Origin of the sequence: Cerasicoccus maritimus, from assembly GCA_031296935.1 — a bacterium.
GTDB lineage: Bacteria > Verrucomicrobiota > Verrucomicrobiia > Opitutales > Cerasicoccaceae > Cerasicoccus > Cerasicoccus maritimus.
The window spans coordinates 1-110,754 of sequence record JAVDPD010000021.1; the positions used below are offsets into that span (position 1 = coordinate 1).

The 110,754-nt window shown below is 55.7% G+C and carries 91 protein-coding genes and 2 tRNA genes; 56 read left to right on the forward strand and 37 right to left on the reverse strand.

Annotated features, from left to right (window positions below):
• Positions 1-90: 90 nt before the first annotated feature.
• Positions 91-867: a PEP-CTERM sorting domain-containing protein gene (locus RBB62_RS13025; protein ID WP_309399348.1), complete on the reverse strand. Its 777-nt coding sequence runs from the start codon at positions 865-867 to the stop codon at positions 91-93.
• A gap of 61 nt (positions 868-928) precedes the next feature.
• Between RBB62_RS13025 and RBB62_RS13030 the strand changes: the two genes are divergently transcribed.
• The 14 genes from RBB62_RS13030 to RBB62_RS13095 all read left to right on the forward strand — a co-directional run bounded on the left by RBB62_RS13030 (position 929) and on the right by RBB62_RS13095 (position 16,602).
• On the forward strand, positions 929-1,198 hold the full coding sequence (locus tag RBB62_RS13030; RefSeq protein WP_309399350.1) for a hypothetical protein: 270 nt from the start codon (positions 929-931) through the stop codon (positions 1,196-1,198).
• Between the two features lie 505 nt (positions 1,199-1,703).
• Complete coding sequence (locus RBB62_RS13035) at positions 1,704-2,279, forward strand: YceI family protein (protein ID WP_309399352.1); 576 nt, start codon at positions 1,704-1,706, stop codon at positions 2,277-2,279.
• Between the two features lie 91 nt (positions 2,280-2,370).
• Entirely contained in the window at positions 2,371-3,864 is a 1,494-nt protein-coding gene (locus tag RBB62_RS13040) for a COG3014 family protein (RefSeq protein WP_309399354.1), read from the forward strand.
• A complete protein-coding gene (locus RBB62_RS13045) occupies positions 3,845-4,306 on the forward strand; it encodes a YcfL family putative periplasmic lipoprotein (protein WP_309399356.1) in 462 nt (153 codons plus the stop codon). The genes RBB62_RS13040 and RBB62_RS13045 overlap by 20 nt, the downstream gene beginning before the upstream one ends.
• Positions 4,307-4,344: 38 nt before the next feature.
• A complete protein-coding gene (locus tag RBB62_RS13050; protein ID WP_309399357.1) occupies positions 4,345-4,728 on the forward strand; it encodes a GxxExxY protein in 384 nt (127 codons plus the stop codon).
• 73 nt (positions 4,729-4,801) lie between these two features.
• Positions 4,802-5,416 (forward strand): penicillin-binding protein activator LpoB, encoded by a 615-nt coding sequence (locus RBB62_RS13055; RefSeq protein WP_309399358.1) that lies wholly within the window; start codon positions 4,802-4,804, stop codon positions 5,414-5,416.
• Between the two features lie 212 nt (positions 5,417-5,628).
• The gene (gene nadC, locus RBB62_RS13060) at positions 5,629-6,558 is read left to right on the forward strand and encodes a carboxylating nicotinate-nucleotide diphosphorylase (protein WP_309399359.1); all 930 of its coding nucleotides are present in this window, start codon (positions 5,629-5,631) and stop codon (positions 6,556-6,558) included.
• On the forward strand, positions 6,555-7,562 hold the full coding sequence (locus RBB62_RS13065; RefSeq protein WP_309399360.1) for a biotin--[acetyl-CoA-carboxylase] ligase: 1,008 nt from the start codon (positions 6,555-6,557) through the stop codon (positions 7,560-7,562). Before nadC ends, RBB62_RS13065 begins: the two co-directional genes overlap by 4 nt.
• Before the next feature lie 6 nt (positions 7,563-7,568).
• Positions 7,569-8,333: a type III pantothenate kinase gene (locus tag RBB62_RS13070; protein ID WP_309399361.1), complete on the forward strand. Its 765-nt coding sequence runs from the start codon at positions 7,569-7,571 to the stop codon at positions 8,331-8,333.
• Between the two features lie 119 nt (positions 8,334-8,452).
• A complete protein-coding gene (locus tag RBB62_RS13075; RefSeq protein ID WP_309399362.1) occupies positions 8,453-9,490 on the forward strand; it encodes an ABC transporter ATP-binding protein in 1,038 nt (345 codons plus the stop codon).
• 3 nt (positions 9,491-9,493) lie between these two features.
• On the forward strand, positions 9,494-10,258 hold the full coding sequence (locus RBB62_RS13080; protein ID WP_309399364.1) for an ABC transporter permease: 765 nt from the start codon (positions 9,494-9,496) through the stop codon (positions 10,256-10,258).
• A complete protein-coding gene (locus RBB62_RS13085) occupies positions 10,255-11,739 on the forward strand; it encodes a GldG family protein (protein ID WP_309399365.1) in 1,485 nt (494 codons plus the stop codon). The genes RBB62_RS13080 and RBB62_RS13085 overlap by 4 nt, the downstream gene beginning before the upstream one ends.
• A 2-nt stretch (positions 11,740-11,741) precedes the next feature.
• A complete protein-coding gene (locus RBB62_RS13090; protein WP_309399366.1) occupies positions 11,742-13,718 on the forward strand; it encodes a DUF4340 domain-containing protein in 1,977 nt (658 codons plus the stop codon).
• A 100-nt stretch (positions 13,719-13,818) separates the two neighbouring features.
• Complete coding sequence (locus tag RBB62_RS13095) at positions 13,819-16,602, forward strand: AsmA-like C-terminal region-containing protein (RefSeq protein ID WP_309399367.1); 2,784 nt, start codon at positions 13,819-13,821, stop codon at positions 16,600-16,602.
• Here RBB62_RS13095 and RBB62_RS13100 read toward each other — a convergent pair.
• Positions 16,566-16,958, reverse strand: coding sequence for a hypothetical protein (locus RBB62_RS13100; protein WP_309399369.1), 393 nt, complete (start codon positions 16,956-16,958; stop codon positions 16,566-16,568). The genes RBB62_RS13095 and RBB62_RS13100 overlap by 37 nt on opposite strands.
• 678 nt (positions 16,959-17,636) lie before the next feature.
• Between RBB62_RS13100 and accB the strand changes: the two genes are divergently transcribed.
• From accB to thiE, 5 genes are all read left to right on the forward strand, one after another.
• Positions 17,637-18,101, forward strand: coding sequence for an acetyl-CoA carboxylase biotin carboxyl carrier protein (gene accB, locus RBB62_RS13105; RefSeq protein ID WP_309399370.1), 465 nt, complete (start codon positions 17,637-17,639; stop codon positions 18,099-18,101).
• A 63-nt stretch (positions 18,102-18,164) separates the two neighbouring features.
• Complete coding sequence (gene accC, locus RBB62_RS13110) at positions 18,165-19,544, forward strand: acetyl-CoA carboxylase biotin carboxylase subunit (RefSeq protein WP_309399372.1); 1,380 nt, start codon at positions 18,165-18,167, stop codon at positions 19,542-19,544.
• A 103-nt stretch (positions 19,545-19,647) separates the two neighbouring features.
• Positions 19,648-20,106, forward strand: a complete 459-nt coding sequence (locus tag RBB62_RS13115; RefSeq protein WP_309399373.1) for an Asp23/Gls24 family envelope stress response protein — start codon at positions 19,648-19,650, stop codon at positions 20,104-20,106.
• Positions 20,107-20,117: 11 nt separating this feature from the next.
• Entirely contained in the window at positions 20,118-20,882 is a 765-nt protein-coding gene (locus RBB62_RS13120; protein ID WP_309399375.1) for a hypothetical protein, read from the forward strand.
• Between the two features lie 15 nt (positions 20,883-20,897).
• A complete protein-coding gene (gene thiE / locus RBB62_RS13125; RefSeq protein WP_309399376.1) occupies positions 20,898-21,536 on the forward strand; it encodes a thiamine phosphate synthase in 639 nt (212 codons plus the stop codon).
• A 12-nt stretch (positions 21,537-21,548) separates the two neighbouring features.
• Here thiE and RBB62_RS13130 read toward each other — a convergent pair whose 3' ends face one another.
• The 4 genes from RBB62_RS13130 to RBB62_RS13145 form a co-directional block, all read right to left on the reverse strand.
• Positions 21,549-22,592, reverse strand: a complete 1,044-nt coding sequence (locus tag RBB62_RS13130; RefSeq protein ID WP_309399377.1) for an aldose epimerase family protein — start codon at positions 22,590-22,592, stop codon at positions 21,549-21,551.
• A gap of 9 nt (positions 22,593-22,601) precedes the next feature.
• Entirely contained in the window at positions 22,602-24,224 is a 1,623-nt protein-coding gene (locus tag RBB62_RS13135; RefSeq protein WP_309399378.1) for a carbon starvation CstA family protein, read from the reverse strand.
• 534 nt (positions 24,225-24,758) lie between these two features.
• Positions 24,759-25,352: a peptide-methionine (R)-S-oxide reductase MsrB gene (gene msrB / locus RBB62_RS13140; RefSeq protein WP_309399379.1), complete on the reverse strand. Its 594-nt coding sequence runs from the start codon at positions 25,350-25,352 to the stop codon at positions 24,759-24,761.
• Between the two features lie 527 nt (positions 25,353-25,879).
• Positions 25,880-27,634 carry a glutamine--tRNA ligase/YqeY domain fusion protein gene (locus RBB62_RS13145; protein ID WP_309399380.1) on the reverse strand — a complete coding sequence of 585 codons (1,755 nt, stop codon included), beginning with the start codon at positions 27,632-27,634 and terminating at the stop codon, positions 25,880-25,882.
• 322 nt (positions 27,635-27,956) lie between these two features.
• Between RBB62_RS13145 and RBB62_RS13150 the strand changes: the two genes are divergently transcribed.
• The 9 genes from RBB62_RS13150 (at position 27,957) to RBB62_RS13190 (ending at position 41,419) form a co-directional block, all read left to right on the forward strand.
• Positions 27,957-29,135 carry an acyltransferase family protein gene (locus tag RBB62_RS13150; RefSeq protein WP_309399381.1) on the forward strand — a complete coding sequence of 393 codons (1,179 nt, stop codon included), beginning with the start codon at positions 27,957-27,959 and terminating at the stop codon, positions 29,133-29,135.
• A gap of 102 nt (positions 29,136-29,237) precedes the next feature.
• On the forward strand, positions 29,238-29,933 hold the full coding sequence (gene ubiE, locus RBB62_RS13155) for a bifunctional demethylmenaquinone methyltransferase/2-methoxy-6-polyprenyl-1,4-benzoquinol methylase UbiE (RefSeq protein WP_309399383.1): 696 nt from the start codon (positions 29,238-29,240) through the stop codon (positions 29,931-29,933).
• Positions 29,930-30,814 carry an ABC transporter permease gene (locus RBB62_RS13160; protein WP_309399385.1) on the forward strand — a complete coding sequence of 295 codons (885 nt, stop codon included), beginning with the start codon at positions 29,930-29,932 and terminating at the stop codon, positions 30,812-30,814. The genes ubiE and RBB62_RS13160 overlap by 4 nt, the downstream gene beginning before the upstream one ends.
• A 49-nt stretch (positions 30,815-30,863) precedes the next feature.
• Positions 30,864-31,448: a nicotinate-nucleotide adenylyltransferase gene (gene nadD, locus RBB62_RS13165; RefSeq protein ID WP_309399386.1), complete on the forward strand. Its 585-nt coding sequence runs from the start codon at positions 30,864-30,866 to the stop codon at positions 31,446-31,448.
• A gap of 12 nt (positions 31,449-31,460) precedes the next feature.
• Positions 31,461-31,847 (forward strand): ribosome silencing factor, encoded by a 387-nt coding sequence (gene rsfS / locus RBB62_RS13170; protein WP_309399387.1) that lies wholly within the window; start codon positions 31,461-31,463, stop codon positions 31,845-31,847.
• Positions 31,848-31,966: 119 nt separating this feature from the next.
• Positions 31,967-32,042, forward strand: a tRNA-Ala gene (locus RBB62_RS13175).
• A 247-nt stretch (positions 32,043-32,289) separates the two neighbouring features.
• A complete protein-coding gene (locus RBB62_RS13180; protein ID WP_309399388.1) occupies positions 32,290-38,988 on the forward strand; it encodes an FG-GAP repeat protein in 6,699 nt (2,232 codons plus the stop codon).
• 477 nt (positions 38,989-39,465) lie between these two features.
• Positions 39,466-40,284: a transporter gene (locus RBB62_RS13185; protein WP_309399389.1), complete on the forward strand. Its 819-nt coding sequence runs from the start codon at positions 39,466-39,468 to the stop codon at positions 40,282-40,284.
• A 154-nt stretch (positions 40,285-40,438) separates the two neighbouring features.
• On the forward strand, positions 40,439-41,419 hold the full coding sequence (locus RBB62_RS13190; protein WP_309399390.1) for a DUF4159 domain-containing protein: 981 nt from the start codon (positions 40,439-40,441) through the stop codon (positions 41,417-41,419).
• Between the two features lie 184 nt (positions 41,420-41,603).
• Here RBB62_RS13190 and RBB62_RS13195 read toward each other — a convergent pair whose 3' ends face one another.
• Positions 41,604-42,125 carry a YHS domain-containing (seleno)protein gene (locus tag RBB62_RS13195; protein WP_309399391.1) on the reverse strand — a complete coding sequence of 174 codons (522 nt, stop codon included), beginning with the start codon at positions 42,123-42,125 and terminating at the stop codon, positions 41,604-41,606.
• A gap of 103 nt (positions 42,126-42,228) precedes the next feature.
• On the opposite strand from RBB62_RS13195, the gene RBB62_RS13200 reads away from it, so the two are divergent.
• The 9 genes from RBB62_RS13200 (at position 42,229) to RBB62_RS13240 (ending at position 49,491) form a co-directional block, all read left to right on the forward strand.
• Positions 42,229-42,663 carry a DoxX family protein gene (locus RBB62_RS13200; RefSeq protein WP_309399392.1) on the forward strand — a complete coding sequence of 145 codons (435 nt, stop codon included), beginning with the start codon at positions 42,229-42,231 and terminating at the stop codon, positions 42,661-42,663.
• A 47-nt stretch (positions 42,664-42,710) separates the two neighbouring features.
• Entirely contained in the window at positions 42,711-43,676 is a 966-nt protein-coding gene (locus tag RBB62_RS13205) for a hypothetical protein (RefSeq protein WP_309399393.1), read from the forward strand.
• A 139-nt stretch (positions 43,677-43,815) separates the two neighbouring features.
• Positions 43,816-44,529: an IspD/TarI family cytidylyltransferase gene (locus tag RBB62_RS13210; protein WP_309399394.1), complete on the forward strand. Its 714-nt coding sequence runs from the start codon at positions 43,816-43,818 to the stop codon at positions 44,527-44,529.
• Positions 44,526-45,014 (forward strand): 2-C-methyl-D-erythritol 2,4-cyclodiphosphate synthase, encoded by a 489-nt coding sequence (gene ispF, locus RBB62_RS13215; protein WP_309399395.1) that lies wholly within the window; start codon positions 44,526-44,528, stop codon positions 45,012-45,014. The genes RBB62_RS13210 and ispF overlap by 4 nt, the downstream gene beginning before the upstream one ends.
• A 7-nt stretch (positions 45,015-45,021) precedes the next feature.
• The gene (locus RBB62_RS13220) at positions 45,022-45,201 is read left to right on the forward strand and encodes a hypothetical protein (protein WP_309399396.1); all 180 of its coding nucleotides are present in this window, start codon (positions 45,022-45,024) and stop codon (positions 45,199-45,201) included.
• 52 nt (positions 45,202-45,253) lie between these two features.
• Positions 45,254-46,204, forward strand: coding sequence for an FkbM family methyltransferase (locus RBB62_RS13225; protein ID WP_309399397.1), 951 nt, complete (start codon positions 45,254-45,256; stop codon positions 46,202-46,204).
• A 218-nt stretch (positions 46,205-46,422) separates the two neighbouring features.
• The gene (locus RBB62_RS13230; protein ID WP_309399398.1) at positions 46,423-47,667 is read left to right on the forward strand and encodes a beta-ketoacyl-[acyl-carrier-protein] synthase family protein; all 1,245 of its coding nucleotides are present in this window, start codon (positions 46,423-46,425) and stop codon (positions 47,665-47,667) included.
• Between the two features lie 30 nt (positions 47,668-47,697).
• Positions 47,698-47,958, forward strand: a complete 261-nt coding sequence (locus RBB62_RS13235) for an acyl carrier protein (RefSeq protein WP_309399399.1) — start codon at positions 47,698-47,700, stop codon at positions 47,956-47,958.
• A 51-nt stretch (positions 47,959-48,009) separates the two neighbouring features.
• Positions 48,010-49,491, forward strand: a complete 1,482-nt coding sequence (locus tag RBB62_RS13240; protein ID WP_309399400.1) for a phytoene desaturase family protein — start codon at positions 48,010-48,012, stop codon at positions 49,489-49,491.
• On the opposite strand, the gene RBB62_RS13245 is transcribed toward RBB62_RS13240, so the two are convergent.
• Positions 49,488-49,970, reverse strand: coding sequence for a VirB8 family type IV secretion system protein (locus RBB62_RS13245; protein WP_309399401.1), 483 nt, complete (start codon positions 49,968-49,970; stop codon positions 49,488-49,490). The genes RBB62_RS13240 and RBB62_RS13245 overlap by 4 nt on opposite strands.
• 229 nt (positions 49,971-50,199) lie before the next feature.
• On the opposite strand from RBB62_RS13245, the gene smc reads away from it, so the two are divergent.
• The gene (gene smc / locus RBB62_RS13250; protein ID WP_309399402.1) at positions 50,200-53,949 is read left to right on the forward strand and encodes a chromosome segregation protein SMC; all 3,750 of its coding nucleotides are present in this window, start codon (positions 50,200-50,202) and stop codon (positions 53,947-53,949) included.
• A 111-nt stretch (positions 53,950-54,060) separates the two neighbouring features.
• Here the strand turns inward: smc and RBB62_RS13255 are convergent, their stop codons facing one another.
• Positions 54,061-55,164, reverse strand: coding sequence for a M20/M25/M40 family metallo-hydrolase (locus RBB62_RS13255; RefSeq protein WP_309399403.1), 1,104 nt, complete (start codon positions 55,162-55,164; stop codon positions 54,061-54,063).
• A 17-nt stretch (positions 55,165-55,181) separates the two neighbouring features.
• Here RBB62_RS13255 and RBB62_RS13260 point away from each other — a divergent pair, with 17 nt between their 5' ends.
• Positions 55,182-55,514 carry a hypothetical protein gene (locus RBB62_RS13260; RefSeq protein ID WP_309399405.1) on the forward strand — a complete coding sequence of 111 codons (333 nt, stop codon included), beginning with the start codon at positions 55,182-55,184 and terminating at the stop codon, positions 55,512-55,514.
• Between the two features lie 35 nt (positions 55,515-55,549).
• Positions 55,550-56,287 carry a 1-(5-phosphoribosyl)-5-[(5-phosphoribosylamino)methylideneamino]imidazole-4-carboxamide isomerase gene (hisA, locus tag RBB62_RS13265; protein ID WP_309399406.1) on the forward strand — a complete coding sequence of 246 codons (738 nt, stop codon included), beginning with the start codon at positions 55,550-55,552 and terminating at the stop codon, positions 56,285-56,287.
• Between the two features lie 81 nt (positions 56,288-56,368).
• On the opposite strand, the gene RBB62_RS13270 is transcribed toward hisA, so the two are convergent.
• From RBB62_RS13270 to RBB62_RS13285, 4 genes are all read right to left on the reverse strand, one after another.
• On the reverse strand, positions 56,369-58,045 hold the full coding sequence (locus RBB62_RS13270) for a mucoidy inhibitor MuiA family protein (protein WP_309399408.1): 1,677 nt from the start codon (positions 58,043-58,045) through the stop codon (positions 56,369-56,371).
• Positions 58,046-58,131: 86 nt separating this feature from the next.
• Positions 58,132-58,416, reverse strand: a complete 285-nt coding sequence (locus RBB62_RS13275) for a hypothetical protein (RefSeq protein ID WP_309399409.1) — start codon at positions 58,414-58,416, stop codon at positions 58,132-58,134.
• 82 nt (positions 58,417-58,498) lie between these two features.
• A complete protein-coding gene (locus RBB62_RS13280; RefSeq protein WP_309399410.1) occupies positions 58,499-59,980 on the reverse strand; it encodes a hypothetical protein in 1,482 nt (493 codons plus the stop codon).
• Positions 59,981-60,137: 157 nt separating this feature from the next.
• Positions 60,138-61,754 (reverse strand): hypothetical protein, encoded by a 1,617-nt coding sequence (locus RBB62_RS13285; RefSeq protein ID WP_309399411.1) that lies wholly within the window; start codon positions 61,752-61,754, stop codon positions 60,138-60,140.
• Between the two features lie 223 nt (positions 61,755-61,977).
• Between RBB62_RS13285 and dnaK the strand changes: the two genes are divergently transcribed.
• From dnaK to groL, 4 genes are all read left to right on the forward strand, one after another.
• Positions 61,978-63,951, forward strand: a complete 1,974-nt coding sequence (gene dnaK, locus RBB62_RS13290; protein ID WP_309399412.1) for a molecular chaperone DnaK — start codon at positions 61,978-61,980, stop codon at positions 63,949-63,951.
• Between the two features lie 96 nt (positions 63,952-64,047).
• Positions 64,048-64,356, forward strand: coding sequence for a hypothetical protein (locus tag RBB62_RS13295; protein WP_309399413.1), 309 nt, complete (start codon positions 64,048-64,050; stop codon positions 64,354-64,356).
• 21 nt (positions 64,357-64,377) lie between these two features.
• Positions 64,378-64,686 (forward strand): co-chaperone GroES, encoded by a 309-nt coding sequence (locus RBB62_RS13300; protein ID WP_343219092.1) that lies wholly within the window; start codon positions 64,378-64,380, stop codon positions 64,684-64,686.
• Between the two features lie 80 nt (positions 64,687-64,766).
• Positions 64,767-66,419: a chaperonin GroEL gene (gene groL, locus RBB62_RS13305; RefSeq protein ID WP_309399415.1), complete on the forward strand. Its 1,653-nt coding sequence runs from the start codon at positions 64,767-64,769 to the stop codon at positions 66,417-66,419.
• Positions 66,420-66,600: 181 nt separating this feature from the next.
• On the opposite strand, the gene RBB62_RS13310 is transcribed toward groL, so the two are convergent.
• The 4 genes from RBB62_RS13310 to RBB62_RS13325 form a co-directional block, all read right to left on the reverse strand.
• Positions 66,601-68,292 carry an ABC1 kinase family protein gene (locus tag RBB62_RS13310; RefSeq protein WP_309399416.1) on the reverse strand — a complete coding sequence of 564 codons (1,692 nt, stop codon included), beginning with the start codon at positions 68,290-68,292 and terminating at the stop codon, positions 66,601-66,603.
• 3 nt (positions 68,293-68,295) lie between these two features.
• Positions 68,296-68,598, reverse strand: a complete 303-nt coding sequence (locus tag RBB62_RS13315) for a phasin family protein (protein ID WP_309399417.1) — start codon at positions 68,596-68,598, stop codon at positions 68,296-68,298.
• Between the two features lie 61 nt (positions 68,599-68,659).
• Complete coding sequence (locus RBB62_RS13320; protein WP_309399419.1) at positions 68,660-69,532, reverse strand: hypothetical protein; 873 nt, start codon at positions 69,530-69,532, stop codon at positions 68,660-68,662.
• Complete coding sequence (locus tag RBB62_RS13325) at positions 69,529-70,368, reverse strand: SCO family protein (RefSeq protein ID WP_309399420.1); 840 nt, start codon at positions 70,366-70,368, stop codon at positions 69,529-69,531. Before RBB62_RS13325 ends, RBB62_RS13320 begins: the two co-directional genes overlap by 4 nt.
• A 44-nt stretch (positions 70,369-70,412) precedes the next feature.
• Between RBB62_RS13325 and RBB62_RS13330 the strand changes: the two genes are divergently transcribed.
• Positions 70,413-71,405, forward strand: coding sequence for a COX15/CtaA family protein (locus RBB62_RS13330; protein WP_309399421.1), 993 nt, complete (start codon positions 70,413-70,415; stop codon positions 71,403-71,405).
• Between the two features lie 58 nt (positions 71,406-71,463).
• A complete protein-coding gene (cyoE, locus tag RBB62_RS13335) occupies positions 71,464-72,396 on the forward strand; it encodes a heme o synthase (RefSeq protein ID WP_309399422.1) in 933 nt (310 codons plus the stop codon).
• Positions 72,397-72,461: 65 nt separating this feature from the next.
• Here cyoE and RBB62_RS20305 read toward each other — a convergent pair whose 3' ends face one another.
• The 8 genes from RBB62_RS20305 to RBB62_RS13370 form a co-directional block, all read right to left on the reverse strand.
• A complete protein-coding gene (locus tag RBB62_RS20305; RefSeq protein ID WP_425499895.1) occupies positions 72,462-72,650 on the reverse strand; it encodes a response regulator transcription factor in 189 nt (62 codons plus the stop codon).
• A gap of 11 nt (positions 72,651-72,661) precedes the next feature.
• On the reverse strand, positions 72,662-74,482 hold the full coding sequence (locus RBB62_RS13340) for a choice-of-anchor Q domain-containing protein (protein ID WP_309399424.1): 1,821 nt from the start codon (positions 74,480-74,482) through the stop codon (positions 72,662-72,664).
• Positions 74,469-76,478: a sodium:solute symporter family protein gene (locus tag RBB62_RS13345; protein ID WP_309399425.1), complete on the reverse strand. Its 2,010-nt coding sequence runs from the start codon at positions 76,476-76,478 to the stop codon at positions 74,469-74,471. The genes RBB62_RS13340 and RBB62_RS13345 overlap by 14 nt, the downstream gene beginning before the upstream one ends.
• 9 nt (positions 76,479-76,487) lie before the next feature.
• Positions 76,488-77,813 (reverse strand): endo alpha-1,4 polygalactosaminidase, encoded by a 1,326-nt coding sequence (locus RBB62_RS13350; protein WP_309399426.1) that lies wholly within the window; start codon positions 77,811-77,813, stop codon positions 76,488-76,490.
• 79 nt (positions 77,814-77,892) lie between these two features.
• Entirely contained in the window at positions 77,893-78,534 is a 642-nt protein-coding gene (locus RBB62_RS13355; protein WP_309399427.1) for a type II secretion system protein, read from the reverse strand.
• 22 nt (positions 78,535-78,556) lie between these two features.
• Positions 78,557-79,243 (reverse strand): PEP-CTERM sorting domain-containing protein, encoded by a 687-nt coding sequence (locus RBB62_RS13360; protein ID WP_309399428.1) that lies wholly within the window; start codon positions 79,241-79,243, stop codon positions 78,557-78,559.
• A gap of 48 nt (positions 79,244-79,291) precedes the next feature.
• On the reverse strand, positions 79,292-80,314 hold the full coding sequence (locus RBB62_RS13365; protein WP_309399429.1) for a LacI family DNA-binding transcriptional regulator: 1,023 nt from the start codon (positions 80,312-80,314) through the stop codon (positions 79,292-79,294).
• A gap of 32 nt (positions 80,315-80,346) precedes the next feature.
• Entirely contained in the window at positions 80,347-81,474 is a 1,128-nt protein-coding gene (locus tag RBB62_RS13370) for a Gfo/Idh/MocA family protein (RefSeq protein WP_309399430.1), read from the reverse strand.
• A gap of 122 nt (positions 81,475-81,596) precedes the next feature.
• Here RBB62_RS13370 and RBB62_RS13375 point away from each other — a divergent pair, with 122 nt between their 5' ends.
• From RBB62_RS13375 to RBB62_RS13385, 3 genes are read left to right on the forward strand one after another with little or no spacing between them, the layout of a single operon-like run.
• Positions 81,597-82,733, forward strand: a complete 1,137-nt coding sequence (locus tag RBB62_RS13375; protein ID WP_309399431.1) for a phosphotransferase enzyme family protein — start codon at positions 81,597-81,599, stop codon at positions 82,731-82,733.
• Positions 82,734-82,758: 25 nt separating this feature from the next.
• Positions 82,759-83,652 (forward strand): nucleotidyltransferase family protein, encoded by an 894-nt coding sequence (locus RBB62_RS13380; protein ID WP_309399432.1) that lies wholly within the window; start codon positions 82,759-82,761, stop codon positions 83,650-83,652.
• Complete coding sequence (locus RBB62_RS13385) at positions 83,645-84,625, forward strand: NAD-dependent epimerase/dehydratase family protein (protein WP_309399433.1); 981 nt, start codon at positions 83,645-83,647, stop codon at positions 84,623-84,625. Before RBB62_RS13380 ends, RBB62_RS13385 begins: the two co-directional genes overlap by 8 nt.
• On the opposite strand, the gene RBB62_RS13390 is transcribed toward RBB62_RS13385, so the two are convergent.
• The 5 genes from RBB62_RS13390 to RBB62_RS13410 form a co-directional block, all read right to left on the reverse strand.
• Complete coding sequence (locus RBB62_RS13390; RefSeq protein ID WP_309399434.1) at positions 84,606-85,619, reverse strand: LacI family DNA-binding transcriptional regulator; 1,014 nt, start codon at positions 85,617-85,619, stop codon at positions 84,606-84,608. The genes RBB62_RS13385 and RBB62_RS13390 overlap by 20 nt on opposite strands.
• 189 nt (positions 85,620-85,808) lie before the next feature.
• Positions 85,809-89,930, reverse strand: a complete 4,122-nt coding sequence (locus RBB62_RS13395) for a hypothetical protein (RefSeq protein WP_309399436.1) — start codon at positions 89,928-89,930, stop codon at positions 85,809-85,811.
• A 226-nt stretch (positions 89,931-90,156) separates the two neighbouring features.
• Complete coding sequence (locus tag RBB62_RS13400) at positions 90,157-92,382, reverse strand: fibronectin type III domain-containing protein (RefSeq protein WP_309399437.1); 2,226 nt, start codon at positions 92,380-92,382, stop codon at positions 90,157-90,159.
• Positions 92,383-92,601: 219 nt separating this feature from the next.
• Positions 92,602-93,384: a spherulation-specific family 4 protein gene (locus RBB62_RS13405; RefSeq protein ID WP_309399438.1), complete on the reverse strand. Its 783-nt coding sequence runs from the start codon at positions 93,382-93,384 to the stop codon at positions 92,602-92,604.
• 385 nt (positions 93,385-93,769) lie between these two features.
• Positions 93,770-93,843, reverse strand: a tRNA-Gln gene (locus RBB62_RS13410).
• A gap of 113 nt (positions 93,844-93,956) precedes the next feature.
• Here RBB62_RS13410 and RBB62_RS13415 point away from each other — a divergent pair.
• A complete protein-coding gene (locus RBB62_RS13415) occupies positions 93,957-94,409 on the forward strand; it encodes a MarR family winged helix-turn-helix transcriptional regulator (RefSeq protein WP_309399439.1) in 453 nt (150 codons plus the stop codon).
• Positions 94,410-94,415: 6 nt separating this feature from the next.
• Here RBB62_RS13415 and xerD read toward each other — a convergent pair whose 3' ends face one another.
• Positions 94,416-95,327: a site-specific tyrosine recombinase XerD gene (xerD, locus tag RBB62_RS13420; protein WP_309399440.1), complete on the reverse strand. Its 912-nt coding sequence runs from the start codon at positions 95,325-95,327 to the stop codon at positions 94,416-94,418.
• A 118-nt stretch (positions 95,328-95,445) separates the two neighbouring features.
• Between xerD and RBB62_RS13425 the strand changes: the two genes are divergently transcribed.
• From RBB62_RS13425 to RBB62_RS13435, 3 genes are all read left to right on the forward strand, one after another.
• Positions 95,446-95,988 (forward strand): thioredoxin-like domain-containing protein, encoded by a 543-nt coding sequence (locus RBB62_RS13425; protein WP_309399441.1) that lies wholly within the window; start codon positions 95,446-95,448, stop codon positions 95,986-95,988.
• 82 nt (positions 95,989-96,070) lie between these two features.
• Positions 96,071-98,584, forward strand: a complete 2,514-nt coding sequence (locus tag RBB62_RS13430) for an InlB B-repeat-containing protein (protein ID WP_309399442.1) — start codon at positions 96,071-96,073, stop codon at positions 98,582-98,584.
• A gap of 89 nt (positions 98,585-98,673) precedes the next feature.
• Positions 98,674-99,180, forward strand: coding sequence for a hypothetical protein (locus RBB62_RS13435; RefSeq protein ID WP_309399443.1), 507 nt, complete (start codon positions 98,674-98,676; stop codon positions 99,178-99,180).
• Positions 99,181-99,186: 6 nt separating this feature from the next.
• Here RBB62_RS13435 and RBB62_RS13440 read toward each other — a convergent pair whose 3' ends face one another.
• The gene (locus tag RBB62_RS13440) at positions 99,187-100,041 is read right to left on the reverse strand and encodes a hypothetical protein (RefSeq protein WP_309399444.1); all 855 of its coding nucleotides are present in this window, start codon (positions 100,039-100,041) and stop codon (positions 99,187-99,189) included.
• 170 nt (positions 100,042-100,211) lie between these two features.
• Positions 100,212-101,576 (reverse strand): glycoside hydrolase family 2 protein, encoded by a 1,365-nt coding sequence (locus tag RBB62_RS13445; protein WP_425499896.1) that lies wholly within the window; start codon positions 101,574-101,576, stop codon positions 100,212-100,214.
• Between the two features lie 354 nt (positions 101,577-101,930).
• On the opposite strand from RBB62_RS13445, the gene RBB62_RS13450 reads away from it, so the two are divergent.
• Positions 101,931-104,180, forward strand: a complete 2,250-nt coding sequence (locus tag RBB62_RS13450; protein ID WP_309399447.1) for a glycoside hydrolase family 3 N-terminal domain-containing protein — start codon at positions 101,931-101,933, stop codon at positions 104,178-104,180.
• Here RBB62_RS13450 and RBB62_RS13455 read toward each other — a convergent pair.
• From RBB62_RS13455 to RBB62_RS13470, 4 genes are read right to left on the reverse strand one after another with little or no spacing between them, the layout of a single operon-like run.
• Positions 104,177-104,881, reverse strand: coding sequence for a glycyl-radical enzyme activating protein (locus RBB62_RS13455; protein WP_309399448.1), 705 nt, complete (start codon positions 104,879-104,881; stop codon positions 104,177-104,179). The genes RBB62_RS13450 and RBB62_RS13455 overlap by 4 nt on opposite strands.
• Before the next feature lie 2 nt (positions 104,882-104,883).
• Complete coding sequence (locus RBB62_RS13460) at positions 104,884-107,067, reverse strand: pyruvate formate lyase family protein (RefSeq protein WP_309399449.1); 2,184 nt, start codon at positions 107,065-107,067, stop codon at positions 104,884-104,886.
• The gene (locus RBB62_RS13465) at positions 107,039-107,878 is read right to left on the reverse strand and encodes a sugar phosphate isomerase/epimerase family protein (protein WP_309399450.1); all 840 of its coding nucleotides are present in this window, start codon (positions 107,876-107,878) and stop codon (positions 107,039-107,041) included. The genes RBB62_RS13460 and RBB62_RS13465 overlap by 29 nt, the downstream gene beginning before the upstream one ends.
• Positions 107,878-108,696 (reverse strand): phytanoyl-CoA dioxygenase family protein, encoded by an 819-nt coding sequence (locus RBB62_RS13470; RefSeq protein ID WP_309399451.1) that lies wholly within the window; start codon positions 108,694-108,696, stop codon positions 107,878-107,880. Before RBB62_RS13470 ends, RBB62_RS13465 begins: the two co-directional genes overlap by 1 nt.
• Before the next feature lie 25 nt (positions 108,697-108,721).
• Here RBB62_RS13470 and RBB62_RS13475 point away from each other — a divergent pair, with 25 nt between their 5' ends.
• Together RBB62_RS13475 and RBB62_RS13480 are read left to right on the forward strand one after the other, a co-directional pair.
• Positions 108,722-109,594 (forward strand): helix-turn-helix transcriptional regulator, encoded by an 873-nt coding sequence (locus RBB62_RS13475; protein ID WP_309399452.1) that lies wholly within the window; start codon positions 108,722-108,724, stop codon positions 109,592-109,594.
• Between the two features lie 57 nt (positions 109,595-109,651).
• Positions 109,652-110,524 carry an IS110 family RNA-guided transposase gene (locus RBB62_RS13480; RefSeq protein WP_309399453.1) on the forward strand — a complete coding sequence of 291 codons (873 nt, stop codon included), beginning with the start codon at positions 109,652-109,654 and terminating at the stop codon, positions 110,522-110,524.
• Positions 110,525-110,754 lie beyond the last annotated feature (230 nt).

The window sequence follows — 110,754 nt, forward strand, 5'->3', positions numbered from 1 at the left end:
CCAGGTATTGTTTTTGATCTATCATCGGTTGCCGGGTTGAGCAAGTGCTGGACCCGGCAACTTCATGTTATCTCTAGACGACGCTGAGCTCTACGAACGCTTGCGGCGGTAAAACCAAATCAAGCCGCCAGCGCCCACACCCATCAGCAAACCGCTTGTGGCCGGTTCAGGGACCAATGCGCCATCGAAGGCGACGCCGCCAAGGAGCAGGTTTCGGTTGCCCGTATTGTTATTCTTGAGCTGCACCTTAAAGACGTCGCCTGCCTGCGCGTTATCGATGTCGAAGAAATACCAGTCCGTCACGGCGTCACCCGCAGTCAGTCTTTGGAAACCCGAATCCGCCGTGCCGCCAGTAGTCTGATAGACACGTATTTGAATTTCCGTCAGGCCAAACGAGTTGTCGGTGTTGTCCCACAGCATCGACAGACGGATGGACTCCGGCGCATCGGCGCCAACAGTAATCGTGAGGAAATCACTCTCCGTGCCCGCCGCCGCGCCATTCATATACCAGGAGCCAGACACCACATCATTGCCGCTGGCGTCCAGTGGATTGTCGATCTGTGCATAGCCGGCGTTGCCACCATAATTCGCCATGTGCGCAGTGATGTCGGAGATGTAGCCCGGAAGCGACTCGCCCACCGAACCGGCCATGTAGTAGCCATCCGTGCCGAGCACGCCGTTGCTATCGATGTCCAGTGGCTTATCGGGATCGCCAGCCGAGCGCCAGCCCGCCGGGTCATTGGAGTAGGTCTCCATAGACAGCTGCGAACCCACGTAAGTGACCGTGGCTGCGGTGAGGGGAAACGCCAGTACGCTGGCAGACAGAGACGCAAAGAGACCTTTGCCGGGCAAAGAAGGAACATTCATGGGTAAATAAAACAACGGGTGATTGGCTGTAAATGTTACACCTCACCTGCAAATTTGCAAAATGAAACGCGGCAAAAAATGGAGCCGCATCCACTGCGCCCGAGGGGGGGCTAAAACCGCCTCTATTCAATTTATCAAAGAACAAGAATCCCGCCCGCTCGCCGAAAATACAGCGCAGGTGGGGCGACTCGGCTTAGGGGCCAAGACAGGAACGTCGACACGGCGCTGGGCAGACTGGCATAGAGCGTCCGGCGTGGAGTTCATTTACGACAACATTGGGCGTCGTAAGCCGGGCACTTTACACCTACCCGGCGGCGAATGGGCCCATTGACGCAATGTTCACACGCTGGCGACTCGAAAGCCCCCGCATGGCGTCGACTGGGATACCTCGGCGGCAGGCGCTAAGGCGGATGGTGGTGGGTGGAGAGGTTCATAAGTGCGTAAGGTGTGTAGGTGGGTAAAAGTTGCGAAGCGGTGGGAGCGCGAAGCTTCAGCGAGTGCTACCTCCGTGCAGCCGAATAAGTGATCAATAAAACACTAAACAAACCACACCTATCCTCCAACAAAAAAGTGAACGCACGATCATTTTGTTAGTGAGTAGCTCTCACTAATAATCCGCGCTGGGAACCAACGACTTACGCACGCGAAACGCATGACTCCCAGCACGCGAATTCGCTTTCCCGTGGGGCAGGAGCCAACACTCGCACAAGCTTCGTGTCCGGCAGGGAGCCAGCGCCCGAAAATATTCTCCCCCAAAAAAGCTACGACCAACTTGATTTAAAACCGTTTATAGGATTACCTTGACGCAAAGATATAAATCTAATCTTATAAGCACTATGAAAAAAGCCACCATACTCATCACCAGCCTGCTAACGACGCTGAGCGTATTCGCTGAGCAATATACTTACAAGATCGATCCCAATCACTCGGGGGTCAATTTCGCGGTTCGCCACTTCGTGAATGACGTCAACGGCAGCTTCGGCAAGTTCTCTGGTACCGTCACCGTCGACACGGAAGATGCGACCAAGAACTCCGCCAAGGCGACCATCAACACCGCCAGCGTCGACACCAATAACGACAAGCGAGACAGCCACTTGCAAAAGAGTGACTACTTCGATGTCGCCAAGTTCCCGGATATGACCTTCGAGACGACCAAGTGGGTGAAGAGCGGCGACAAAAAATACCAAGTCACAGGAAATCTGAGTCTGCTAGGCGTCACGAAACCTGTCATGCTTGACGTCGAATATCTCGGCGCCGTCGAAGGCTCCGGGCACTACAAGGGCATGGAAATCGTTGGTTTCAAGGGCACGACCAAGATCGACCGCACAGACTGGGGCCTGAGCGCGGGTGGCCCAATCGTAGGCGACGACGTGGAAATCACCATTTCCATTCAAGGCCACCGCAAGCTGTAAGCCCAGCGGACAGTAACATTTTCAACCCGATCGCATCACGCGGTCGGGTTTTTGTTTTTCAAGTGGCGAAAAATCCTCATGATGCCCACTTGTGAGTCTGCCCACCACCCAGCTACGCACCCTCCAAATTGCCCTCCTGGGAGTGGCCCTGCTGTTGGCCGGTTGCGCCAGCTATCAGGACGACACCAAGGCGCTGCGCAATGCCTGGAAAGCCGGTAACGACGCCTCCGCCGCCTCCATCGCCGCTGCCGCTGCGGCCGACAAAGATGACGGAGTCGACCAGATTGTTTTCCGCTTGGAAGAAGGCTCGGCCCTCCGCGCTGCGGGCAATTACCAGGCTAGCATCAAGGCTTTTGACGACGCCGACGCCGAGATGAAGCAATACGACGCCGGCGCGGAAATCCGCCTGGCCGCCGAAGCAGGCGCCACGCTGACCAACCTCAGCTACCTGCCCTACACTGGCACGGCCTACGACAAGATCATGCTCAACACCTACCAGGCGTTGAACTACCTGCAGCTCGGCCAATACGACGACGCCCGCGTATTCCTCAACCGCGCCCTCGAGCGCCAGCGCGAAGCCGTGAACGACAACGCACAGCGCATTGCCGAAGCCACCGCCGCCGCCGAAAAGTCATCCGACAAAGCCAAAGCATCGAAATCTTCCAGCCAGCAGAATCAGAATTACGACGTCGAGCGCGCCGAACGCGACCCGCAGTTTCAGCGCAACATCAGCTCGGTTTACGGCTACCTCGACCAGCTCAAGGCCTACGCGCCCTACGTCAACCCGTTCACGGTTTACCTCGACGGCGTGTTCCACCTGGCCCAGGCTGCCGACCTGCCTGATGTCGAGCGCGCAGCGAAGGACTTCCAACGCACGGCGTCGATGATCGGCACCAATGATTACCTGGCAGGGGACGACGCCGCAGTCAAAGCGCTGCTCTCCGGGCAGCCCATGACACCGGCGACCTATGTTTTCTTCGAGACCGGCATGGCCCCCTACCGTGACGAGACCCGCATCGACATCCCGGTGTTTATCTTTGGCGCCAAGGGCGTGCCCTACGTCGGCGCCGCCTTCCCGAAGCTCAAAATGACCGGCCAATACGTGCCCTACCTCGATGTCGCCGTCGGCAGCCAGACTTTTCGCACCAAGACCCTGTGCAGCATGGACTCCGTGATCGCGCAGGAGTTCGACAACGAGTTGCCGATCATCATCACCAAAACGCTCATCAGCGCTGGCGCCAAAGCCGCCATCACCTACGGGCTTTACGAGGCAACGAAGGACAACAGCAACGTCGCCACCGCCATCATGATCGCGGGCGCCATCTACCAGGCCGCCATGAACAGCGCCGACCTTCGCAGCTGGATCACGCTGCCCAAGGAGGTGCAGTTTGCGCGCTTCGCCACGCCAGCGAGCCGGAAATTGACGTTGACCCAACCCGTTGGTGGCCAGAAGATCACGGTCACGTTGGAACCCGGCGTGGTCAACGTAGTCTACGTTAAAAGCAACAGCAATATGGCCCCGCTGCGGGTCACCCAATTTGTCCTCAAACCCGATCCTACCACGAATGAAACGCGTTTGTTATAGCCTGCTCGCCGCAACGTCCTTGGCCTTCCTGGCCGGTTGCAATTCGGTCAACACCGTCGAACCCGCCAGCCCCAAGGCTGAGCCCAACCTGATTGCGATCAAGAAGGTGGACACCGACCCCGCGCTGGCGCGCAAGGTCACCGTGCTCGACGTCAACGAAGGCCAACGCGGCGACCTGATGTTTGTGCAGGTGCAGGTGGAAAACCAGAACTACGGCCCCGAGGACTTCAATTACCAGTTCACCTGGATCGAGGCCGACGGCTTCGAGGTCCAAAGCCCGCCCGCACTCTGGAAAAGCGGCTTCATCCTTGGCCGCGAAAAAGTTTACCTGACCTCCATTGCGCCAAACCCGCGCGTGGTGGACTTCCGCCTGAAGCTCCTCGCCCGCGAAACCTACAACGCCACCGTCGGCCAAGGCACCCGCCCCCGCCGCGGCTACTAAGACAGGAAACTCACGCCAAGACGCAAAGCCGCAAAGAAATGGACGAGAATGCGATCAGCAGAATAGTCGTAAATGAGGCTTTGAAGATACACCGTGAGTTAGGCCCCGGGCTCTTGGAATCAGTCTACGAAGTAGTTCTGGCCCAAGCGCTAACCCAGCAAGGCCTTCAAGTTGAGCGACAGGTAAAAGTTCCGATACAATATAACGGAATCAGTTTCGATGAAGGCTTCCGAGCCGACATTCTAATCAACAAGAAAGTAGTTTTGGAACTCAAGTCAGTAGAGCAGGTAAATAAGGTGCACCACAAACAGCTCCTCACCTATATCCGCCTGATGAAAGTAAACCTTGGCCTCTTAATTAACTTCAACTCCCCCCTCATCAAAGACGGTATCCATCGTGTAGTGAATCAACTCGCAGCGTAAAACTTTGCGCCTTTGCGTCTTTGCGTGAGTTTCATTTCGTATTTCTGGGAATCAACATTTAAAGAACAGCACCATGAAGACACGCCTTGCCTTGCTTAGCCTTGCCGCGTTGCCGGTTATTTTCTCCGGTTGCGCCTCCTCGGGAACCCCTGGCCGCGACGCCCGCTATGTCGACTCCGAGGGCACGCAGACCATCGTCAGCCTCGACAAGATCAACATCCAGGATTGGTCCAACGCCGCCGACCAAATGGTGCAAAGCATGCTCCTGAGCGGCGTCCTCGATCGCGCACCCACGCAGCCCGCCGTCCTCGGCATTGGCCGCATCACCAACAAGACCACGCAGCAGGTCGACACCGATTATTTGACCAAGAAGATCCGCGTCGCGCTCAACCAGAGCGGCAAGGTCGTCACGACCACCACCTACGGCCTTGGCAACTACGCCGAAGACGAGCTGGCCCGCCAGACGATGGAGATCCAGAAGTTCGAGAACAACGACACCAGCACCCAGCCGCTGCCGTTCTTCACCCTCTCCGGCAAGCTGCTGGAAGACCGCGCGTCGGCTGGCAAGACGAACCAGGTCACCTACACCTTCCAGCTCAGCCTCACCCAAACCAACAACGGCCTCGCCGTCTGGGAAGACGAGAAGAACATCACCAAACAAGGCCAAAGAAACGCGGTTGGCTGGTAAAGGCCAACCAACCGCATTCCGCAACGAGATATTGCTTGTAGAAATTCTTGGAGTGCGACAGCGCTCAATGCCGGTGAGATGGACACAGTAGAAGCCTGATCTGAATTAAAAACAACGGATTCACAAGCGTTACTGTCACACCGCCGTCACGAATTCCTGAATGGCTGGAATTTTGCCTTGGCTAACCGCTTGCGCTGGAAAAAGATGCACGCATGGCCAAACGCCTTTTGGATGACTTCAGCCACCGGCTGACTTGGGACGAGCTCGATACCGATTGGTTCGCGCGCCTCATCGACCTCGCCTGGCGCGAAGACCTCGCTGGTGGCGGGCTCGACGCCGTGCCCAGCGGCATTGGCGACGCCACCACCGAAACCGTCATCCAGCCCGGTCGCGGTGAAGCGCGCCTCATCGCCCGCAAGCCGATGACCCTCGCCGGCCTGCCATTGGTCAACATGATCCTGGAGCGCTACAGCAGCGGCGCCAAGCACGCAAAGTTTCGCACCGAGCTCGCCGACGGCGCGCACGTCGCCGCAGGTCACTGCATCGGAGTGCTCCTAGGCGAAAAGAGCGTCATCCTCACCGCCGAGCGCGTCATCCTGAATTTCCTCCAGCGCCTGACCGGCGTCGCCACCGAGACACAGCGCTACGTCGCCGCGCTGGGCGACTCCCCCACCCGCCTGCTCGACACCCGCAAGACCACCCCTGGCTACCGTGTGCTCGAAAAATACGCCGTGGCCTGTGGCGGCGGCTGGAATCACCGCATCGGCCTTTACGACCGCATCATGCTGAAGGACAACCATTTGGCCGCAGAAGGCGCAGACAAGGGCGCCCGCCTCGCATCCGCCGTCAAGCTGGCCAAGCGCAAGCGGCCCGACCTCGGGGTGGAAGTCGAAGTCGACGAGTTGGAGCAAATTCCGCCCGTCCTCGAAGCCGGCGCCGACGTCATTATGCTGGATAACTTCGGCAACGAGCGCTTGAGTGAGGCAATATCTCTAATTGGTGACAAATCTTTAACCGAGGCAAGCGGTGGCATTACGATTGAGCGCCTGCCCTCCCTCGCCACGCTCGGGCTGGACTTTATTTCGACCGGCGCAACCGTCCACCAGGCCGCTTGGGTGGACATTGGACTCGACTGGCAATGAACGATTCCATCAACGAAGCCGAGCTCAGCCTGATCGCCGCCTTGCGCGACGCGCAGCCCGGCTTTGTCTCCGGTGAAGAGCTCGCGGACAAGCTGGGCGTCTCCCGCGTAAGCATCAAGAGCCGCATCGACCGTCTCAAGGAAGCCGGTTTCGAGATCGACGCCGTCCGCCGCCAAGGCTACACGCTCGTTGGCGAGCCCGAGGCGCTTCATCCGCTGCTCCTTGAGCTGGAGCTCCGCGCGCTGGGCACGGATATCCACTGGATTTTACTCGAAGAATGCGCCAGCACCAACGACGAGGCCATGCGCACGCTCACCGACGGCGCGAGAAGTCCCCTTGTGGTGATATCGCGCAAACAAAGCGCCGGTCGCGGCCGCCTGGGACGCCGCTGGCACAGCGACGACGGTGGCAACCTCATGCTCAGCTTTGGCGTGCGCCCGGGCAAGCCGCCCGCGTTCATGCAGCGCTTCACGGTGTGGGTCGGCCTCCGGTTGGCGGCCAAGCTTTCCGCCTACAGCGGCGTAAAGGTTAAAGCCAAGTGGCCCAACGACTTACTGATCGAAGGCCGCAAGCTGGCCGGTATTTTAACGGAAGCCCGTTTGGACTCCGACCGCATGCGTGAGCTGATCCTCGGCCTCGGCCTGAACATCAACAGCGCCGTGGATACGTGGCCCGTCGAAGTGCGCAGTATCGCCACCAGCCTGAGCCACGCCAGCGGCCGTCGTTTCTCCATGAGCGCCGCAACCGCCCTCGTCCTGAACGAGCTCGTCAACGCGTTTGACGACTACCAAAACGACAACATCGATGCCGAAATGCAGCAGCTTTGGGACGAACTCTCCGCCATAAACAACCAGTCGGTGACAATCTCCACTTACGAAGGCGCTGTGACCGGCGAAGTGGTCGGCATCGACTCAACCAGCGCCCTGCAACTGCGCTTGCCGACGGGTGAAATTAAAACCTACGCCGCGGGCGATGTCAGCTTGAGCGGAAATTACCAAGCCTAGCGCGCCATGGCGGAAGTATTGGTCATCGATATCGGCAACACCTCCGCCCACTGGGCCGTAGTGGCGGATAGGCGCGTCACGCAGCGCGGCGATGTCCACCGCGATCACTTAATCACGGAGTTGCCGACTATTCTCTCCGCCAGCAATGGACCGGTCAGCTGGTGCAGCGTGGTGCCAGCGACCGCCGATAATTTATCCGCCGCACTCAACGCCGCAGACCGCCCCCACTGGCGTCTCACCTGTGACGACGCGCCCGGTCTGACCATCACCTACGAACGCCCACAGCAAATTGGCCAAGACCGCCTGGCCAACGCCCTCGGCGCCCAGGCGCTCGTCAGCGAGTCCGTAGTCGTCATCGACATGGGCACGGCAACCACCTTTGACATCGTGTCCGCAAGCCAAGGCTTCATTGGCGGCATCATCGCGCCGGGGCTGGCCTCGATGACGCACTACATGCACGAAAAAACCGCGCTACTCCCGCAACTCTCGGAAGAAGATTTCGACCCGTCACTGCGCATTGGCCGGAGCACGGTCCAAGCGATGTCCGTCGGCTGCACCCGTGGGTACCCGGGCATGATTCGCGGCATGCTGGAAGGCGTGCGCGAGGAATACGCCGCCCTCGGCGAAGCAGAGCCCGCCGTCGTCCTCACGGGCGGCGCCGCGCGGGGCTTTCTCCGCGACGCGCTGGCGGAATTCCGCGCCGAGCCAGATTTAACCCTTCTGGGCTTGGCCGAGGCGCAGCGCAGACGAATAGCCATCGCTGACGGATAAGCCCCGTTTGATACTTGATTTAGGGCGGAACTTTCCCTTTGCTCTGCCGGTTTAAAATACAGCCCTAGTTGGATTTTCAGTGAACGAAATTGTGGTTAGGGCTGTCAGAAGTTCGCATCGTGCCAGAGGAGCAACCTAAAGAATCCCCACCACCCGCCATTGAAGTCATCGGCCTGACGAAGCGCTACGGGCGCGTCAAGGCGATCGACGGCGTGTCTTTCCGTGTTGAACCCGGTCAAATCGTCGGCTTCCTGGGGCCTAACGGCGCGGGCAAAAGCACCACGATGCGCACCATTTGCGGCCTCCAGCCGGCGAGCTCCGGCATTGTGCGGATCTGCGGCATCCCCGTGGCCACGAACCCCTACGAGACCAAGCGCCACATCGGCTACATGCCCGAGCACAACCCGCTGCCCGAGGACATGCGCGTGCTGGAATACCTCCGCTACCGCGCCCGCCTCAAGGAAGTGCCGATGGGTAAGGTCAAGGCCCGCGTCGATGAGGCCATGGAAATTTGCGACCTTCAGCGCAAGGCCCGCCGCAAGGTGATTGGCGCCTTGTCCAAGGGCTACCGCCAACGCGTGGGCATTGCCGACGCCATTTTGGCCGAACCGGATGTGATCGTGATGGACGAGCCCACGATCGGCCTCGACCCGCACCAGATCCTTTCCATCCGCAACCTGATTGACAACCTCCGCGGCCGCATGAGCGTGATCATCTCCAGCCACATTCTGCCGGAGATCGAGAAGTCCTGCGACCGGGTGATCATCATCAATCAGGGCCGTATCGTGGCCAACGGCAACTCCGCCGACTTGCGCAAGGAGTTCCTGCCCAAGACCACCTACCGCCTGAACGTCAACCTGAACAAGGGCGACCTCGCCCGCGTGCTGGCCGGCGTCCACCACGAGCTGAGCATCGACACCTCCACCCCGCTCGACGACGATTACTGGGAGCACCGCTGCAAGGCACCTTCCGAGCTCGTCCTCACGGAGCCTATTTTGGAAAACCTCCAGCGCGCCAACGCCCGCATCCGCGAGCTGGCCCGCCTTCAGCCCAACCTCGAAGACATTTTCATGGCCGCCACGCGCCGCAGCTGGGATGAAACCGCCGCGCCGTTCAAGGGCCGCACCCGCCCCGGCGTCCCCATGCCGAAGCACTAACCCATGCGTCACTTTTTCACCTTATTTCTTCACGAGCTCCGGATGCTGCTCATCGCACCGGCCAGTTATGTCGCGGCAGTGCTTTACATGCTGCTCATGACGTTCGTGTATTATATCTATCTGAACACCGCCGCCTCCGAACCGTCGGACTCCACAGTGGCAGAAATGTTTTTCCAGACCTTCTGGATTCCGGTGTGTTTCATGATCCCGCTACTCACGATGAAGTCCATCGCCGAAGAGCGCCGCCTGGGCACGCTGGAAACCCTCATGACCACACCTGCGACCGCACTACATATCGTGCTGAGCAAGTTCCTGAGCTGCTATTTCTTTTATATTTTCCTGTGGACTATGACGATCCCCTTCCCGTTCATCGTCCACTACTACGTCGGCGAAAGCGTGCCGCTGAACCTGCTGTTCAACCCCGCCTCGATGATCGGCGGCTACAGCTTCATTGCGATCAGTGGCCTGCTCTACATTGCCGTGGGCATTTTCGCCAGCAGCATGACGCGTAACCAGCTCGTCGCTGGCATGCTGAGCTTTTGCATTTTGTTCGTGGTCATCCTCGCCGGCGCGTTGATGGTCAAACTGCCAATGTTGGACTCCAACTGGATTCAGCAGTCCTACGACCTGGTTAATTACGTTAACTCGTTTGAACACCTGGCTGACTTCAGCCGTGGCGTGCTCGACTCCCGCCCGCTCTTCCTCTACGGCAGCCTGACCATGCTGCTGCTGGGCATCACCACCCTCATCGTCGAAAGCAAAGCATGAGCGCCCTGGAAGATTTTCGCGTAGCCCGTTGGGTCAAGCGGCTCAACCGCACGATCCAAATCACCCTCTCGCTGACGCTGGCCATCGCGCTCAATTTGATCGCGGCCAAGCACTTTCTGCGCGAGGACATTACCCGTACGCATCGCTACTCGCTGGCGCCGGAAACCCTGGCCTACCTCCAGCAGATCGATGAGCCGATCCGCATCATCGTCACCGAGCCGACAAACAGCCAGTCATCCGAACTTGCGGAGTTATTTCTAGAGATCCAGAACCTCCTGCGTGAGTTTGAATACGCTGCGCGCATCAATGGCCAGAGCAAGCTGAGCGTCGACTACATCAATATTTACAAAGACAGCCGCGCAACGGAAGAGCTTGTCCAGAAATACAATGTGAAGCCCGAGGAAGAGGCGCAAATCGTCGTCGTGGTAACCTGCGGCGACGACTACCACGAAGTTTACCTGACGGATCTTTATAAAGACACCGCCGTCAACGAAAAGGTCTTCACCGGCGAACAGGCCGTGACCACCGCCATCCTCGACGTGATACGCGCTGAGCCGACTACACTCTACTTCACCACGGGCCACAGTGAAATGAGCTTGGAAGACGTCTCCGAGCGCCGCGGTCTTTCGCAGATGGCGACCTTCCTGAAAAAACGCAACTACCGCGCCAAGGCGCTCGACTTGACCAGCGTCGCCGAAGTCCCTGAAGACGCCAATGTGGTCATCGTGGCGGCGCCGCAGATCGCCTTCATGCCCGAGGAGCAGGAGAAGCTGCGTAAATACCTCGACGAGCGCGATGGGCGCCTAATCGTGCTGCTCGATCCGGCCATCAACCACGGCCTAGACAACCTCTTCTACGACTGGGGCGTCCTCGCGGACGACATGATCGTGCTCGAAGCATCGGACAACTTTATCGCCTCCGGCGGTGACATGATCGTGGCCAAATTTGCCGAGCACCCGACCACGGAGTATATTTTAAAGAACAACATCAAGAGCCTCTTCGGGCTGAGCCGTCCGGTCCGCATCGACCCGGGCTCTCCACTGGACGATCGATTGCAGGCCGTGGAGCTCGTCGGCTCCTCCCCTATGAGCTGGGGCGAGCGCAACTACCGCAACGAGTCCTCGCAATATGACCCTGCCAGCGACCTCGCGGGCCCCGTCAGCATGGCCGTCGTGTCAGAGCGCGTCACCGGCTCCGACCTCGGGCTCGACCTGCAGGGCGGCAAACTGGCGGTGTTTGGCAACTCCGGCTGGCTCGGCAACGCGAAGTTCAACCGGGGCGCCAACCCGATTCTCTTCAATAGCGTGCTCAACTGGATGTTAGAGCGCGACGAAATGGTCAACATCCCACCCCGCGTCATTGAGCGACATCAGCTCTTGATTAGCCGGGACGAAGCCCTTCAAATTTACTTCCGCCTGCTGGCGCTTCCCGGAGCGGTCGCGTTAGTCGGCCTGATGATCCTCATGCTACGCCGCCGATAATTATGCGTTGGAAACTCACATTCGTGCTCCTGCTGCTCAATGCGGCCGCGTTCGCCTACCTTTACTACCTCGACAACCGCGAGGACCCGCGCGCCGCGCAAGCCGCTGACACCTCGCTCGTGCTGCCGGAGTCCAGCGACATCGTGGGCATCACCGTCACCTCCCGCGGCGAGGATGGCCAAGACCAGGTGCGCTCGCTCAAGAAAGACGACCGCACCGGCTGGCAAATCGACCAGCCCGTCAAATGGCCGGCCAACGAAAACGCCGTCCAAAAGATTCTCGACCAACTTCGCTTCCTCGAAAAGGAAACCCGCATCCCGCTGTCGGACATTGAAAAGCACGGCCAGGGCTTGGCTGACTTCGGCCTCGACCCCGCGAAGTTCGAGCTGATCCTGACCGCCCGCGACGGCGAAAAGACCAAGCTCGAAATCGGTTCGCCGACCCAAATGGGCAATCGCCTTTACATCATGGCACCCGGCGGCAAGGAAGTGTTGGTCGTGGGCGACGAGCTCCTGGGCTCCATCGCCGCCCCGCTCTCCGAGCTCCGCAACCAACGCATTTTCGATGTGCCCGTCTTCGAGCTGGAAAGCCTTTCCGTCCAATCGCAAGCCCAGCGCATCCGCCTCGTCAAGGGGGCCGACGGCTGGTCGTTTGAGACGCCGGTTCCCGCGAAGGCCGATGACCAACTCGTCCAAAACACGCTGGCGTTGATCGTTGGCCAGCGCGTCGTGCGCCTGATCCCCACTGGGCAAATCAGCCCCGAGCTGGCCGGGTTGACCACGCCTTCGCTCCGCGTCACCCTCGGCGGCAACAACCGTCGCCAGACGCTGCTGCTCGGCGGCGAAGTGCCGAACCTCCCCGAAAACACCCCGCCTCAGTATTACGCGCGTCTCGAAAACGGCGGCGACGATACGACCATTTTCACCGTCAACCAGAAGCCCTTCGAGCACCTGACCCGCGCCCAGGAAGAGCTCCGCGAGCGCCGCATTTTGCGCTTCGATCCAGCCAAGGTGACCGCGCTGGAAATCAACCGCGCTGGCAAGACTCTGACCCTCCAGCGCCTCGAAGCCCGCAGCGCAGATGAGCCCCCCGCCTGGCAAAGCGTGGCCAAGGGCGCCAACGGCGGCCCCGTCAAAACCGAAGCCGCGTCGACCTCCCTCGTCGATGCGCTCATCACCGAATTGCACAAGCTGGAAGTCGTGGCGTTCGTCAGCGATGCGCCGGCGCCGAGCGACCTTGAAGCCTGGGGCCTCACCGATCCGGTCGCCAAGGTAACGATCAAAGCCAGCCAGGACTGGACCCTTTTGCTCGGCAACAACATCAGCGCCTCCAACGAAACCAATCCGCCGCACTGGGCCAACCCGCGCAACCTTTACGCCAAGACCGCCGACAAGGCCTCGGTTTACGCGGTCGATCTCGGCATCCTCGGCGCCATGCGTGCCGACGCCCTGGCCTACCGTAGCCGCACGCTGACCAGCCTGCCCAAGGACGCCCGCGTGGAGTCGATCAAGATCACCGACTTGGAAGCCAACAAGGTTCTTTTCGAGCAAAGCATCAAGACCGACTCCCAGACTTGGCCCACCGCGTTGGCCGACGACAACGTGGACCGCGCCGAAATCCTGACCATTGTTGACACGCTGAAGGACTTCCACGTTAAGGAATACCTGATGCCGGAATTCAAGGAGCTGCCGAACCTCCCCTGGCGCTACCGCCTCGATGCAGACATCATCATCCCAGGTGGTGATGGCAGCAGCGAAAAGCGCTCTTACTCCTTTACCATCCGCGACGGCATCCGCCAGGTTGGCGGCTCTCCCCAGCAAAAAGTCACCTTCCTGCTGACCTCGGATCTGATCGACGCACTCTTCCCGCTAACGCTCGGCAAGAACCCGCCGGGAGCGCCGCGCAGCCCCGAGGAAGTGCTCGACGCGCCCGTCGACGCGACCAAGAATCAGCCCGCCCCCGCGACCCCGTCCCAGTAATTGCCGTCCCGCGAATAAGGAATATTTACAAGTGACCAAAGAACTTGGATGATGTGAAGCAATGCGCTGGCTCCGACTGATTGGCCGAGGAATACATTACGTGGTAAACACGTTCTTGGTCCTGTCGTTTTGCCTCTTTGCTGCACTGATCATCTTTGTGCTGCGGGACAGCACCACGCCCGTCCCCCCGCAGGTGGTGAAGCTTCTTGACGAAGAGGCCGCCAAGCATGGACTTGAAGTCAAATTTGATGCTCTGGAGCTAGACCTACGCGGGGTCATTTCTGCCCGAGATCTGGAAATTTTCACCACCGGCAATTCCGATCCCATCATCGAGGCTGACCTGCTCCAGGCCAACCTGAGCATCGTCAACGCGCTATTGGGCGATTTCGAGCCTTCGCAAGTCACGCTGCACAATGGCCGCTTCTATGCGCCGCCAGTCATTTCCCCCAATGGCCAGCGCGAAGAGCTAATCAACAAGCTCTATGTCGATCTTTCCCGGAAGGGGCAAAACTGGAAAATCAACACCTTTATCATGGAGGTGCTGGAAGCGCGCGCCCAAGTCTCAGGCAGCTTTTTCACGCCCTTGCCTGGGGTGGAGGAAAGCCAGCCCAGTGATCCTCCGCCCGACATTACTGGCATCTATATCGATACCTGCGAAGAGATGTTTCAACTCAAAGCACTTTTTGAGCGCTTCGAAGACTGCATTCTCACCGTGGAAATTTCCAACGAGCGCAACGGGCCACTGCTGACATCAGCCAAGGCCTTCATCGATGGCTACTACGACCAGGAAACCCAGGTCAAATATGGAGCCGCCAATTTGGAGCTAAAAACCAGCCTGGGAGCTGATGGCATTCTCCGCCCCAAAGGGCCAGGCCATCTTTCCTTGAGCAGTCTCCAGTGGAAAGACTTGGTAAAAACGGGCTTCACCGAAGCGCATCTGCGTTTGAGCAACGGCGTAAAGGGCATTAGCGATTTGCCAACATTCGCCGAATTTTACTCCTACAACATTGAAGCTTGGGGGATGCCGTTCGACGGCGCATTTGCCAGCATCGACATGAGCCAAATTGAGAGCAAAGGCCGCGTGAAGGGCGATGTCATGGTAAAAAGCGGACGCTACTGGATGGCCTTCAAGGGGCACTTTCATCCCAAGGACGAATCCGGCCACATCAAGATGCGCGCGCGCTGGAATCCCAAATTCATCCTGCAATGTTCGGCCTTGCCCACCGATGACATACCAGAAAATATCGAGGTCGGAGGCCGCCCTTATTGGCAGGCTTCCGTGAAGCTCGAGCCAGGCATGAAGCCCACGAACTCCCAATTTGCAGTCACCCTGGCCAACGTCCGCTATGAGGACATCCAGCTCGAAGCCGCCCACGTGGAAGGCAGCATCACCGAAACCGCCCTCGATCTCTATTCAGTAGACCTCTACGCCAAAGATTATCAGGTATCAGGCAACTACTATCAGGACTTCAAAAAAGGCGCCTACCACTTCCAGGCTGCTGGGACCGTCTGGCCACACCTGCTCAATGACATCATCGACGAAGACTGGTGGAATGAGTTGTGGGAGAGCATTCAGTTTAAGGACAAACCACCCCATGCCGCAATTCAGATGTCCGGCAAGTTTGGCGTGGACGGTTCCCAAAACCGGATCTACGGAAAGGCCAGCCTGGAAGACGCGCACTATCAGGGCTACGATGTGAGCCAGGCCTCTGCCCGTATTTGGCTGACCCCGCAGACGCTCGACCTGTTCGACTTCCATCTGAAAGACCCAGCTGGCGAAGCACAAATAAACCTGCATTGGCAATACCTGCCGAACAACGAGCAGGAATACATATCCTTCCAGGGGCAGACTCATGTGCCACTGGTCATGGGTGCGAGCTTCGCGACCGAAGACGCCGTGCCCATCGCCAAAATGTTCCCCTCCAAGGAAACACCGCGTCTGGACCTTGCAGGCCTCGTTTACTGCGATCACTCCGAGCACCCGGGGGACATTTACCTGAAGGCCCACGCGCTGTTTCCGAGCAATTTTGAGTTTCAAGACATCCGCTTTGATCACGGGAACTTTGTGGTCGCGCTAACGCCTAAGGAAATCCGCATTCCGCAGAGTGACCTGGGCATGGCTGGCGGAAAGGCCACCTTGCAAAGCATCATTGAACGCCAGCCCAACGACCAGCTTTACGTCAAGAGCGCAACTATCAACCTAACCGACAACACGCTCTACAAACTCTACGAAGCGCTGCCCTTCCTCCGCGTCGCCCGCGCCAAGCAAGACGCCATGGACAAAATCAACCAAGCCAAGGGCGGCGATAAACAACGCCCCTTTGAGGAGCGCTATGCCGGGCTCGTAAACCTGAAATTCCACACCCACGGCCAACTGCCCGACATCGATCAATTTATCGGCATGGGCAACTTGTCACTCTCAAAAGCTAACCTCGGGCAGCTCCACCTGCTGGGCGGCTTGTCCAGCTTCCTCTATTCGATTGGCTTGCACCTGGGCACACTCAACTTTAACGCTGCAAGCACGGACTTCACCCTCGCTCAGAGCAACCTCTATATCCCCAACGGCCGCATCACCGGATCCACGGGCGAAATCAGCGCCAATGGCAACTTCGACATCGAAAACGAAAACCTTGATTTCCGCCTCACGGTTCACCCCTTCGGCAATGTGCAAACCCCCATTGTCAGCCAAATGCTCTCCGTGCTCAGCCCACTGGCCAATACCTTCGAAGTCGAGCTGAAGGGCACCCTGACCTCGCCGAATTACAACATATCAGTTGCCCCGCTAGCGATCTTCACCGGCCAAGATAAGGTCGAAGATAAGAATGCGGACTACATCAAGTCTGGCAATCAATCTGCAGTAGACGCCGAAAAGGCCTCGCAATAGCGAATGGCCTCCTGCATTCGCGTTACATTAATTTTCCGGATGCCCTTCATATGGAACATGTCGGTAATGCGCGTCCCCTGGTCGTCGAAGTCATCCTTGAAGACGCGAATTATTTGCCCGATCGTTGTCTTCTCATAGTGCGACCACAGCACGCGCAGCTCATCAATTGCATCAAGCTGACTGCCGGAAGATTCCCGCAGGTCGATAAGCAAGCTCACCGGTTCATCAAACAAAACCAGCAAGGGCACGATCTCCTCGCGTATGTCGCGGACAATCTGCGCATCGATCTGGTCACAGATGTTGAGAAGAATGCATTTCTTCTCCAAATTGGCGGTAATTAGATAGTGTTTGTCCATCGCTCGATACTTTAAGACAACGAGTATGCAAATATTCTTCCAATTATTTTCGGCAGAGCATTTAACCGTTCATTTGGCTACCAGAGCAGAAGATGAAATAAGATGCTACCTCATTTTCGGTGGGAGATAGCAGCGCTGTGCCACGGCCTGAAAAAGCCTACTTAGGAAACTCGGAAAAGCCTAGGTAGGAAACTGGCCAAAGCCTATACGGTTGTTGCCGAAAAGCCTACTTAGGAAACTGGAAAAGAACCGCTCGGTTCTTTCCCCAGTACAGCATCGGTTATCCAGCAAGTACAGCCACTGTTGTTGCTTCAGTACAGCTACGGTTCTTTTTGAAAACACAGGTGTGGGAATTGAAAAGCACCCTGGATGACATCACCGAACGTCAAAAAGCTGGTGGATGATTTCATGGCAGAGATCCACTTCGAAAAATAATCCGAAAGGCCTGACCACTGAACCTCCGCCTAGCCGTATTCCCACCAAAACTTAGGTTGAATGTTGAAAAAACCCGCCGAGGTGCAGATTTAACGTGATTTTTGCGCAAAAGGGGTCATTTAAGGTGTTTTTTACGTTAAAAATAGACATTGCGCCATCAACAAAGCCTAGCCTAGTCTGTGGCGTTTTTTAATTCCCCGGAATAAGCCGACTAGGACTACTCGCACACTCACCAACTTGCTTATGGACATTAAGGAGATCAAACAGATCGTCGAACTGATGAAACGTTCGGACCTGACCGCGTTTGAAATTGAGGAAAAAGACCTCAAGCTCAAGATTTGCCGCGACTCAGGCAAAGTCGTCGCCGTGCCTACGGCGGCCCCGATTGCAGCAGCGCCCGCTCCCGTCGCCGCTGCTGCTGCTGAGCCGGCTGCCGCCGCTGCTCCGGCCGCCCCGAAGGACGAACCCGGCGTGACCATCATCAAGTCTCCGATGGTTGGCACGTTCTACCGCGCGGCCAGCCCGGACAGCAAACCCTTTGCCGACGTCGGCGCCAAGGTGAAGCCGGATTCCGTCGTCTGCATCATCGAAGCGATGAAGGTCATGAACGAGATCAACGCGGAAGTCTCCGGCTCGATCACGGAAATCCTCGTCGAAAACGGCCAAGCCGTTGAATACGGTCAGCCCCTGTTTAAGGTAAAGGCCTAAACGAACCCCTTTTGCAAACGCGTCGGCGGCAGCCCCAGGCTCCGACGACGCGTGCGATTATCCATGATTCAAAAGATACTCATTGCCAATCGGGGCGAAATCGCCCTGCGCATCGTGCGCGCCTGCCGCGAACTCAACATTCGCACCCTCGCCGTCTATTCTGAGGCCGACGAGCAGAGCCTGCATGTGCAACTGGCTGACGAAGCCATCTGCATCGGGCCGGCCCCCTCCTCCGAGAGCTACCTGAAGGCCGACCGCATCATCAGCGCCGCCGAGATTGCCGACGTGGACGCGATTCACCCGGGCTTTGGCTTCCTTTCGGAAAACGCCGAATTCGCCGAACAGTGCGAAAGCTGCAACATTAAGTTCATCGGCCCCAAATCCGAAACCATCCGCCTGATGGGGGACAAGGCTATGGCCAAGGAAGTCGCCAAGCGCGCCAAGGCGCCGACGATTCCAGGCAGTGATGGCCCCGTCAGCAGTGAGGTGGAAGCCGTCAAGATTGCCAAGGAGATCGGCTTCCCGGTCATCATTAAGGCAGTCGCCGGCGGTGGCGGTAAGGGCATGCGCCTGGCGCACAACGCCATGGCCTTCGCCAAGGAATTTAATACCGCGCGCCAGGAAGCCGAGAAGGCCTTTGGCAATGGCGATGTTTACATCGAAAAATACATCGAAGAGCCGCGCCACATTGAGTTTCAGATCCTCGCCGACGAGCACGGCAAGGTGCTTCACCTTGGTGAACGCGACTGCTCCGTGCAGCGCCGCTATCAGAAGCTGATCGAAGAAGCGCCCTCGCCTTACCTCGACGACAAGCTCCGCGCCAAGATGGGCGCCGCAGCCGTCCGCATTGCGGAAGAATGTGGCTACCAGAATGCCGGTACCGTCGAGTTCCTAGTCGATAAGAACGGCGACTTCTACTTCATCGAAATGAACGCCCGTATCCAGGTGGAGCACGGCGTCACCGAGGAAGTCACCGGCCTCGACCTGGTGAAACGTCAGATCCGCATCGCCAGCGGCGAAAAACTCGAACTGGAGCAGAAGGACATCAAAATCCTCCGCCACTGCATCGAGTGCCGCATCAACGCCGAGGACCCGACCCGCAATTTCGCACCCTGCCCGGGCGAGGTGAAGTTCTACTACACCCCCGGCGGCCACGGCGTCCGCATCGACTCCCATGTTTACCAGGGCTACCACGTGCCGCCGCACTACGACAGCATGGTGGCCAAGCTCATGGTCTACGGTCGCACCCGCGAAGTCGCAATGGACCGCATGTATCGTGCGCTCAACGAATACATGATCCGGGGCATCCGCACCACCATCCCGTTCTGCGCCGCCGTCATGAAGGACCCGGTCTTCCGCAGCGGAGATGTGACCACCAAATATATCGAAGAGTTCCTCAGCCGCACGCCACGGGACGTCTTCACCATCGACGATTCCATGTAACTCAGTCGCGAAAATGCCGGTTTTTCGACCGGCTTTTTTCGCGATCAAAGATTGAACAAAGGCCGATTTGTCCGTAAACATTTGGCTATAAACCATAAAAAACATGCCAGCGAATAAGAAAGCCGAAGCTCCGGTTGACGAACCGGATCAACACACTATCCCCGTGCCGACCGAAGAGAGCGACGCGGTTGACGAAATTAAAATCACGTTCCAGGTGGTCGCAAACATCGTCAAGATGTCCACGATGGAGGTCGATGGCGTTTACTCCGTGAAAGATGGAGCCGATGGTATTTGGGAGACTTTTGGCGGTCGCAAAAGCGAAAAAGGCGTCGAAGTTATCGAAGATGAAGCCGGTGAATACGCAATTAAGATCCACGTGGAGCTGCTCTTCGGCGTCAAGCTGGCCGACACGGCTAAAATCATCCAGCAGCACGTGCGCCACCAAGTCGAAGAAATGACCGGTAAGAACGTCAGCAAGGTTGACGTTTACATCGACGGCGTTCGTGAAGTCGCAGCCAAGGTCGAAGAAAAAGACACCTGGAACCCACCTCACACAGACTAAGCTGAATTTATATGAATTGGGATAGCATCAAGGAATGGCTCCTCAGCCTCTACAACGCCTCGTTCTCGTTCGAGAACCCGACGTGGTGGCAGTGGTGGCTTGGCGCCGCAGGCGTCATCCTGGTGCTGATCATCATCTTCCGTCTGCGCACCTCCAGTAAGAACTTCCGCGTCTTTCGTGATGAAAGCGGCGTCGCGGAAACCACCAACGCCGCCCTGCGCGACTTGGTGCGCATTGCTTGCGACGGCGTCGAAACCGCCAGCAAGCCGAAGATCAGCTTCAAAAAGAAACACGGCCGTATCAATGTGGACATCCGCGCCAAGCTCTACCAAGGCCAGCGCCTTGGTGAAGTTCGCGACCTGATGCGCCGCCGCGTGACCAAGATCTTCCAGGACACCCACGGCATTCTCGTGGGCGATGTCAGCTTCACCGCGACCGGCTTTAAGAAAAGCGGCAGCAGCCCCGACGTTGATTTCGAAGAAGAATTTCAGCCCACCCTCAAAGCGGAGCCCAAGCCCGAGCCCAAACAAGAGCCCGAACCGGTGATCGCACCCGCGGTTGATGAGCCTAAGGCTGAAGAACCCAAGCCCGTTGAAGAAGCACCGGTCGAGGAGCCCAAGAAAAAGGGTGGTCTGTTCGGTGGTTTTGGCGGCAAAAAGAACAAGCCGGTCATCGTCGATGAAGAGCCTAAGAAGGATGTCGACGAATCTCTGGAAGACGACGAATTTTCTGCCCTTTTGGCTGAAAACGACGACAAACCCGAGAAGAAATCCTAAGCGGAACTGCCTCCGATGAGCACGCTATGGCCGACGCCTCCCCGCGTCTACGGTATCCTCGATACGGGATACGTGGTGCCGGAAAACTGGATTTCCAAATGTCAGGCCCTCCTTGATGGCGGCGCTGATGTCATTCAACTGCGCGCCAAGGGCAGCACCCGCGATCAACGTCGCCAGCTACTGGAGTCCATTTTGCCGCTGTTTGCGTTGTCCAGCACGCCGCTGGTATTGAACGACGACTGGGAGCTCGCCCTTGAATACGAAGGCGTTGGTGTCCATGTCGGGCAGGACGATTCACCCGTGGAGGAAGTCCGCGCAGCGCTTGGGCCTGACCGCGTCCTAGGCCTCTCGACCCATTCGCCAGCCCAAGCCGACGGTGCCATCGCTCTGGCCAATCAGCTGACTTACTTTGCCGTGGGCCCAGTGTTCGCCACCCCCACGAAGCCCGACTACACGCCGGTTGGCCTGGAGCTCGTGCGCTACGTCGCAGAGCAACGCCCCCCCCTGCCGTGGTTCTGTATCGGCGGAGTCAAACGTAGCAACGCCTGCCAAGTCATCGAGGCAGGCGCGCAAGCGTTAGTCGCGGTGTCCGATATCCTGTGCGCCGACAACACCGCCGCAGCGACTCAGGAATTACGGGCAACTTTCGTCTAGCGGCGTGAAGCACTAAGCTTCGACGCCGAAACGATAAATGGTGGTCGAGCGGAAGGTCTCGTCCGGATAAAGTACGCCCTTGCCCAGCTCGGGGCAATTGACGGCGTTGGAGTAATCGTGCGCTTCCAGACACAGGCCACTGTGCAGACCGTAGCAACCCGTCTTGCCGGGTTCGTTTTCTTCCATCTGCGCGCTGGTGTAAAGCTGGAGGTAGGGCTCCGTGGTCAGCGTTTCCAAGGTGCGGCCGGATTGCAACTCACGGACACGGGCCACGAGGCGTGGCGCTTCAGTTTGACCGCCGGGCAGGAAGTAGCCATCGCCGTGATGCTGATGCAGACCTTCCACACGATCCGCGATAATCGCCGGCTCGCGGAAATCATTGGGCTGACCTTCCACGGAACGTTTCTCGTCCAGCAGCGTCATGTCGTCCGCGCAAACGGCGTATTCGCTGGCGAGCACCTGAATCTCGTGATCGAGAATCGTGCCTTCGCCCTGCCCCTTCAAATTGAAGTAGCTGTGGTTGGTGACCACGAGCGGCGTCGCCTTGTCCGTGCGGAAAGTGTAATCGATGACCAGCTCATTGGAATCGGTCAGCGAGTAATCGACTTGGCCTTCGAGGTTGCCGGGGTAGCCATTGGAGCCGTCCGGATCAGTGTGCGTGAGGCGCAGCTTGTCCTGACCATCTTCGGTGACGATTTCCGCATTCCAAAGGAACTTATCGAAGCCCTTGAGGCCGCCATGCAAGTGGTTTGCGCCATTGTTGAGCGCGAGTTGGTAGTCGACGCCGTCGAGGGTAAACTTGCCAGCAGTTAAGCGCCCGGCTACGCGGCCGGTCATCGCGCCAAAGTGCGGGTGACCCGCGAGATAGCCAGCTAGGTCAGCCTTGCCCAGCGCAATATCGGCCATATTGCCTTCGCGGTCGGGCGTCAGGATTGAAACAACGATACCGCCGTAATTGGTGATCGTCACCGTGAGGCCGTTGGCGTTGGTCAGCGTGAAAAGTTGCACGTCCTCTCCGGTCGGAAGGACGCCGTAAGCGGCGGAGGTAATGGACATTTTTCGATTTCAGCTCACAGGGGCGGAGCTGGGTTGCTGTGTTTCGTCAAAGAAAACAAACTTTAGCGACATACCGGCAACAAAAAAGCCCAGAATGAACATTGCGACGCTAATAGTAGGAATCAACCAGTTCTCAGTAGAAAAATTCATGGCCATGAATACCAGTGCTGTCAGTGGGCTGATCATCATGAAGATGGCGGGGATCAACGCGAAGCGGTAGCCCATGCGGCGGTCTTTCAGGAATACGATGAATGTGATCAACGCCAGGCCCGCCATCATTTGATTGGTCGCACCAAAAAGCGGCCAAAGCGCCTGCCAGGCGGGCACACCGTTGAAGTCCTGCACTGCAACAAAAGCTGGAACCAGAATCACGCCCAAGGTGCCAAGGTAACGCGCCGTCCCGCCTTCCCAGCTAAACATCTCCGACAAAATAAAGCGCGCCAGCCTCGTGCAGGTGTCGAGGGTCGTCAGCAAAAAGGTGCTCACCGTCAGCGCGGTAAATTCCCGCCCCCACTCTTGCGGAATGTGCAACGAGTTCATGAAGACCGCTGCTCCCGTCGCAAATATCTCAACCGGCTTTTTGCCTTCTATATCGCCTTGGCTCAGGATCGCAATCGACGCCAACGCAAACACTGCGAGCAAGCCCTCCACCAGCATGCCGCCGTAGGCGACAGGTTTCACGTCACTCTCGCGCTCCACCTGCTTGGAGGTCGTCCCGCTGGCCACCAAGCTGTGAAAGCCACTGCACGCGCCACAAGCCACGGTGATGAACAGCACGGGGAACAGGTATAGCGGGCTAGCGCCATCTCCACTCAATCCGATGAAGACCGGTGCTTGCAGGGTACGCCCCGAAAATAATAGGCCCACAATCCCGAGCAGCATCATCGCATAGAGGAAGATCGAGCTCAGGAAATCTCGCGGCTGCAGCAACACGTTAACCGGCAACACTGCGGCCACGAAACAGTAGATAACTATCAGCGTCAGCCAGGAGCTTTTCGAAATGCCCTCAGCTGGCAAGTAGTGCCCGGCGAGCAATCCGACGAATGTCAGCGGAATGAAAATCATCAACGTGACGCTCCACGGCAGCCCCTTCCAGCGTAACACTTGCCCAAAGGCAACCGCGCACATGATGAACCACCCTGACGCAGTTGCGACCGACGGCGCTGAGGCGAATGTACCCGCAGTCAGATCCAAGAAAACAATGATCACATAGATTAAAGCCAACAGCAGGAAAACGCGAAAGAACACCCCGGTCTGCGGGCCAACCAGCGACTTAGTGATCTCTGTGATCGTGCGCCCACGGTAGCGAAGCGACATCAGCAAGCTGCCGAAGTCATGCACGCCCCCAAAGAAGAGCGCGCCCACCAGGATCCATAGCCAAGTCGGCCCCCAGCCAAAATACATCGTCGCCAAGATCGGCCCGACTATAGGGCCGGCACCAGCAATCGAGGAAAAGTGATGCCCAAACACCAGCGACGCCCGAGTCGGCACGTAGTCCACGCCGTCGTTCTTTTCTACCGCAGGCGTTTCACGCGCATCATCCACCTCACATCGACGGCACAGAAAACGTCCATACAGGCAATAACCAAGAGCAAAAACAATCAGCGAGATTAATAGAATCGTTACTAGCATCAGAAAAGGAGCAACAGAGAAACTCAGGAGCTTGAGTCATAAACCCCGCTAATGCCAGCAAATACCCAGGTGCTCTAAGAGGGCGTCTAAAAAGTCTGATCGAGTCGGCGAGATGTATTCGAGAGGCAAAATTCCGGCTTCTGAATCGAGGCGAAACCAGTTTCGTCGAGATGAAGAAATGATATTTTGACCTCGAAGACGCTCTCCGGCGAAGACCACTTGAGTTTTTAGACGCCCTCTAAGATCCGATAGTCATCAAATCCTCGGGATTTGTGCTTTCTGAAATGCTCTGGTTTTCATTCACATGCCGACGTTCTTCCAATTGTGCCCGGATTTCGTAGGCCTTGGATTCGGTGATCAGGCAAAAGCAGGCTAGGACAATGGTCATTGCGAGAGCCATTACTGGTATGAAGGTGAAGCAGATACGCACCCCCAATATGATCTGTTCTGACTGTGCGCTACTGATCGTTGCGTCAAATCCGGTCCCCGATCGCACATTGCCGGACGCCAGAAGCGCAACAGGCCCCCTCTAAATTATTTATTCGCAGCGGGTTGCTTTTCGAAGAGCTTGGCGTATTCACCGTAGCCTTCCTTTTCGAGGTCGGCCACGGGGATGAATTTCAGCGAGGCCGAGTTAATGCAGTAACGCAGGCCGCCGGGCCCAGGACCATCCGGGAACACGTGGCCCAAGTGCGCATCCCCCGTCTTGGAACGAACTTCGACGCGGGTCATGAAATGCGAATTGTCCTCCACTTCGACAATCTCTTCCTGCTCGATGGGCTTCGTGAAACTGGGCCAACCGGTGCCGGAGTCAAACTTGTCAGTCGAGGCAAAGAGCGGCTTGCCGGAAATCACGTCCACGTAAATACCCGGTTCCTTGTTGTTCCAATACGCATTGCGGAAGGCGGGCTCAGTTCCCTCGTTGCACGCCACCTGATACTGCATCGGGGTGAGGCGTGCACGCAACTCTTCGTCGCTCGGGCGCTGGTAATCGGAGTTACTCTCGGTCATGGCTGGTGTATCGGTCTTGGCAGGTTTGCGGGTTTCGGACTCGGCGTTGGAGATGCTCCATATGATCAAGCCACCGACAATGGCGACAGGCGCGAGGTATTTAACAAGATGTTTCATGCTTCATTCGTCTGGCTAGTGCACAATACCTTACACAGAAAAGGGACCCAACGCAACCGCTGGGCCCCTGTCTTTTATAATAAACGTGTCATTCGCCGTGGTGGACAATGCGAGAAGCTTGCTCGTAGATATCAACAAAACGTCGACGGACCTCCGATTGCTCCAGAGGTGCTCCAAACGAATTACAAACCGGCTTCTCCAACACCGCAAACGGAATAGAAGTCGTCATCAAACGCTTCCTCCGAGGGTGAACCCGTGCTTGAGCCACGACGGGTTGTATGGAAGTAGTAGTCATCTTAGTGAATGATATTCAGTACGTTATAAAATAGTTAATTGAACACGCCAAACACAGGTGGTTTGCCTGCGATCAATTAACTTATTTAAACTAGCCCAATTGGGGCCATTCGGCAAACCCCTTTAGCGTCAAAAGAATGTAAATACGGGTAAGTTCCCGCCACGAAGTGCGGAATTACGATGATTTAGCATTAGAGCCTACTTGCCCTACTTGCTACGGCGATGAATAACAACTACTTACGCTTGGCCCAAGAATCCTTGAGCGCCACCGTGCGGTTGAACACCAGCTTCTGCGGCGTGGAATCCGGGTCCAGGCAGAAGTAACCCACGCGCTCAAACTGCACTTGCAGGTCGCTCGCGTAGAACGGGCGCATCGGGCCGTCGTGCGGGTGTTGGCCTTCGCGGAGGGGGACTTGCCCGCCGCTGGCGGCCTTTTCCAAAGCAGTTACGGCGTCCTTGCCTAACTCCGGCTCCAGCATGCCTTCGATGACTTGCAGGGACTCGGGGTTGAGGAATTCCAGGAAATTGCGCTCCTTGTCAGCATCGGGCTTTTCGACTGAAAACAGGCGGTCGTAGAGGCGCACTTCGGCCTTCACGGCGTGGGCGGCGCTGACCCAGTGGATCACGCCCTTCACCTTGCGGCCAACAGGGTTGGCGCCCAGGGTGTCGAAATCCACGGTGCACTTCAGCTCGATTGGCGTGCCGGACTCGTCCTTGATGACCTCTTCGCACTTGATCACGTAGGCGTTGCGCAGGCGGACTTCCCCACCCAGCTTGAGGCGGAAGAACTTCTTGGGCGCGTCTTCCATGAAGTCGTCCTGGTCGATGTAAAGCGTGCGGCCAAACGGGATGCGGCGGCTGCCGGCCGACTCGTCTTCCGGGTTGTTGATCGCGTCAACGACCTCCACCTTGCCTTCCGGGTAATTGGTCAGCGTGACCTTGAGCGGGTTGAGCACAGCCATGCGGCGTGGGCTGCGGCTGTTGAGCACGTCGCGCATTGTGTGCTCAAACAGGGCAATGTCGGTCATGCCGTTAAACTTCGTTACGCCGATGGTTTCGCAAAAACGACGGAACGCCAAGGGGGGGACACCGCGACGGCGGGCGCCGGAAATGGTCGGCATCCGCGGGTCGTCCCAACCGCTCACGTGGCCTTCCTTGACCAGGTGGAGCAGCTTGCGCTTGCTCATGACGGTGTAGTTCAAATTCAGGCGCGCGAACTCGTATTGCTTGGACGGGAAGATGCCCAGCTCGCTGATAAACCAGTTGTAGAGCGGCTTGTGCGTCTCGAACTCCAGCGTGCAAATGGAGTGCGTGATGTTCTCCAGGGAGTCGCTTTGGCCATGCGTGTAGTCGTAGCTCGGGTAGATCGGCCAGGCGTCGCCGGTGCGGTGGTGCGTGGCGCGCTTGATGCGGTAGAGCACTGGGTCGCGCAGGTTGAGGTTCGGGCTGGCCATGTCGATCTTGGCGCGCAGGGTGCGGGCGCCGTCCTCGAATTCCCCGGCGCGCATGGCGCGGAAGAGCTCGAGGTTTTCCTTCACCGAACGATCACGAAACGGGCTTGGCTTGCCGGGCTCGGTCAGCGTGCCTCGGTATTCGCGGGTTTGCTCGGCGTTGAGGTCGCAGACGTAGGCCTTATCCTCTTCGATGAGCTTTTCGGCCCAATCGTAAAGCTGCTGAAAGTAGTCCGAGGCATAGCACTCGCGGGCCCAGGTAAAGCCCAACCAGCGGACGTCGGCCTTGATCGACTCGACGTATTCGGTCTCTTCTTTTTCCGGATTGGTGTCATCGAAGCGCAGGTTACACTTGCCGCCAAATTCCTCGGCCAAGCCGAAGTTCAGGCAGATGCTTTTGCTGTGGCCGATGTGCAAATAGCCATTCGGCTCCGGCGGAAAACGCGTCTGCACACGTCCGTCGTGGAGACCGGCTTCGCGGTCGGCAATGACGATATCACGGATAAAATTCGAAGTCTGGGTGTCGGTTTCGGACATAAAAGAAAGATGGTTTAAGGGTTCTGGGAGGAAGATTAAAGTTTAAAGGTAGTACCGTTGAGAAGGATCGCGAATTTCCACATTCGCCACCAAGCCAACTTTGCTAGAATGAGTCGGCGCGTATAAGCGAATGTGGATATTCGCGATCCGCCAAGCCACTCTTTCCAACCTCCCTTTGGCGGCGCTGACACGCCCGGGGGGGGGGAAACTGCGATTCGGGCCTAGAGCACTTTGATTAACCTTTAGGTTTGATAACGATGAGCCAGTATCCATCCTGAGCCGAAAAGCGAAAAGCGCTTTCACTTTCCGAGCTACGCACACGATGAACAATAGGCAAAAAACCCATTTGCCGTTTTTGGACGGCATGCGAGGCATTGCCATATTCGCAGTGTTTGTCTATCATATGCTGTGGGCATGCTATCAGTTTGGCCAGTTACCGTGGAATGGCTGGGTGCGAGATTTCAGCATTTCCAAGACCTATCTCCTCATATTTCCTGCGACATATGGATTTACTGGAGTCGCCGTATTCTTTGTCATCAGTGGATTCTGCATACACCTAAGCCACCAAAGAAGCGGGGAAAAAGGATGGCGTTCGTTTAGCACCCGTCGCTTTTTCCGCATTTACCCGCCCTACGTCTTTGCCTTGCTGATTTTTCTTTTTGCCTGGCCTTGGGGATCACTGAGCATGGATGAACCGAAATTGGTGCAATTTCTCACCCACATTTTGGCCATACACAATTTCGACTCCCAAACAATATACGGCATCAATGGGTCGTTCTGGAGCATCGCCATCGAAATCCAACTGTATGCCCTTTACCCAATTTTGCTCATTTTTGCCAAAAAGCCAAATTGGAAGCGGGCATTATGGATAACCGGAGCACTGGAAATCGCCCTGCGTAGCATTGCCAGCATCTACGACCTGCTCCATATAAAAGAGCCACTGTTGCTCAACACCCCACTGGCATATTGGTTTAGTTGGGCGCTGGGCGCTTACCTTGCCGAGTGCTACTTGAAAAACCAAAGCAGCCGACTACTCCAGGTGCGCTTCGATCTCGTTCTGATAATTGCTTTAGCAGTGAACCTGTTTAAGCCTACTGAACACTTCACTTTCCTGGGGTTTGCGCTCCTCACCGCCATTGCGATTGAACGACTCATGACCGAAAAATGGCAACTGCCGACCAACCTGGTTTTCCGCTGGAGCTGGCGACACCTGAGCTTTCTCGGCACGATCAGCTACAGCTTTTATTTAATCCACCAGCCATTTCTCAACCTGACGTATCAGGTGCTGAACTGGGCTTTACCCGGTGCATATTTCCATCGGCTCGCGCTACTGGCAGTCTGTGGCCTGTTCTGGTATCCAATCGTGCTGATTCTTTCCTACCTGATGTACAAGCTCATCGAACTGCCATCCATCCAATTGGGCAAATTCACATGGAAAAAATTTCAAACACGCCAAACACTTCAGGAACTCCCCACGAATGATCCGCCAGCAAATCCCTAACCTGGCGGAGCAAGGCGAAATGAATCCTCAGAGGACACGCCAGACCAAAAATTGAAACGTGGGATTGTCAAAGTGGTAATCTGTGGCATCTAGTAAAGGGCTATGCCCGAAGGAGCCGCAATCAGCAAAATGTTTGGACAGATCGCGCATCGTTATGATGCCGCGAACCACGTGCTGAGCGGAGGCGTGGATTTCTATTGGCGCAAGGTGCTCGTGAAAATGGTCCAGCGCACGAAGCCGCAAGTGGTCGTCGACCTGGCCACCGGCAGCGGCGATGTCGCCTTTGCCCTGCGCCGCAAGCTGCCCGCCGATGTCTCCCTGACTGGCCTCGACTTTTGCGAGCCGATGCTCGACGAAGCCCGCGCCAAGCAAAAGGAGCAGTTTGGCGACGAGCAAATCCGCTTTGGCTTTGGCGACTGCCTGAACCTACCGCTCGAAGACGAGTCCACCGACGCCATCACCATCGCCTTTGGCGTGCGCAACTTCGAGGACCGCCTCCGTGGCCTGCGCGAAATGCGTCGCTCTCTGCGCCCCGGCGGCCGACTGTTCATCCTGGAATTTTCGCAGCCCTACACGTGGTTTCGGCCGTTTTACTACCTATATTTGAAGTGCATTTTGCCGCCGCTGGCCGCGATTGTGACCGGTAAAAAAGACGCCTACGACTACCTGGCGTGCTCGATCGAGGGCTTTCCCGCGCGGGAGACGCTCAGCGCGCAGATCCGCGAAGCCGGCTTCAGCGAGGTGCGCGCCGTGCCGCTAACGTTTGGCATTGTGGCGATCCACGAAGCGGTGCGATGAGCAATGCGGCGGTCAGCTCCCCTGCCCTCGCGCCGGCCTCCCCGTGGTCGGATGGATGGCAGCGCTGGCGCAAAAACCGCCTGGCCGTGGCGAGCGCGATTCTGCTGTCGCTGATCATCCTGGCCTGCCTGATCGGGCCCTTCTTTTTCCCCGCGAAATACCACGAGGTGACGAATCTTGAGCTCGGCGCGACCCCGCCCTCGGCCGAACACCTCATGGGCACGGACATTCTGGGGCGCGACTTGCTGGCGCGCTGCCTCGTCGGCGGGCGGATTTCATTTGCGGTCGGTCTGCTGGCCTCGCTGGTCTCGGTGCTGATCGGCGTCGCCTACGGCGTTATTTCCGGCCTCCGCGGTGGCGCCACGGACCGCATCATGATGCGCGGCGTGGAAATTCTCCAAGCGATGCCGTTCGTGATTTTTGTCATCCTGCTGCTGACGTTTTTCGGGCGGAATTTCGCGCTGATCTTCGTGGCGATTGGTGCCGTGGAATGGCTCACGATGGCGCGCATTGTGCGTGGCCAAGCGCTGGAGCTGAAGACCCGGGAGTTCGTGCAAGCCTCCCGCGCGCTCGGGCAGACCAGCGAATCAATCATCTTCAAACACCTGCTGCCCAACCTCTTCGGCGTGATCATTGTCTTCGCGACGCTGACCGTGCCCGGCGTCATGCTGCTGGAGGCGTTCATCAGCTTCCTGGGACTCGGCGTACAGGCGCCGATGACCAGTTGGGGCGACCTGCTCAACCAAGGCGCGCAGGCAATGGAGGAATTTCCGTGGCTACTACTGTTTCCGGCGCTGTTTTTCTCGACCACGCTGTTTTCGCTCAACGCGATTGGCGACGGCCTCCGCGACGCCTTTGATCCGAAATCGAGCCGTCAATAGGCGCAAGCAAGGGTTGCATGTGGCGTGAAATGGCGCCTCAGTAGGCGGCATGCGCATTGGTCTTTTTGGCGGTAGTTTTGATCCCATCCATCATGGGCACCTGCTGCATGCCCAGGATGCGTTGGAGCGCGCGGAGCTCGACCTGCTCGCATTTATCCCCGCCGCCCAGGCCCCGCTCAAGGCTAACGGCGCACCCGGCGCCAGCGCCGAAGACCGCGTAAAAATGATCGAGCTCGCCATTGCCGGGCAGCCGAAGTTTACCGTTTTGCGGGACGAAATCGACCGCGGCGGTGTGAGCTACACCGTGGACACCGTGCGCCGCCTCAAAAAACGTTGGCCGGACGACGAGCTGTTCTGGATCATCGGCGCCGACCAGGTTGCCCTGCTCGATCAGTGGCGCTCGATTGAGGAATTGTTACACATGGCGCGGTTTCTGTGCTTGAAAAGACCGGGTTTTGCGCCGACAACGCCAGCCAGCATCCCCGAGTGCGCCCTTAGCTGGATCAGCGCGCGGCAGGTCGAATGCAGCTCCAGCGAAATCCGCGAACGCGCAGCCGCCGGACGCCCAATCGACTTTTTCTTGCCGCCCCCGCTCGTGGACTATATTAATAGAAATCAACTCTACCGAGGATAACGAAAATTTTATATGCCGACCACTGATACGAAGACCAACAAGCCCGAAGTTCGCGCCCTCATGGCGCTCTGCTGCGAAGCACTCGACGATAAGAAAGCCATCGACCTGAAGATCCTCGATGTGCGCGAAATTTCGACCGTCACGGACTACCTGATCCTCGCCTCCGGTAACTCCCAGCCTCACCTCAAGGCCCTCCGCGGCTCCGTCGAGCGCGCGCTCAAGGACGCCAAGAGCCACATTGTGGGCGCGGAAAGCGGCGACGACACCGGCTGGCAAGTTGTGGACGCCTTCGACTTCATGGTGCACATTTTCACGCCCGAAATGCGCGACAACTACCGCCTTGAGCAACTCTGGGCTGACGCCGCGACCATCGACCTGGCCGACCTGAAAACCGCCTAGCGGCACTCTGGGATGCGCCAGCTGGCGCAATTTATTGCGCGCAAAAATTTTCTGGGCGAAAGTGTCTTTTTTGCCCTTGACGAATCACCGGCTCGCGTCATTTTTATGCGCTTTGCTAAGGGGCCGTAGCTCAGTTGGAAGAGCGCTTGCATGGCATGCAAGAGGTCGTCGGTTCGATCCCGATCGGCTCCACCATTAATCTCTTGTGACCAGTTTTCCTCCTTTTCTTATACCCAGGATCAACTGAGCCGAAGTAGCTGCTATCGACCGCATCCAAGGCTCCGAGCAACTCACCCCTCAGTTGACATCCTCGACGAAGCAGTCAGGGCGTAATCCCTTAAATCTAATATCAGAAAATAAACTGTCACTCTCAATAACATGCATTGGCGTTGACGCCCCCCGGCGGTGAAGGTTTTGATCTGAAGACTTTTCCTTACCACTGATGTCGCATCGCACTTTTCATTTCCTCCTGGCCCAAATTGTCATCCTGCTTCTGACAAGCGCTGGCAGCCTGCACGCCGAAACCATTTTAACGGAAGACTACTCCTCTAGCCTGCCAACCGAGGGCTGGGAGTATTATAAATCGAACACAACTTACGGGCGCATTCAGGTCGTTAGCGGTCGCATGCGCATGGATGTTACGACTAGTGGCTACTACTCCCTCAACGAAGCCATCCTGACTGTCGACCTGGCCGGGGCAACCGAGGCCAGCCTTAGTTTCCAACAAATCGACACTGCCGTCGAAGAAACCACCCTCCCCGCTACGTTCACCGGTCATTACAATGGTGATGGTGTGGCGATCAGCGCCGATGGAATCACCTGGTATACGATAGTCAATGCGACCGAGCTGAATGTCAGCAGCTTAACAACTTACAATATAGACCTGATCGCAGAACGCGACGCTATCCGCAGCAGCTACGACGCAGGCTTTGATTTCACGGAGAGTTTTAAGATCAAATTCCAGCAATACGATAACTACGCCTCTCCCACTGACGGCCGTGAGTGGGACAATATCGTCATCGATGCCCTACTTGACCCCACACTCTCCATCACTGCCGGGACGGAATTTCTTGAGGGCGCGACCAATATCCCCGCCAGCGTAAACATCGACATCGCGCCAGACGCGGATCTCGATGTGACCTTGACCGGAGACACCTTTCTCAGCCTTCCGGCGACGGTCACCATCCTAGCCGGACAAAACTCCGCTGATTTCACCTTCGCCATCGTCGACGATGCGGTTGTGCAGGGTGATCGCAGCGCAACCATCACCGCCACGGCGACCGATCACAATAGTGGCGTGCATAACCTGACCGTCCATGACGACGAGACGATATATACAGTCACGTTCAATCTGGATGGTAAGGGCACACTGGAGAGTGGTAATCTTATCCAGCAAATCATCTGGCCTGCGGTAGTCGTCGCGCCAGTTGTTCTCGACAGTGTCGATTGGCATTTTACCGGATGGGATGTCAATTTCTCTTCGGTAACTGAAGACCTGACGGTCACTGCGCAATACCTGCCAATCCATACAGTCACTTTCGACCTAGACGACAAAGGCACACACAACGGTGGCGGTGGACTGCTCCAAAGCATCATCGATGGACAATCCGCAACGGCGCCTCTTGTCTCGAACAGCGTCGATTGGCACTTTACCGGATGGGATGTCGATTTCTCCTCGGTCACAGCAGATATAACCGTCACTGCACAGTATCTTCCCCTACACACCGTAACCTTTGACCTTGGCGGCTATGGGACACTGATTACAGGCGAGTTGGTTCAAGCCATCCCCGAGGGCGGTACTCCGATAGCACCGGAGTTCTCCGTGGATGACGGCTGGGTATTTGCCGGCTGGGATCAGGATCTCAATAGTATCTCTGGAGACATCACAATCACAGCGACTTATCTGGATGAAGCGTTGGCAGGGTTACTGGAAAGTAAATTCACGGCCAGTGACGGTGCTTCTGGGGATCACTTCGGATACAGCGTTAGTCTCAGCGGGGATACAGCCATCGTCGGCGCATATGGGGATGACGACAAGGGCAGCATCAGCGGCAGCGTCTACGTTTTTGTGCGCAATGGCAGCGACTGGACCGAGCAGGCCAAGCTCATGCCCAGTGACGGGGCTTCAAGCGATGTCTTCGGCTCCAGCGTGAGCCTCAGCGGAGATACCGCCATCGTTGGCGCATATGGGGATGACGACAAGGGCAGCGCCAGTGGCAGCGCCTATATCTTTGTACGCAGCGGCAGCGTTTGGACCGAGCAGGCCAAGCTCACCGCCAGTGATGGGGCCGCTGAAGATCACTTCGGCGCCAGCGTGAGCCTTAGCGAGGATACGGCCATTGTCGGTGCTTATTGGGATGATGACAACGGCAGCGCCAGTGGCAGCGCCTATATCTTTGTGCGCAATGGCAGCGACTGGACCGAGCAGGCCAAGCTCACCGCCAGTGATGCGGCCGTGAATGATTACTTCGGCAGAAGCGTGAGCCTCAGCGAGGATACGGCCATCGTCGGCGCTCCTTATGATAACGACAATGGCAGCACTAGCGGCAGCGTCTACGTTTTTGTGCGCAATGGCAGCGACTGGACCGAGCAGGCCAAGCTCATGCCCAGTGACGGGGCTTCAAACGATTACTTCGGATACAGCGTTAGCCTCAGTGGGGATACAGCCATCGTCGGCGCATATGGGGATGACGACAATGGCAGCAGTAGCGGCAGCGTCTACGTTTTTGTGCGCAATGGCAGCGACTGGACCGAGCAGGCCAAGCTGACCGCCAGTGACGGGGCTTCAAGCGATTACTTCGGCTTCAGCGTTAGCCTCAGCGGGGATACAGCCATCGTCGGCGCTTATAGGGATGACGACAACGGCAGCTCCAGCGGCAGCGCCTATATCTTTGTGCGCAGTGGCGGCGTCTGGACCGAACAGGCCAAGCTCACCCCCAGTGACGGGGCCGCGGATGATTACTTCGGCTACAACGTGAGCGTAAGCGGAGATACGGCCATTGTCGGTGCTTATCGGGATGACGACATCGGCAGCGCCTACTTTTACAATCTGACTGCCCCACCGGTTCATGTGTCTTTTGATTTAGATGGAAAAGGCTTCAGGACAGGGGGCGGAGTGCTTTCTCAGTTAATAAAGCTCGATACGAACGCAATCGCTCCGGTTGTTGAATCTCTACTGCCAACTTATGCCTTTGTGGGGTGGGATACTGATTTTTCCTCGGTCACTAGCGATTTAACCGTCACCGCGCAATACCTGCCAATTCATACAGTCACATTCGATCTCGGTGTCAAAGGCACACATGGTGGTGGAGGTGAACTGGTGCAAAGCATCATCGATGGACAATCTGCAACGGCGCCTATCGTCACGGATAGTGTCGATTGGCATTTTACCGGTTGGGATCTTGATTTCTCTTCGGTTTCGGCAGATCTCACCGTTACTGCACAATATGTACCCTTATACACTGTGACTTTTGCTTTGAATGGTCAAGGCACTCACATTGGTGGCGGTGAACTGATTCAGAGCATCATCGATGGACAATCCGCAACGACGCCTCTAGTCTCGGACAGCGTCGATTGGCACTTTGCCGGATGGGATGTCGATTTTTCCTCCGTCACAGCAGATTTAACCATCACTGCGCAATATGTGCCTTTACACACGGTCACCTTTGATCTTGGCGACTATGGGACACTGATTGCTGGCGAATTGGTTCAAGCCGTTCCCGAGGGTGGTACTCCGATAACACCGGAGTTCTCCATTGATGATGGCTGGGCATTCAGCGGTTGGGATCTGGATTTCAACAATATCTTAGAAAACATAACGATCACAGCGACTTACGTGGATGAGTCATTGGCAGGGGTACTGGAAAGTAAATTCACGGCCAGCGACGGCGCTACTTACGATTACTTCGGCTACAGCGTTAGCCTCAGTGGGGATACGGCCATTGTCGGTGCTTATAACGATGACGGCAGTGGCAGCGCCTACGTGTTTGTGCGCAGCGGCAGCGGCTGGACCGAGCAGGCTAAGCTCACCGCCAGTGATGGAGCTTCAAGCGATTTGTTCGGCTACAGCATTAGCCTAAGCGGGGATACGGCCATCGTCGGCGCTTATGGGGATGACGATAAGGGCGGTAATAGCGGCAGCGCCTATGTCTTTGTGCGCAGTGGCAGCATCTGGACCGAACAGGCCAAACTCACGGCCAGTGAGGGAGCCGCTGATGATCGCTTCGGCAATAGCGTAAGCATTAGCGGGGATACGGCCATCGTCGGCGCTCTTTATGATAACGACAATGGCAGCAGTAGCGGCAGCGTCTACGTTTTTGTACGCAATGGCAGTGACTGGACCGAGCAGGCCAAGCTCATGCCCAGTGACGGGGCTTCAAGCGATTACTTCGGCAGGAGCGTTAGCCTCAGCGGGGATACGGCCATCGTCGGCGCAGATGGGGATGACGACAATGGCAGCAGTAGCGGCAGCGCCTATGTCTTTGTGCGCAGTGGCAGCATCTGGACCGAACAGGCCAAACTCACGGCCAGTGAGGGAGCCGCTAATGATCGCTTCGGCAATAGCGTGAGCCTCAGCGGAGATACCGCCATCGTCGGCGCCCTTCAAGATGACGACAAGGGCAGCGCTAGTGGCAGCGCTTACGTCTTTGTGCGCAGTGGTGGCGTTTGGACCGAGCAGGCCAAGCTCACGGCCAGTGATGGTGCCGCTAGCGATTACTTCGGCTCCAGCGTTAGCCTCAGCGGGGATACGGCCATCGTCGGCGCTCTTTATGATGACGACAACGGCAGCTCCAGCGGCAGCGCCTACGTCTTTGTGCGCAGTGGCGGCATCTGGACCGAACAGGCCAAGCTCACGGCCAGTGATGGGGCCGCTGAGGATTACTTCGGCAACAGCGTTAGCCTCAGTGGGGATACGGCCATCGTTGGCGTACGTTTCGATGATGACAACGGCAGCTCCAGCGGAAGTGCCTACTTTTATGATCTAGCGGTTCCACCGTTTACGGTGACTTTTAATTTAGATGGAAAGGGCACCAGGACAGGCGGCGGTGAGCTCAGCCAACAAGTCATATTCCTCGATGCTGCACTCCCCCCGGTGGTAGAACCACTACCGGGCTTGGATTTTATTGGTTGGGATCTGGATTTCTCCTCCGTGACGACAGGATTAACCATTACGGCACAATATATCGCAATTGACACCATTGTTTTTGACCTTGGCGACCATGGGACACTCATAGCAGGCGAGCTCGTCCAAATCACCCCAGCAGGCCTCGAGCACACCCCAATCCCGCCGGAGTTCTCCGTGGATGATGGCTGGGTATTCGCTGGCTGGGATCAGAATCTCAATGATATCATTGGAGATATCACGATCACAGCAACTTACATGGATGAGGCGCTGGCAGGGATACTGGGAAGTAAAATCACGGCCAATGATGGGGCTTATTATGATTTATTCGGATACAGAGTGAGCCTCAGCGGGGACACGGCTATTGTTGGCGCACGACACGATGACGATAATGGCACTGACAGCGGTAGCGCCTACGTCTTTGTGCGCAGTGGCAGCGTTTGGACCGAACAGGCCAAGCTCACGGCCAGTGATGGGGCTTCCAGCGATCGCTTCGGCAATAGCGTAAGCATTAGCGGGGATACGGCCATCGTCGGCGCTGATTACGATGACGACAACGGCGACGCCAGCGGCAGCGCCTACGTCTTTGTGCGCAGTGGCGGCATTTGGACCGAACAGGCCAAGCTCACGGCTAGTGATGGGGCCGCTGACGACCACTTCGGATACAGCGTTAGCCTCAGCGGGGATACGGCCATCGTCGGCGCTAATTATGATGACGATAGCGGCAGCGCCTACGTGTTTGTGCGCAGTGGCGGCGTTTGGAGCGTGCAGGCCAAGCTCACGGCCAGTGATAGGGCCGCTGAGGATTACTTCGGCTCCAGCGTTAGCCTCAGCGGGGATACGGCCATCGTCGGCGCTCATTACGATGACGACAACGGCAGCTCCAGCGGCAGCGCCTACGTCTTTGTTCGCAGTGGCGCCGTCTGGACCGAACAGGCAAAGCTTACGGCCAGCGACGGCGCATTTGGAGATATGTTCGGCTTCAGTGTCAGCCTCAGTGGGGATACGGCCATTATCAGCGCTTATGGAGATGACGAGAATGGCCACATCAGCGCCAATGCCTACGTCTATGTGCGCAGTAATGACGTTTGGACCGAACAGGCCAAGCTCACGGCCGGTGAAGGCCGTTTTGGAGATTACTTCCGCCCCAGTGTCAGCCTAAGTGGGGATACGGCCATTATCGGCGTTTATATAGATGACATTCATGGCCCCATCAGCGGTAGCGCCTACGTGTTTGTGCGCAGAGGCGGAATCTGGGCCGAGCAGGCCAAACTCAAGGCCAGCGATGGCGCCACTGGCGGTCGCTTCGGCATGAGCGTTAGCATTAGCGGGGATACCGCCATCGTCGGCGCTTATTACGATGACGATAACGGCAGCGCCAGTGGCAGTGCCTATTTTTATGATTTAGCAATCCCGCCGGCAAACGTTACTTTTGATCTTGATGGAAAAGGCGTCAGAACAGGGGGCGGTGAGCTCAGCCAAACAGTTGTCGTGGGAACCGCGGCCAATGCGCCTACCCTCACCCCCAATGCCGGTTGGGTTTTCGATGGCTGGGATACGGACTTCAGCAACGTGACGACTGACCTGTCTATCTTGGGCCTGTTCAGCTATGACGCCACGGATGCCGATGGCGATACCATCCCGGATGGCTGGGAGATCGTTCACCTGGGCGCGATTACTAACTCCGATGGCGCGTTGGACAGCGATGGCGATGGCAAATCGGACTACGACGAATTCCTCTCCGGCAATGATCCCAATAACCGCAATGACTACTTCAAAGTCATGCAGCAGGATTTCAACGCACAGGATCGCCGAATCACGCTGAGCTTTAATTCCAATGACGACCTGGCCAACCGCCGCTACCGCGTGCTCTACAGCCCGGACATGTCGCCCGGTTCTTGGATCGAGGTTCCCGGCTCGGTCACGGCTCCCAGCAGCGGAACCGAGACTCAAGTCACTTTGGACCTCCCCGGAGAAGGCGACTTGTATTTCGTGCGGATCGACGCGTTCCTCGAATAAGCGACATCCTCGACGAAGCTGCCAAGGGCTAAGCCCGCGGTTGCCAAACCGATTTCCACCAACCCCGGTCAGCAATGGCCGGGGTTTTTCTTTGGCCGTAATTTTCACTAGGTCAAAATGCGTCCGCTTTAATAGGGCATATTGCCTAAGCAGCAGACGCAGCGCCTAGATAGGGCACTAAGACCCTTTCAATTGGCCCCCGAAATAGGGGGTTCTACGACGCAATAGTGCAATTAATACCTAAATTGCGCAAATATAAGCCTAAATTGCGCAGCCAGAAAGACGATTATTCTGTAAACTATAACAAGCCAATCTCGCTACCATCCAACCCAAATAATAAAAAACCGAATACAAACCTGACTAAATATGCACACAATAGCTCACTCCTCAAAAATAGTAATAGCAGCCGTCTGCGGGTTGCTGGCATCCAATGTTTCGAATGCGGAAGAGTCAGCATTCTCAAACACCATTCGCCCAGTGACCAACCCGGTCTATTTTGACTCAGCCCTGCCACAAACTCAAATACACCCGATCTTCATGTGGCAGAACATGCCGAGCTCCATCAGCACACAAGCGGGTAACCTCAACCTCGGCGGCGATTTCCAGCTCTATGCCTTACAAGCTGAGCTGGCCATCAACGAGCGCTTCTCCATCGTGGCCGCCAAGGATGGCTACCTGGTCTTCAATCCTGATAACACCCTGGTCAATGCGGATGGCTTCGCCAATCTCGCAGCTGGTGTTAAATGGGCCTTCATTTATGACCCGGAAGATGGACTCGTCGTTAGCGCAAAAGCCATCGTCGAATTGCCCACCGGCAACACCGATGTCTGGCAGGGCGGCAAGTATTACTCGATTGCTCCGTCCATTGGTGTTCTCAAAACCTGGGAAGACTTCCAGTTTAGCAACGAAACTGGGTTCATCATTTCCACCAATGATAACGGCAGCGATGAATTCTTTACCAGCTTGCACGCCAGCTACAACCTGTGGGACCTCGTTTATCCGCTCGTGGAAGTCAATTACTTCCAAGTCATCAGCACTGGTAACGGCGGCAACCGCTTTGGCGCACAGGCTGGCGGCGCAGTCCCCAGCATTATCAACTTCGAAGGCGGTGACTTGGTCAACTTCGGCGCTTCGAACTCCAGTGTATACAGCAGCATCGTTACCGCTGGCGTAGGCTTCCGTGTTCGCCCGCTGAAGTCCATAGATGTCGGCGCCGCATTCGAAGTTCCGCTCACGCAAACAAGCCACAACCTCATGCAGAACCGCATCACGGTTGACCTCGTCTGGAACTTCTAGTCGTAAGCTCCCCCAAATACTAACAACACTCGCCGCAGGCCTAATGCCTGCGGCGTTTTTTTACGTTTTTCTACGAACACGGGACAGCCTGCGAGGTCTTCGAAAAAACATTCGCGTTCATACGCGCGATCCGTAGTTTCATTCACGTTAACCCATGCGCATTTCCGGATTCATTTTAGTCGTCCTTGGCCTAACCTTCCCCGCGTTGCTTTCGGCCACGGTTACCGGGCCGAATTTATCTACCTTCTCCGTGACGCAGCTCGTCCAGGGCCGCCTGCTCCAGCGCAATTACCCGGACGCCCTGCCCACGCTGATCGAAACCCTCAACGACACCACGACCTTCGACATCGAGCTCGACCCGGTCTTCATCGAATCCTTTGCCGATCCCAAGCTACTCCAGCATCCAGTCTGCTACGTCAACTTCGGTGACCGGCCCGACTGGGAGCTAACCGACGAAGAAAAAGCCAACCTCAAGGGCTTCCTCGACCGCGGCGGCTTTCTCTACATCGATGCCGGGATCAACGCCGACTTTCTCCGCAAGTCCAACCCCGCCTACAGCCAAAGCCACAGCTTTGCCGAGTGGCGTGTGAGCCCCGAGATCGAAACGGTCTTTCAGGACATTTATTCCGGCGAACGCTTCCGCGCCCTCCCCCGCGACCATGCCCTCTTCCGAGCCTATCACGCCGGCCTGCCCGACGCCAGTGTCCTACCCGAAACGGTCCGCGATTTCGTGGTCAACGAGAAGTGGCCGCAGGGCACCTACTCCGCGATGGGCTTGGAGGTGAATGGCCGACTCGCCGTGCTTTGCATGCCGATCCTCGCCATGGGCTGGGGTCAGAATGAAATGGAGCAATGGTCGACGTTCATTGGGTTTCGCATACGCGAAGGCGCCGAGGGCCTCTCGGAGCGTCTCTCCGAAGCGGCCTACTCCGGTACTCGTTTTGAGGCTGTTCGCGAAGACGGGCGTCAGGACATTATTTACACGCAGCAGGAGGCCATGCCCGCTTGGGTCCAGGAGCCCAGCGGCGATTGGCGCGTCTTCCGCTATTATTACACGCCCGAGATCAGCGACTACGCCCACCGCTTCTACACCCAGCTCGGCGTCAATATCTTCGTCTACGCCTTCACCCGCTAGGCAGCGTGCGCTGGCAGCGTGCCGCTGCACCCGGAGATTTGCCCATTGGGCAAATGGCTTATCCAACGTGCGGCTTGTCTAGAGACTGCGCCCTCCTTTATAGATAGTTATGCATTTGCCCATTGGGCAAATCAACCGGTCCTGCGGGACGCTGGCGCAATGCGAAAATCTAGATGAGCAGCATCTACCGATCCAACAGGATGTTGGACCAATGGGTGTTGGCGGATTTGGCGAGGGATGTTTGGTCGCCAGCGTTCCATTTTTTGAGGGTGTCGCCCCAGAACCCATTGTAGAATAAATACACGCGACCATCGACGATCTTGTAGTTCGTGGGGTCAACATCGACCTTGCTACCGTCTTCGGCCATGGCCCAGGCGCACCAGCCGCCGAAAGCGGGCTCATACTTACCGGGATCGGCATCGAAGATTTTCTTGTTGGCGGCATTCGCGAAATAATAAGTCACCCCGCGAAAGTTGCTGGAGAACTGCTTGCTGCCCTTGACCGGCTTGCCGGAGAAATACGACACCGGGTCGTAGCCTTTCTCGCCGAGGTCTTTCGAGCTAAGGTTGAAGTCCGCCTGACGCGCAGCGGGCGTTAACTTACTTTGCACCGGAGAGTTACTTTGCGATGCAGAGTCATCGGCGGCATGAGCAAGTGTTACCGCGACAAGCGATAATGCGAAGAGGAAGGCATGGAAATGTTTCATGGTTCATTGGACGCAAGCTCCACTAATTCCTGACATAAAATTTTCTTCGCGGCGACGGCATTTTTCCTGCAAGTAATTTGAGCCAACCTCGACTCATTCCACCATGACATCATCTCCCACACCACTCACCAAACGCGCCACCATCACCAGCTGGATCTTCCAGCTCGTACCCGCAGTCATCCTGCTGCAAACGCTGTATTTTAAGTTCACTGCTGCTCCGGAAACCGTCTATATATTCAAAGTCGTGGGCCTGGGTGCCCCGGGACGCATCGGCACTGGCGTCGTAGAGTTGATCGCTGGCATCTGCCTACTGATCCCCCGCTTCGCCTGGCTGGGTGCCGCACTGGCCATGGGCACGCTCGTGGGTGCCATCGCCGCCCACCTGGGCCCGCTGGGCATCACCTTTGAGTACCCCGGCGGCTACGAGGATGGCTCACTTTTTGCCATGGCGTGCATTGCATGGCTGAGCAGCGCCGTCGTGCTTTTTATTCGCCGTAAATCGATTCCCATCGTCGGCGCGAAGTACTTCGGCGCTTGAAAAAATGAACACTTGTGCTCGTCCGCAGTCTGATAAGACACTGACCTATGGCGAGCAAAGCCCGTGCACTCTTATTTTCCCGTCTGGCGATCATCGCCCTCCTCCTCACGCTCTTCGCGCTCGTGGTGCGCGGGCCGCTGGATAGCTGGATCAACGACCGCGCGCTCGGCCAACTCGACTACGCCAACCAGCAATACTTCGACGAATCGTTCGACAATGCATCGCGGTTGTTCCTTATCCTAACCGCCGTCAAAAGCGTGCTCGCCGTTGTCGAAGGCAGCGAAATGGGCGTGGGCTTTGGCCTGCAAGTAGGCGACATTGTGCAGGGCGTATATGACTATGTGGACTTCGCGTGGCAAATCGTCCTCTGGGCCACGATGATCATCGTCATGACGCGCATGCTGCTCGAGGTCGCGCAGTATCTCGACCAATGGCTGCTGGCTTTCGCGCTGGCCTCGATGCTGATGTATGTAACGGCGGCCTGGTTCCTGCCGCGCCGCCGCGCAATCGCCCGCGTGCTGCGCGACGCCACGTTTTTCAGCACTATTCTCGCCGTGGCGATGTATGCCATCGTGCCGTTGTCCGTGTGGGGTGGCAGCGCGCTTTCCCGGCAAATCACGCAAAGCCAACTCATCGAGGCCGAGGGTAACTTGGCGCTCCTCAACGCCGAGCTCGACCAACGCTATGAAGCCATTGAGCAAGCCGACGGCATCATCACCAAGGCAACCAAGATCAAGGAGGCCACCGGCGCACTCACCGCCTACCTGGCCGAACACACCAAGCAGCTGTTCTGGGATGTGATCACCGTCAGCGCCGCGTATTTATTCGACACGATTATTTTCCCGCTCGGTTTGTTCTTCGGCCTGTTTTGGCTCACGCGGCTGATTGGGCGCTACCTCTTCGGGCTGCGCCGCGGGCAAGTCATACGGGAGGACATGGATTCGCTCATGGGCCGCTACTGGCCCCTGCGACTGGAAAAGGCGCCGGTGAAAAGTGACGACACCCCAAGCTAATCCACGCCCACCGGTTGTCCAAACTGCATCCTTGGCTGAGTTAAGGCTCGTTAAAACTCCCGGCAAAAGCAAGGTTGCCGATTGTAGCTTGCCCTTCGAGTGGCCCGCCCCATGCTACTGCCTCTTTGATACTTAGATCATGGCAAACGCAGCTATATTTCTTTGCGCCGGGAGCGGCACCCGTATGCGCGGCCAAGTGTCGGACAAAGTCCTGACACCATTGGGCGGCAAACCCGTGTTTTGGCACTCGGTTAAGGCCTTCGTCGACAGCGGGCTAACCGAGCACGCCGTCATCGTTTACCGCGACAAAGAACAGCAAATCGAGCTGGCCAAGGTCTTGGGCGACCTCAACGTCGAGCACTGGAACATTGCTTGGGTCTGCGGCGGCAAAGAGCGGCAGGACTCGGTGTTTCACGGCCTGAGCGAGGTTTCGCTGATCGTCGACTACGTCTTTATCCACGACTGCGCACGCCCGATGATCCGCCCGGAAAATTTACAGGCGCTCTACGAAGCCGTGCTTCAGGACAAAGCCGCCGTGCTCGCCCACCGCGTGGCCGACACCATCAAGCGCGCCGCCGGCTCCCAGCGCAAGCAGACCCGCCGCAACCTGCGCGACGTGCCGCGCTCCAATCTCTGGGCCATGGAAACGCCGCAGGTCTTCCACCGCGAAAACATCCTGGAGGCCTACCGCCGCCTGCGTCTGGACGGCGAATCCGTCACCGATGACACCGCCGCACTCAGCCGCGAGGGACACAAAGTCACCCTGGTCGAAAACACGTTTCCGAACCCGAAGTTGACGACACCCGCTGATCTGCCTTACCTCGAGTTCCTCCTTCAACAGAAAAATTCATGAGTCTCCCCTTTCGTATTGGCCTCGGCTACGACATTCACCGCTTCGCTCCCGGCCGCCGCCTCGTGCTCGGCGGCGTGGAAATCCCGCACGATAAAGGGCTCGACGGCCATTCCGACGCCGACTGCCTGACGCATGCCCTCGCGGACGCCGTCCTCGGCGCACTCGGCCTCGCCGACATCGGCCACTTTTTCCCGAACGACGACCCGTCCTGCAAAGACATGGACTCGCAGGACATCCTGCGCCGCGCCGTCGAAGAGGCCCACAACCGCGGCTACGCCGTGGGCAATGTGGACATCGCCCTCATCGCCGAGGAGCCCAAGATCGCGCCCTACCTCACCGAGATGAAGGCCGCCCTCGCCCAGAGCCTGCGCATCGAGCCGACCGAAGTCGGCCTCAAGGCGACGACCAATGAAAAAATCGGCGACCTCGGCCGCTGCGCCGGCATCGCGGCGCATGCAGTCTGCATGCTGATCAAGAAGGACTAGCCCGGGTATGGCCGACGCGGCGAAAATCGTGCTCAGCCTGATCGGCGCCATCCTGCTGATTTTGCTGTGCGTGGAGATCATGGGCCCCGACCACACCTCGGCCAGCACGGTATTCGCGGTCACGTTTCTGGTCCTCCTCGCCTACGCCGTAATGCGCTTTTTCAAAAAGAAGAAGCCAAAGGATTGAGTCCTCTTTCAGATTGCTCAACTATCGACTAACCGCTACCTAAAATACTACCATGCTCAAACAATTCCTCAGTAAATTAGCTGACCGAACTAGAAGATTTTTCCTGTTAGATCAGATATTGAATCGTCAAAAGGAATTAAAAAGCGAACTGAGGCATCAGCAACTGAGGTTTAAGGAGCAAGAGCATTTACTCAACCAAGCACTCTCCCGCCTCGAATTCACGACCATCGACCATGAGCGCCTAACTGAGTCCTCAAAACACAAGCACTTCCATCGGATCATACCGCTATTAACTCCGATGGATGTAGAAGGCGCACAATACAAACGCTTTGGAAAAGACTTCGACGGCGGCTACGTGATGTTGGACGATTTCTCATCCAATAAGATCACTGCGGCCTACAGCTTCGGCATTAGCAACGATGTATCCTGGGATGAATCGATGGCTGCAAAAGGTATCGATGTTTACATGTATGACCACACGATCGACGGCTTACCCAAGCAGCACGAACGCTTCCACTACTTTAAGAAAGGTGTTACGGGAGAATCACCAAGCGCTGAACTGGATACATTGAGCAATTTCATTCGAGAAAATGGACACCAGGACTGCCAACAGCTCGTCTTAAAGATGGACATTGAAGGGGCGGAATGGGGAGTGCTCATGCACACACCCAGCGAAGTCCTGAACCAATTCTCACAAATCGCCTTCGAGTTTCATGGTCTCACCAATCACAATTTAGCCAATTCCAAGATATACCAGGCGCTTGAGCATCTGAACCAAACTCACCAAGTCGTCCATATCCACGCAAATGGTCAATCTCACACCTCTTGGTTAGGAAACATAGCGCTTCCTCACTTAGTCGAAGTCACCTATATTCGACGCACAGATTACAAGGATAAATTAAGACCAAATACTCGTAAGTTCCCCACCCCAATCGACCAACCAACCACGCCCGATACGCCCGAGATACCCCTCAATTGGTTTTCATTAAAAGACATTGGCTGAGCTTTTAGCCCAATTGAGAACTTTGGGGGCTTCATCTCCCTCTCACCTGTTTCATCATCGAATCCAGTCACGTTCAATAGCGCCATTGCAAAACCATTTCCATTGCAATCTGTAGTGGTCCGACCCGACTCTGAGCCGAAACTCGCCCCGACACCCATTTTTTTCTTTCCGCCGCCCCCCTTAGACGTAAGCCTTGGGGGCTTTTCTATTCAAGAACCATGGAACGCGACCCCGCCAAGCGCATCGTCATCACTGGACTCGGCCTCACCTCGCCGAACGGGAACACCCTGTCCGAATACCGCGCCAACTTGCTCGCCGGCAAGGCCCGCGTTCAACGCATCCCCATGCGCTACATGGGCGAGGTCAACGCCGGCGTCTGCGACTACGACCCGATGAAATACCAGAAGCGCAAGGAAGTCCGCAACGGCACCCGCGCAGGCTCCATCGCCATTTATTGCTCCCGCGAAGCGGTGGCCGACTCTGGTCTCGATTGGGATGGCATCGACAAGGCCCGCGTGGGCGTCTACATCGGCACCACCGAGCATGGCAACGTCGAGACCGAGAACGAGGTCTATAATATTTCCCAGTTCGACTACGACACCAAGTACTGGACGCATCACCACAATCCCCGCACCGTGGCCAACAATCCCGCGGGCGAAGTGACCATGAACATGGGCATCCACGGGCCACATTACACCATCGGCGCAGCGTGCGCGGCGGGTAACGCGGGCCTGATCCAGGGCGCGCAGATGCTCCTGCTGGGCGAAGTCGACTACGCGCTCGCAGGCGGCGTCAGCGAGTCCATCCACACTTTTGGCATTTTTGCCGGCTTCAAGAGCCAGGGCGCCCTCGGCGACCACGAGGACCCCAACATGGCCTCCCGCCCCTTCGACAAATCCCGCAACGGCATCGTCGTCTCCGAAGGCGGCGCGGTATATGTCCTTGAGCGTCTCAGTGATGCGCAAGCACGCGGCGCAAATATCATTTGCGAAATCGTCGGCTGGAACATTAACTCCGACGCGACCGACGCTGTGCTCCCCAACCCAGAGCGCCAAGCCCAGTGCATGCGCGCCGCGATTAAGCGCGCTGGCCTGACGCCGCAGGACATCGATATCGTCAGCACGCACGCCACCGCCACGCCCGCCGGCGACATCCAGGAGGTCAAGGCCGTGCGCGAAGTCTTCGCCAACTGCCCGACGACCTACGTGAACAACACCAAGAGCTTCATCGGGCACGCAATGGGCGCCGCCGGAGCCCTGGAACTCGCAGGCAATTTACCCAGTTTCAACGACAATCAGGTCCACCCGACCATCAATGTAACCGAGCTGGACCCCGAATGCGCGGTTGAGAACCTCGTTCTCAACGAACCAAAATTGGTTGAAAGGGTTGACACCATCCTGAACAACTCTTTCGGTATGCTCGGAATTAATTCTGCATTGATTGTAAAGCGGTTCGTTGACTGAGCCGCTCCCATATATTAGTTTATCCATCCCATGACCAAAGAAGACGTAAAGCAGATTGTGCTGGACATTATCGCCGAGATCGCGCCCGACGAGGAGCTCAGCGACATTAAGCCCGAGGTACGCCTCCGCGAACAGCTCGATCTGGATTCGATGGATTTCCTCGATATCGTGATGGAGCTGCGCAAGCAGCACGGCATCGAAGTGCCGGAAGATGATTATCCCGAGCTCGCATCGCTCGACAGCTGCGCCGACTACCTGCTGCCCAAGTTTGAAGCCAAGGCCAGCGCCTAACTCGCGCGAGCCACCTCTCCCCGCTGCCACTCGCGGGGTAACTCCCATTAAATGACTAGTGAGCTGAACGGCGCGCACTATGACTGCTTGGTCATTGGCGCAGGCATGTCCGGCCTCGCGGCGGCAATTCGCCTCGCGATGTTCGATAAACGCGTCCTCATCGTCGAGCGCCACAACGCAGCCGGGGGTCTCAACAGCTTCTACAGCATTGCCGGGCGCAAGTATGACGTGGGCCTCCACGCCATGACGAACTACGCCCCACCCGGGGCCAAGCGCCTGCCGCTCATTAAAATCCTCCGCCAGCTCCGGCTGGACCGCGATCAACTCGATCTCTCCGAGCAATGCGGCAGCAAGATCGTCATCCCCGGCTACAGCCTCAACTTCAGCAACGACTTTGCCCTGTTCGAGAGCGAGGTTGCCCAGGTCTTCCCGGAGCAGATCGACGGCTTCCGCCGTCTGGTAGAGCACGTTAAGTCGTTCAACGAGACTGCCTTGGACATCCAGGAAGAGTCCGCCATCGCCGTGCTGCGGGAGTTTTTGTCCGACGACGCCCTCGTCAACATGCTCATGATCCCTGTCTGCTACTACGGCAGCGCACGGGAGAACGACCTCGATTTCTCGCAATTCGTCATCCTGTTCAAGGCGCTGTTCATGGAGGGCTTTGCCCGGCCGTTCGACGGCGTGCGCGTCATCATCCGCGCCCTGCTCAGCAAATACCGCGAGCTCGGCGGCGAACGCAAAATGAAGTGCGGCGTCCGCGAAATCGTTGCCGACAACGGCCACGCATCGCGCGTTATCTTCGACGACGGCACGGAAATCACGGCCGATAAGATCATTTCCTCGATCGGCTACGCCGAAACGCTCCGCCTGTGTAGCGATCAGCCCGGCGACGCCGGTCGCGACAACACCGGTGCCCTCTCCTTTGTTGAGACGATTACCGTGCTCAAAAAGCAGCCAGCCTCCTTGGGTTGGAAGGATACCATCGTCTTTTTCAACAACAGCGAGCACTTCGACTACCGCCGCCCGAAAGACCTCGTGGACTGCCGCAGCGGCGTCATCTGCTTCCCGAATAATTACCAGTATTCCGACGAACGGAAGCTGGAGGAAGGCTTCCTCCGCGTCACCGCGCTGGCCAATTACGACCGCTGGGCCGCCCTCACCGACCAGGAATACGCCGATGCCAAGGACCAGTGGTATGAAACGCTCCAACGCCGTGCGCTCGACTTTTTGCCGATGCCCCGCGTCCGAGACAAGGAGCACACCACGCCCCCTATGGTCGCCCACAAGGCACAGGCCCGCCTCGTCTTAGAGCAGTACACTGAGGCCAAAGACATGTTTACCCCGCTGACGATCACCAAGTTCACCGGCCACCTCAGCGGCGCCGTCTACGGCGCGCCCAACAAGGTAAAAACCGGCCGCACCCACCTGGACAACGTCTTCCTCTGCGGCACCGACCAGGGCTTCCTCGGCATCACCGGCGCCATGCTCAGCGGCATTTCGATGGCGAATTTGCACGTGCTCGGGGCGGGTTAATCGCCCTTTTTCGCTGTTTGCCTCGCTTCCTCCAGTTCGCTCTCCAACCGCATGACGATCTGCCGGTAGCCTTTGCGCTCCTCATTAATCAGAGCCGCCATTGGGTAAAAGATAAGCGCGCCAATTCCACCGCCAAACAGGATGGAACGGAGTAAGTTAGCATGCATCAAAGATGCCATTTTCTCGAATTCATAAGCCGATACATACGGCCCGATCAGCTCAACCTCGGACTCAGTCAGATCCTCAATACTAACCTCTGGTGGCACGTGACGATTCTCAAACGGCAGCATGTTAGCCACTACAAAAGTTAATGCGGCAAAGATCAAAATTCCCGTAAAACCGGCAAACCACCACACCCAATATTTCCCAAGATACTTCTCAAACCACTTCTCACCGAACTTGGGCCTCAGCATCCAGCGAGCATAGCGCTCTTGCCAACTTCGTTTTTCGCATGTGTTGATACCAGTTTCGGCTTTCATGCCTGAATTCTGCCCAAATATCCGGCCAAAGTGAAGATAAACCGGCGACTTACGCCCAACTTATTCCCCGCCCGTTGTTAATAAATAAACGTTGCCGCTCGGGGCGGGCAGTCTAATTTCGGCAGGCTTTACAACGCACTACTGGCCTAATTTTACCGTCCTCAGACTTCTGACATCCGACCACTGATCTGCCGACCTCGGTCCTCCGACATCCGATCTTCGCCCAACTATGTATCTCAAGGAAATCGTCATCAATGGATTCAAGAGCTTTGCCGACCGGACCGTCGTCCGGCTCGATCCAGGCGTGACGTGTATCGTGGGCCCCAATGGTTGCGGCAAGAGCAACATCGTCGACGCCTGCCGCTGGGTGCTCGGCGAACAAAGCGCCAAGGCCCTCCGTGGCTCGAAGATGCACGACGTCATCTTCCAGGGCACGGACAAGCGCAAGCCGCTGCAATCCTGCGAAGTTTCCCTGACTTTCAGCGACTGCGAGGCCGAGTTGGGCACGAATTTCAACGAGGTAGAAATCACCCGTAAAGTCGACCGCGAAGGCGGCTCGGATTACTTCCTCAACGGCAAGCGCTGCCGCCTCAAGGACATTCATAACTTGTTCATGGATACCGGCGTAGGCCGCGCGTCCTACTCGTTTATGATGCAGGGCCAGATCGACCAGATCCTGTCCTCCAATCCGCAGGAGCGCCGCACGATTTTCGAAGAAGCCGCTGGCATCACCAAATACAAGGCCGACCGCAAGGAGTGCCTCAACAAACTGGCCCTCGTCGACCAGAATTTGGCCCGCGTCACCGACGTGATCGACGAAGTCAGCCGCAAGATTGCCAGCCTCAAGCGCCAGGCGTCCAAGGCCCTGCGTTTCCAGCGCTTCAAGCACCGCCTGACCCACCTCGACCTCTCCTACAACGCCTACCACTACGCCAAGCGCGGCGCAATCATCAGCGACTTGTCCGAGAAGGCCAACGGCCTCCGCGGCATCGTCGAGCAGGCCGAAGAAAAGCTCAAGATGGAGGAGCAATCTTTGGAACGCCGCCGCAGCGAGCGCAAGGAGATGACCACCACCCTGCAGGAGGCACAGCAGACCGTGTTTGACCTCCGCAGTGAGAAGGAAAACGCCGAGTCGCAAGCCGAATTTGCCACGATCCGCGAGCGCGACGTCGCCGAGCGCATCGAGAACCTGAAAGAGGAAGTCACCGGCCTCGAGCGCCAGATCGAAGAGCTCTCCACCAAGGCCCAAACCGCTGCCGAGAGTAAGGCCGAGGCCCAGGCACTGGTCGACTCATCCGACGAAATTTTCCGTGGCAAAAACGAGGAATTCGAGCGCATCTTGATGGAGCTCAACGGCCACGAGCGCACCCTCGGCCAGGCCAAGCAACAACTGCTCGTCCGCGAAGGCGCGATTACCCGTCTGCGCCAGCAAACGACCACGCTCGAAGTCGACCTGAAGAGTTTCCAGGTGAAGCACGCCGGCCTCGGCGACACACTTCACGAGCTGAAGGATCAGAAGGAAGTCCTCGAGCACCGCGCCGAGGAGGTCACCGCCGCGCAGGCCCGTCGCGAGCAGGAAGCCGCCGAAGCCGCGGAGGCCGTCGAAGCCGCCCGCGCCGAAACTCAGCGCCTGCGCGAAGAGTTCCGCAACCTGCAAAAAGACATTTCCGACTGCGACCGCGAAGTCGCCCGAGGCCAAGCCCAGCTCTCCACTTTGGAGGCCCTGCAACAGCGCTTCGAAGGCTTCTCCGCAGGCGCGAAGGCCATCCTGCAAGGCCAGCTTGGCGACCTCGCGCCGAAGGATAAATTCCGCCCGCTGTCGGCCGTTGTCGAAGCCGACGACGCCTACACGACCGCGCTCGAGACGCTGCTCTCCAGCTCCGCCGAGTCGATCTATTTAGACAACTACGACCTCGCCCTGCCCATCCTTCGCAAGCTCGAAGACGAGCGCGTGGGCCGCGCGGTTTTGCAGGTCGGCATCCGCACGGACATCTACGAAAACGAGTCCCTGCCCAGTTGGATCATCCCCGCCGAGAAGGTCATCAAGCCGAAGAAGACAGAGTTCAAGGACCTCGTGCACGACTTTTTCCAGGGCTGTTTCTTTGTCGATACGCTCGATGATTTTCTGGAATATTGGAAGACGAACCCGGGCTTTAACTTCCTCTTTGTCGCCACCAAAAACAACGAACTCGTGGACCACCGTGGCCTCGTTTACGGCGGCTACAACAAGAAGGGCAAGGACGACAGCTTCCTCAAGCGCGACCAGAACATTCGCAAGTTCAAGGCGCAAATCGAGATCGATAACGAGCGCCTGACGCAGCTCAACGAGCGCGCCTTGCAGCTGAATGCCGACATGGAAACGGCGGAAATGACTGTCGAAGAAAAGCGCGACCGCCAAAACGAAATTGCCAGCGAACTCTCCAGCCTCAAGGCCGACGCACGCTCCGTGCAAAGCATGCTGCAGGAGATTTCGCAGAACGTCACGCGCCAGGAGCGTCAACTCGCCGACTTAGAGGAAAGCCGCCTCACCGCCGAAGACCGCCTCAACAAGGCCCGCGAAGAAATGGCCGGCGCCGAACAGGCAATCGAAGAAGGCAAAGCCGAGATTTCCGGTGCCGAAGAAGCCATCAAGCGCCTCATGAACGAGCGCGATGCGCACAAGGACGGCCTGGCCGAAGTCCGCCTGGACCTCGCCGAAAAGAAGCAGCGCCTCGAACTTTACGAGCAGGGCTTGCGCGATGCCGAAACGCAGCGCAACGAGATCAACACTCGCATCCTGCGCCGCCGTCAGGAGATCGACAACCTGACCGAGCAGCTCGCCTCGCTCAAGGCCGACATCATGGAGAACCGCGAACGCGCGGCCGAGCTGGAGAAGACGCTCGAATCCACGTCAACGAATTTGGCCGGCCTGCGCCAGAAATCCGGCGAGCTCGAGCGCCAGATTGCGGAGTTGGAAAGCCACCTGGGCCAGGCTCGCTCTCAGCAGCGCGAGCAGGAAACCCAGCTCAACCAATACGACGTCAAGCTCGCCGAAGAGCGTTCGCAATCCAGCTTCTTGTCCGACAAGATCATGGGCGAATACGACCGCGAGATCGACGACATCGATTGGAAGCAGGAGCTCTGGCACGCCGACGAAGAATTCGAAACCAAGATCAAGCTCGACGAGCTCGATGAGGACGACGACGGCGAGCTTCGCCCCAAGGTGAAAACCGAGCGCGGCGAACCGACCGAAGAAGACCTCGCCGCCATGGACGACACCGACTGGCCCGAGATCGACAAGGAGATTAAATACCTCCGCAGCCGCATCAACAGCCTCGGCGCCGTCAATCTTGTAGCCATCGAAGAATACGCCGACGAGCGCGAGCGCTACGACTTCCTGAAGACCCAAAGCGACGACTTGTGGGGCTCGAAGGAAGAGCTGCTCAAGGCAATCGACGAGATCAACGAGACCTCGCAAAAGCTGTTCCAGGACACCTTCGAGCAGATCCGCAAAAACTTCATTTTCACGTTTACCAAGCTCTTCAACGGCGGCCAGGCCGACCTCGCCCTCGTCGAAGCCGAAGACGTGCTCGACTCCGGCATCGAGATCACCGCGCGCCCTCCGGGCACCAAGCTGCGAAGCCTATCGCTGCTCTCCGGTGGCCAGCGCACGATGACCGCCGTTGGCCTCCTGTTCGCGATCTACATGGTCAAGCCCAGCCCCTTCGCCGTGCTCGACGAGCTCGATGCACCGCTGGACGACGTGAACATCGGCCGCTTCACCGACATGGTGCAGGAGTTCGTGAAGTATTCGCAGTTCCTCATCGTCACGCACAACAAGCGCACGGTCTCCACGGCCAACGCGATCTACGGCGTCACGATGCAAGAACGCGGCGTCACGAAGCTCGTCTCCATGCGCTTCAACAAGAAGGGCGACGACCTCGTCTCCGAAGACGACGACACCCCGATCGAACTCGAATCCGCCGGCGTGGTGGGCTAAGCCAGCGCCACGCGTATTGCAGCGACAAAAACGGCTGACTCCACTCAGTGAAGCCAGCCGCGAAAAGCCATTCGCACCCCGTGCGAATCTATCAATGCAACCGGAGGTTGCCTACCAGATGCCGTGCTCGCCCTTTTTAAGGCTTTCGGCGAAGGCCACGAGGAGCTGGACGGTGTATTCGATGTCCTGCAAGTCGACGACTTCGCTCGGCGTGTGCATGTAGCGCAGCGGGATCGAAATGATCGACGCGGCCACACCTTCGCGGGCCATCTGAATTGCGCGCGCGTCGGTGGGCGTCGGGCGTGGCTCGGACTCGAGCTGGTAAGGGATGTTGTTCTTTTCGGCAACTTCCACTAGGCGCTCGAAAATGAACGGGCTGATGTTCGGGCCGCGGCCAATGATCGGGCCCCCGCCCTGAACTTGGCGGCCATGCTTGCGCGGATCGCAGTCCGGGTGGTCGGTGGCGTGGCCCACGTCCACGGCGATGCCGAGGTGCGGGTTCACCTTGTAAGCAGAAGTCGTCGCGCCGCGGGTGCCGATTTCTTCCTGCGTCGTCGAAACAGCAACCACCTTCGCGGCCAGCTTTTTCTTGGACTTGGCCAAACGGCGGACCACTTCGTTGACCACGTAGCAGCCGGACTTGTCGTCAAACGCGCGGGCGGCGCCGACGGTGCCGTGGATCAGCTCAAAGCCCATGTCGTAAACCATCGGGTCGCCAATGGCGATGCGCTCGAGCGCTTCGTCGCGGGACTTGGCGCCGATATCGATCCACATTTCGTGGAACTCGGGGACCTTCTTGCGATCCTCGGGCGACATCAGGTGGATGGCGCGCTTACCGGTGACGCCCTTTACGTCGCCGCCCTTGGCCATGATGGTGACGCGGCGGCCGGAGATCATGATCGGGTCGTGGCCGCCCAGCGGGTCAAAGTAAACAAAGCCGTTGTCGTCGACGTATTTCACCATCAGGCCCAGCTCGTCCATGTGGCCGGCGAGCATGAGGACGGGGTCGCCCTCGGAGTTGATCGTCGCGTAGCGGTTGCCGAGGGCATCCTTTTCAAAAGTCTCGGCAATGGGCTCCACGTGCTTGGCCAGCACGGCCTGCGCCTCTTGTTCGAAACCGGTCGGCGAACGTGCTTCGAGCAGGTCGACCAGGAACTCCGGCGGGGTGAACGTATCAGTTTTCTTTTTCGTGGTTTTCGCTTTTTTCTTCGCCATGTATCCAGTGCTAACCGATGCGCCCGGCGAAACCAACTGAAATCTTTTTAACAGGAAGATCGGGAGTAACGGAAAGCTGGTGGAGCGTAATTTTTATTGAACAGAAGGAAGCAAAGAGAGCAAAGGCTGAGAGGCAGCTTTTGAAAATCACGCGAAGCCCCCAAAAAACAAGTTTCTTCTCATATGAAATTCCTTTGGGTCTTCGCGTAAGAAATAAAACAGTGGAGTGGCTTTGCTCTCTTTGCTTCCTTCTGTTCAAAAAATCCACGTTGCCTCTCGGCTTCCCGCTCTTCCCGATCTTCCTGTTTAAAAAACGCGCCCCCCCGCCTGAATTTTCGCGAAAAGAATAGATTGAGCCGCGAGATTTAGGCCTCATAGTTGTTTTATGACAATTCTCCCCGCAATCGACATCAAGAACGGCCACTGCGTGCGCCTGATCCAAGGCCTGGCCGATCAGAAGACCGAGTACTACGAAAACCCGGTCGATCCCGCCAAGGAATTCTTGGCCGCTGGCTCCGAGTGGGTGCACGTCGTTGACCTCGATGGTGCCTTCACCGGTAAGCCCGCCAACATCGCTGCCGCCAAAGAAATTGCCGAGCTCGGCCTGAAGGTCGAATTCGGCGGCGGCATTCGCTCGCTGGAAAACATCCGCGAAGTCCTCGACGCCGGTATCTCCCGCGTGGTCGTGGGCACCCGCGCCTGCGAAAGCCTCGACTTCGTGAAGGATATGGCTCGCGAGTTTGGTGACAAAGTTGCCGTGGGCATCGACGCCCGCGAAGGCAAGGTAGCTGTGCACGGCTGGGTCGACGTGACCGATATGCCCGCGATCAAGCTCGCGCAGGAAGTCGCCGCCGCTGGCATTCAGCACATCATCTACACCGACATCGCCACCGATGGCATGATGACCGGCCCGAACTTCGAAGGCATGAAGGAAATGTGGTCCGCCGTGGACTGCAATGTCATCGCCTCCGGCGGCGTTTCGGACATCCACGACGTGATCCACTACGCGGACCTCGCGCCGCGCTTCCCGAACTTCTCGGGCGTCATCATCGGCAAGGCGATCTACGAAAAGGCCATCGACCTGAAGGCCGCGCTCGACATCGCCAGCGCGATCAAGGCGTAGCGCCGTTCCAGATTCTATAAAGACAAACGCCGCCTCAATTGGGCGGCGTTTTTTGTCTTCTGGGTTTGAAATGCCAGTGGCTTACAACCCGCTCACCAGCATATCCTGCGGGTATTGGATCGTGTAGCTGAGTGGGGTTTTCAAATCCTGGCCGGGCTTCAGCGAGAACTTCCACTCCAGGCGCTTTTGGTCATCAATGGTGGCGATGGCACCGCGCTTGCCGACCTCGGGCACCAGCAGCTCGACTTCGATGTCTTCGTTGGACGCCATCGGGAGCTGGTCCCAGAGCGAGAGCTGGATCGGCTGTTGGCGCTGGTTTTTGATGACAAATTCGTAGCTGGTCACCATGCGTTTGGTCTTGTTGAAAATGCCCTCGGTCGAGTCCTTGCCTTGAAGCTTGTTGCGCTCGACAGTCACGGCGGGATCGACGCCCAGGTAGACCCAGAACTTCTCGCCCGGAGCGACGAGATCGAGGTCGGCCTTGCCCACGAAGTTGCCGTCGATGAAGATGCTACCCTGCCCCGGCAAGAGCTGCGCATTGGTGGCGTTGGCGATCTCGGCCTTCAGGTAAGTGTAGGGCGAGAGCTTCGGCACAGCGGTGTGGCGGTAGTCGGCGGCGGAGTTAAACTGCAGAATCGTGCACACGACCCGCTCGGCGGAAGTCGCGACCGTGACCTTCGCCGGCACGTCGAATTTCGTGGCGATGAGGCCCTGTTGGATCACTGCCTTGGAGACTTCCATACCACCGAATTTTGTGAAATCTTTGGTGCCCAAGAAATCAACTTCCCCACTAATGGCTTTCTTTCCTTCAATATAATAATCGGCCTCATCGGCGGCCAATGCATAGCCGCGAGCTCTACTTTCCTGGGGCGCCGGCGCCGAGACAGGCATCGGCTTGACCTCGGCAATCCACCATGGGCGCAGTTCCGGCTCACGACCGTCGATATGCGGCTGCGCGGTGGAGAGGCTCAGTGCGACATCGGTCCAATCTTCGCCCGTGCTTTGGCGGACGTTGGCGCGGTAAACAATCTCCACGTTGCCGCCTTGGGAATCGGCCCGGACTTGATACGTGGGCGACCAACTGGCACCCGGCGTCTGGTACGTGAGCTGCAAGTCAGCGGGACCGCTTTGGCGGGCCTCAACCACCGCTACGACATCCGTGCGTGAACGCTGTTGCGTGGCGCGGACCTTCTGGATTTGCTGCTCCAGCTCGCGGATATTCGCATCGAGCTCCTTGCGCTGCACTTCGAGCTCCAAGCCCTGTTGGTCAAGTGCCGCCGAGCGCTTGGACTGCATTTCGAGCAGCCCTGCCCATTGCTCCGGATCGGTGGCCACGGCGGCGCCATCGGTCGGCGTGGTGACGCCTTTCCAGATTGACTGCAGCGCCTTAATTTCCTGCTCGATGCGCGCCGTGGCCAGCTCGTTGCGGCGGCGGTCGAGCTTCAGCGCGTTGAGTTGCTTAAAGAGCGCGCGCGACTGCTCGTTGGCCACTTCCTCTAGGTAGGTCGTGACGAGGCGGATGTCCTGCAACACGAGCGGCCCGTCGCACTGCAATTGCAGCGACTGGCGGTCGGTGTTGGCAGGCAGCCCTTCGAAGCGAATGTGATGCGTGCCCGCTTCCAGATCGAGCGTTGCCTCGCGGGTGACTTCCGCGCGATCGCCAAAAACCGTGACACCGGCAATGGTTCCGTTGGCGGTTTTATCCGCCGCGTTGAGGGACAGTGTCCCGGCCAGAAATAGACAGAATAATGCTTTCATGCTGCCTTGGAACACCCGCCCCAAGGCATTGTTCAAAACCTGACAAAAACCTTACAAACGATACAAATCCGTGAAAATTGGCGGCGCTACATCCACTCCGTCGGGTAGAGTTTGCTGGCTTCCGGCGGCTGGTTTTCCGCGTAGTAAACCGCCATGCGCAGGTAGGCAATGGCGTCGTGCTGCAGCTCCTTGCCCTTCTTCTGCATCTCGGACAGCAGCGACTCCGGTGCCCGCCCCTCAAGGTGGTAGATCTGTGTCACGCCGATGTCGAGCAACCCACGCGCGATATCAATCTTCATTTGCGGAATGCGCATGAACGGCGATTGCAGCGCCTCGTAGTCTTTCTTTTTGTCGCGTCGTGGTTGGGCCATGGCGGGGAACTTGACCGTCGTTCCCCGATCAGTCAAGCCGCCCCAATCAGATACTGCGAAAAGCGTGTTATAACACCCCGCGCTAAGGTCCGACCGGCCCAGTGTAGCTAACGGCCGATGAGTCATCGATCCTGACCGCAAATGGTCCGCCCAGGACATTCAGCGCCGCGCCATTGCGGATGACTGAAAGCGGTTCCGTGCCACTGTTATAGAGCTTCACATACCGCTCGGGAGTCACGGCGTCGCCAGCGACCTCCGTGATCGTCGCACCTTCGACATCAAAAAAGACCGCATTCGATGCTGGAACCTCAAGCGTAAACTCATCTTCCGACACACCAAGCAGCACGAGTTGGATCGTTTCCAAATCACTACTGTAATCCTGGAGAAATTGACGGTATGGGCTCACGAAATCATAATACTCACGGGTGCGCGGAAAATACTCGCGCGTCAATTGTCGCACATAAAAGCCCTCGGTCTCAATTGGCCGGCTAAGCGCCACCTCATAGGCGGCGGTGGAATCTTTATCCAGCTCAGGCTTGCGAACCGGCTCGTCTGTAAAAATCGCCGACCAGTAGCGTAAGTCGGGGCTCCACAGGAGGTATTCATCGACGTAGATGGATTCAATTTCACGATAAAACTGAAAGGTAAACGCGTCGCCTTCCATACGCATCTTCGGCTCAAAGCCGACATAAGACTTAGCTGGATCACCGCGAGTAATCCATACTTGGAGATTCGCCACCGTGTCCCCAGTGTCGTCTGCCGCCAAATCTACATCGGGCACAAAGACATCAACGTAAAAAGTATAGATGCCCCATTCGTTCTTTACCGGAAATTCCTCGATATAAGCCGACTCGATCGCGCGCGACAACGTAGGCCGACTCTCGCCATCGTAGGATTGCCAGCCCATAAAGGCATCGTTCGTGGGCAGCTCCAAATCGTTTAGCGTAAGCGCATAGCGCAGGTCAGCCGGAGTTCCCTGAAAAGGCCCCGCGCGCACATAGGTCCAGCCGTCGACCACTGTAATCGTTAGATCGGCAAGATTATCGTCCTCGCGTATAATATACTGCAAATTTGCGGCGTCCCCCTCAGCCGTCTCTTGATAAACTTCCGCGCCATAGCCCGCCGGCAAAATTTCTTCGAAGGCGCAGGCTGTCCAGGACGTTCCCGGCTCATTGAGCGATATGCTAACACGTGGCGGTCTATAAAAGTAAAATGGCGCTAGCAGCACGCCTTCGTAAACACTGGTATCGCCACCATTATAGCCTCCATCATAATGTCCGCCATCGGCCCAGACAATTTTTCCGGCCGAGGTGACCGCATTGATCGAGATCGGGTAGCCGCCGTCATCCGGCCACAATTCCCTCTGTCTCCAGGCTGAGGCAAAGGCCTCCAGCTCAACTTCAGAAATGTAAGCATTTTCGTCGAGATCCGCCGGGTGATAATACGAGCCGCCACCGCCGCCACCCGGAGATGGGATTGACTGGCTGGGATTCGTGCCCGGTTCGTCCACGATAATAATTCCTCCCGGACTAACAACCACGCTACCCTGACCATAGGTCAACATGGGCAAAGCCAAACAAGCAAACAAACATACGAGCGAACGAGGAAACATTTAATGTGATAAAGAACCGCATCAATTCACCACACAAGGCCAAACTGCGACATTTGCAAAAGTGTCACTGTGCTAAAGTTGATAAAACATGGGCAGCCACTAGGCGCGGCTAAAAATCAGTCTCCGGTGGGTCTGGAAAGACAAAGACCGGAGGCGTTTCGATGAAATATGCGCCATCGATACTGCAGTTTGCCTTCCCCGCGTGATTTTCCACCACCATTGCATTGTCGACCCGCCGGACCTCCAGCGGCGATCCCCCCGAATTACCAATTCGCAACTTCTTGCCTGAATTGACAGGGTAACTGTCTCCCGATGGATTGACGATCACTTCGTCGATACCTGAATGGCGTAGATCAAACACCGCGTTTTCATGGCCCGGGACGCTCAAGCTGAAGGCAGTCTGAGAATGACTCAAAACGATTTCGCGAGAGCCCTCGCTATCGCCACCATTAGAGCGATAAGGGATAAGGGTTAACGTCCCGGGTGTGATTAACGGCCTCGCTTCCCGGTAGAAATCATCTCGATAAAGCAGGCAGAAGAAATTCTCCGGATAGCTCTCGCCCGGAATGATCGCTTCCTGGGCCAATGCGCCGCCGACATCGAGGTCCGGTCGGCGGTTGATGATTGGATCCGTCACTTTGCGCCAAACCTTGAGATCGCTGCTGCAAAGGATCAGTCGCGGCGCATAAAACGACTCCACTGTTTCATAGAAGCGATAGCGAATCTTCTCGGCCCCATCCTCAGTGAATCGCTCAAAGGTCGGGCGCAGCTTTTCTACGCGCGTCGCGGGATCGCCAGTCATCAGCCAAGTCGCGAAGTTGGACACCCCGTCGCCATTGTCGTCGCCGGAAAAGTCAACATTGGGTATCTCCACATCGGCATTGCTGATGTTCACGCCGTAGTCATTAAACTGTGGGTAGAAGAATTCAAACGCAGGCTCGATGGCGCGCGCCAGCGTCGGCCGGCTCGTCCCGTCGTAGGATTGAACACCGGAGAAGTCCTCGTTGAGCGGCAACGTCTCGCCAGCGGATTTCAGCGCGTAGCGGTAGTCCAAGTCGTATTCGCTACTTTGAAACGGCCCCCAACGCACGATGCAGCGCCCGCCCTGCTCGGTGATCACCAGCGCGCCCAAATTGTCGTCCTCACGCTCGATATCCATTGTTGGCCAGCGAGTGCCATTTTTCTCCCAAATTTCGAGGTAGGTTTCGGCAGTCCAGCCGTCGGGCAGAATTTCCTCGATGGCCCCGGCAGTCCAGGATTTCTCGGGCTGATTGAGAGCCACGGTCACTCTGGCTGGCTTGTAAATGTGGTATTGCGTCGACAAAGTAGAGTTACCGCCCGGAGACACCAAGAATGTATCATTGGTCCCTTCTGTAAAGCTACCGCTCTCGCTGGAATAAAAGTAATAGCCATCGAACTTCCACTGGAAATAGGCCGCCTGCGTCAGCGAATCGATGGGGATCTCTTGATCGTCGTGCGCCGACCAGGTTTCTCCGTAGCGCCAGGATTGACCGTAAGCGTTTAACTCTTCGGTTGAAATCTGGTGGTCCTGATCGGTATCTGCGGGGTGATAGACATAGAAGTCCGCGAGGTATTGCTCGTAGGCGGCCTCGGTTTCGCCAGTCAGCTCATAAAACTCCTCCCAGGTCATAGGTATGTCCTCCCCCTGAACCAAACAGGTGGCAAACATCACAAACAAGCTGGCAATCGTATTTCTCAGCACCATTCAAATGTGATACACACCAACAAGCCTCACAACACCAAACTGCGCCATTTGCAAAAGTGTCACTGTGCCATGTCGCACTTTAGGTGTGACAGGTGTGACACAGTGCGCCACCTAGCGCGGGCGCCTAGTGGGACATTAGCGAGTTCCGTTTTTATATTTCGCTCATCAACAACACTTTGTGAACTATCCACATTCAAGGCACGGCGCTTGCATAAAAGTCGGCATGAGTAAAATTTTAGGCATCGACTTAGGCACGACTAATTCCTGCATGGCCGTCATGGAAGGCGGGGAACCTGTCGTGATCCCAAATAGCGAAGGCGCACGCACTACGCCGTCCGTAGTTGCATTTGCAAAGAACGGCGAGCGCCTCGTTGGCCAGGCCGCTAAGCGCCAGGCCATCACCAATCCAAACAACACCATTTTCTCGGCTAAGCGCCTCATCGGTCGCAAGTTCTCGGAAATCGCTGAAGAAGCCAAGCATCTTCCTTACAAGGTGGTTGAAGGCAAGAACGGCGACGCCCAGATCGAAGTAACCGTGAGCGGCGAATCCAAGCAATACACGCCCGAGGAAATTTCCGCGATGATTCTCGGCAAGCTTAAGGCAGACGCCGAAGCTTACCTCGGTGAGACCATCACCCAGGCCGTGATCACCGTGCCCGCATACTTTAACAACCCAGAGCGCCAAGCCACCAAGGACGCTGGCAAGATTGCCGGCCTCGAAGTGCTCCGCGTCATCAACGAACCGACCGCAGCTGCCCTCGCCTATGGCTTGGACAAGAAGGCGGACGAAACCATCGCCGTGTATGACCTCGGTGGTGGCACGTTCGACATCTCCATTCTGGAAATCGCTGACAGCGTCTTCGAAGTGAAGGCCACCAACGGCGACACCCACCTCGGTGGTGACAACTGGGACAGCGCGCTCATCAACTGGCTCGCTGGCGAGTTCAAGACTCAGAACGACAGCAGCGTCGACCTCCTCGCCGACCCGATGGCCAAGCAGCGCCTGAAGGAAGAAGCCGAGAAGGCCAAGATTGCCCTGTCCTCCAGCCAGTCGACCGACATTAACCTGCCGTTCATCACCGCAGACGACACCGGCCCGAAGCACCTCAACGTGACCCTCAGCCGCTCCAAGCTCGAGCAGCTGACTGACGACCTTGCCCAGCGCACGATCATCCCGTTCAAGAAGTGCCTCGAAGACGCCGATATCTCCATGAGCGAAGTCAACGACCTCGTCTTGGTGGGTGGTATGACCCGCATGCCCAAGATCATCGAGATCGCCAAGGGCCTCGCTGGCAAGGAGCCGCACAAGGGCGTTAACCCGGACGAAGTGGTCGCAATCGGCGCTTCTATCCAGGGCGGCGTGCTTCAGGGCGACGTCAAGGACGTGCTCCTGCTCGACGTGACCCCGCTGACCCTCGCGATTGAAACCGCAGGCGGCGTCGCCACGCCGATGATCGAGCGCAACACCACCATTCCGACCAAGAAGTCTCAGGTCTTCTCCACCTACTCTGACAACCAGAACGCGGTGGACATCAAGATCCTGCAGGGCGAACGCTCGATGGCGAACGACAACAAGCTTTTGGGCAACTTCCGCCTCGATGGCATCCCCCCCGCCCCCCGTGGCGTGCCGCAGATCGAAGTCACTTTCGACATCGACTCCAACGGCATCCTCCACGTGAGCGCTAAGGACAAGGCCACGAACAAGGAGCAAAAGGTATCCATCACGGGTGGCACCGGTCTCTCCGAGGAAGAAGTCGAAAAGGCCAAGGCCGACGCCGAAGCCCACGCCGAAGAAGATAAGAAGCGCAAGGCTGGCGTGGAAGCACGCAACCAGCTCGACGGCCTCGTCTTCCAGTGCGAAAAGCAACTTGGCGAGCTGGGCGACAAGCTCCCCGCCGACAAGAAGGGCCCGATCGAAGCCGCGCTGGCCGACGGTAAGAAGGTTCTGGAAAACCAGGAAGCTTCCGGCGACGAGCTTAAGGCCGCCCACGACAAGCTTCAGGAAGCCTTCGCCGCTGCCGCTCAGGAGATGTATGCGAATATGTCCCCGGAAGATCAGGCCACTGCACAGCAAGCCGCAGCTGAAGCTGCCGGAGCCGCTGGTGGCGCTGGCGCCCCCCCTCCCCAGGGTGGAGCAAGCAGCGATGACGACGACGTAGTCGACGCCGACTTCGAAGTGGTCGACGACAAGAAGTAAGCTTCGCAAAACTTTCATTGGAGCCCGATCCGTTCGGGCTCCGATTTCCCCTTTCAACATCCATTCAGCACTCCGCAATCCACATTCTGCACTCCAATGGCTCTTAACCACCTTGTCTTTACCGATCACGGAACCTTCCGGGTAAAGGCCGACAAGATGACCGCCAGCGAAATGCTCTCTCTCTATTCCGAGGGCAAGCTCGTTGCTTCTTTTAATAAAGATCGCGTCATCGGTGTGGGGCTGGAGCGAGCCATGCCGGATTACCTGGGAGCCAAGCTCAACGTTGTTGGCGAACAACAGCACGAAGCACCCCCTCCCCCCCCGGCCGATGCGCCTGCCGCTCCGGCAGCCGCAGCTAGCGAAGGCGACGATATGGACGATTACCTTCCGAAAAAATCACAGTAATAATCCCATACTAAAAATACTATGGCAACCGCAACCAAAGTGAAAATCAAGCCGCTCGGCGACCGCGTACTCATCCAGGCCGTTGAGCTGGACGAACAAGTCAAGGGTGGCATCATCATCCCTGATTCCGCCAAGGAAAAGCCGCAAGAAGCCAAGGTTATCGCCCTGGGCACCGGCGCTAAGGACGAAAACGGCAAGGCCCAGCCCTTCAACGTGAAGGTTGGCGACATCGTGATCGTTTCCAAATACGGCGGCACCGAGGTTAAGTTCGAAGACGAGACCTACACGCTCGTTCGCGAAGACGACATCCTCGGTGTTGTTGAAGGCTAATTGCTCTGCATTGCAAAGCAACTTTGCCACACAAAGCACAGAAATTCTTAAAACATAAAACGTAAAACTTAGAACCAAAAATGGCTAAGCAACTCAAATTCGACGAAAGCGCACGCAAAGCTATCCTTGCCGGCGTTCAAAAGCTCGCCGACGCTGTCAGCGTCACCCTCGGACCGAAAGGCCGCAATGTACTGATCGACAAGAAGTTCGGTTCCCCGACTGTCACCAAGGACGGTGTCTCTGTCGCCAAGGAAATCGAACTCAGCGACCCCTATGAAAACATGGGCGCTCAGATGGTTCGCGAAGTGGCTTCCAAGACCAGCGACAACGCTGGTGACGGCACCACCACCGCAACCGTTCTTGCTCACGCCATCTACAAGGAAGGCCTCCGCAACGTAGCCGCTGGCGCCAACCCGATCTTCCTGAAGCGTGGTATCGACAAGGCTGTTACCGCCGCTGTCGCCAAGCTCGCCAAGGACAGCAAGAAGGTTTCCGACCGCGAAGAAGTGAAGCAGGTCGCCACCGTTTCCGCTAACTGGGACACCGAAATCGGCGAAATCATCGCTGACGCCATGGACAAGGTTGGCAAGGACGGCACCATCACCGTTGAAGAAGCCAAGGGCATCGAAACCACCCTCGACGTGGTCGAAGGTATGCAGTTCGACAAGGGCTACCTGTCCCCTTACTTCACCACCAACGCTGAAACGATGGAAGCCATCCTCGAGGACGCTTACATCCTGATCAACGAAAAGAAGATCAGCAGCCTCAACGACCTCCTCCCGATCCTGCAGAAGGTTGCCAAGACCGGCAAGCCGTTCTTCATCATCGCTGAAGACGTCGAAGGCGAAGCCCTCGCAGCTCTTGTGGTTAACAAGCTCCGTGGCACGCTCAACGTTTGCGCCGTTAAGGCTCCTGGCTTCGGCGACCGCCGCAAGGCCATGCTCGAAGACATCGCCATCCTCACCGGTGGCCGTTGCATCACCGAAGACCTCGGCATCAAGCTCGACAGCCTCGAACTCGCCGACCTCGGCCAGGCTAAGCGCATCTCCGTGGACAAGGAAAACACCACCCTCGTTGAAGGTGCTGGTAAGGCTTCCGACATCCAGGGCCGCGTAAAGCAGATCCGCCGTCAGATCGAAGAAACCTCTTCGGACTACGACCGCGAAAAGCTGCAAGAGCGCCTCGCCAAGCTCGCTGGTGGCGTTGCCGTCATCAACGTTGGTGCCGCAACCGAGCCGGAAATGAAGGAAAAGAAGGCTCGCGTGGAAGACGCCCTGCATGCAACCCGCGCTGCTGTCGAAGAAGGCATCTCCGCTGGTGGTTCCAAGGCTCTCCTCAACACCGCCAAGGAAATCGAAAAGGCTGCTGAAGGCCTCGAAGGTGACGAGCAAATCGGTGCTTACATCGTTCGCCGCGCAATCGAAGCTCCCCTCCGCAAGCTGTGCTCCAACGCCGGCGTCGAAGGCAGCCTCGTTGTTCAGGAAGTCATCAAGTCCAACAAGTCCACGGGTTACAACGTCGCTACTGGCGTTTACGAAGACCTGATCAAGGCTGGTGTTGTTGACCCGACCAAGGTGACCCGTTCTGCTCTGCAGCACGCCGCATCCGTCTCTGGTCTGCTCCTCACCACCGAGTGCATGATCACCGACGAGCCCGAAGAAAAGGGCGCAGCTCCCGCAGCCCCAGACATGGGCGGCATGGGCGGTATGGGCGGCATGGGCGGCATGATGTAAGCAACGTCCCGTTGCATCGCATCATTCCTACCAAACGCAAAACGCAACTCTTTCAAAGCCCTCGGCATTACGCCGGGGGCTTTTTATTTCGTTGCTTCTCACTTACGCCGACACACACCAGCCACAATCTTGCCTCAAAATATTATGCAATGCGATATCCACCGGTACGGCGGGACGCAGCCTATTTGTGGCGACCGTGGCGGATGATGTCCCAGATGATCCAGCCGCCGAAGAGGATGCCAATCTTGAAACCAAATGCCGCGAGCAGCAGCACTACGTTAGTGCTGTAGAGTTCGCTCAAAGTCGCGTCTTTCGGGGCCATCGAGCCCACCACGATTGCGGACGAAAGAATAATCGCCGCCGTGATGATCGCCATCGTCAGGCGGTTGACGCCCATATCGAAGACATCGCCCACATCGGTGAGGCCTTCGTGCTTCATCGTCACCTTGATCTCACCGTCTTCCAGATGGCGGAAAAATCGCTGAATATCGCCAGGCAACTCACGCAGCTTGTGCATGTGCCCCTGCATATTCCACCACATGCGCGCGGCCACACTGGTCGGATTCCAACGCTCCCACTCAAGCTTGTGGAGGAAGGGTTTGCCGACTTCGCGAATGTCGAACTTCGGGTCCAGCGTCTGCCCGACTTCTTCAATGGAAATGATTGCCTTGGCCAACAACGAATAGTCGCGCGCCAAGTGAATCCCGTTCGAGCCAAAGACAAACAGCAGGTCGATGACGATCTTGCCGATGGCTTCATTTTGATCGAACTTCGAGCGATACTGCCGCAGCACAAAGCCGACTTCCTGCTCCAACTTCGTCCGGTCAATGCGCGTCTTGCCTTGCGCCATGATCATGGCTACGCGGCAGACTTTTTCCGGATCGTTCTTGGCAATGGCGCTAAACAAGTCCGCGAGGAAATAGCGCATGTCGCGGGTCAGTTGCCCCGCCAGGCCCCAGTCGATGAAGCACAGGCGGCCATCGTCGGTGATCAATAAATTGCCGCCATGCGGGTCCGCATGGAAATACCCGCTAATGACAATTTGCTGGAAGACGCTTTTGCCGCCAGCGCGTGCCAACTTCACGCGGATATCTTCCGGGATCTCGGGGTCCCAGGGCGGACGCCCCTCGACCCACTCAAACACGGTAACGCGCTCGTAGGTGAACTGATCATAAACCTTGGGCGCGAAGACATCCTCGTAGGGATTCAGTGCCGAAAAAAGCGCGGCATTGTTGGCCTCGATGGTGAAGTCCAGCTCCTGCAAAATGCCTTTGCCGGTCGACTCTACAATCGACGGCAAGTCGTAGGGGCGCAGTTCTTCCACCCGATCATGCAGCAGCTTCACCAACCAGCTGATGATCTCGATGTCGGCCTTAATCGCCTTCTTAATGTTGGGCCGCTGAATCTTCACGGCCACCCATTCATCTGTGTCCTTGATCCGCGCCTTGTAAACCTGGCCAATCGACCCGCAGGCGACGGGCGTCGTATTAAAATCGTCGAAATATTCTGTGTATTGACCGCACCCGAGCTCCGCACAAAGCATGGGCTCGATCTGATCAAAAGGAATGGGCTTAACCTGGCTGCGCAGGTTTTTAAACTCGGTGATCATGCCCTCCGGCAAGACATCCGGACGCGTGCTCATCACCTGACCAAACTTCACAAAAGTCGGGCCCAGATCTTCGAGCACGAGGCGCAGGCGCTGCCATACGTTGAGGTTCGGATCCGTGGGCGGAACAATCTTTTCCACCCAGCCTTTGGGGATCCGCACGACGTCTAACAAGTCGCCAAAGCCATGCCGCATCAGCACCGTGACGATCTCTCGTCCACGCGTCGCGTTGCTGATAAAGTCTAGAGTCTTGAGGGCGCTGGCCAAAGTTTACTCGCCGGATTTATCTGCAGCTTCCAGCGCGGCGATGCGCGCCTCCAGCTTGGCGATGTCCGACTGGGTCGCAACCTTGCCCTTGTGGAGCATTTCCTCGAACCACTTCTCCATTTCGGTCCGCGCCTTTTCGTACTCAGCGCGACCTTCCGCCACGATTTTATCCGCAGCTTCCTTGGCTTCGCCTGTGGAGATTTTTCCCTTCTCCACTAAGCCGCTCAGTGCCTGCTCGGCGCTTTCCTTGGTGACTACCGCGGCTCCAACCCCGGCCAGCATACTCTTTTTAATAAGATCGATCATGGCACCCACATTGAAAGCCAGAACCGCCCAAGGCACAAATCAATTCGCCACTTTGTTATAATTAATTAACCTGAACGTTGAACGGCATAAATCGCTCGACGCCATCTACTTTGACCTGCGCCCACACCCGGTAATCTCCTGGAATGTGGGTATTGAGCACGAACTCCAACTGCGGCTCAGCGTCCTTTTCGCGCCCCGTGTATTTAGGGTGCAAGTGGGCAAAGCCCGACACCGATTCGTCAAAGGCAACTAGGTGCGCCCAAGCGCCCATCACCGGCTCCAGCACCGCTTGCGCGCCGTCTGCGCGGGCAATTTTCAAATGCAGGCGCGCCTCCTGGTCGACTGCTGGCGCAGCGGGATCGACGACCAAACTTGCGGTCCAACCATCGGGCAAAGCCTGCGGCGCCACCGCCGTTGCTGCACCGGCAACATCGATTGCGCCATCGGCAATCACCACTTGCTGCGTGCGCGAAGGCACGAACTCGGCGAAGACCTGGTAAGGTCCCGGGCGGTTCGGCGTAAACGTAAATTCCCACTGCCCCGACTCGCCAATCGGCTGCGGGTGAACGTGGTGATAATCCTCGCGCGAGGGGTCGACCACGAGCACGTGCATGAGCTCGGTGTGCGTGACCGCCAGCTCCGACGGCGCCAGCGGCTCACCGCCCTTTGCACTGACGGACAACACCACCTTGACCGGCTCGCCCACGTTTAGAAATTCGCGCTCGGGCTTCAGCGTGAGCTTCACCGGATAATTCAACGAACCGACTTCAATGAAAACCGGCTGATCATCACCGCAGTATTGAATGCCGTCGCCATCCACCACCGGCGGATCGTAGTGAAGGAATCCACACTCGGAATCGGGCAATGAACGCAGCCCGACAAACAAGCCCACGGCCGCTACCGTAATCAATGCACACTGGACCAAACTTGTCATGATCCGGCGTCCTGCTCCCGTTCGCTCAGGCGATCAAAGAAATCCTGCGGCGTCCAGGTAGAGCCTTCCTTGCGATAAATGACCTTGCCGTTGCCGTCGGTGAGGATCGTCGCCATCGTGTGGTTGATCGTGCCGTCCTCATCGATCGTCAAAATACCAAACTGCTTCATCAGGTCCTCAATCGCCTCGGGGTCGCCCGTCAGCAAGGTGTAGTTGCCGAAGTGCGCGCCGCGCTGAACACCGTATTCATTGAGGATGCCGGGGGTGTCGTATTCCGGGTCGAAAGTGATAGTCACCAGCTGCGCATCTTTGAGGCCGGCTTCGTCGATCATCTTTTGCAAACGCAGCGTACGCGCAGTCGTGGCCGGGCACATGGTCGGCATTTGGCAGCGCGTGAAGATGAAATTATAAACCGTGTTCTTGCCCTGATACGTTCCCTTGCGCACGAACTCGCCGTCCTGATTGTAGAGCGCGAAGTCCGGCAGGTAATCCCCCAGCGAGCGAAACGCCTTGCGGCCTTGAAGCATGGTGTCGTTGTGAAGCTTCTTGTTGACTGATTTTTCGACGGCCACGTTGACCTCGTCCATCGGCCAAATCGCATACAGCGTCGGCGGCTCGGTCAGCGGCTCCAACTCGCCTTTGATCGTCTGCCCAACGTAGCCAATGCGCGCATCGCCAGCACCGACTTTAAGCACGCGGCCGTCTTCGAGGGTCAGGGTCTGCGCATCGGGGTCTGCGCTGGCGACTTTGCCAGTGAGCGATTCCGCATTGAGGGTGGCGGCGCACAACCAGCAAAGCGTCGTGTGAAACAGGGTTGTCGTTTGCGGTCCAAGCATACTTACTGATTATTTTACGCATTTACGTATTTTCGCAACCGAGAATGTTCAAAGCCCCTACTAACCGACTCGACCGCTACCAACCCGCCCTCTTCTGGTTTTCCCTGTTCGCCCTTTGCTGGTCGCTGCTCCTGCTCTATGCCGGTGCCTATACCACCAGTATTCAGGCCGGCATGGTGTTCCTCGACTGGCCGCTGTCCAACTCCTCCGTGATGCCGGACGGCTGGTGGGAAGACATCGAAATGCGCGCCGAGCACAGTCACCGCCTCCTCGGAGCCAAGCTGGGCTTCCTATCCATTGCGCTAGCCATCTGGGCCTTCCTCCGTGAAGGCAACGACACTACCCGCCGTCTGGCCTATGGGCTCCTGGCGCTCGTTATTGCCCAGGGACTCCTAGGCGGCGCGCGCGTGAAATTCGACCAGCTCAACACCGGCGCCGACGACAACGCCATCGGTTACACCTTCCGCATTCTGCATGCTTTGGGCGCGGAACTTACCCTCTGCTGCCTGGCAACGCTCACCCTACTCCTCTCCCGCTACTGGAGGGAAAAACAATGCGGCCTGGCCAAAGCGGTGCCGAAGTCTGTCCGTATTTGGGGGCTGGTCGCCGCAGCGACGATTATGGTGCAAATCCTCCTTGGCGCACTCATGCGGCACTACGGGGCCGGGCTGGCGATACCGACTTTTCCCCTCACGCCCGAAGGCGGACTGCTGCCTGCAGTTTGGACCACGCCGATCACGCTGCATTGGCTGCATCGGCTTGGCGCAGTCGTGGCGACCGTTGCCATCATGGGCTTCCTCGGCATGCTCTGGGGCCGCAGCAACACGCGCCAAGCGATGAAAGGCTGGATAATCGGCATCACGGCGCTACTGGCGATACAGGTGTTTCTCGGAGCGGCAACGGTCTGGACTCATAAGAACCCGGTAATGGCTTCTACTCACATGCTAGTGGGCGCGCTACTATTAGCATTTGTTTGGATTACGATTACGCAAACTTTCCGCTTGCCCCTGGCGAACAGTGATTTAACCAATAGATAGTCTACTTTTAACACCTCCAACGCCCCCATTGCGCCAATTGCCCCGCGCCCGTGACTGAATGAGCTCCTCCCCTTCCACGCCAGGCCTCAACCAAGTTGACGCCACCCCCTGGTCCGAACGACTCGCCCTGCGCGAATATTGGGAACTGACCAAGCCGCGACTAAGCCTCCTTTCCGTCATCACCGCCCTCGTTGGCTACATGGCGGCCGACCCGCAGCGCAGCGCGGGCATTTTCCTTTCCCTCCTCGTAGGCACCTCGCTCTCCGCCGGTGCCGCAGGCGCACTCAATCAGTGGCTGGAGCGTGAAGTCGACCGCCGCATGGCACGCACCCAGAGCCGCCCCCTGCCCAGCGGTGCCGTCTCGCCGCAAGCAGCACTGATCTTCGGCCTCAGCCTTGGAATCGCCGGCAGCACCCTCGTCTGGCTCGGGGCCAACCCACTCGCCGGCGCGTTAACCGTCGCCACGCTGATTTCTTATTTGCTGGTTTATACGCCGCTCAAGCGAATGACTTCATGGAACACCCTGATCGGCGCAGTACCCGGCGCGCTCCCCCCGCTGATCGGCTGGGCTGCCGCCAATGGCCAAATCGACCCGCTCGGCTGGATCTTGTTTGGCATCCTCTTCTGCTGGCAAATCCCTCATTTCATGGCCATTGCCTGGCTCTACCGCGACGACTACGCTCAAGGCGGTTTCGTGATGAGCACGGTCAATGACCCCAGCGGTCAAAGCGCCGCCCGCCAATCGATTCTCCACAGCCTGCTCTTGCTCGGCATCAGTCTGCTCCCGGTGTTCCTCGGTTACACGAGCTGGTTCCTCTTCGGTGCCGCTGCGTTAATCTGCGGCATGTATTATTGCTGGACCGCATTGGGCTTCTGGCGCGTCAAAGGCCAAGACCGCACGTCGGCCTCCCGCAAGATGTTCCTGGCCTCGATTGCCTACCTGCCGCTCCTGCTTGGTGCCTTGGTGCTCGACCGTTGGCTAATTGGCTAAGCCGCACTCACAGCAGCTGAACAACCTAACGCCTGAAGACTTCACTGAAAACGCTTTAGAGTTATTCAAAGCACCGCGCCCAAGTGAACAATGCCAGTCTTCATCGCATGAATGGCGGCTTGAGTTCGGTCCTGAATTTGCAACTTAGGTAGCATGTTCGAAATTTGCAGCTTAACCTTACGTTCAGACAGACCCAAATCATGCATGATATCTTTATTGCTACGCCCATGCACCACCAGACACATCACTTGCATATCATGCTATGTCAGAGTTCTTGGCGCATCGAGGTCATGAAGCTTTTTTCAAGTTCAGGCGGCAAATAATGTTCGTGCGCAGCCACTCCTATGATGGCGTTTAACGTATCGGAGATCTCGACAGACTTCGACCAATCCCCCTGCATACCAGCTAAAGTAGCCCGCCAAATTAAGTCATATTGAACAAAGAAAACTCCAGAAGTCAGGAGCCATTCCTGAAAGTTTTTGCTGTATTGAAGCCCACACACCCTCCCAGGATTCGCCATCATAGAGAAATAGGCTTCTTGGTCATTCGCCTCGATGCTAGCGCCACCCCATGTAGAGGCTTCCGCGCCAAACTCATAAGCGCCCGCGTCCGGGCTCTCCCCTACAGTACGCTCAAGGCCATCTAAATCCCGCACGCCTGACACCTCACTCGTTGAGCCGAGATCGATAGCTGGAGAGCCTGTAGTCAGTCGAAAATCACCTGAGGCAGCACCGATAAAACCTGGCGCAGCAAACACCTCTTCCGCCCTACTCAGGGCGAGGTTATCATACGTGGGCCAACCCTCGGTCCAATCGCCCCCCAAGACCCAAACCGGTGTTTCTGGCCCGTAATAAAGGTTGCGGTTAATCACGAGCCCAACGGCATCATTATTCCATTGCACAATGAAGATATTGCACTCCCCGGACTTAGTAATGTCGTGGTAAAAGATGTTCGCCGTAATTTCGGTATCGATCACTTGGTACTGAATGTGCAGTTGGCCGAATTCATCGCCGTTGGCCTGTGTGTCATTGTTATAAAACGTATTGTGCGTAATCACGCAATTTGCCGCGCTCCCTGTGGAGCCAGACTCATAGCCGCCGATGAACAGTCCGGCCATCAAGCATTCGGTCAGCAAGTTGGACCGCACGATGACATTCGAAGTCGACTTGCCGAGATGCTCGGACGCCACCTCAACGCCGATATCACACAGGCTCACTTGATTGCGCTCGATGACGATATCCCGTCCACCATCGACGTATATCCCTGCTGAGCATGGCCCGTTGTAGGATGGATTCCCAACCGTCGACACTCCACTGACACAGTTGCCGCTGATCCATCCGTTTCGAGCTTGATCCAACGCATCGGTTGGGCCAACGCCTTCATATCCGATACAATCAATGCCAATGTTATCGCAGTTGGAAACTGAATTCTCAATGATGCGAAAGCCATCTACGTTACCATTAATCACCAGCGCCTCACTGGAGCCAAGCGTCAGGTCGCGCACGATATTGCCCAAGACCAGGAGCTCACTGATCGCGATTGCATCCGTGCCAAATACGCCGATGCCATGCGCGTCACGCCCAGATCCATTGGCTCTCGGATTCGCGAGTGTTGCGATTTGCTCAACGGTGTTGTTAACCAGTTCAACGCCTGTTCCCGATCCTTCATAAAGAATGCCAACCGGCGTCTGGTCGCGATTACTCGTAGATAAGTTACGAACAGTCAGCCCTTCGATCCGCACATAGGAGCAGTCCTGTAGTTCAACCAAGCCCATTCGCCCCGAAACGATGATCTCGGAACCGTCAATTACCACCGTTTCGCCATCATGAGCACGAATGGTAATATACGCGCCCTCGCTTCCTGATTGATTGACCAACACACACTCCGCATAAGATCCTGCACGCACATTGATGCCGTCTCCTGGCGAAACTTGAGTGAGCGCATGGGCGAAGGTGCCCCAAGGCGCATCGATGTCTCCCGTAGCTGAATCACTGCCATCGGTCGCCAGATAATATTCGGCAGCAGAGGCTCCGGTTGGAGCAATTGCCAAGGCCGTAAAGGCGACTAAATTTTCAAACCTCTTCATGCTTATGCAAATCATCGGCATTCATTCCATTGACGACGGTGCCATCATCATCCACATCCAGCCGCACTTTATTCAAATCTGCAAACATACGACGCACATCCCCCACCCCGCCGCAGATAAACCAGCCAGTAGTAAAGATGCCAAGGATGACAGATATCCAGAGATTCACCTGCCAGAAAACAATCCATGTTTCCTCGCTGACTCCAACGCTTAAATTAACCGCACTGCCGATCAGAAAGACACACCACCAGCCAATCACCCATACTATTGTGCCGAGGTAGATTACTTTATCCCACTTCGAAAACTCCGGCCCCATGCCCAAGTTTCGCCATGACTTAATCGGCATCTCGACAGAAGGATCGTCCACGCGACGGAACTCTCCACGATGCAAAAGCTTATCCATGTTGTGCGCGTAGTTCTGCAAAAGCGAGCCTACCACATAGCCGATGATCGCACACAGCATCGAGAAAAACATCATCTGACGTCCGTTAAAGGGAAAATCATCCGCAATGCTTTGTAACGCAAAGTTATCTGGGAACCACTCAAGCAGCATTGGCGCAATTTCTGACCAATACGACTGTAGCAGGAGGCCTCCCGCCGAGAACGTTGCGCCAATAATCATCGCCGCCCATGCGCCGGCTGTCGTGCCGCGTTTCCAATACAACCCGCCAATGATCACCGAGCCCGCCCCTCCGAGGAAAATCGCCCCAGTGATATCGAAGAACATATAAATGTAATCACGCAGAGGGAAGATCATGCTAAAACACCACGCAAAAAACGCCACGCCCAGCAAACCACAGCGTAAGAGTAAAATGTGCTGCTTCATGCTCAGCGGTTTCTTTCGAAATGGCAGAATCACGTCCTGGATAAATATGCTACTCCAAGAGTGCAGATAAGTGTTATCCGTGCTGACCGCCGCCGCCACGATCACCGCCGCAAGCAGACCGGTGACGCCAATTGGAAGGATATGTTGCAAGCCGACTGGCACCGTCATTTGATGGCGAATGGCAGGCTCGCTAAACTGACTCAGGTCGCGCGTAATCTCTACTGCTTGCTCGCTGAAAACAGGATTGTGCAACACAGCAAACACGCACAACGGCATCAGCAGCATTGCCATGCCCTGCGCCATAGCCCGCCAGTTGCCCAAAATGCCCGCCATACGCGCCTCATGCGGCGAGCGGGCTGACGCATTGTAGGCGCTGCTCCCTTGCCAGGCCCGCGTGGTGTAAACCACCATGAAAACACCGATCAGGTAGTAGCCGATATTGAAGTCGTCCATGCCGCCGGCCTGGAACGGATGAATCATTGACTGATCAGCAGGGCGCGTCTGTAAGCCCGCAATAATATCTCCCCAATCAAACATCCACAGAAGGAATATCAGGATCACCATAAACGCGATGAGGCTAAACATCGACTGTGCAAAGTCAGTCAGCAGCACTGTGATTTGACCACCCAGAAAGACAAACAGTAGCGCAATGAGCAGCTCGATCGCCATCACAATGGGGAACACCGCCACGGGCGTCCCGAAGATCATGACCACATCCGGTAATTGACAAAAGTGGATAAAGAACCGCGCCGTAATTGCGGGAAAAACTCCGTAGTTAATCAGCCCCGATAGAAATGCAAGCAGCCCACAAAACACACGAAAACTTCTGCTGTAGCGCATCTCAATGAACTGCGGCATCGTCATGGAGCGCGTTTGCCTGAAGCGGTAAATGACAAAGCCCGACAGCGCAATGATAAGCCCAAGTGGTGAGAGAAAATAGCTCCACCAGATGGGAACAAATCCGGCTTGGTAGGTGATTTCAAAGGCGCCCACAATGGTAATCGCGCCAAGCCCCGCGATTCCTTCAGAAAGCGTCAGCAGATAACGACCGGCGCAGCGGTTGGCCACGAGATAGTCCGCCACCCCCCGCATATAGCGCCGTGAGTAAAGCACGAGCCCCAAAAGCGCGAATAGGAATACCGAGACGATTCCCCAGTCGATAATGCTCATAGAAAAACCTTAGTTGAGCGACTTGAGCCGAACCTGCTCCACCCACATGAGGTCGGGGCGACTCGGAGAACCCATGCCATCCACTTGCACCAGACGCAGAGCAACGATGTCCATCGCGTCGAATTTCAAATCGTTGCTTAACTGTTCGTTGTCCTCAACGGCAACCACCGGCACCCACTCTTCCGCCTGATCTGCGGGCATGACTTCGACACGAAATTCACGCGCTTGGTGGTGGACCCCATTGTCAAATGCCCAGTCAACTGAGAACCCATCAGCAGAGACTGGTCGCGGAAACTGAAACTCCAAAAAGTGCTCTCCGTGCTTTTCCCAAGAAGCCCAGGCGCGGCGACGCCAATCCAGCTGCTCTCGCTCGCTGATCCCGTCGACCACCGGCGTCACATCGTAGTCTGGATAAATCGAACTTGGAGCCACCTTCGTTCCCGCTGGAAAGCCGTTCGCTGATTCCGGCAGTTGATAGGTCATGCGTTCGGGCGTATTCTGTAGCTCGAGGTACTTACCATCTGGTGTGGGTGAGTAATCGATGTCATAAATGGCATCCAAGTAGATGGTCGACACCTCTGGCACGTAACCAAACGTTAACGCACGGTCCATTGCAATGCGGGTATTTTCATGATCAGCAGATTCCGCGTAATCCAGCGCCAGCACTACGATTCCATGATTATCCATCGCAGGCTTAAGCACATCACGCCACAGCACAAGACCGTAGTCCCAAGCCGACGGTTTGAGCAGCATGTATTCCTTGGCCGCAAAATCATAACTTGCCGTACCGCTCTCAAACATAACGCCGTCAATTGAACCTGCGAGGGCAGGAACCGTATGAAAGCCTCGGTTGATCACAATAATGCTGTCAGGCTGTTGGGCGCGCAAATCTTGTATGAGCGAGATCATTGCGTCCTTCGACTCCGGGTAAAGCTCGCTGGTGTCCACCGTATCGAGGAAAAAGCCATCAACCCCGTACTCATCGCGCATGGCGGCAGTTCTCTTCAAGAAATACTCACGCCAAGCCGGTTCACGCGCATCGGCGTAGTAGGAATTCCAGATTTTGTTTTTATCAGGTGCATCATTGCCGTCACGGTCAAAATAGCTAGAATCCATGCCTCCGGGCCCTTCGCCATCGCCCACGCGTAAAGCATCATCTTCGCCAATGCTGATGTAGCCAATGACAAGAGCGCCCCCGTCTTGCATTTGAGTAATCGAAACAGGGCTTTGTTGGCTGGTCTCGATAATGACAGCGTCTCGAGAAACGAGCTCCTCGACCTTTCCAGGACCATAATAGCACGCATAGGAATCGATCTGCTGGAATCGGCTACGCAAATCAGAGGCAAAGCCAAGGCACGCAACCCAAAGAAAGGCCGCGAATGGAAATATTAGTCGCATATTATTAGGGGTAAGTTTATTTAAAATCTGGCATGTTGCGAATCGGCACAAAGTAAGGCTCCTCTGTGGTAACTTCGGTGTAATCCAAAGTGTCCACATGGCCATCAAGGAACAGAGCCACTACAAGGTTATTGCCATAGCGGTCTGGGTCAGCCGGATGATCAGGAGCAATGTAGCCCCAGCAATCGGTCTTAGGCCCATCAGCAAGCACCAGCGTCTTCGAGGGATCGGCAAAAATGAACTGTGACAGCACGTGATCACCTTCACGGGATGTATCGCCGAGATGCCTCCCCATCACAACATAATTCCAGCCATAGGAAATGGTCTGTGCCAGCGTGTTGTAGTCAGTGTCATTAAACTCTTCATGAGCCGGACTGTGAAATATCTCTGTATCATCGCCAAGATACGGGAGCAGCAACTGCCACCAATATTGGCCGGTGTTATAGTTGTGCCAGACCGGTATGTTATTGTCGTGTTCTTGGGCATACATCTGGGTTCCGCCTCCAATGTTACGCACATTGGAGATGCTGTTCGTGAGTAGGCTTTTCTCCCGAACAGCGCCTAACACTGCGATGAGGATACTCGCCAGTATGCCGATTACCGCGACACAGACGAGTAACTCCACCAAAGTGAACCCAGATTGCTTACGCCATTCCATATCGTAGCTGCGTAAGCAGATACTATGCTAAGTTGCGGCGACGAAGCAAGGTAATCGCGCCAGCCAGTCCGACAAAGATCATTGCGTAATGAGCCGGCTCGGGAACCGAAGCAAAAGTATAAACTCCGGCACCGATAAAGTCATCCACCGTGGTCCCATTGCTATACATGGCAATCGCAATGGTGTCATTAGGGAAAATTGTGGCACCGCCTACCGTAAAGGTGGCAGAGCGACTGATAGATATTTCCTGTTCGCTGACGGTGGTGTTGTAGAGCGCAATTGCAGCGCCTCCATCGGTGATACCATTGCCGGTATTGAAATTGCCAGTAGCCTGCTCAAAAGGGAAATCGTTTTGCCAGCCTACTTCCGAACCAACCAAGCCTAAACCATACACATCGTAGCCCGTTGAGGTATTGTTGTCATTATCTAGCGCAATGAATACTTGGGCATTACTTCCATTTACGCCAACTGGATCATTATAAACCACACGCAGGTAAAGATTGCTATCATCATTGGCCGCGTACAGCGTGATGAAGTCTACGGGATCACCATCACCAGTAGTGTCAGTGGTCAAGATCGGAACACCGACCCAATCTGAGAAATCCCCGTCGATAGTGATATTCGCGTAGGTGCCTGCGACCGCCGATGCGCTAAGCACAAGTGAGCCCAGAACGCCGCAGATTAGTTTCGTAGTATTTGTTGATTTCATAGTGATATGGATTTGTTGAGTGATATGAGGGTTGAATTTCTGGAAGAACTAAGCGCCAGTAGAAATGCCGACTGACGCGCGCTGCACGTAGTAGCTACCGATGACATGCTTAGCTAATGCTCGCGGAGATTCGCTCTCTTCATCATCGAGCTGTGAAATAATGCTATCGACTGCAGTCTTCGCGATTTGACTACGTGGAATACCAATTGTGCTCAGGGAAGGCGTCGTATAGGCGGTAAATGCCAAGTCATCCATTCCAACAATCGAAATGTCGCCAGGAACATTAAGTCCCATGGCATTGGCTTCATTCAGCGCACCCATTGCCAAAACGTCTGTCGCACAAAGCACTGCCGATGGTCGCTGCGAAGCAACCTGATGAAATGCCTTTTGGCCATCAGAAAAGCTGACCGAACCTTCCGCAATTAACTTAGGATCAACAGCCACCTGGCAATCCCCCAGGATTCGTCGGAAGCCGTTAACCTTGGCCGTGATTCCCGTCCCCCCAATGAATCCAATTCGCTTGTGCCCCAAACTTGCCAAGTCTCGCACCGCGTCCGCCATTCCACTGAAAATATCCAGTTCGACCACGATCTCTTTCTTAATCGGAGCCCAAGGACGATTGGTCACGACAACCACCGGACACCCCTGTACGGACTCGATTAAGCGAGCCCCACTGGTGCGACCGTCTACGACGAGGATAATACCATCCAAACCGCCACCACCTGTTAGTTGGCGCAACCGCTGATTCTCGCCCTTACCGGTACGGCTAAGCTCAAGGTGCACCGCTTGCCCACGCTTTTCGGCCGCCTTGGCGATTTCTTGCGCGAGCTCCATGTTGTAATAGTCGAATATCGGGTCTTCCGAAAAGCTGTAATAAAGACCAATCTGATTGGTTCGCTTCGAATTGAGACGACTCGCATGGACATTGGGGGAAAACCCGCGAGCACGCGCCTCTTCCAAGACGCGCTCACGCGTCTTATCACTAATTCGCCCACGCCCGGAAAACGCACGGGAAACCGTCGCCGTTGAGACGCCGATTTGCTTGGAAAATTCTACAATATCAAGTGGCATTTGTAATAATGTTTACGCAAATTATCTTGAAATCAGCGACAGTAGGCCTCTCCGACGGCGACTTGAGCCAATTGGCGAACCTCACAGAATTGTCCAGTCTCGGAGCTCTCTTTCGCCGCCAAACAGGCATAGACACTTTGCAGTCCTGCCCAGATATTCGAGATGGAAGTCGCCTCACCACGAATGACCTTGAGGAAGTTTTCCGCCAAAACCCCATCGCCACCATGATGATGCAAATCGCAATCCACGCGTATAGTGTCCTCAAACGGTTTAAAATGATGCACCAGCTTAGCCTGGTTCTCATACCAATCAAAACAGAGAGTTCCCTGATGCCCCGAAAAAGTCGCGCCGCGCCGTGCCGCGCCACGCTTCGAGTAAAACACCTGCGTGTAGACACCTTGAACACCGTTTTCGAACTCAATGAGCGCACTAGAAGCGTCCTCATTCATACCAGTTTCGGGTGTTCCAATTTGCTCAAAGAAACCACAATTCGGATCAGGCTCAACATCCGCATATTTTGAGTCGCGATAAACACGCCCACAGGACTTCATTGCACCAACGCGAACGATCGGACTACGCATGCAATAGGCCAGATAGTCGAGATCGTGCGTTGCCTTTTGAAGAAATAAACCGCCCGTCACCCGGTAGTCGCGGTACCAACTATTAAAATAGACATCACCATAAGGCACATAATTAACAGCCAACACATGCTGAGGAATACCGAGTCCACCTTCATCTAAGATATGCTTCACTCGTGTACAGAGCGGTGATGCGCGTAGCGGAAAACTTACCACCGCTTCTGTTTCAGTATTCCGAAATGCAGCCTCCAATGCCATCGCATCTTCAAGCGTTGTCGCAACGGGCTTTTCTAAAAAAAGCGGCAACCCGGTAGTAGCAACCTCAATTGCATATTTCGCGTGTAAATTGCAGCGCGTTCCAACCGCAATCGCATCAACTCCAGTTGATGCAAGCTCCTCAACCGTCCTCGCAAATTTAACGGCCCTAGCCTCTTTCTCAGGAAGAACTTCACGCACCGCTGCTTCATCGGGGTCGAGCGCAGAGACAATCGTCAGTCCGGGCTCAACTTCACGCATACAGGTATTCACCATATGATTCAGTCGCTTGCCTAGTCCAATTACTCCAATCTTCATAATCGCCATAAAAATCACTCACCTAGCAATCGTCAAGATTTTTGTGTAAATGTTTACGCATTTTCTTGCCAAATAATTCTCCATGCCCTAAAACCGCCATTATACCCCCGAATCGAAACAAAGAACACTGCATGAATAACCTACCACCAGCGGACCTTTCATCCATCGCAGAGCTATTTAATATGCGGGCAGACTATGTCGCTTGCACACCATACGGCAGCGGCCATATCAACGACACCTACTGCGCCGAGTATGATCAAGCAGGACACCGGCTACGCTACATCCACCAGCGCATCAACAAGAGCATCTTTAAGAACCCCGAGGCGTTGATGGAAAACATACAACGCGTCACTGACCACAACCAGTCGACACTGATGCGCGAGGCAAATCCTGAGCGCCTTCGCCGCGGCCTAACACTTATTCCCGCACACACGGGCAAGCCCTACGCAATCGACGCCGATGGCGAGTACTGGCGAACCTACCTATTTATCGAAAGAGCGCGTACTTACGATAAAATCGAATCCATCGAGCAAGCCAAAGCAGCCGCAGCAGCCTTTGCCCAATTTCAAAAACTCGCCGCCTCACTCCAAGGAGAGCGACTGCACGAAACCATTCCCGATTTCCACCACACCCCCAAGCGGTATGAGGCACTACTCCTGGCGCTCGAACAGGACAAACACAATCGAGCGCACATGGTAAAAGCGGAAATCGATTTTCTACACGCACGACAGGACGACTTCGGAATGGTCGTAAAACAAATGTCCGCAGGCAACATACCTGAGCGCGTCACCCACAATGACACCAAACTGAACAATGTCATGATTGATGACTTTTCAGGAGAAGGCGTTTGCGTCATCGACTTGGACACCGTGATGCCAGGCTGCGTGCTTTATGACTTTAGCGACATGGTTCGAACCGCGACGAATTCTGCCCTAGAAGACGAAACCGACCTCAGCAAAGTCTCGATGCAAATGCCCATGTTTGAAGCGCTCTTGCAAGGCTATCTCGGCGTCGCAGCAGGCTTCCTCAACGACTACGAAAAGGAAGGCCTGGGTCAGAGCGCCAAGCTGATGGCGATGGAATGCGGAATTCGCTTCCTTACGGATTACTTACAAGGAGACACTTACTTCAAAATCAAGCACCCGGCACACAACCTTGACCGCTGCCGCACACAATTCGCACTCGTAGAATCGATCGAGCAACAACAGTCGGAAATCGACCGACTAATCCAGCGAACATTTATCGAATCTGAATTAAATTACTCGTAAAACATTAACTTCAAATAATTCGATCATGACACCTCCCACACTCCTCATTTTGGCTGCCGGCATGGGTAGCCGTTACGGCGGCCTGAAGCAACTTGATGTCATGGGCCCGATGGGCGAGACCATGCTCGACTTCGCGGTGCAAGACGCCATCAGCGCTGGCTTCGCTAAAATTGTCTTTGTCATACGTCGCGATTTCGAAGCCGACTTTCACGAACACATCAGCAGTCGCTACGATGCGCAAATTGACCTACAGTTCGCCTACCAGTCACTTGAAGATTTACCCACCGGCTTCACGCCTCCACCAGGTCGCTCGAAGCCTTGGGGCACCGCCCAGGCGATTTATGCCGCACGTAACGTAATCGCAGAGCCATTCGCGGTCATCAATGCCGATGATTTCTATGGTAAAGAATCCTACGAAATTCTCGCCACGCAACTTGCTACAGCAAAGGGATCAGATCTCGCTATTAGCATGGTTGGCTACCAGCTAATCAAAACGCTGTCTCCTCATGGCTCAGTGAATCGCGGCGTTTGCCAGATCCACGGAGATAAATTGAAATCAGTCGAAGAATACACCAATATTTCCTCCAATGCCGCAGGCGTGATCATCGGAAAAAACCTTCAGGGCACTCAAGAGGTGCTACGCTCCGAGACCATCGTCTCGATGAATTGCTGGGGATTCACACCCGCGATATTCTCTGCAATCCAATCGCACTTCATAGCATTCCTCAAGAAAAGCGGGAGTGAAATGAAATCCGAATGCTACATCCCCACTGTCGTAGATGAGTTGATCCGTAGCGGCGCTGCAGAGTGTCGAATCATGCAAACTAGCAGCCCATGGTTCGGCGTAACCTATCCAGAAGACAAAGCGCACGTAGTAGCGAGTTTGAAAGAACTATCAGAAAGTGGACAATATGCCTAAAAAAACATCATCCTCGCGACGTGTGCTCGTTACGGGCGGCGCTGGTTTTATTGGCTCCCATACAGTGGATCAACTTTTGGCTGAAAACGTCGATGTATTAGTCGTCGACAACCTTGCCACGGGAAGAATCGAGAATCTCGATGCAGCGTGCACCTCACCCAGCTTCCGGTTTGAACAAATCGATGTTACCCACAGTGGCACGCTTAGCCGTATCCTAGAAGCCTTTCAGCCACACGCAATCATTCACCTCGCAGCGCTCGTTAGCGTGCAAGAAAGCATCGAAAACCCAGCTTTAAATTTCAAACGAAATGTCTTGGCGACACAAACGATAATCGATGCTGCGCAACGCGGCATGGTGGAAAATATCGTCTTTGCATCCTCGGCAGCGATCTACGGCGACAACCCGGAACTGCCGCTTCAGGAAAGCGCAAAGAAGCAGCCACTCTCGCCCTACGGCGGAGCAAAACTTGCCAGCGAAGCCCTCCTGCTCGCGGCTGCAAACACCTATAAGTTAAAAGTCACCGCGAACCGCTACTTCAATGTCTACGGCCCACGCCAAGATCCAAAGTCACCGTATTCTGGCGTCATGTCGATCTTTCTCGATCGATTCGCCCAAGGCGTTGCGCCGATTGTATTTGGTGACGGCCAGCAAACACGTGACTTCATCAACGTTCAAGATGTCGCGCGCATGAATGTGCTCGCTACCAAATCCAACCAATCTGGTTTTAATGCAGTCAATGTCTGCACTGGCAAGTCCACCAGCCTACTAGACATCCTCGACGAGCTCCGTCTGCACTTTCCAGATGCGCCGGAGACTGTCTTTAAAGAAGCACGCACGGGCGACATAATTCACTCATTGGGTTGCCCCAATAGCGCGCGTGAACTACTGGACTTCACTGCTTCAATTTCCCTGCGTGAGGGACTGGCTCAGTATCTGCAAAGCACGACCAGATCTAGCGCTCTACTGCGGTAATTGACTCACGCTCGACAAAGAATGTGTTCACTGTGTGCATAAACTGAGGTGCCGCCGCCGCATTGCCATCGGATGCACTCATAACGCTTTCGAGCATCTGTATGGCGCTCGCAGCAATTTTGGAACGCGGGACTCCAATACTGGACAGCGGTGGAGAGGTTTGCGATGCTAGAGCAAGATCATCCATGCCAACAATGGAGAGTTGCTCAGGCACAGACACACCTAACTTAACGGCTCCTTGCAACGCGCCGATCGCAAGTAAATCCGTGCAACAAACGACCGCATCAATTTTCTTCTTTAATAATATGCCTACAGCGCGTTGCCCGTCTTCAATCGTCTTAGGACCATTTACAATGAGTGACTGATCAACTTTGATTCCAGATGCGACCAAAGCGGTTTGGTAAGCCTTAAGCTTGGTGTCGTCCGATAAGCCACGGATAAAACCGATACGACGATGCCCCAGGCGCACAAGGGTTTGAACAGCCTGCTCGATGCCGCTCTCGAAGTCCAAATGAATAAATCCGGTGGATAAATGATTCGACCAAACCTGATTCGCAATGACTATAGTAGGGCAGTCAGAGATGACTTTTCCCAAACCGTCCAAGCTACGCTCACTATCCGCTACAATGATCACGCCATCCAAGCCTTTTCCAGCAATGAGGTTGTTCAACTGCAAGTCAGGCTGCGATGGGCTCCTTAATACTAAGTGCAAGGAGATACCCCGCCCCGCACAAGCTTTGGCAATCTCCTGCGCGAGCTCCATGTTATAGTAATCAAAAATGATCTCCTCGCCAAACGTGTAGTAAAGCCCAATGACACCACTAAACTTGGATGATAAGCGACGCGCATTGATATTTGGCGCAAAGCCGTGCTTTCGCGCTTCCTCCAGGATTCGCTCCTGAGTTTTTTTACTGATGCGTCCACGCCCAGAAAAAGCGCGCGAAACAGTCGCGGTTGAAACACCTACAATCTCTGAAAATTCACGAATGTCCATCTACAATGCCGACCAGCTTGCTTTAGAATAAACCAAGCGTAACCATGATGGAGTGTGGGGGATGACCGTGACATGGTAAAGGACAAACGCTTACGCAAACAGGGCTAGGCCACGCGGACAAGCCGATGAGCGATGTCGACGATCCAGTCGTGGAATCACAAACGCCCAAGATGCCAACCGAATGCCATTTTAGCGCACTTCAATTTCCGTCAGCCATAGAATGTTCGGTCGAATCTCTGAGCCACGTCTCGCAGGCTGGAGAATCTCTAAACTTGCCAGCTTAGTCGGCTCAAAAACAACCGTCGTCACGTCAGTCGTTGCATCGTTCTGAAAACGTGTCAACTGACGGCGTTGCCCGTCAAGCATACACCCTTGTATAACTCCCTCCCTTGAGGTATAAGTAACGCCCCCCTCATGATTCCAAAAGAGCTTAACTTCGCTAATCTCGATGGGCTCCGGAAACTTAAAGCGCACCCAATGCGGAGAAGCAGATTCCTCTGACGCCCAGGCAGCTTCATTGAACGCCATGCTTGCAGTCGGTCGGGTGATGCCATCGCGCAGCGGTGAAGGTCCATAACCTGGAAAATCGCTGCTCGTTTCCACAATCACCGCTGTATCGCGCACCACGCTCACCTGCTGCCCGAGGAATTGCAGTTGCACCACGCCTTCGAACATCTCGAACCCCATTCCCGATACCTTCAGTTCAATAGCGCCAGACTCACGCCCCGCCGCAGGAACCGGGATGTAAACCGTTTGCTCATCTCCAGCATTTAATGGAAAAGCCTTCCGCCCTTCCCCAAAATCGCCACTCCAACGCACATCGACCAGACTAACCTTCTGGAGGAGGTTCGTCAGTCGCAATGGAACTTGCGCGACATCCTGAATAGAAATTACTTTGCTTTGTGGCAGGGCTACATCAACAGGATTCAAACGCTGCCAGGAAAGCGGTATTGCCAAGGTTTCCGCTATGCCTTCCTTCATGACAATAAAGCGTAGAAGAAACGTATCCTCGTCAAAATCCGCAGGAACAGTCAGCTCAACCTCACACGTTTCGCCTGCGCCCAAAGTGACATTAGGCATCTTCTCAATCGATGGCTCTTCGGACAACAAACTAATCTTCTCGAATTGCAACGCGGCACTGCCGACGTTAGCCATGTCGATGCGTATTTCCTGCGCCAAACCACGCAACGCGGGTTGTGGTAAATTAACCACGAGCCTCACGCCCAGGGCTTGCTGCTCCTGAATCGACTCCAGTTGACTAATTAACTGAGCGGCTTGTCCCTTGCCGTCATACCATCCGCGTAGAAAATCCATTTCATTCGAGATTTCACTGCTTGGAAAAATCATGAAAAAGCGCACCTGCTCAGGTTCTAGAAAAACAGGGATTTCACCCCGGCCACTTGCACCAACAGAAAGCCAGCCAGCATCGCCAGCTAAGGGGTTCAGCACAATCCAATCCTGTGCCTCACCAGCTAACGTCACTTGAATATGACCAGAGGTCGGAGCCTTTGACGTGTTGCGTACAGTTATGAATTTTGCCGCATCACGGGTGCCATAGTACTGCTCGATCTCAATGACATGACTAAACGATTGCGCCTCTCCCACAGGTTGCCAGCCAACATTCGCCAAGCGCCGAATCCAAGGCATGTAACGCTGAAACCAATGCCTGTCACGCTCATACCATGCTGCGTTTTCCCAATATGGATCATTGGCAGCGTCATGGCTAAATAAGCTTGGCTGAAATGCCCAATAAAGACTGTCCTCAAAATAGCGCCGCGCAAACTCCGGTCGAAGATGATCGTATTTGCCATTCATCAAAAAGCCCCAAGCTTTCTGGCCCGACATCGCTCGCCGGTAATTCAACTCGCGGTCTGCCATACGCTTATAATTCCCTTCATGAAACCAATGCGTTTCTTCACCTGGGATATCGATAAATGGCATAAAGAACGGAAAATTCCAGCAAGGAAAATTGCCCATTAGGTACTTCTCGGAAGCATTCATAAAACCACCTAACCCAGCAATAAATTCATAAGCAGCAATTGGCGTGGCGAGCCCTGGCGTCATGGCATCGGTCGTAAAAGTTGCCGGATAATTTGTAACTGCCATAGCCTCAGGATTGTAGTCCATGATAAACATTGCCGAAAGCGAATCTAGGTAGATGCCATCGATCTTCTCATGAGCAACCTGTTCCCGCATAAAATAGAACTCAGCCATTGCTCGATTAACCGGTGCGTCTGACGAGGTTGGTAACTCTGGATCGGTGCTAACCTCCATTCGTGCACCGGAATTCCAGGGCACATCCGAGAAAGTCATATTGATCCCGCCATCGGGCTCTCTTGCCGCACCCAATAAGCCCCCGGATGCAAATTCATTTGCCTTACCAAAGCCATCCACCGCAAGTCGCTCCATCATGGCGATGGCGTTCTCCGGTGTCCGCTCCATGCCTCCCGGCATTGGCAGCCAGTACAGCCACGGCTCCGTGTAAGCCAAGGTAAGCACACCATTATCATGGCAGAAGTCGACATCAGATCCAATTGCGCCACCCTTTTCGTAGTAAGCAAATCCAAAATCCTGCGGGCTCGGAATCTTTGAAATATCCGTGAAAGGCATCCAAAGCCCAACCTCATCAGGACGACGCTCAAAAAGAGATGTATTACGCTGATAAAACTCTGAAAGCGCGTGCCGAAATGCCAGCCCCTCAACTAACGAGCGACTTCGCAAAGAAGCGTGGAAAGCAGCCTGTCCGGGAAATTTTTTGGTCAATGGTGTAAGCGCTACATGGTAATCTATAGCAAGCTGCTCTCGATCCGTGTTGGCAGATATTTTAAAAACACAAGGCTCATTTAAGTCCGTTTCGAGCACTATAGCCTGCGAGCCATTATCAACCACACCAAATGGGTATTTGGAAACACTGCCATCCATCCCGTAGGGGCTGCTGCCAACATGCGCGTACTCGATATTCTCGCGATTAATCTCACGGGCAAATTGAACATCGTCATGCCATGTCCACCCCACAAGCTGGGCCTGCACTCCAATACTAAATCTAAGCAGTCGGACTCGCTCACTCTTAAGCCCCGCGTATAGGTCAAGGTCTCCGCGCTCAGATGATTGCGCAATCACGCGCCAGTCAACTCCGTCCGCACTTCCCTGCCACTCAATCATATCATCAGTTTTACGTACGCGAGCAGGCTGCAAGTCAAAGACCTCGCCGGACTTTGCATCACAAAGCTCAAACCGCAAATTAAGTGGCTCCGCAAACCCTGGAGCATCCCATGTGGGTTCAGACAGATCTACATCATACCAAGGCAAAGAGCCGAAGCGTTCGTTGAAGGTAATGCTCAACGAATCGGGAACAAAGGCGATGAGCTCCTCAACTAGATATTTTTTAGGCCCGACTTTTTGGTCGGGCCCATTATAAGAGTAATCACCCATGGTGTCTTTAGTAATTCGCTTGAACCCCTGCCCCGGATAACGCTCCAACACTTCCCATTGGCTGTTAGTCCTCTCCACACTGAAGTCCATCGATTCTCCGATTTCGATGTTATCAATAGAGTACACAACTCCATCAGGATTAACTTCGGGTGATAGCTGGTAGATTGGCGTCCAATTCCAGTCGTTGTCCACGCCCGAATGTTGGTAGAACGTCAGCCCTTCGATCATGTAGTCTGCACCATAAGGCGCTAAGCCCGTCGCAACATCCTCGTCATTATTAATTAGCACGCGCAGTCGTGAAGGCTCCACGCCTTCTCCTATTACTTTCACGGCCAGCCCACTTCTACCACTGCGGTAAAGACGACCAATCAAGCCATTATCCGCAGTAGGATTCGACGGCGTCAACTGCGAGTAATCGACTGATAATGCGTCAGTCTCAGGATAACGATCAACAACGCTCCAATCACTATCAACATTCTCTACATAAAAACGCATTACCTTGAACCTTGGCAACGCGTTCACCGAGTAAGTAAGCACCCCCTCGGAAACTTCATAAGGAACCACGCCCACCTGCTTCCACTCCCAACCAGTGGCAGTATCAGGATATGCGTAAAGCGTCGCACCTTCGATCATGTAATCAGCACCATATTCGCCAAACCCGCTACTGGAATCGCTATCGATATCAAACATCAAGCGTGTTTGTTGCACATCAGGAGCAGGCTCTTTTATCCCTACTTGCAAGGCACCGCTTTCCGCAAGCCCCACTTCTACGGAATCGATCGCAAATGCGGCTGACGTCATCAAAAAAAAGCCAGTAACCCCCTGTAGTGAAAACTTTAAGGTTCGATAAAAATCCAAAGAAGATACTACTGAAATCATAATGTAAAAGCAGGGGTTAAAGCTGTTTCAAATTTATTGCGTAAACATTTACGCAAACACTAAGAAAGTCAAGCTCTTTGGAACATTTTTCCAAGAAATACAGGAGCACAAATTGCGAACGAAACTGCCCATAGCATGGTAAAAGCTTCAATAAAAAGGCGGCGCGAGATGCCCCGCGCCGCCCAACTAATGGATCGTAATAATGGATAAATTACCCATGATAACATTAGAACGAGTACCGGAAGGACGCCCCACTGCTCGCGCCATCGGGATACCAATCGTATTCGCCCGAGACCCCGGTATAGAATTCGTTGTTACCGAAGCAGACGAAACTGATGGTGCCGGTTGGGCTACCAATCCAGCTCAACGGTAGATAAACCTCGCCCGTAGTTCCGCTCCAGATTCGGCCTACCTGAAAACCACCGGCAGCAGGAGCCGAGACCCAACTCCAGTCAAGGCCAGTGCCATTGTATTGGTAGACGTTTACGCCTTCGATCAAGTAATCTGCTCCAATCGGGAAGTTCGTGATACCAGCGAATGAGCCTTGGAAACCTGTCGCAGGGTTGTCATCAGTATCAATAAAGATCTGGAAACCCCAGCTCACGTAGATATTGGTATCATTCGTGTAGGCGAAGTAAAGTGTGCCCGTATCCGTGGCGTGCGCCACCTGAATTTGACGCCAGTTCGCTTGATTACCCGCACCGGAAATATGACTCGAATCACTAACGCCAACAACGTCATCAGGGTCACCAAGGTAGCTGCTTAGCGACCCCCATTCCGTGAGTAAGCCATCGAGCGTGATAGCGCTACTCAAGATCGGATTACTAAGTGCGGCAGAAGCGTAATAGTTCAACCCCGTATCTTCGGTATTCTGATTTCCGAAAGCATCCTTGGCCACGACCTTAAAGTTGTAGTTCTTATTAGCGGTCAGCCCCGTGATGGTGTATTCATTTGCAGAGCTGTTTGCCGGATCATGCCCCCAAGCCGGATTTGTGTCGAACGCGACATCCGAATAAGTAGTCGAAGTGCCGGCGTCGATATCGGTCACAATGATATCGTACGTAATCGGATAGGACTGATCGATAGCGACATCCCAACGAACGATTGCTTCAGACACCGAGCTGCCCTCTCCCACTTCCTGCACACCAACGCGAAACGATGTTGAAGCAGTGTTGTAGAGCACGTTACCCGTGGTGTCCCAAGTCGGTGCATTGTTGTCATTCGACGAGTCCGGCAGCAAGTTGGCAAAGTCAGTGTCAACTGTGATCAGGAGGCCATCCTCGCAAAGGTAACCAATGTAGCCAAACTCCCGGATGTCCGTGTTGAATGCATCGGTTACAATTCCAGTACGACCGGATTCGTACTCCAAACTAAACATGGTGAAGCCGTCGTCACGGTTTGCTTCGGCAAATACCTTGGGCGCCACATTGTAGCGATTCTCATTGTAGTATTCAGAAATCCCACCAGGGCCATCTGTAACTGGATCACTGTCGTAGCGGAAGCTCTCAAAAAGAAAAGCATTGATGTATGGACGGATCGAGTAGTCAATCGGATACTGACTCGTGAGAGGGCTCTGCAAGCCGGCAGTGAAGTAGAATGCGCCACGATTAGCGAATACAACTTTGCTGGTATAGTTATCGCTAATGTATTTCACCGTATCCCTCATTTCATCCACAGTCCAGGGGTACCACCCAGGCGCGTCATAAGGTCCGGCAGTATCCAGAGTATCGAGAAAAAAACCATCACAACCGAAGTTAGTCGTGCGATCACGCAAGTTCGCCGTATCCCATGCACCAGCAATCTGAGCAAGACCTGCTGTTAACGAGCGACCAGTCACCCCTGTACCTCCGATGCGCATATTATCGAGCACCCATCGCCAGTTAGTATCCGGATTCACCATGTAACCCAGGAAGATTGGGTTATAATCCGGATTGCCGTCAGGCGTGAGACGGGCAGTCGTCGTAACGGATATTGCACGCCCCGTGGAATCGTAGGTAACCGTCTGGGAGTCCACATCAACGTAAAAGCTTTGTAGGGTATTACCGGGAGTTGGAATCAGGTCCCCAGTGGCCGAGTCGTACTTGACCATGCCAGTGCCACCCCCCAGTGGATCCTCAATTGCATCATTGATAAAGTCCTCGCCGATACTGATGTAGCCGATAACATAATCTACGCCGTTGTCTTTCAGATACTTAACGACTTCCGGCGTGCAGTGCGGTTGACCTGGGTTAATAACAACAACATCAAACGACGCAAGGCTGCTCATAATCGTGCTATCCAGCACCCATGTGCTGGGATCGCCAGTATTGGATGAGTAGTAGTCATCACCGTAATAGATGATAAACTTTGAGTCGGACGTGACACCCGTCATCGGGCCACGGGCTTCGGCGGGCGAAGATAGGGTAATCGCGGCAGTAAAAAGTGCGATCATGCCTACAGATACTTTATTCATAGTGCTATTGGTGTTGAATTGGATATACGATAAGCCGCTCAACGGACACTTCCCTCTAGTAGTATTTAGAAGAAAACAAATATTTGCGTAAACGGTTACGCCCACAACCGCAAGAAAAATATTCTTTAGTCGCTACAGAGAGTTGCAGGACAAATAGATATAAAGGGGATGAAGCACATTGCTCCATCCCCAGAAACACAAAAATTGTGGCTATTACAGTTAGCGATAGATCACATCATACATAAGCTCCCACCAAAAGCTTGGGAGTTGGTCGAAAGGATTCCCCGCAAAGGTTTCATCCGTTATATAGACGTATCGAGTATTGCGACTACGTGCGATATCGGAAATCTCATTGACGTAATACTCTGACGGCGTTGCGACCATTGAATGTACAATCATAGCAAAGCAATCCTCAGAAAATACCCAACGCCAACTTGGCACGGAGTCCGAGTAGTAATCCCACGAATAACCTTCGTAAGTCACCAGCACATCGACTACCGACCACCAAAGGTAGAGATCGGTGGCGTCGTTACCAGCATTGCCCATCACCAGGAACCCCGGATAGTTGTTTTTAATGTAGTGATAGATCTCACTATAGTATTGAAGAGTCGACAAAGCGCCGTCACCCAAGGTTTCATCAAGGAAAATGCCGTCAATATCATACCAAGCAACATATTGATCAATGTCAGCTTTCACTTGGGCGATTGCTCTAGCGCCGTAAGTTGTAGGGACATAGCCGATCACCAAACCACCCTTTAACCTTAGATTATCAACTGCATTCTCATAGTTAACATCGTAGGAAAGCCCAGGCCCGCTCGCCGGGTTCATCACGGTGATAATATCAGCCCCAGCATCTAAACCAACGCCAATCATATCCCAATCACTCCCCGAAGGGGTAGGATAAAAATACGCCGGTACAACAACTGACAACGGTCCTGCCTGAAGGAAATTAGCTGCGACTATCCCTAGAAAGACAAGTGACATTTTGAGATTATAAATCATGATAGATATTAGTTATTAGTTCGTAAGCGCCGCGAATCAGGTAACTCTCGGCGGTTCAAGATGGGGTTACCAAAAGTAGTCAAGGAGAACCCAACCACTGCAATGCACGTGCTTCGGTAATTACAAAAACGAACGTGTTACCCAAACCGTGCGCCGTGAGCTAAACAAAATGCGTAACCGTTTACAATAGTTTTCTGCGCTATTCCATCACTCTACGTTTAGAGAGTTCACCCTCGCCATTCATCCAGATATAAAGCAAGCAGGAGCGTGCAGTGGGCTCTTGGCTCCTCTTCATAGATTGGGGACAAGGAATACAATATAGCCCAATGGCCGACGCGATGCGTCGTGAGATACGCAGTATCTCGTTTCCAAAGCTTTGCTTTGGTGGCAGGCCCGCAGGGACTCGAACCCCGACAGAAGGAACCAGAATCCTTAGTGCTACCATTACACCACGGGCCTAGCAAAGCGTGAGAAGATCACGACTTCTCAACCACGCGTCAAGCGAATTTCTGTAACCAAATCGCCACCCATTCCTCTTGATAGTAACAGATTTTTGGCGTTTACTAAAAACCATGCCTAAGCCACTCGACACATCGGCGCCACATTTGTGGCTGATCAACAGGAAGGCCTACCGGGCCATCGAGAAAGTCGACCGCCAAAGCATCAAGGACCAGGGGTTTGATGTGTTCAGTGACTTTGCCGTACTCGAAGTGCTGCTCCACAAAGGCCCCCAGCCGGTCAACACCATAGGCCGCCGCGTGATGCTGACCAGCGGCTCCATCACCGCCGCCGTGGACCGCGCCGAGAAAAAAGGCTACGTCGAGCGCCACCCCTCCCCAACCGACCGCCGCGTCGTCGAAGTACACTTAACGCCGAGCGGCAAAGAGCACATCACCAGCGCCTACGAAAAGCACGCCGCCGCTCTGGAAGGCATCTTCAGCGGGCTCAACGAAGATGAACGCACGCAGTTTTACCACCTGATCAAAAAAGTCGGCAAACGCGCCGCCGAGCTGGCCGGAGATTAAGCCAGTCTACAGCTGATTGCGAGGATGGTGCTTGTCGTGAGCCGCCGCCAAAGAGGAACCTTTCACGAAAGTATAGATCTGCGTCGTGGCAATATCCGAGTGGCCAAGCATTTCCTGAATCGCACGCAAATCCGCCCCGCCCTCCAGCAGGTGCGTCGCAAAGGAATGCCGCAGCAAGTGAGGCTTCACCGGGGCGTCAATGCCCGCCAGCTTGGCCGTTTTCTTAATCATCACCCAAAAGGTTTTGCGCGAAAGCGCCCGCCCCCACTGGCTCAAGAAAAGCTCGCTGCCGGTGCGCGGCTTGACCAGCTTCGGGCGCCCGACATCCAAATAACGCTCCAGCGCCGCAACGGCCTGCGACCCCAGCGGCACCACGCGCTCCTTCGATCCCTTGCCATAGACGCGCAGCAGGCCCGACTCCAGATCCACGGCTTGCAGCGTCAGCCCACACAGCTCACTCACGCGCAAGCCGCTGGAATACATCATCTCGAGCATCGCGCGATCACGCAGGCCTTGCGGCGTCGTTTCGTCGGGCGCCGTGAGGAGCTTATCCACCTCCTCTGGCGACAACGCGCCGGGCAGTTTACGCGAAATCCGCGGCCCGCGCACGAGCTCAGAAAAAACATCTTCGCGCCAGCGCTCGGCGACCAAATGTTTGGCCAACCCGCGCACCGCCGTAAGCTTCCGCGAGAGGCTGGATACCGCATAATCCTCGTCGCTCAGCGAGCCAATCCACTCGGCCAAATGATCCCCCTGCACCGCGCACCAGTCAGGCACTTTTCTGGCGGTCAAAAACGCAATAAACTGCCGCAAATCGCCCTCGTAGCCTTCGAGCGTGTAATCCGCCAAGCCCTTCTCCAATTGCTGCGTCGCCAAAAAACTCTGGAGCTGCTCTTCAAAGACTTGGGTGTTCGACATAGGCCCAACATGTCAGCTCACTGCCGGTTGACAATTACGTTCCCGACCTTGGCTAAAAAAACAGGACGCGCTTTCGCCATGAAACAAATCCCCAAAATCGTAGTCATAATCAAATACGATGAAACATACCTACGCCCTCCTCGCTGTTCTCCTGGCCTCCACACCCTTAACTTCGGTATTTGCCGACGAAGTCCCCGTCGAGAAAACGACGTTCGAGCAAAACATCCTCAAAGACTTGGTGAAGCCCGAAGGCGACAAGCTCGCCAAAACCGACGTCACGCCCAAGGATTACTACGCGATTTATTACTCGGCTCACTGGTGCGGCCCCTGCCGTAAATTTACGCCTCAGCTCGTTGATTTTTACAACGAAAACACTCCCAAGCATGACAATTTCGAAGTCATCTTCGTCAGCAGTGATAAGTCCGCGCAGAAGATGCAGGCCTACATCGATGAAGCGCACATGCCTTGGCCCGCCCTCGAATACGGCAAGAAAAAGGAATTCAAAGGCTACACCAAACACGGCATCAAGTGGATCCCCAGCCTGGTCATCGTCGACCGCGAAGGCAACGTCCTGGCTACGAGCATCGTCGACGGCGAATACATTCACCCGTCCAAGGTCATGGCCAACTTCCAGCAAATCCTTGACGAGCAGGACAGCTGACACGCTGGCGTAACACTCTTTGTAACAATAAATAACTTTACGAAACATACCCCCAGCTTACGCTGGTTTGGTGAGAAACTATTTGATATTAGTTACAATCGTCGCCTTGGGCAGCCTCGCCGCGCAGACTCATCTGCACGCAGCTGACTCGGACAATGATGGCTTCACCGACGGCATCGAGCTGCGCCACAACGCCGACCCATACGATCCGCAGAGCTATCCAAAATCTGGTCAGCTTCATGCCTGGCCCAACGTCACACTACCGCAAATCGACGTAGCACTGATCAGCGTCGACGCAGATACTGGGCAAATCGCCGGCCTCGGTATCAACGGCGAAGTCATCCAACTTGACGCCAATGGTCAGTTCGTCGACACCTCCGGCCTCCCCGAGTTGGTGGAAATCGAACTCGGCAACGACTTTGCCGTGGGCTTGGACGCGGCGGGCGGAATCCACGCCTGGGGCAGCCAAACTTCGCTCATCAATGCAACGCCTACGGGCACAGGCTACACCGAGCTTTCCACCAATACTAGTTGCGCTGTGGCGCTGCACGAAGATGGCTCCGTTGTCTCATGGGGCGCAGCCGCCCAAGCACTGCCCGCAGAGCTTGAGGGCGTCACCTTCAAAGCCATTTCCGCGGGCTTTTACTTCGTGGCTGGCCTCACCACCGAAGGCGAAGTCAAAGTTTGGGGCCTCAGAAGCGGTGGCGATTTGACGCCCCCCGACGACTTGCCCGCACTGGTCGAAATCAGCGCCGGGTTTTCCCACATCATCGCTCGGCATGCCGATGGCTCGATCACGACCTGGGGCAGCAACTCAGCCAATCAATTAGACGCTCCATCCTTAGGCAAGGTGCTCCAGGTCGACGCCAAGCTCAACCTCTCCGCCGCATTGAATGCCACCAATGAAATCATCAGCTGGCCGACGGATTACATCGCGGACATGCCAACCTTCACGGAGGAAATCATCGATTTTTCGCTGGGCTCCAACGTTATCTGCGCCATCGAGCACACTGGGCCACTGGTCATCACAACGCCTTTCGACAGCCTCAGCCCCAAATTGGGAAAACCGTTCACTTTATATGTCAACGCCGAGCGCTACGACAGCGTTGCTTGGTATAAAAACGACGAGTTACTCGTGGGCGAAACAAGCTTGGAATACACCGACTCAGCCTTCGAAGGCAACGATAGCGGAGTCTATAAAATAGTCATCACTTTGGGCGAATACACCGTGAGCCAAGAATTTCAAGTCAGGGGAGCAGACGCGCCCAAGATCTTGCTCAACGGGCAAGACGTCAGCCACAAATCCGCTTCACCAGGCACGATCTCGCTGTCGACCACCATCGCCGATGGCCTGATGTTTTACACCACTGACGGCACTGCCCCCAACCCGGCCAAGAACTACTACGCCACCCCGTTTGAAGTGACGTCCGATGCACTCATCCGCGCACGTGTCTACACAGCCGACTTCTCCACCTACCTCGAAAGCGAGCCCTTTGAAGTCGATATCGTATCCGTTCACACCATTCGATATAACGGCTACGCCGGCGGCTCAATGAGCGTCTCACCGCAGCAAAGTCAGTATCTCTATGGCGACGTAGTCAGCATCACCGCCAACCCTCCAACGGGATGGAGCTTTCTGAGGTGGACTGGCTCCCTGGCTGGCTACCCACAAACCGCAGAGTTAAGCGTGACTGAAAATATCTACGCAAATCCGGTTTACGGCGCCGATGTCGGCGTAACCATCCTGCCCGGCGGCAGCGTTACCCGCTCGCAGGAAAATCCCGTAGAATACAATTCTACCTTAACCCTCACCGCGATTCCAGACTACGGCTACCGCTTCATTCGCTGGGATAAAAACAGCTCTGCCTACAGCGCATCCCCCACGATCTCAATGGTCATCAACTCCACTGGCGAGAGCTACCGCGCGGTGTTCATCCAACTGCCGGAGGTCCTCAGCACCGTCGAAGTCGCAGAGTCCCCCTATGGCTCGATCAGCGGTGCCGGCGACTACGAAGAGGAGCAGCTGGCCACCATTCAGGCCACGCCCATTCCTGGCTATGTCTTTGTGGATTGGCAGGGTGATTTTGCTGGCCAGCCCAACCCCTTCACCTTTGAACCCAGCGGCTTGGTCGAAATTGCCGCAACCTTTGCTCAGGACACCCGCGACCCCGACGGCGACACCTTAACCAACTACGAGGAAATCATCCTCTACGGCACCCTGCCCGATAACATCGACAGCGACAATGACACCATTCGCGACGACTACGAAGTCGCGCTCTCAGACTACCTGGACCCCAACCGTCAAGACACCGCGCTCCTCCAGTTTATCAAAGATTTTGCCCCCGCGCTGAACCTCATCCCAAAAGAAAATCTGATTGAAGTCCGCGGCAATCTCCAGCCCTACCAGGATCAATTTGCCGACTCCTTTGGCCTCGAATTCTGGCTCAGCGAATCAACCGATTTAAAGACGTGGACCCAGGCGCCACTCGAACGACTGACCTACCAGCTAAAGTCCGACGGCACGCTCATCATCTACCTGGACAGCGACTTGGGCCAACAATTTGTGCGCCTGCATGGCGACGCCCACCCAGAATAACCAACGCTTCACCGTGATCGCCGCCGCGATGGAACCAAGCAGCCGCGAGAGAGTCATAATAAAGCAAACCAATTCCAATCAGATTTGCCATGAACTCTCTCACCACGCTCTGCGCTTCACTGGCCCTCATCGGCACAACCGCGTTCGCCACGCCTGAAGGCCATTGGCTCGATCTCCAGCTCGAACAAATGGCGTTGGAAACCCAATACCGCGAGCAGCATGAGAAGATGCAAGCCTGTCGCCTTGAGCTGGCCGCAGTTCATCAGCAACTGGACAAACCCGACTTTCAAGCCTACGCCGAACACGCGTCGGAACGCCTGTTGGAGCTGCGCTTGAGCGAAGTCGATCAGCTACAGAAATACCGCGTCAGCCACCCGGATCTGCAACTCACCCAGCGTCAGATTCGCTTTTTGGAGAGCATTCCCGGCACCCACTTGGACCCGCAGGCCATGCAATCCAAACTACTTGAGCTACAGGCGAAAAAAGCAGCGCTCGAAGTCCGCTACCGCGACCAGCATCCGGCGTTGCTCAGTCACCAAGCCAAGATAGATTACCTGCAAACCAAACTCGACCAACAGCGGTCCACGCAACTATAGACACCACTAATACTTCTCGGTAATCGCTTTGAGGCGGTCCCACTCTTCGATGTAGCGCTTCAGGTGTTCGCGGCCGCCTTCGATTTCCTTCTCGAGGAGCTCGCGGACCAGTTGTTGCTCGCACTCGTATTCCTTGGTGTCCAGGAGGCCGGAGAAATGCGCCATGCGCGCCCAGAGCAAATGCGTCGTGAAGGCGTCGAACTCGTTGTAATCGAGCACCTGCTTGACCTTGCCCAGCTCGATCAGCGCCCAGACGTTGTCGCCGGACACATCCACCTTGCCGGGGATGCCGCAGATCGTCGCCGCCTCGTGGAGGCGCGGCGTATTCTGCCCGCGCGCGAGCAGGTATTGTAGGTCGACATGGTAGTCGCTCGACGTCGAAAAATAATCCGCGCCCTCCCAGGGCTTATCGGGACGGTCACCAAAGCCAAAGCCCGGCAGCCCGTTGACCACCGCTCGCTGCGCCAGGATCGGCACGTCGGCGTTCTGCGAATTAAAGCCCACCAGCTGCGGCTTGCTGCGGCCAATGCCTTTAATGAACGCTTCCAGCAACACGCGCTCTTCGCACTTCTCGGGGTCAAAGGGATCACTGGGCAGCGAGACGAGCTTGAGCGTCGGCAAGCCATCCTTGTCCACTTCACGGAAAATGCCGGCAATGGTCACAATGCGGCACAGCATAGTCTTCACCCACGGGCGCGGCTTGTCCTCGGTGGCGCCGGCTTCTTTCCACATGCGGCGATAGGCGTCGGGCAGGCTGATCGGCGGGTTATGCGGCACGCCATAAAGCGCCTCGGCCGCCATCGGATCAGGCGTCCATTCGATGTCAAAAGAGAGTATGCGGGGCTGGATGGTCTTAATCACTTTTCCTAGCAAACGGCGGACAGGCCGTGCTTGGCAAATCATTTTACGTGGGAGCCCCCTCCGTTTCCGCATGCGGAAACACCTCCCCTTAGCAAGGGGAGAATTCTACCAAACCTTCGCGATGATATTTTTGAGTCATTTAGTGGTTGATTTGATGAATTGAGGCAGGCTCATGCTGGGCGATGAAACATCGCGAAGCGGTCAAAGTTGTAGGTGAGGTTGGTGAGCGCGGTATCAAATCGACATCGTTGTTTACCGATGCGCCTGAAGCGGTCCCCGGAAACCTCACCGAGCTCATGACCGCTTTCAAAAACGCCCCGCCATTCGGAGCTCGGCCAATAATCCGTTCCCGCGCTCCCCTGCTCCACGATCGGCGGCAAGAGTTCGTGGAAAAGCTTTTCGTAATCCCGCTTCAGCTTGGGACGGTCGCCGAAGAATTTTTGATTGAGCTGCGGCAGCTCATTGTTGCCACACCACAAAGCCAGACATGCGCGATCACGCAGGCGGGCGACCTGCTGTATAGCCTCAACCTTCACGCTCTTTAGGAAGCTGCGGTCCGCTGGCACGAGGATGCACGAAAACATGAAATCCTGCCAAACCATCAGCCCTAGCTCATCGAAGAGATCATAGAAGTCTTCGCTCTCATAGATGCCGCCGCCCCACACGCGAACGCAGTTCATATTAGCCTGCACAGCGGCGTTCAGATCCCGCTCATAGTCGCTACGAGTCAAGCGCGCCACAAAGCAATCGGCAGGAATCCAATTCCCGCCCTTGGCAAAAACGGGGCGGCCATTGACCACAAACTGAAACGACTCGCCCCACTCATCCTTGGACCGGTCAAGCTTCAACGTGCGCAAACCGATTCGCTTCTGCGCTCGCCCGATCACATGATCGTCGCGATCCAAAGCAATGAGCTTAACCGCATACAGTGGCTGCTCCCCCTGCCCTGCCGGCCACCAAAGCTGTGGATTCTTGACCATCAATTCCAATGGCTCTTTGGCTGAACCCTCAGCGGAAGCAACGGTTTCATCTTCAAGGCGTAGCTCGACTTGATAGCAAAGCCCGGCTTTGCGACCAATGAATTTTGGCGTAACTGCGACACGGACACTGCCACTATCTTCATGCTGTTGGTCGACCTCGAATCCCTCCAGACGAACGCGACTCCAGGCCTCTAGGCGAATGTCTCGCCATATCCCCGCCGTAACCAAACGCGGGCCCCAATCCCAACCAAACTGACACGGCTGCTTCCGAATCCGCACCGAGTTCCCAATCGGATCCAAGTGATCAACGGGCGGCACGAAATTCGTGCGATTGTTGCGTATGCAATCCAGCGCACTGGCAAAGCCTATGCGGACAGTGTTCACGCCTTCCTTCAGCTGCTTTTTGATATCCCAGCGATAGGCAATGTACATGTTGTCCGTTTGGGCGATTTCATGACCATTCACCCACACAGTCGCCAATCCCCCAACCGCTAGGCAAACCTGTAGGAATAAAATTGGAAAATATGAAAGTACGGAGCGCACTACTGAATACATAATTACAGGTAAAGCAGCTCAGATGGATCCGCAACGACGCCAACAAGAGAACTCAGTTTCTCGCCCTACCAATGCCAAAGGGGAGCATTGAGGCGAGCGGGACAACAGGGGCAGAATGATGAAGGGAGTAAACAAACGCTTCTTTTACTAAATAGTTATATTCTCTATCCTTTTTGTAAAGGACTATTTTATGAACTGCGATAAGCAGCGTCAAAATCGTCAATTTTTAGCATAATTATAGCAATTATAGAGGCATACTCCACTTAAGATGAAGAGAATTTTAGCATGGACAACTGGTAAAATGGATTCAAACCTGAGCACATTTAGATATATCGTTATATTCGCATCAAGAAAATGAAAGACCCCTTCCCCTACCAAGACCCAACAAACGCCATCGACACGCGAGTCTCAGACCTGATCAGCCGAATGTCACTCGAGGAAAAAATCGGCCAAATGCTTCAAATGGCCTGCGGGAAAGGCGACCCAAGTGAACATATTTTCGATCGCAAGGTCGGCTCATTGCTGCACGTTCAAAATGAAAGAGTCGCCCTCGCTATAGACCTAGCCAGTCAAACCCGCCTGGGCATCCCTATTCTTTTTGGGGACGACTGCATCCACGGACATTCATTCCACCCCAGGGCCACCATCTTCCCGACCCAGCTAGGCATGGCCTCCAGTTGGAATGCCGACCTAATCGAACAAGTGGCCCGCGTTACCGCGCGCGAAGTCAGCCTAACTGGATTAAAGTGGACCTTCTCGCCCGTGCTTTGCCTGACTCGTGATCTGCGCTGGGGCCGCGTTGGCGAAAGCTTCGGCGAAGATCCATTCCTGATTGGCGAATTTGCCTGCGCCATGATCCGCGGCTACCAAGGCAAAGGCCTGAATGACCCGGAGGCGATTCTGGCCTGCGCCAAGCACTATGCGGGCTACTCCGAGACTCAGGGCGGACGCGACTCGTCCGAAGCGGACCTCAGCAAGCGCAAGCTCATCTCCTATTTCCTGCCACCTTTTGAGCGCGCCGCCAAGGAAGGCTGCATGTCTTTCATGACCGGCTACCAATCGATCGAAGGCGTCCCATCCACCGCAAACCGATGGCTGCTCAACGACGTGTTAAAAGAACAATGGGGATTCAACGGCATCCTCGTCACCGACTGGGATAACTGTGGCCGCATGTACTGGGAGCAAAAAATCGTGCCTTCCATGAAGGAAGCCTGCGCTCTGGCCATCAAAAGTGGAAACGACCTGATCATGCAAACGGCAGGCTTCAACCAAGGCGCAATGGAAGCCGTGCAAGATGGCTTGGTAACGGAAGTTGAAATCGACGCAATCGTCGAACGCATCCTCGCTCTGAAGTTCAAGCTCGGTCTATTCGAGAACCCGGGCAAGCCCGACCTCAACAAGCAGAGCATTGTCATTGGCTGCTCCGAACACCAGGAGGTAAATCTGGAAATGGCGCGGCGCTCGCTGATCCTTTTGCAGAACGATGGAACGCTGCCGCTCAATGCCGAGCAACCGATGCGCATTGCGCTAATCGGCCCCAATGCAGATGACCAACAAGCTAACCAAGGCGACTGGGCCGGCGCCAGCGGTCAAGTGCAATGGATGTGGGACGGGCATCCGCGCGAGTGCACCCGCACCGTGCTAGATGGCTTAAAAGCCGTCGCTCCCGCTGGCAGCACGGTGACGTATACACGTGGAGCCGACATCACCATGACAAAGGAGGAGATCGACGACTCCTATGATGACGGTCAAGCCAAGCGTAAAGTCACCGTGATGGCAGAACCGGATGAACAGATGATCGCTGAAGCTGTGGCGAACGCCCAGGCTTCCGACGTCGCAGTCGTAGTCGTTGGCGACAACATGCACCTCATCGGCGAATGCCGTTCCACCGCGACTTTAGAACTTCAGGGTGGACAGCTCGCCCTGCTGGAAGCCGTTGCGCAATGTGGCAAGCCAATGATCGTCGTGCTGATGCACAGCAAGCCGCATGTGCTGCCGAAATCGGTACAAAACGCCGCTGCGGTCATCGAAAGTTTCAACCCGGGCATGATGGGCGGCACAGCCATTGCCGAAGCTATTTTCGGCCACTTCAATCCATCTGGCAGACTAACGGTTTCCGTGCCGTATCACGTAGGGCAACAGCCGATTTATTACAGCCAAGTGCGCGGACAGCACGGCCATACCTACGCCGACATGACACAGCAGCCGCACTTCCCATTTGGCTTTGGCTTGAGCTACACGTCATTTAGCTACAGCGATCTGAAGATCACGAGCAGCGAAACGCTGAAACCAGACGAAACAGTTCAGTTTGAAATCACCGTTTCGAACACTGGCTCGCGCGCGGGTCGTGAAACCGTCCAAGCCTACGTCGCGGACCTGGTGACTTCGGCCACTTGGGTCAACAAGGAGCTGAAGGCCTATCGCCAAATCGACCTTGATCCCGGCGAGACCAAGACCGTTCAATTCGAGCTACCCGTGTCGGCGTGCACCATGGTAAACGCCGCGAGCGAACGTATTGTTGAAGCAGGTGAATTTGAACTGCAAGTGGGCAGCAGCAGCCGCGATAACGACTTGCTCAAAGCAAGCTTCTTCGTCGAAGACTAGATCTCAAACGCTGGAACCGGCATCGCCAAGTCTTCATACTTGGCGTTGCCGATCGAGTGATAAGGCAAACGTTCGAGGAGCTCAATTTCCGGTCGCCGCTCCCATTCCGCCAAAAACGCGGCATGCGCCTCGGAGTCATTCACGCCCGGCACGATTGGGCAGCGTAAATGGATACGAGCGCCCGCCTCAACGAGCATTTCCAAGTTACGCAGAATCAACGCGCCATCAACGCCCGTCCAACGACGATGCCCTTCCGGCTCCCAGTATTTCAAGTCAAAGTGGAACAAGTCGACTAGCGGCAGCAGCTCCCGCAAGCGTTCAGTTGAAACCTGTCCACAGGTATCGAGGCAGGTATGAATCCCCTCCAGCTTCGCAGCGAACAACAATGCTTGGCAGAACGCATATTGGACAGTTGGTTCGCCTCCAGAGATGGTCAACCCGCCGCCTGAAGTTTCGTAGAACGAACGATCTGAGCGCACAGTCTCCATGACCTCTTCCACTGTCATGCTTCGGCCATAAACTTTTCCCGATAAACCAACCTCCGGCGCACGACGCTGCGACTCTGGATTGTGGCACCATGCGCAGCGCAAAGGGCAACCTTTCAGGAAAACCGTCGTCCGTAATCCCGGACCATCATGCAAGGACGCCCGCTGGATATCAAAGACAATGCCATGTGGCTCACTGGCTTTTGAATTATTCATCTCTAGTTCAGAGTGCGCGCGAGGACCTCGAGCTGCCCGGGACGCGCCAAGTCGATAAAGCGTATGCTGAAGCCGCCAACGCGCACCATTAAGTGCCCCCATTTTTCCGGTTCACGCATAGCCGCCTCCATATCTGACCGAGACACCACGGTGATCATTGCCTGCGAACCGCCGCGTGCAAAATATACCTTGAGCAGGGCTTCAAACTTTGGTCGCATGTCGCCGAACCACTCCTTGGAAAACTTCATATTCTGGACGGATCCAGCATGCAAAGAGGGATCGAGCTTAACCAATGAGTTGAGAAAAGCCGTCACACCGTTGATGTCCGACCCGGGCGATGGATTGTTCGCATTGGCCATTGGTTGACCAGCCTGACGGCCGTCTGCACTTGCACAAGTTCGCCAACCTAAGACCGTATTCGCCCAATTATTAATCACAACGACCAGGTAACTATCGAGGCCAACCACCTTCCCCTGCTCTGCCGTAGCCTGACAAATATGTTCGTGCACACGCCGGGCCATAGAATCCGCCAGCCCTTCGTCGTTGCCATATTTACTGACTTGCTTGCAGGCGTCACGAATCGCTTCGTAGCCTTCGAAATTCGCGTCCATCGCCGTAACGATTTGTCTCAGCGTGAAGCGTTTTTGCTTAAATACGAGTTCATCAATCACGTGCAGGCTATCTGCCGTATTCGTGTTGCCATAGGTTTCCAAACAGCCTCCGAGATAACGGGCGCCACCACCGAACGCCGAGCAATCGCGCTCAATACAATCCGAGGTCAACGCGCTGATGAACCCAAGTGGCGCATCCTTCGCCATGACATCGTATTCGATTTTCTGCTGCAAAGCCAAGGCCTCCACATAGTATTCGACTGTCTGCTGATAGATACTCCAAAGATCATCGAAAGACTGAATGCGCTCCACGGGACAAACATCAGGAATCAGCCGCTCGTCGGTATTAATGTCCACGCCCTGATGCAGGCACAGCTCCAGAACCTTGAGCAAATTAATGACGCCATTCGGCGAACCTTCGCTATAGTGATTCAGCACGTATTCGCCGCAGCCATAGGGTGTGTATTGCTCGGCCGTTTGCTCATCCACGCCAAACGCCTGCATGACAGCCGGGATGTTGACGTCGTCATTGTACAGCATCGGAAAAGTGCACCCTTCGCCAATCGCATCAATCGCCTGGGCCCAGAGCTCGGGATTTTGGGTTTGGTCAAAGCGAAAAGACAGCTGCGGTTGGTTAAGCCTGACTTTGCGCGTTGCCTCGATCGCCAATAGCGCAAAGAGATCCGCCGCATCAGCATCGTCACGCCCCCGACCACCGATGATAAGTCGGTTGTCATACATATTGTCGTAGTCGTGCATGAGTCGCCAAAGCGCGCAGGTCATCTCCAAAGCCTCGTCCCAAGTGATTCGACCGCTGTCCAAATCAGCCTTAAGAAAAGAGCCTAAAGCAACATCCAGTCGACCGTAATTCCAAGTCCCCGAATGCAATGCAAACAGCCAAAACAACTGGATGGCTTCACGGAAGCATTGCGGGCGATCATGGCGAATTGCCTTGAGGCATTGCGAAACATCAGCACAGGGGTCCGCTTCCAAATAGCGGCCAATGGTCGACTGCAATAGCGGCACAACATAGGTGAACTGCGTTGCCTGCAATTCACGCTCCAAGCCGTCTAACCCAAGCTGTAGCAGCTTGGGAAAATTCAAGCTAGAGCCCGCCATTCGATAGAGTGGAAACGCCGCCCCGCTCTCCTCCTGCCACGCATCTGAAGGCAGGCGCTCAGCCACCCAATCAGGATAGGCGCCACGCACCTTTTCAGCTGTTGTTTTCCCACGCCAAAAAGTTATCAGCGCCTCGACGCGATCAGCATACTGCGGATAGTGCCGCGCGCCTTCTTGCAACGCAGCATATGAGCAGTAATAGCCTAAATTAATCGGCTCAGGACTAAGCCCGACCAAGGGATAACACACCCGACCGGCAAAAACGTCGCCAGCTTGCATCGGCTGAAACAACTCTGGAAATTGCACAGAGAGCACAGCCGCTTCGCGATCGGCGGCAGGCGAAGCCTCGTGACGTTCATACGCCTCCGTGACGCGCTCTGCGTGACTGATTGCCCGGGCAAACAGATCGTTCGAGGAAAGCCAATATTCAGGCGAAAGTTCCGACAAGGTTTTCATTGGTTTTAAGCGCTGATTTTAAGTAGGCATTAAAGCGCACGTTGACCTCCCAGGCATCAGCCAATGGCCGCCCCGAGAACGGCTCAACCGGCATGTAGGGCGGCGGCCCAAACTCGGGTGTAATCGTTAAAAATTCCGCTCCAGCGCTTTGTCGCGCTTTGATAATACGCCTCCACAAGGCAAGGTGAAGCTCTGTCCATTCGGAGTATTCCGGGGCCAGCGGATCTGGAACCTGCGGCCCCTCCGAAAAACCCACGCGCGCGTGGATGTGCGATGATCGCTGAATGGCGAGCTCAACGTTTTCACCCTGATTGCTCAAATCGCTTTCGTGGACACAAAACCAATGCGAAAAATCCGCATTCAGCCTTAACTCGGGAATTGCCTCGAGCAATCGCTTCGTTTGTGGCCCGCTACTCGTTAGGCGTCCGCGATGCGTTTCATGTGTGAAGAGTATGCCAGCACTTTCCGCTAATTCACACGCGACTCGAAAGATTTCACAATTCTCCTCAAAGCTAAAAACGTCGCTTCCCGTGTGGCTGTTGACCAAGAGCGGCTTCGTCTCCACCGCAAAAGCAAACCGATCGCGCATCACCGCGATATGCTCGGCTGGCGTATCGCCTTCGGTGATAATCTGCGCAACAAGCAACAGCCCGTGATCTGCAACTCGCTGAGCAATCTCGGAGGCTGATTCCGGTTGGGCTGGCAAAAAGATTTCCACCGCGTCAAAGCCATCGGCTACCGCCCGCTGGAGAAACTCCTCCAACGGGTCGTCCCACATTTCCCATTTCGACTTGGTGAAAATCAAATCCATCAGTGAGCCTTCACTCCGAGCTTGCGGCGCAGATCATTGATGTGGGCGTAGCTCTTGGTTGGGTCAGCCAGAGGCTGGTTGAGCACATTCTTGCCACGCGCCAAATACATCAGATGCCGGTCGTGGTAATCTTCACTCAACTTGGTGGCTGCCGGGATGAATCGGAGCGTCCAACCACAGCGACGCATGTCTGAAGTGTTGGGCGGGCTGCCATGCTGAGTGCGAGCATCATGCAGTGAGCACTGGTTGCGCTCCAGCTCACACGGGACCGCGAGCTCATCCTTACGGTGACGTTTAATAATTTCGGAATCAAAGACGCTCGTATTGATGTCCACACCCTCGTATTCAGAAAATCCCTTTTGGCCGGTGTTGTGCGTCTGTGGGATCACATACATACAACCGTTCTTTGTCGTGGAAGGATCAATCGCCAACCACACGGTCGCGACCTCCATCGGGTTCAACATGCGACGCCAATAGGCGCTGTCTTCGTGCCACGGAACGCGTCGTCCATCCCCTTGTGGCTTGCAGATAAAGTGGGTCGAAAAGAGGATGATGTCTGGCCCGAGCAGTGGCTCAACCAAGTCAACGACTTCAGGGGCCAACGCCCACTCATTGAGCTTAGGGTCGCCAAAGTGCGGCGTATCCATTTGCTCCGGCCGTTCATCTTTCGGCCAGGCCGCCAGCTTCTCATCAAAGTATTCGGCGAGTGCGGCAAACTTTTCATCGGAGAAAACTTTAAGCTTCGGGATAACATATCCCTGAGTCTTGTAGTGTTCAACTTCTTCGGGTGTAAGGCGTGGTTGCGAGGTGGTAATCATGCCGAATAGAATAACATTTTTGCCAATGGAAATCGTCCTTCCCATTAGCAAATTTACGCTCTATTGTGATATCATGAAAACAATCTGGTGGCGACATATCTGCAATAAAGATGAACACCTTCACGTCGCAACCATTGAGCTGAAGCGCATGCATACGCCAGCCATGCATCGTCATGATTTTTACGAGTGCTTCCTCATTCTGGAAGGAAATGGGAAGCAGAGCACGCCCTCAGGCGACACCGATCTTCAACGGCATTCGCTCTACTTTGTCCGCCCTGAGCATGAGCATGCCATCAACGGCCAAAGAAATCTCGTTTTTCTAAATCTAGCCTTCGAGCGACTGACTTTCGAAGCTGCTCTTGCATTAGCGGGGTTTGCGCCTAAAAACTGGCAACCACATGCACCGATACACTCGGAAATACTTGATGAAAATCAAGTTAAAGAATTCCTCAACTTAGTCGCGACCGTCGCCAATCAACGCGATCAATCAAACGCAGCCTGGCTGCTGCTCAGTATCTCCCGCGTGCTAAGCCAAAAACAAGCCAGCACGCCAATACTGCCCAGCATGCCCGACTGGATGGTCGATGGATTTTCCAAAGTTGCCGATCGCGATGTGATCACTGAAGGCCTACCACTACTCAACCAATTAATGGGGCGCTCACGCGAACACGTCGCCCGCAGCTTTCAAAATAATTTAGGCATGACCCCCACCGAATGGCTCAATAAAGAGCGCATCCAGCGGGCCTGCCTGTTGCTGGCGACAACTCGCCTTTCAGTCCTCGAAATTGCGCTCGATTGTGGCTTTGAAAGCACCAGTTACTTCCATAAATGTTTTCGCGAATTAAAGCAGACAACGCCACGCCAATACCGCAAGGACTTGATGAGCATTCAAAAGTAATCGCCCTAGAGATAACATGAAGTTACCGGGTCCAGCACTTGCTCAACCCGGCAACTGATGATAGATCAAAAACAATACCTGGCCGTTAAGCTCGGCATCGATGTTCACGCTGACAGCTACGTGGTGGTTCGTCAAGTTGATGGCAGCACGCCTCAGACTTCGCAAAAGTTTCGCACTCGTGAGTCTTTTCTTCGCTTCGTGAGCAAGCAGCAGGCTGAGGCCGAGCAGGTGTATGCCTGTTACGAGGCCGGTCCGTTTGGCTATGGGCTGCACCGTCAGCTCTTGTCGATGGGCGTGACCAACTATGTGGTGGCTCCGCAGGATTGGGACGAGCAGGGGCGCGGAGTCAAAAGCGATTCGCTGGACGCGCTGGCTTTGTGCCAGCGGCTGGACCGCTACGTCGGGGGCAACCGCAAAGCCTTCACGTTGGTGCATGTGCCGAGCCTCAAGCAGGAGCGGCAACGCGCCCGCTGCCGTCTGCGCGAGCAGATCCAGAAGCACCGCAAAAGCTTGCAGGGGCAAGGTCGCTCGCTGCTGCTGACGCAGGACATTCGCGTGAAAGGCCAGTGGTGGCAAGGCGCCCGCTGGCGTGAGCTGGAGGATTCCGCACCGCAGTGGGTGTTGCAACACCTGAGCGTGCTGCGCGAGCTGCTGCAGGCAGTTTGCCAGCAGGAAAAAGCGCTGACCGAAGAGCTCGAGCAAGACGCCCCCAAGGCGCTGCCACGCGGCATCGGCGCGCTGACTTATCGTCAACTGGGCCTGGAGATGTGCGACTGGAGTCGTTTCAACAACCGCCGCCAAGTCAGCAGCTACACCGGGCTGTGCCCCAGCGAACACTCCTCGGGCAAAAAGCGACGGCAGGGCCACATCACCAAACACGGCAAGCCCGTTCTAGAGATAAGACCGCCTGCCACCCTCAAACGACATTGAATACGTCATTAAGCGCCGACAAGTCGCGCGCGCATAGCAGTATAAGCCGCTTGAAAACAAGCGAGCAACCGAGGGAGGACTTCAACCAGAAAAAATAACAAACAGCATGCTTGACTCAAAAAACTTCATAGCAGCATTTTTTCTTTAATTAGACCGATCAGGCCGCAGTGATTTTTCGTGTCCAGCAAGGCGGCTTGAGCGTAGCGCACTGGAAGTGCGTGAGTGAAAAG

What these genes read in the sequence shown, in the direction of transcription:
- RBB62_RS13230 (WP_309399398.1), top strand. Translation starts at nt 46,423, where the DNA reads ATGGAACGCGACCCCGCCAAGCGCATCGTCATCACTGGACTCGGCCTC.
- cyoE (WP_309399422.1), top strand. Translation starts at nt 71,464, where the DNA reads ATGAGCTCCTCCCCTTCCACGCCAGGCCTCAACCAAGTTGACGCCACC.
- RBB62_RS13365 (WP_309399429.1), bottom strand. Translation starts at nt 80,314, where the DNA reads ATGCCACTTGATATTGTAGAATTTTCCAAGCAAATCGGCGTCTCAACG.
- dnaK (WP_309399412.1), top strand. Translation starts at nt 61,978, where the DNA reads ATGAGTAAAATTTTAGGCATCGACTTAGGCACGACTAATTCCTGCATG.
- RBB62_RS13205 (WP_309399393.1), top strand. Translation starts at nt 42,711, where the DNA reads ATGGCGAGCAAAGCCCGTGCACTCTTATTTTCCCGTCTGGCGATCATC.
- RBB62_RS13255 (WP_309399403.1), bottom strand. Translation starts at nt 55,164, where the DNA reads ATGGCGAAGAAAAAAGCGAAAACCACGAAAAAGAAAACTGATACGTTC.
- nadD (WP_309399386.1), top strand. Translation starts at nt 30,864, where the DNA reads ATGCGCATTGGTCTTTTTGGCGGTAGTTTTGATCCCATCCATCATGGG.
- RBB62_RS13050 (WP_309399357.1), top strand. Translation starts at nt 4,345, where the DNA reads ATGGACGAGAATGCGATCAGCAGAATAGTCGTAAATGAGGCTTTGAAG.
- msrB (WP_309399379.1), bottom strand. Translation starts at nt 25,352, where the DNA reads ATGAAACATCTTGTTAAATACCTCGCGCCTGTCGCCATTGTCGGTGGC.
- RBB62_RS20305 (WP_425499895.1), bottom strand. Translation starts at nt 72,650, where the DNA reads ATGCAAGTGATGTGTCTGGTGGTGCATGGGCGTAGCAATAAAGATATC.
- RBB62_RS13415 (WP_309399439.1), top strand. Translation starts at nt 93,957, where the DNA reads ATGCCTAAGCCACTCGACACATCGGCGCCACATTTGTGGCTGATCAAC.
- ubiE (WP_309399383.1), top strand. Translation starts at nt 29,238, where the DNA reads ATGCCCGAAGGAGCCGCAATCAGCAAAATGTTTGGACAGATCGCGCAT.
- hisA (WP_309399406.1), top strand. Translation starts at nt 55,550, where the DNA reads ATGACAATTCTCCCCGCAATCGACATCAAGAACGGCCACTGCGTGCGC.
- RBB62_RS13400 (WP_309399437.1), bottom strand. Translation starts at nt 92,382, where the DNA reads ATGAATAAAGTATCTGTAGGCATGATCGCACTTTTTACTGCCGCGATT.
- smc (WP_309399402.1), top strand. Translation starts at nt 50,200, where the DNA reads ATGTATCTCAAGGAAATCGTCATCAATGGATTCAAGAGCTTTGCCGAC.
- RBB62_RS13180 (WP_309399388.1), top strand. Translation starts at nt 32,290, where the DNA reads ATGTCGCATCGCACTTTTCATTTCCTCCTGGCCCAAATTGTCATCCTG.
- thiE (WP_309399376.1), top strand. Translation starts at nt 20,898, where the DNA reads ATGAGCACGCTATGGCCGACGCCTCCCCGCGTCTACGGTATCCTCGAT.
- rsfS (WP_309399387.1), top strand. Translation starts at nt 31,461, where the DNA reads ATGCCGACCACTGATACGAAGACCAACAAGCCCGAAGTTCGCGCCCTC.
- RBB62_RS13285 (WP_309399411.1), bottom strand. Translation starts at nt 61,754, where the DNA reads ATGGTGCTGAGAAATACGATTGCCAGCTTGTTTGTGATGTTTGCCACC.
- RBB62_RS13340 (WP_309399424.1), bottom strand. Translation starts at nt 74,482, where the DNA reads ATGAAGAGGTTTGAAAATTTAGTCGCCTTTACGGCCTTGGCAATTGCT.
- RBB62_RS13445 (WP_425499896.1), bottom strand. Translation starts at nt 101,576, where the DNA reads ATGTATTCAGTAGTGCGCTCCGTACTTTCATATTTTCCAATTTTATTC.
- RBB62_RS13085 (WP_309399365.1), top strand. Translation starts at nt 10,255, where the DNA reads ATGAGCGCCCTGGAAGATTTTCGCGTAGCCCGTTGGGTCAAGCGGCTC.
- RBB62_RS13145 (WP_309399380.1), bottom strand. Translation starts at nt 27,634, where the DNA reads ATGTCCGAAACCGACACCCAGACTTCGAATTTTATCCGTGATATCGTC.
- RBB62_RS13030 (WP_309399350.1), top strand. Translation starts at nt 929, where the DNA reads ATGAAACGCGGCAAAAAATGGAGCCGCATCCACTGCGCCCGAGGGGGG.
- RBB62_RS13195 (WP_309399391.1), bottom strand. Translation starts at nt 42,125, where the DNA reads ATGAAACATTTCCATGCCTTCCTCTTCGCATTATCGCTTGTCGCGGTA.
- RBB62_RS13320 (WP_309399419.1), bottom strand. Translation starts at nt 69,532, where the DNA reads ATGACAAGTTTGGTCCAGTGTGCATTGATTACGGTAGCGGCCGTGGGC.
- RBB62_RS13280 (WP_309399410.1), bottom strand. Translation starts at nt 59,980, where the DNA reads ATGTTGACCTATGGTCAGGGTAGCGTGGTTGTTAGTCCGGGAGGAATT.
- RBB62_RS13295 (WP_309399413.1), top strand. Translation starts at nt 64,048, where the DNA reads ATGGCTCTTAACCACCTTGTCTTTACCGATCACGGAACCTTCCGGGTA.
- RBB62_RS13325 (WP_309399420.1), bottom strand. Translation starts at nt 70,368, where the DNA reads ATGCTTGGACCGCAAACGACAACCCTGTTTCACACGACGCTTTGCTGG.
- RBB62_RS13450 (WP_309399447.1), top strand. Translation starts at nt 101,931, where the DNA reads ATGAAAGACCCCTTCCCCTACCAAGACCCAACAAACGCCATCGACACG.
- groL (WP_309399415.1), top strand. Translation starts at nt 64,767, where the DNA reads ATGGCTAAGCAACTCAAATTCGACGAAAGCGCACGCAAAGCTATCCTT.
- RBB62_RS13435 (WP_309399443.1), top strand. Translation starts at nt 98,674, where the DNA reads ATGAACTCTCTCACCACGCTCTGCGCTTCACTGGCCCTCATCGGCACA.
- RBB62_RS13210 (WP_309399394.1), top strand. Translation starts at nt 43,816, where the DNA reads ATGGCAAACGCAGCTATATTTCTTTGCGCCGGGAGCGGCACCCGTATG.
- RBB62_RS13150 (WP_309399381.1), top strand. Translation starts at nt 27,957, where the DNA reads ATGAACAATAGGCAAAAAACCCATTTGCCGTTTTTGGACGGCATGCGA.
- nadC (WP_309399359.1), top strand. Translation starts at nt 5,629, where the DNA reads ATGGCCAAACGCCTTTTGGATGACTTCAGCCACCGGCTGACTTGGGAC.
- RBB62_RS13135 (WP_309399378.1), bottom strand. Translation starts at nt 24,224, where the DNA reads ATGCTAGTAACGATTCTATTAATCTCGCTGATTGTTTTTGCTCTTGGT.
- RBB62_RS13345 (WP_309399425.1), bottom strand. Translation starts at nt 76,478, where the DNA reads ATGAGCATTATCGACTGGGGAATCGTCTCGGTATTCCTATTCGCGCTT.
- RBB62_RS13160 (WP_309399385.1), top strand. Translation starts at nt 29,930, where the DNA reads ATGAGCAATGCGGCGGTCAGCTCCCCTGCCCTCGCGCCGGCCTCCCCG.
- RBB62_RS13465 (WP_309399450.1), bottom strand. Translation starts at nt 107,878, where the DNA reads ATGGATTTGATTTTCACCAAGTCGAAATGGGAAATGTGGGACGACCCG.
- RBB62_RS13055 (WP_309399358.1), top strand. Translation starts at nt 4,802, where the DNA reads ATGAAGACACGCCTTGCCTTGCTTAGCCTTGCCGCGTTGCCGGTTATT.
- RBB62_RS13120 (WP_309399375.1), top strand. Translation starts at nt 20,118, where the DNA reads ATGAATTGGGATAGCATCAAGGAATGGCTCCTCAGCCTCTACAACGCC.
- RBB62_RS13375 (WP_309399431.1), top strand. Translation starts at nt 81,597, where the DNA reads ATGAATAACCTACCACCAGCGGACCTTTCATCCATCGCAGAGCTATTT.
- RBB62_RS13245 (WP_309399401.1), bottom strand. Translation starts at nt 49,970, where the DNA reads ATGAAAGCCGAAACTGGTATCAACACATGCGAAAAACGAAGTTGGCAA.
- RBB62_RS13070 (WP_309399361.1), top strand. Translation starts at nt 7,569, where the DNA reads ATGGCGGAAGTATTGGTCATCGATATCGGCAACACCTCCGCCCACTGG.
- RBB62_RS13360 (WP_309399428.1), bottom strand. Translation starts at nt 79,243, where the DNA reads ATGAAATCAACAAATACTACGAAACTAATCTGCGGCGTTCTGGGCTCA.
- RBB62_RS13045 (WP_309399356.1), top strand. Translation starts at nt 3,845, where the DNA reads ATGAAACGCGTTTGTTATAGCCTGCTCGCCGCAACGTCCTTGGCCTTC.
- RBB62_RS13480 (WP_309399453.1), top strand. Translation starts at nt 109,652, where the DNA reads ATGATAGATCAAAAACAATACCTGGCCGTTAAGCTCGGCATCGATGTT.
- RBB62_RS13275 (WP_309399409.1), bottom strand. Translation starts at nt 58,416, where the DNA reads ATGGCCCAACCACGACGCGACAAAAAGAAAGACTACGAGGCGCTGCAA.
- RBB62_RS13355 (WP_309399427.1), bottom strand. Translation starts at nt 78,534, where the DNA reads ATGGAATGGCGTAAGCAATCTGGGTTCACTTTGGTGGAGTTACTCGTC.
- RBB62_RS13455 (WP_309399448.1), bottom strand. Translation starts at nt 104,881, where the DNA reads ATGAATAATTCAAAAGCCAGTGAGCCACATGGCATTGTCTTTGATATC.
- RBB62_RS13315 (WP_309399417.1), bottom strand. Translation starts at nt 68,598, where the DNA reads ATGATCGATCTTATTAAAAAGAGTATGCTGGCCGGGGTTGGAGCCGCG.
- accB (WP_309399370.1), top strand. Translation starts at nt 17,637, where the DNA reads ATGGACATTAAGGAGATCAAACAGATCGTCGAACTGATGAAACGTTCG.
- RBB62_RS13200 (WP_309399392.1), top strand. Translation starts at nt 42,229, where the DNA reads ATGACATCATCTCCCACACCACTCACCAAACGCGCCACCATCACCAGC.
- RBB62_RS13080 (WP_309399364.1), top strand. Translation starts at nt 9,494, where the DNA reads ATGCGTCACTTTTTCACCTTATTTCTTCACGAGCTCCGGATGCTGCTC.
- RBB62_RS13225 (WP_309399397.1), top strand. Translation starts at nt 45,254, where the DNA reads ATGCTCAAACAATTCCTCAGTAAATTAGCTGACCGAACTAGAAGATTT.
- RBB62_RS13035 (WP_309399352.1), top strand. Translation starts at nt 1,704, where the DNA reads ATGAAAAAAGCCACCATACTCATCACCAGCCTGCTAACGACGCTGAGC.
- ispF (WP_309399395.1), top strand. Translation starts at nt 44,526, where the DNA reads ATGAGTCTCCCCTTTCGTATTGGCCTCGGCTACGACATTCACCGCTTC.
- xerD (WP_309399440.1), bottom strand. Translation starts at nt 95,327, where the DNA reads ATGTCGAACACCCAAGTCTTTGAAGAGCAGCTCCAGAGTTTTTTGGCG.
- RBB62_RS13405 (WP_309399438.1), bottom strand. Translation starts at nt 93,384, where the DNA reads ATGATTTATAATCTCAAAATGTCACTTGTCTTTCTAGGGATAGTCGCA.
- RBB62_RS13475 (WP_309399452.1), top strand. Translation starts at nt 108,722, where the DNA reads ATGGAAATCGTCCTTCCCATTAGCAAATTTACGCTCTATTGTGATATC.
- RBB62_RS13385 (WP_309399433.1), top strand. Translation starts at nt 83,645, where the DNA reads ATGCCTAAAAAAACATCATCCTCGCGACGTGTGCTCGTTACGGGCGGC.
- RBB62_RS13065 (WP_309399360.1), top strand. Translation starts at nt 6,555, where the DNA reads ATGAACGATTCCATCAACGAAGCCGAGCTCAGCCTGATCGCCGCCTTG.
- RBB62_RS13460 (WP_309399449.1), bottom strand. Translation starts at nt 107,067, where the DNA reads ATGAAAACCTTGTCGGAACTTTCGCCTGAATATTGGCTTTCCTCGAAC.
- RBB62_RS13300 (WP_343219092.1), top strand. Translation starts at nt 64,378, where the DNA reads ATGGCAACCGCAACCAAAGTGAAAATCAAGCCGCTCGGCGACCGCGTA.
- RBB62_RS13100 (WP_309399369.1), bottom strand. Translation starts at nt 16,958, where the DNA reads ATGGACAAACACTATCTAATTACCGCCAATTTGGAGAAGAAATGCATT.
- RBB62_RS13235 (WP_309399399.1), top strand. Translation starts at nt 47,698, where the DNA reads ATGACCAAAGAAGACGTAAAGCAGATTGTGCTGGACATTATCGCCGAG.
- RBB62_RS13330 (WP_309399421.1), top strand. Translation starts at nt 70,413, where the DNA reads ATGTTCAAAGCCCCTACTAACCGACTCGACCGCTACCAACCCGCCCTC.
- RBB62_RS13370 (WP_309399430.1), bottom strand. Translation starts at nt 81,474, where the DNA reads ATGGCGATTATGAAGATTGGAGTAATTGGACTAGGCAAGCGACTGAAT.
- RBB62_RS13395 (WP_309399436.1), bottom strand. Translation starts at nt 89,930, where the DNA reads ATGATTTCAGTAGTATCTTCTTTGGATTTTTATCGAACCTTAAAGTTT.
- RBB62_RS13190 (WP_309399390.1), top strand. Translation starts at nt 40,439, where the DNA reads ATGCGCATTTCCGGATTCATTTTAGTCGTCCTTGGCCTAACCTTCCCC.
- RBB62_RS13270 (WP_309399408.1), bottom strand. Translation starts at nt 58,045, where the DNA reads ATGAAAGCATTATTCTGTCTATTTCTGGCCGGGACACTGTCCCTCAAC.
- RBB62_RS13380 (WP_309399432.1), top strand. Translation starts at nt 82,759, where the DNA reads ATGACACCTCCCACACTCCTCATTTTGGCTGCCGGCATGGGTAGCCGT.
- RBB62_RS13220 (WP_309399396.1), top strand. Translation starts at nt 45,022, where the DNA reads ATGGCCGACGCGGCGAAAATCGTGCTCAGCCTGATCGGCGCCATCCTG.
- RBB62_RS13260 (WP_309399405.1), top strand. Translation starts at nt 55,182, where the DNA reads ATGCGCCCGGCGAAACCAACTGAAATCTTTTTAACAGGAAGATCGGGA.
- RBB62_RS13240 (WP_309399400.1), top strand. Translation starts at nt 48,010, where the DNA reads ATGACTAGTGAGCTGAACGGCGCGCACTATGACTGCTTGGTCATTGGC.
- RBB62_RS13470 (WP_309399451.1), bottom strand. Translation starts at nt 108,696, where the DNA reads ATGATTACCACCTCGCAACCACGCCTTACACCCGAAGAAGTTGAACAC.
- RBB62_RS13425 (WP_309399441.1), top strand. Translation starts at nt 95,446, where the DNA reads ATGAAACATACCTACGCCCTCCTCGCTGTTCTCCTGGCCTCCACACCC.
- RBB62_RS13025 (WP_309399348.1), bottom strand. Translation starts at nt 867, where the DNA reads ATGAATGTTCCTTCTTTGCCCGGCAAAGGTCTCTTTGCGTCTCTGTCT.
- RBB62_RS13115 (WP_309399373.1), top strand. Translation starts at nt 19,648, where the DNA reads ATGCCAGCGAATAAGAAAGCCGAAGCTCCGGTTGACGAACCGGATCAA.
- accC (WP_309399372.1), top strand. Translation starts at nt 18,165, where the DNA reads ATGATTCAAAAGATACTCATTGCCAATCGGGGCGAAATCGCCCTGCGC.
- RBB62_RS13130 (WP_309399377.1), bottom strand. Translation starts at nt 22,592, where the DNA reads ATGTCCATTACCTCCGCCGCTTACGGCGTCCTTCCGACCGGAGAGGAC.
- RBB62_RS13090 (WP_309399366.1), top strand. Translation starts at nt 11,742, where the DNA reads ATGCGTTGGAAACTCACATTCGTGCTCCTGCTGCTCAATGCGGCCGCG.
- RBB62_RS13390 (WP_309399434.1), bottom strand. Translation starts at nt 85,619, where the DNA reads ATGGACATTCGTGAATTTTCAGAGATTGTAGGTGTTTCAACCGCGACT.